This window comes from Sphingomonas sp. TX0543 (genome assembly GCF_048565505.1).
In the GTDB taxonomy this organism is placed as follows: Bacteria; Pseudomonadota; Alphaproteobacteria; order Sphingomonadales; family Sphingomonadaceae; genus Sphingomonas.
Genome location: NZ_JBLZUS010000005.1, coordinates 1 through 108335, shown reverse-complemented (window position 1 = coordinate 108335; position 108335 = coordinate 1). Strand labels below are relative to the sequence as shown.

The following is a 108335-nucleotide window of genomic DNA, read 5'->3' as shown; positions in this document are numbered from 1 at the left end:
GACCCATTCGGCGGCTCCTACTACATCGAGTCCCTTACCGACGATATTGAACGCAAGGTCTTCGAGATCGTCGCCGACATCGACGATCGGGGCGGGCTGATTGCCTGCATCGAGTCGGGCTGGATCAAGCAGCAGGTCTCCGCAGCCGCGTATCAGTGGCGCCAAGAGGTGGAGAGCGGCGCGCGGACGATGGTCGGCGTCAACAAGTACACGACAGATGAGCCCGAGCAGTATGCCGTGTTCCAGCCCGATCCGGAGGCAGCGCGGCTCGCGATCGCCGATATCGAGCGGCACCGCCGTGAACGCGACAACGCAGGCTGCACGGAGGCGCTCGAGCGGCTGCGCCATGCGGCCGTCGAGGTCAGCGAAGGCCGGGCCATTGGATCGGTGATGGAGAATTTGGTCGCCGCGGCGGAGGCCGATGCGACCCTCGGCGAGATGCAGGCGGTCCTCCACGAGGTTTTCGGCCGCAACAAGTAGGAAGCTGAACGACATGCAAGACGATGCGTCCAACCCGCGCGTGCTCCTGACGAAGAGCTTCATCGACAGCCACGATCGTGCGATCGCCACGATCGCGCTGGCGCTGAGGGATGCGGCGATGGAGGTCGTGCTGATCGACTACGAGCAGCCCGAGGACGTGGTCACCGTCGCTCTCCAGGAAGACGTCGACATCATCGGCATCAGCTTCATGTCCGGCGGACAGGTGGAGACAACCCAGAAGATCGTCGCCGAGCTTCAGCGGCGCGAGGTTCCGGATCTTCCCGTTGTCGTTGGCGGGGTTATTCGCCCCTTCGATGTCGCGCCTTTGGAAGCCGTGGGCGTCAGGGAGATCTTCCGAGGCGGAGCCCCTCTGGCGGATGTGGTCGCAACCTTTCAACGGCTCGCGCGCGCCTACCGGGAACCGGCTTGACCGGTCTTCGCTCGGAGCGCGATGCGGCGTCGCTGCTGGAGGCAGTCCGGCAGCGAGAACCGCTTGCCATTGCGCGTGCCATCACCGCGATCGAGAACCGCACGGCTATCGGAACCGAGCTCGCCGTCGCGGTGCGTGGTTGCGGTCGTGCCTGTCGAACCGTCGGTGTCACGGGGCCGCCCGGCGCGGGCAAATCGTCCCTGATCAACGCCCTGATGCAGGACCTCCTGACGCGCTACGCTCGCATCGCCGTTATCACGGTCGACCCTTCGAGCCCGATCAGCGGCGGTGCCGTCCTCGGTGACCGGGTCCGGATGGCTGCGCATAGTGCGAACCCGGATGTGTTCATCCGCTCCTTGGCGACGCGAGGGCATCTCGGGGGCGTGACACGCACGACCCGGTCAGTGCTCGACCTACTCGGTGCCGGGGGGATGGAACTCGTCATCGTCGAAACCGTCGGCACCGGACAGTCCGAAGTCGAGGTCGCCGAGCTGACCGAGGTAAAGGTCGTCGTCTGCGCGCCCGGTCTGGGCGACGAGATGCAGGCCATCAAGGCGGGTGTGCTCGAGATCGCCGACCTCCTGGTCGTGAACAAGGCGGATCTGCCGGACGCTGCGCGAACGAGTGCCCATTTGAAAGCGATGCTTCACCACCGCGGCCATGATGAGCGGCGGTCTATCCTCTCTGTCTCTGTCGTCTCCAACGACGGCGTGCGTGCACTCGCCGATGCTATCAGCGGGAGACTGAACGATTGCTCTCCTCAGGCGCAGGCCGCTGCGTTCCAGCCCGCCAGTCCCCGTGCGATGTTGGCGGTCGATGTCGCGGAGGCAGCTGCAGCGCTGGTCCTCGACGCGTCCGACAGTAGGCTTGATGCGATCGTCGAGGATGTGAAGCACGGCAACCTCTCGCGTCACCAAGGCACTCGCGCTGCCATCAGCGTCCTCGCCGAGCTCGCCGGTGACATCCAAGCAAGGAGTCGATCGTGACCACGGACCTATTCTCACTGTCGGGGTGCGTCGCGCTGGTCACGGGCGCCTCGAGCGGGATCGGGCGGGTCCTCGCTCGAGGGCTGGCCGATGCAGGGGCGAAGGTCATTGCCGTGGCACGCAGGTCCGATCGGCTGGGAGATCTCGTCGGTGAGATCGAGCAGTCCGGCGGCTCTGCAATGGCCGCACAGGCGGATGTGACGGACGTGGACAGCATCGAGCGCGCCTTCGATGCCGCAGAGCGCGCCTTCGGCACCGTCGACGTCGTCGTGAGCAACGCCGGTATCACGGACGCACGAAACTTCCTCAAGATCGAACCGGCCGCGCGAGATGCGGTCTTCGACACCAACCTGCGCGGCGTCTGGAACATCGGTCAGATCGCTGCACGACGGCTCGTCGAAGCGAAGCGCACGGGGTCGATCATCAACGTGGCATCGGTCTTGGGACTGGGGGTTCAGCCGGGGCTGGCAAGCTATTGCGCATCGAAGGGCGCAGTGATCCAACTCACCCGTTCCATGGCGATTGACCTCTCCAAGTACGGTATCCGGGTCAATGCGCTGGCCCCCGGCTGGTTCAAGACCGAGCTCAACGAAGAGTTCTTCGATAGCCCGACCGGCATTGAGCGTGTGGCGCAGATGCCTGCCCGTCGCCTCGGCAAGATAGAGGAGCTGATCGGCCCGGTGGTCATGCTGGCAAGCGACGCGGGATCGTTCATGAACGGCACCGTCGTCGTGGTCGACGGTGCCTTGAACGCCCTCATCGCCTGACAGGGCACCTTTCAGGGACGACCTTACCAGCAGGCACCGCCAAGAGCGGAATGATCAACGAAGGGGCCAGGGGCACGGCCCCGGCTGCGCCATGCAGGCGCCGATCCGCCCTGCCATGAGCAATTGAGGGAATGACAATGACCGAAGATATCGTGATTCTGTCCGGGGTCCGCACCGCTGTCGGCAGCTTCGGAGGGGCGCTGAAGGACGTGTCCGCTGCCGAGTTGGCGCGCATATGTATTACAGAGGCGGTCCGCAGCGCGACGATCGCTCCCGAAGACGTCGGCCATGTCGTGCTCGGACAGGTGATCCCGTCCGGACCACAAGATGCCTATTTGGCTCGTGTGGCGGCGGTGAACGCCGGCATACCCGTCCGTGTACCGGCCCTGACGCTCAATCGGCTATGCGGCTCGGGCATCCAAGCGATTGTCTCGGCGGCGCAGATGCTGGCGCTCGGCGAATGCGATATCGCGGTGGCGGGCGGTGCCGAAAGCATGAGCAATGCTCCCCATTATGTGAACGCTGCACGGTTTGGCCAGAAAATGGGCGACATCGCCATGATCGACGGCTTGACCCGCGCGTTGACCGATCCGTTCGAAGACATTCACATGGGCGTCACTGCGGAAAACGTCGCTACGCGCAATGCGATATCGCGCGAGGCGCAGGATGCAGTGGCAGCAGAAAGCCACGGCCGCGCCGTCCGAGCCATCAGCGAGGGGCGGTTCCGGGAGCAGATCGTGCCGGTTGAGGTACGGGGCCGAAAGGGTGTGCAGGTCTTCGACACTGATGAGCATCCGAGGGCGGATGTGTCCGCCGAAGCGCTCGCGCAGCTCCGGCCCGTGTTCCGCAAGGATGGTACGGTAACTGCAGGTAACGCGTCGGGAATCAACGACGGAGCCGCGGCATTGGTGCTGGCGCGGCACAGCGTAGCGAAGGAACGGGGATTATCGGCTCGGGCGCGGGTACTGGCGTGGAGCCACGCCGGTGTCGAGCCATCGCTTATGGGGCTCGGTCCGATCCACGCGGTGCCGGTCGCGCTGCGTCGCGCTGGGCTGATCCTGGAACAGATTGATGTGATCGAGTCGAACGAGGCGTTCGCCGCGCAGGCGTGCGCGGTCGCGCAGGAACTGGGTTTCGACGCCGACCGCACCAACGTCAACGGATCCGGCATCGCCCTGGGGCATCCCGTCGGCGCGACTGGGGCGATCATCACGGTGAAGTTGCTCCATGAATTGGAACGCTCGGGTGGACATTACGGTCTGGCGACGATGTGCATTGGCGGCGGCCAGGGTATCGCCTTGATCGTCGAACGAATCTAGCATCGACCAGAGGCGATGAACCCACGTCGGCGCTGTGCCATTGGGCGTGCTTAATCAGATCCGAATCAAAGCCACTTCATCGATGCCTTCCGCCCAGACCAATTACATTCGAGCGGCTGCCTGCCTGATGCTCCTGCAGGCGGCGCCGGTCGAAGCACAGGAGCAGCGAGCCGGCGCTGAATCCGAACGCAGCGATATCGTCGTCACCGCGCAACGGCGTGAGCAGAACCTGCAGGACGTTCCGATCGCCGTGACGGCGATAACCGCGCAGCGGATCGACGACGAAGCGATACTCAACCTCGACCGGCTCGGTGCCAATGTTCCTAACCTCTATTTGTCTCGCAACTTCGGCACCACTTCCGGTGCACTGGTTTTCCTTCGTGGAGTGGGCGAAGGCGACTCAATCTTCACGAACGATCCGCCGGTCGGCATCTATGTCGACGATGTGATCCTCCCGCGGTCGACCGGCTCCCTGTTCGATCTGATCGACATCGAGCGGATCGAGGTACTGCGTGGGCCGCAGGGCACGCTGTACGGCCGCAACACCAGCGGTGGTGCGATAAAGGTCGTGACTCGGCGGCCAACCATGGACGTGGTGGGGGGCATCGCAGATCTGACGTTCGGCAGCTACCGCCGCATCGACGCGCGAGCGACGGTCAATCTGCCGCTCGGCCGTGATCTCGCGGTCCGCTTGTCGGGCATCTTTCGCAACCAGCGCGGTTGGGGGCGCAACCTGACCAATGGGGCGCGCGTCAATGGACAGGATTTGCAGGGCGGCCGCGCCTCGGTGCTGTGGAAGCCGTCTGCCGCGCTCAGCCTATACGCAACCGCTGACCTAAGCGTTGAACGCTCCACGCCGCGGTTTCCGCAGCGGTTCGTGGCCGATGCTTCAGCGCCCGGTCGGTACACCAACGTGTTCGTGCAGCCTGGCGGAGACATCGACAACTTCCGCTCAGCCGATACCGATCCGCTCAACGACACCACCACCGGGGGAGGCTCGTTGCGGATCGACGTCAAGCCGGGCGGCGTTATGCTGAGCGCGATCACCGGTTATCGGCGCCTGCGGTCGCGTATCGGTTTCGACCAAACCGCCAATCCACCCGGCATGGGCAGCAACGTTATCCTGCTCCAAGACCAACGCCAGCATAGCGTGAGCCAGGAAATCCAGCTCTCCGGAACGGTGCTGAATGGATACGTCGATCTGACCGGCGGGCTGTACTACTTCAACGAACATAACGACCAGCTGACAGCCGTCAGCTTCGCCACACCAATCGGGTCGGCGGAAGCCCGCTTCCGCAACGGCGACTTCTTCAATGCGCCGTCACGCGCCGCCGGCACGACCGGCAATTGGTCACCATATCGCCCCGCGCTCGACACCGACAGCTATTCCGCGTTCGCCTCTGCAACCGGGCGCATCGGGACGCGCGCCAGCCTCACCGCAGGATTGAGGGCATAGCGTGGGAGGTACGCCAAGCAACGCTAAGGACGAACAATACCGGAACGGCGTGCAAGGGCATCACCTGCGGAGGCCGATGATGCCCAGCTCTTGCCACATCCACGTAAAATCATAGGTAGCCATTGGCTCGCCGACCCCGGATTTTGCTGCGCCATTCTCTATATATTTGAGCCAGTCGGCCACTTTCGCCCGGCCAGCCTTCGTGCGGGCCAGAGCGCGCGGCGTCTTGTTGCCAAGGGCAGGCACCGCTTCATCAAGCGTTTTGGTATATTCGCGTGTCAGCATATCATGAACGATGCGCTCCATTTCGTCCGGCGGGATATCGAGCGGCTCTTCCTGCGGAGCGCGGGCGGCGTCATCAGCCATGAACTGGGCCAGAGTCCGGATTTCGGTCATAGGTGTGCTCACGCAATCACCAAGCCATTCGCCCATTTGCGCAATCGCTTTCTCCGCACGGGCGGCACTATTGACCTCAACGATCAGTTTGCGTCCCGCCAACTCGACATTGGCGAAGACGGGTGTGCCGTCCTCCATGGTCGTCACAAAAGCCTGCCCGCCTTTGGCCGTTCGTGGTTTTCTCTCCTTCGTCACCGGCACCAGCCAGTTCCAGAATGTGTCGCTGGCAGGCTCCAGCCATTGTGCCGCGTTCAGCCTGCGAACCACGCTCTTGCCGATCACGCCCTTGGCCAGGGGGAAGACGATGCGGTGGAACACAAGATCATCGCCATCGGCGTTGACCATATCCGGCATGGTGCCAGGCATGGCTTTGCCCAGACAATCGAGCAGCCACATGTTCGTGAACATCGGGCCTGATGCCCGTAAAATAGCATCCCGGTCGGTCTGGTTTAGTTCGGAGGTGTCCTTTGCATCGTCCGCAAGCCGGCCAAACGCGTCGATCAGTTGTAGGGCGCCATCAGCGCTGAACGGCAACAGCGCGCCCGAGATGCCATGGCGACCGTTCACATCGACAACCCGTGCAGCGATCTTGTCCCAGTTGACGAGGGTCTGTGTCGCGCCGTGTTCGCGGACCGTGACTGGCGCAACATCCCGCAACAGATCACGCAAGGTCATCGACTGACCGGGGACGACCTCGCTAACCTCATAGAGCGACATCATCGTATCCCGCAGCGCGCGCATATAGGCCTTGTTCGGCGCCTTCTCGTTCCAGCCTCGGCGCTTGAGATAGTCATCGACCAGATTGCGACCGTCAGGTTCCAGTTCCTGTGTCAGCAGATCTTCAAAGGCGCAGCCCCATAGCGGCCCTTGCCAATGATCACCGATGATCTCGAATATGGCGTCGGGTTCGAGGCCGGTCGCTTCACATGCCGGACCGAGATGCGCGGACAGCATTTCATCCATCGCCTCGTCCCACGGAGCACGATCCGCATATTTCATCAGCCCGGACAGATCGTGAGCAGATTTCAATCTGGACATTCAGGCAGGCCTTTCCACGCCAAGGCGGCGCATTTCGCGATAGATGGTGGATCTGCCGATGCCGAGTTGCCGTGCTGCCTCTGTCGGCGAGATACGGGCTTCGACCAGTTTGATGGCCGCATCCACCTTGGACATGTCGAGCGGCTGACGGCCAGGCTGCTTGCCCTTGGCGCGTGCAGCGGCGATCCCATCGCGGGTCCGCTCAGAGATTAGCCGCCGCTCGAAATGGGCGATAGCTCCGAACACATGGAAGATGAGTTCGCCGGCGGCCGACGAGGTGTCGATTTTTTCCTCAAGACTCAGGAGGGCGATGCCTTGGCTGCGCAAAGTTTCGACTGTGGCGAGCAGTTCAGTCAGCGAACGCCCAAGCCGATCGAGGCGGACCACGGCGAGCGTGTCACCCTTGCGGGCATAGGCGATCAGTTCGGCCAGTCCAGGCCGCTCCATGCTTTTTCCCGATATTACATCGGTGAACACCTTGATGGCGCCGGCATTCTCCAGTCGCATGGTCTGGCCCGCCACATCCTGATCGCCGGTGCTGACGCGGGCGTAGCCCAGAATGCCGCCCATCTATCGTGTCTCCCAAACGGTCGTTCTGTGGACGCTATGGAGGGCAGCCGCTGCGCCCCACCCATATCCGTCCACATACTATGTCTCTTTACTCCTCGCTGTCCATAGGCCCAGATGACCTTTTGTGGACAGGAAACGGCATGACGAAGCGCAAGCATCAACTCCTGACCGAGAGCGAACGCGATCAGATACTCGCCATCCCGACCGATCGCGACCATTTGGCCCGGCTCTATACCTTCGAGCCTTCCGATATCGAGATCATCGGCGCGCGACGGGAGCGACGGAACCAGTTGGGCGTGGCGCTGCAACTCGCGCTCCTGCGGCACCCGGGCATCACGCTTGCGCAGTTGATACAGGACAGGGGAGCAATACCCCATGATCTCGCCGCTTTCGTCGCGGAGCAACTTGGTCTGCACGTAACCGAGCTGGCCAACTATGCGGCGCGGGATCAGACAATGACGGATCATGCCCGTGAGCTGGCGGCGCGTTTGGGGCTTCGGGGGCCAACCCGGGCCGATATTCCCTTCATGGTCGAGGCGGCCGCGAGAACGGCATGGGCGACCGACAAGGGGATGACGATTGCGATGGGCGTGGTCACCGCCCTGCGCGAGGCCCGGATTTTGCTGCCGTCCATCTCCACCATCGAACGCGCCAGCAGCGCGGGACGTGCCCGCGCGCGCAAGCAGGCCGCCCACGCCCTGATCGCCGATCTCAGCGCCGAACAGGTCCAGGCCCTCGATCAGCTCTTCGACGCCGCCGGCGGCATGAGCCATCTCGCCTTGCTTAAGACCATCCCCGTCGCGGCCAAGCCCGATCACGTCCGCCAGATCCTCGACCGTCTGAGGCAGGTGCGGAAGATCGGCATTTCCCCCGACGTCGCGGGCCGCATCCACGCGGACCGATTTCGGCAATATGTCAGGGAAGGCCGTGCGTCGCCTGCCTATATGATCGAGCGCTATATTCCCTCCCGGCGACGCGCCACGCTCGTTGCCTTCCTGCTCGATCTTGAAGAACGGCTGACGGACAGCGCCCTGGAGATGGCGGACAAGCTGATCGGCGGCATCTTCACCCGCGCGAAGAACGCCCAGGCGCGCAGCTATGCCGCCACGTCGAAGAACGTGGCCCGGCTGATGCTGATCTTCCGCAGGACGATCGACGCGCTCACCGATGCAGTCGATACTGGCGAAGATCCTATGGAGGTCCTGGATGCCTCAGTAGGATGGCACACCCTCCTGAAGGCCAGACCGGAAGTGGCGACGATCGCGGAAACCGCCAATCTTGATCCGCTGAGGGTCGCGGCCGACCGCTATGCGACGTTGCGCAAGTTCGCCCCTGATCTGCTTGAAGCGCTGCAGTTCAGGGCCGGAAAGGGCAGCGCGAAAACGATTGCCGCTATCGAGATGCTGCGCGACCTCAATAGGTCGGGCAAGCGCGATCTGCCTGCCGACGCTCCGATGCCCTTCCGCAAGGAATGGCAGAAAATCGTCATGGGCGATGACGGCAAGATCAATCGGCGGCTCTGGGAAATCGCGACTATCGCGCATCTGCGCAACAAGCTGCGCTCCGGTGATGTCTGGGTGGAACGATCGACGGGATACCGCCAGTTCGACAGCTACCTGCTAAGCGAACCGAAGGCCAAGCCGATCGTGTCGGCTCTTGGTCTGCCACCCACAGCCGGCGAATGGCTCGAACAGCGGGGCCGCGAACTGGACTGGCGGCTGAAGAAATTCGCCCGGAGCCTGAAGCGCGACGCTCTGGAGGGTGTGCGATACCGCGACGGCCGCCTCCAGATATCCCCCGTTCGCACGATCGCAACGCCCGACGCCGAAGCCCTGGCCGACCGGCTCGATGCGATGATGCCACGCATCCGTATCACCGAACTGCTACATGAGGTGGCGCAGGAAACTGGCTTTCTTTCGGCGTTCACCAACCTGCGCACCGGCGAGCTATGTCCCAATGAAAATGCGCTGCTCGCCACGATCCTCGCCGACGCCACCAATCTCGGCCTGTCGCGCATGGCCGCCGCGAGCCAGGGCGTCACGCGCGATCAACTCCTATGGACCCATGACGCCTATATCCGCGACGAGAGCTACCGCGCGGCGCTCGCCGTCCTCATCAACGCGCACCACCGCCTGCCATTCTCGCGGGTATGGGGCGACGGCACAACGTCCAGTTCCGATGGTCAGTTCTTCAGGGGCGCGAAGCGCGGCGCATCGGGCGGCGACATCAACGCCCGCTATGGCGTCGATCATGGCTTCAGCTTCTACACCCATGTTTCCGATCAGCGCCGGCCCTACCACGTCAATGTGATCTCGGCCGCCACGCATGAAGCGCCCTATGTCCTCGACGGCCTCATCAGCCATGGCACCGATCTCAGGATCGTCGAGCATTACACCGACACCGGCGGAGCGACCGATCATGTCTTCGCCCTGTGCGCGATGCTGGGATTTCGCTTCTGCCCGCGCCTGCGCGACTTTCCGGACAGGCGGCTTGCGCCGATCGCGCCGGTTTCGGCCTATCCGTCCATCGCCCCGTTGTTGGGCAAGCGTATCCGCACCGACATCATCAATGAACAATGGGACGACGTGCTGCGCCTCGTGGGGTCGATCAAGGCTGGCCACGTCGCGCCGTCGGTCATGCTGCGAAAGCTCGCCGCCTACGAACGGCAGAACCAGCTCGACGTCGCACTACAGGAGATCGGCAAGATCGAACGGACCCTGTTCATGCTGGACTGGCTTGAAAATCCCGATCTGCGCCGGCGATGCCATGCCGGCCTTAACAACAGCGAGCAGCGCCATGCCCTGACGCAAGCGATCTACACCTTCCGCCAGGGCCGCATCATCGACCGCAGCCATGAAGCTCAACAATATCGGGCATCAGGCCTCAACCTAGTCATCGCGGCGATCGTCTATTGGAACACGATCTACATGGCCGACGCCGCCCAGCATCTGCGATCGGCAGCGGCCCCGGTCCCCGATGATCTGCTTGTCCATACGTCGCCGGTTGGCTGGGAGCATATTGCCTTTTCCGGCGATTTCCTCTGGGATCGAGCCGCCGCTTCCGCTGGCCGCAAGGCCCTCAATCTTCCGCCGGACAGCCGCGCCGCCTAAGCGTTCCTCGGTTGTTCTCCCTTAGCGTTGTTTAGCGTACCTTCCACGCTATGCCCTCGTCTGGGTGTAGGTCATCGTCCGTCCCCTCGGATGGAGGGACCGTCAGCAGGCAAAACTCGTGCGTGGCGCGAAGCGCGCTCCCTTGAACCGGGGATCGGGATCGGCTAGATGGAGGGTCTTGTGGGAGACCGGTCAGCGTTTGCAGACGCTGCCACCTATCGGTTCCAGGGTGCCCGGCCTTCGTGCCGGGCATTCGTTTATGTGGTCACGGTCGCTATCCTGATCTCGCCGATCATTAGAAATCGGTGAACATACCCTGCGATATTTTCAGAGCGCCGGAAACTGCGAAGGTTTGTGGTTTCGATGACATCAAAGCCGAAATATCTGTGGTTTCGGTGACATCGAGGTCTGAAAACCTGAGGTTTCAATGACAACCTTCCTCAGATCCGGTTCTAAACTCTGTGTGGGGATCTTCGCTGGCCGTCGATGATTCGCCTACGCGGCATCTGATTCGCGTTGGCTGATCGGGACCGGCACTATGGTGATCCGATCATCGGCAACGGGCATCCGAGCGCCTGGTTGTTCCTCGACGTACAATGTAAATCCCGGTATGGCATTCTGCTCGGCCGCGTCTTTCAGAAGGCGCTTAAAGCTCCGGCAGGGGCTTTGATATCCAGTCTGTAGCCGTAGATCGCCGAGCGTTAGTGATACAGGGCCGTCAATGCATGATGCAGACGCTACCTCATAGAGGCGACGATTGACGGGACTTAGCTGGAAGTAGGCCGGTGCATACTTCAATATGTCCCGGTCCTTCATGATGGCCCGATGTAGCCAATCGCAAAGGCGAACTCTGACGGCCTTCAGGCGGCGAGTCCCGTCCTTTGATTTAGAGTATTTCAGTTGGACATTTTCGACCCACGAGAAAAAGCCTGCGACTCCCTCACCACCGGTCTCGATGTCGGTCTTGATCTGAGTACTCTGCAAGCGCTCGAGTGACTCGAACAATCGATTATATGCTTTGGCTGATACGGGCGTGCCAGTGACTCTGAACAGGTCATGGCCCGTGAATTGGAAATCCTGACCTACGGCTCCTCCTTCCTCTAGACGGCTAGCCATAAGGCTGGCGATGTAGAGTAGGACCTCTTTGTCATAGATTGTTGCTACGCCCCGATGCCCGGGATTTACTTCGATCGTCACATTGTTGGCAGTGTATCGTAATTGGGTCATCCAGGCGTTCTTACTCAATGCGAAAAATGGATACGCCATGAGGGAGCGCTCGCCACGAACACCGCCGCGAAGGGGACTATCCAGTGAAAACAAATCACCCTGGACTGGCGTGTGGGGTGCTTCTGCCAAGCCCTTTTGGCTGACCTCTGAAGCCCGTTTACCACTAGACGATATCCGTTTGACGACAGCCTTAGCCATTTGCCGCACGTTCCCGTCGATAGCGCGGAAAGCCGGATGATGTCATCGAAACCACAAACGGTTTGATCAAGGTTGCGGACATGGGTCGCTCATCCGACACTGGCCGTCGGCGGATGTCATCGAAACCACAGATAGCTGTCCTCTGCCCCCCCCATTCAAGGAGGGTGAACCCGGTATCGGCACCGTCGATCTGTGGTTTCGATGACATCCCGTGAGCGGAAAATGCCGCTGGAGAGATTCTTGTGAACCATCTGATTTGCGACGCCCTCATGGGAATACCGCCGTCCGTGAACGCGATCGGCCGATCCCGTTGGGAGTTGGCAAAAATGCGCACTTCTCAAAACCCATTTCCGTTAGTAACTCAGCGACAGGGCCGTTGTCGATGAGTTTCGGGAAAATTGCATGTTGATCGGTTATGCGCGGGTGTCGACGGCCGACCAGGATCTGACGCCCCAGATCGAGGCATTGAAGCAAGCCGGCTGCGAGCGGCTCTATTCCGACAAGGCCAGCGGGGCAAAAGTGAACCGGCCTGGCCTGGCCGAAGCGATCGCCTATGCGCGATCGGGGGACGTGCTGGTCGTATGGAAGCTGGACCGCCTCGGCCGCACCATGAAGGGACTGGTCGATCTGTCGGCCGACCTCGACGAGAAGGGGATCGGGCTGCGCTCGATCACCGATGGGATCGACACTTCGGGAACGGCGGGACGGCTCGTCTTCAACATTTTGGCGGCAATGGCACAGATGGAACGCGAGCTGGTCCGTGAGCGGACCACTGCTGCCTTGGCCGTTGCACGGCGCAAGGGCCGCTTCGGGGGGCGAAAGACGATGATGACCGAAGAACGCCGGAACGCGGCGACAAAGCTGCTCAAAACCGAGATGTCGTCCCGCGAGATCGCGCGCGCGATCGGCGTCTCGATCTCGACTTTTTACAGGCATTTCCCCGCGCGATAGGTTGCGGTGCCGGCGAGCATCAGATTTCACGGGAATGGGCGCGCAGCTGGCTGCTCAAGAATAACCCGGTTGCCCGAGGCATTCGAAGCTCGGGCCAGCGCATCGGCAGCGTCTGCGATCAGATCCTCTGAGACAGCGTTGGGGGCGAGTACGAGCCCCGCCGAGCATGTCACCTCGCCGATCGGCGTCTCATTCTCGACGCGTTGCAGCTTTCGCCTCGAGAATGCCTTGCGGGCTGCGTTCAGCATATCGCGGGCGGCTTCGTGGTCGCAGTTGTCGAACACGATGGCGATCCGCTTTGCCTCCCAGCGGCCGACCCGGTGCGGCATGCAATGATCCCGCAATGTCTGGCCCAGCGCGCGCAGGACCCGCTCGACGACGCCGATCCCATGAGTCGCCCCGATCGAGGTGACTTGATCGAGCGCAACCAGCGCAAGAAGGGTAGGGCCTTCCCGCCCGAGTGCAGCGGTGAGCACCGACTCGATCGCGATGCGGTTGAGGAGCGAGGTAGCAGGATCGATGTCAGTATCGACGCCCAGCGAGCGTAGGCGCTCGCGGACTAGGGCCGTCTGAAGGCTCATCTGCTTCAACCGCTCTTCGGCGCGCTCTGCCTGGGCGGTCATGCGCGCGACCGCGCTATGGATGCTTCCGTCGGCGGAGACCAGCTCGGCCGCGGTCAGCGTCAGGGTCTTCACGAAGGCATTTGCCTCCTGGGCAGTTGCACCGATGATGTGCATGACCTCTGTTGAGAGCTCGCCGATCGTCGTCGCGGTGCCATGGAGATCCGCTGGTGCCGAAATCGCTCGCACGTCTTCCTGTCGGAGGCGATAACCGCCGTCGATCAGATTGGCGACGGCCATGAAATGGGCCTCGTCAGCACCTTCGAAATAGGTGTGAGCGAAGCCGTAATTCTCGGGGCTGTGCGGCAGTCGATGCTCGTCGAGAAAATCGACAATGGCATGACCCGACTCGTCAGCTGGTGGCCTTTGCCGCATGTCCGTGGTCCGCTGTCTCGTGGTTTGAAGCCTCGGGTTCGGCCAGCGATGGTGGCGAACGGAAGCCCTCTGGCCCTAGAAATTCGTATTTGAGATATCGATCGGAGTCGATGCGCTCGAAAACCGCGTTGATGACAGCTTCCCTGGAGCCGAGGCCCAGACGATCCTGAAGTCGCTCTGCGATCGCTAATGCTACGGGCGACAGCGCCACGGTCGACCGCCGGTACCCCGCATTGTCTTCCCGCTCCTTTTTCAGGCGCATGGACCGCGTGCTTTTTTTGATCTCGGATGGGTCGCTGGGCATAAGCAAGCGTCATTCTGCCACTCGGACGCTTAGCGCAAGGTGATGTGACGGTAAGACGGGGCGGTACATTTCGAGACTGGTAGTGTCGACGACCGACTTCAGCCGGTCAGCCCAGTTCGACCGATGCCGCGTTCGGAGCCAGTCACTATCTCGGGGATGTCGGGATCGGAAAGGATTGCCGAGAAATACTCGAGGCTTTCGGTAACTGCGGTCGCGAACCTCGGGCTGTAGTACACCATCGGCTCGTGAAGGATGTCGACGGCGATATAGGCGCGGACAGGGTCGATCTGCAGGATATCAACAAACTGGTCGATCAGTCGCCCTGTGAAGGGCGTTTGGCCGGCTCGGATTTTGTTGACGAGGCTAAGGCTCTTGCCGAGGCGGCGAGCCATTTCGGCATTTGTCACTTTCTTCAGACGCCACTCAGCCATGAACAACGTGTGAAGTCGTTGTTGTCGATCTTCGCAGACTGAAGCCTTTGTAGCCTGGTGGTACATGGTGCGACCCCCGTTAGGCGCCTAATACGCATCTATCCGGTCGGGTTGTCAACCACAGGCAGTTGGGGCGATTCATGAACTCTCAGTAAATGTTCCGTGAAATGCGGCGAGAAGCCCGATAATGAAGGTGAGTCGAATTGGGGCTGGCGATCCCGAGGCGTCGCCAGCATGGGCACGCGCGCGCTGAAACAGGTCATTCTGGTGCATCTGAATGCGTAACGTGACCCGAATCGGACCGGGGATGTCGGCATCTCGCGCCTCGTGAACAAAGGGGGCAGGATCACGGCAAACGACGAAATTCTCCAACCCTTTCATAGCAGTAGCGGAAACAGTCTCAAATCCGCATGTGGCCAATGAATGAATGCGCATCGCATCCACGGCGAGGCGGAACAGCGAGTGATCCACTTTGAAGGTATAAAGCGCCTGGGGCATATCGGACCGTACGACAAAGCGGCGGGTGTCGCCATCGGCCGCATAAAGCCGACCAGATGCGATACGATGCGTAACCGGATCTCCTCCGGCAAGGCGCATCAACAAATAGTGTAATTTTTTTACACTGATCCAAGTCATACCGCCTTAGAATCCGCAGTAGGCGGGGCGTTGTTCCGGGCGACCAAGATGTACTTGGCGCGAGACAAATAGTGTAATTTTTTTCCATCTTGCGGGAGTCAGTTTCTTCCTCCCTTTTAAGGGTGACGCAGCAATCCGCTTCGTCTTCCAAGGGGAAAGAGCATGTCTGCACTTTCAATGCCGAAGGGTGGCCAGATCAATGGTGTCCTTCTCGGTCTGGCGATCATCGCGATGGTGATGGTCCTGGGCGCGTCGGCGGCGTTCGCCGGCGCCGACACGACGTTCAATACCGCGCTGACGAAGTTCACGGACTTCCTCGAGGGCTCGGGCGGCAAGATCATCACCGTCATGAGCCTCGCGGGCGGCATCGTCGCGCTGGCGTCGGGCCGCTTCAGCCTGGGCCAGGTGGCCGTTCCCGTCGCCGTCGGCGTCGGCGCGGGCACGGGTATCCCGATCGTCACCTCGACCGTCACCGCGACGATCTGAGGCGTCGGCTGGATCAACCGCTGGGAGGGCGGCTTAGCTTATGGACCGGTACACCATCCCTTCGCATCTCGACGACCCGGAGCTGATCGGCTTCTGGACGCTGGACGAGTTCCTCGCGATGGCGATCCCCTTCATCTGGGGGATCCTGTCGCAGCACGTCGTGATCGGACTGATGGTCTCGTTGCTCGGCTGGTGGGGTTTTCGGAAACTCAAAGCCGGCAAGGCCACGTCGTGGATTCTCCACATGGCCTACTGGCACCTGCCGTCGAGTTTTACCGGGCTGAAGGCGACACCGCCCTCCCACCTTCGCGTGATGGTGGGCTAAATGGATTATTCTGTCGGTCTCGCGCAGTCGCAGCGCGTCCTCAAGCAGCGCAACATGCTCGGCATCGTCGCGCTGGTCCTCGCGGGCCTCGTGGTGCTGCTGTTCCTGGTCGGCGCGACCCGTGACCGGGAGATCGTCCTGCAGCCGATCGTCCGCTCCCCGTTGACGCTCTCGTCGAGCGGGGTCAGCGAGCAGTATCTGGAGATGGTCACGCGCGACACCGCGCTGATGACGCTCAACCGCTCGCCCGAAAATCTCGAATACTGGATGGACTCGATCCTGGCGATCGCCACGCCGGAAGCACATGGTTCGCTCAAGCGCGACCTGATGAAGATCCTCAACGAGCAGCGCGGATCGAGCATCAGCCAGTATTTCACGCTCGCCGGCATGAAGGTCGACACCGAGAAACTGACCTCGGAAGTGACCGGCACGCTGCACACCGTCGTCGGCTCGAAGTCGGTCACCGCCGAGCCGAAGACGTTCCGCTTCTACTGGGCGTATCGCGGCCTGACTCTCCAGCTCAAGGGCTTCGGGATGGTCACCAAGGCCGACAAGGACGCCGCGGCAACCATCGGAGACGACGCATGACCGCCTGGGTCGCAGTCGGGCTGATCGGGGGCGGGACCGCCTTCGCATCGCGCCTGTGTTCGCTATCGCGCCTGATCGGGGCAGGGATGATCGTCGCGGGCGGAATGGTGCTCGCCGCGCCAGCCTTTGCCGACGAGCATGTGCTGGCGAAGGACAACAGCGAGGTCGCCTGCACGATGTCGAAGTCGGGGCTGACCCGCGTCAGCCTCAAGGACGATCGCTTCGCCAGCGTCTCGAAGCTGACCACCGGGGTCGATACCGACGATTTCACCGTGGTCAACGAACCGACCCGGGGCGACATCTATGTGTCGGTCCCGGAAGCCTATTCTCGGCCGAACGTGTCGTTCTTCGGCACCACGTCGAAGGGCTATGTCTACAAATTCTCGTGCCGCCTCGCCGGTGACGACGCGCAGCAGGTGTTCGTCGAGAATAAGGATATCGGTGGCGCCGCGGAAACGCAGGTCGCGGCCGTCGCGGCATCGCCGCAGGAGGCGTCCGCCACGCTGGTCCAGGCGATGTTCCAGTCCGCGCCGCTCGAAGGGTTCGAGGTCAGGCCCGCGGTCACCGACCCGGTGATGATTGGCTCGCTCAAGGTCCAGATGGTCGCCGAGTATCGCGGCGCCAGCCTCGCAGGCCGCACGCTCAGGATCGAGAACCGGGGCAAGGTTCCGGTCGCGCTGGGCGAGGGAACGATCGCACCGTCGAACGCGATCGCGGTCTCGGTCGCCAACCCCAACCTCAAGCCCGGTGAAGCCACCACCGCCTATATCGTCACGCCTTCGGGCCTCGCCAACGGAGTGCGGCCATGAGCCTCAAGGACATCTTCCAGCGTAACCGTGCCAAGCAGCTCGATACCGAGCCGGAGGAGGGCGGGGACAGCGAGCTGATGGCCGGCAACGATGCCGTCCGCAAGAAGCAGCTGCTCTACCTCGGCTGTGGTGGCGCCGTCGCGCTGGTGCTGGGCTCCTGGTACGTCATGGGCGACGATGCCAAGCTGAAGCCGGTCGGCACCGACGGGAAGGAGGTGAAGATCACCACCGACGACATGGTCAACCGGAACATGTCGCAGCGTGAATGGCAGGCCGCATCCGAAGCGCAGATGCAGTCGATCAACAATCAGCTGAAGGGCGTCGACGGCCAGCGCGCGCAGATGGAGCAGTTGCAGGCGCAGATCGCCGCGCTCCAGGGCGAGAAGCAGTCGATGGCGAGCGATGGCCAGCGGGTCATGAGCGCCTATCAGCAGGAGAACGACCAGCTTCGCCAGCAGATCGCGCAGCGTAACGCCGCGCCGGCCGCGCCGGCTCCGACGCAGATGTATGGCCCCGGCCAGCCCAATTACCGCACTCCCGGCGCGCCGATGACGGCGGGCGAGGCGGCAGCGGCTGCGGTGTCGCAGTCGCGCTCGATCAAGCTGGTGTCGTTCGAGGGCGGCCCCTCGGGCACCGCGACTCGGATCTCGGGTGGCACGACCAGCTACACCGACAGCCCCAATTACCTGCCGCCCAACTCGATCGCGAAGGCGAAGGTCATCGTCGGCGTCGACGCCTCGGCGGGGGTGCAGTCGCAGACCGATCCGCTGCCGGTGATCCTGCGCATCACCGGCCCGGCGCGCTCGGTCTACCAGAACGGCAAGCTGCTCACGACGCGGATCGAAGGCTGCGTCATCAACGGCGCGGCGCGCGGCGATCTCTCTTCCGAGAAGGTCTATGTGAAGCTGCAGCGGATGACCTGTCCGCAGGCCAATGGCCGGTTCGCGGTGTCGGACGTGAAGGGCTTCATCAGCTTCGCCGGCAAGACCGGCGTGCGCGGCCGTGTCGTCAGTCGCGAGGGCTCCTTGGCGATGCAAGCTTTCTTTGCCGGGCTTGTAGGTGGTGCAGGCAATGCGCTGAACACTGCCTTCAACCAGCCACTCGCAACCTTCGAGACAGACGGCAAAGGAGGGATCAATCGCACCCCGAGCATCGGCAACGTCGGTTTGCGCGCTTTGGGCGGCGGCGCCGACGAGAGCGGTCGAACAGTTTCCAAATACCTGATCGAGCGCGCCGAACAGTACCAGCCCATCATCGAGATGCCGACCGGCATCGATGTCGAGATCGTCTTCCTCGAAGGCGTCTTCATCCAGAACTGAGCCCGGAAGGAGGCGGTCACATGGCAAATACTATCATGATCGGCGCGATGGCGGGGGCGGCGATGCTGCTGACCGGCTCGGCCGAAGCGCCGATCGGCGCGCAGGTCCAGGTCGCGCTGCAGAAGCGGCTTCCCAAGACCAAGGTCGATGCGATCGACTGCTCCAAGGTCGACGGGCTGTGCGAGGTCGTGGCGGGTGCGAACTTGTTCTACGTCGACAAGTCGGCGCGCTATCTCGTCATCGGCCGCGTCTATGACATGGAGACGCGGCAGGATCTGACCGCCGCCAAGCTGCTCGCGCTCAATCCCGATATGCTGGTGGGCGGCGCGGCGAAGGCCAATGCCACGCCCGATGCGCCCGAGGCCGGCGCGGCGCGGGCGGGTGCGCGAGTCACGACCCAGCCCGCCGTCGCCCGCACGCTCGATGTGACGCGGCTGTCGAGCAAGGGTGCGATCGTGTGGGGTTCGGGCACGCAGACGGTCACCGTCTTCTCCGATTTCCACTGCGGCTACTGCCGCGCGCTCAGTCAGGCGCTCGAGACGATGAACGTGCGCGTCATCGAGCGCCCGATCTCGGTGCTGGGAAGCCGCGAGATCGCCAACCAGGTGCTGTGCGCCCGCGATCGTCATGCGGCGGTCCGCGCGGCCTATGCGCAGAACCCGGTCCCGGCAGGCCCGAAGTGCGACACCAGCGGTCTCGATGAGAACGAGGCGTTCGCCAAGGCGCACGGCATCAACGGGACGCCCGTCATCGTCCGCTCCGACGGGGCGGTGATCGAGGGTTTCAGGCCCAAGGCCCAGCTCGTCGAATGGTTGAAGGGAGCCAAGTCGTGACCCGATCCGTGATCCGCCTGCCGGCCTGCCCGGTTTCCGACTATCGCCCGCACGCCCGCGCCAAGCGTATCGCCGCGCTGGCGATGACCGCGAGCCTGGGACTGCTCGCCAGCTGTACGACGCTGGGCACCAACATCTCGGGCAAGTTCGCGTGCGGCGCGCCCGAGGGTGGCAGCTGCTCGCCGGCGACCGTCATCGATGACAAGGCGCTGGCCGAGATCACTGGCGACAGTGGCTATCATCCCGCAGGACCGTACCAGGCACCCGCGCGCAACAGCGGTGGTACGCAGCGGATCGCCTATGCCTCGACGCCGGTGCCGGCGCAGGCGGCGGGGGTCGGGCCGCAGAAGGTGTTGCGGATCGTGTTCCCCTCGCATGTCGACGCGGCGGGGCGGTTCCACGAGACCGCGGTGGTGCAGGCGGTGGTCGACAACGGCCAGTGGCTCGCGGCGACCGATGGCCACGGCTCCGCGCTCGCCGCGACGCAGACGCTCAACGTCAGCCCCGAGATCCTCTCGCAGCTCGGCGCGCCGATCGCCCCGCTTCCCCCGGTGCCTGCCGAGGTCGCCCAGGTCGCCGCCCCGGCAGCGGCCGCAGGTGCGGCGAGCGCGGTCGGCGCACCGAGCGCGGCGGCGGTCGCGGCCGCGCGGGCCAAGGCGCGCGAGGCGGCTGCTGGCAAGGGTGTGCCGATCGCCGCGACGCAAAAGCCGGCGTCGCCCGAACTCGCGTCGAGCACGCCGGGCAACCGTCCCGCGACCTACTCGCCGCGTGTGGAGGACTGATCGTCATGGCGAAGACCGGCTTCATCGCGCGCCTGCTCGGCGATACGCGCGCACCCGACCAGGGCACGCCCTCGCACGGTGCGCCGATGCTGTCGCAGTGGCTGCCGTATCGCAGCTATGACGCGCGGCACGACCTGTTCTACCAGACCGACAGCATCGCGTTCGCGCTGGAACTCGCGCCATTGATGGGCGCGGACGAACGCACCGGCGAGATCATCGCGCAGATGCTGTCAGAGAGCGTCCCGCCCAGCGCGCGGGTTCAGCTGCTCGCATTCCAGAGCCCGCGCGTGGGCGCGCTGATCGCGCAATATGCGCTGCCGCGCTACAAGGCGGGCGGCATCCATCGCAAGATCGCCGAGCGCCGGTCGGCGTTCCTGCGCCACGGCGCTTGGGTGTCGATGTCGAAGGACGGGCCGTTTCACGTCCGCAACCATCGCATCTTCCTGTCGGTCTCGATCCGCAGCGGGAAGGCGACACCCGAGGAGCTGACCGGCGTTCGCGACAGCATCGTCTCGACGCTGCAGTCGATCGACATGCCGGCAACCCGGCTGAGGCCGGTCGATCTGATCGCGCTGATCGACGACATCACCGCGCCGGCGTTCGACGTCTCCGACCACGTTTCGGAATATTCCGACCTCGATCCGATCGCCGACCAGTGCGTGCGGCGCGACGTCCAGACCGTCGTCCAGGCCGATCGCCTGCTGGTGTCGGTCGAGCCGCTGCGCGCGGTGACGAACCTGTCGGGCGAGACGCAATATCAGGAGATCCGGCCCGACACGTTCGACTATCGCTTCTTCTCGGTCAGGAACCTGCCCAACCGCTGGGCACCGTGGGACGTGCAGAAGCTGATCGGCGACATGTTCTCCGACAAGCTGCGCCCGGGGTGCCCGACGCTCACGTCGCTGTGCCTGTGTTACCAGGACGAACAGGCCGCCTCGTCGAAGGCCGGCTACAAGTTCATGCGCACGTCGAGCCTGGCGGACTCGAAGTCGGCGCGGCTGCTCCCGCAGCTGAAGGATCAGAGCCGCGAATGGGAGCATGTCACCCAGGAGCTGCGCCTCGGCAAGAAGCTGGTGCAGGCCTATTATGCGGTCGGCATCATCAGCCCTAAGGGGCAGGGGGACGCCAACGAGCGCACCGTCAAGTCGATGTACAAGGCGGCCGGGTGGGACCTGCTCGACGAGCGGTTCCTCCAGATCATGGCGTTCATGTCGTGCCTGCCGATGACGCTGGGCAACGGGCTCGACAGCGACCTCAAGCGCATGAAGCGGCTGCGCACGATGCTGACCTCGACCGCGGCGAACATGCTGCCGATCCAGGGCGAGTATCTCGGCGGGCATCTGCCGCACCTGATGTTCATCGGGCGGCGCGGCCAGCCTTTCTTCTGGTCGCCGTTCGAGAACAAGGCGGGCAACCACAATGTCGCGGTGTTCGGCAAGTCCGGCTCGGGCAAGTCGGTGGCGCTGCAGGAGCTGTGCGCGGCGTTCGCCGGCGTGGGCGCGAAGATCATCGTGATCGATGACGGCCGCTCGTTCGAGCATATGGCCAAGAGCCTGGGCGGCAATTTCGTCGAGTTCCGCCTGCGCGACGGGTTCAGCCTCAATCCCTTCTCGATGATCGACGAGACGCTGGTGGCGCAGGACGAGGACTATCTCGTCGACGCGCTCGCGATGCTCAAGTCGATCATCGGCCAGATGGGCCGCCACATCGACAAGCTCAACGACACCGAGCGCGGTCTGATCGACCGCGCGGTCAACCAGGTGTGGGAGGCCAAGGGCAGGGGAGGGTGCGTCGACGACGTGATCGAGGCGCTCGGCTCCGACGGCTCGGTGCAGGGCACGGATCTCGCGATTGCGATGTTCCCGTTCTCGGGCAAGGGCACCTACGGCAGCTTCTTCACCGGCGAGGCGTCGGTGGACATATCGAACGCGCTGACCGTGTTCGAGCTCTCGGACCTGTCGAGCCGCGAGGAACTGCGCTCGGTCGTGCTGACTGCGATCATGTTCATGTCGTCGCAGACGATGCGCCGGATGGACCGCCAGATCCCCAAGGCGCTGCTGATCGACGAGGCGTGGCAGATGCTGCGCGGCGGATCGATGGCCGATTTCGTCGAGACCTACAGCCGTACCTGCCGCAAATATGGCGCCTCGCTCATCACCGCGACGCAGAGCCTCAACGACTATTACAAGTCGGAAGGGAGCCTCGCGGCGCTCGAGAACTCCGACTGGTCGGTCATCCTCATGCAGAAGCCCGACACGATCTCGGACTTCCAGAAGCACGGCCGGTTCGACATGGACCCCTATACCGAAAGCCTGCTGCGTTCCTTGAAGCGCAACGGCGCGGAATATTCCGACATCCTCATCAAGGGGCCGGAATCGATGGCGGTCGGGCGGCTCGTCCTCGATAAATATTCGGCGACGCTCTATTCCTCCAGCCCGCAGACCTTCGCCGATATCGAGCATCTGATCGAACTCGGCTGCTCGATGGACGAGGCGATCGAACGCGTCGCCTTCCCCGAGGAATATCGCGACAATCCTCCGGGCGAGCCCTGGGTGGAGGCGGCGGAATGAACGCCTTCACGCACGAGCGCGACTGGCGCACGCCGACGGCGACCGATTGGAAGCGCACGGGCACGCGCGCGATCGGCGACGCCTGCTATATCCTGCTGCGCGTGTCGGGCTGGATGGCGATGACGCTGCTCGCGACCTTCGGCGTCGCGATCCTGTTCTTCCTCATGCTCGGCGACTTCACCGCGCTCGGCTTCTTCTCGCAGGTCGCCAACCTCGGCACGCGCTTCGTCGCGGCCGACCAGGCACGCCGCGCGGCGTTCGGCGACCAGCTGTTCGTCGTGTGGCTGGTCGCGTTAGGCATCGTCGCCGTGACCCGCGTGCGCCTGCTCGGCGCGATCATCACTTCCACGAAAGGCTCCCGTCATGGTTGATGTTCTCGATCGTCCCGAGGCCGCGTCCGCGGCGGTGCAATCGTCCGCCTCGGCCCCGGCACCCCGTGAGGACGCAGCCGGCGCGGCACCGCGCCGTCCGGTCGCGGACAAGGTGGATCGCCGCAAGCCGCAAGGCCTGCCCGTCATCGCCTATGTCGCGGTCGCGCTGGCGGTCGCGGTGCTGCTGTGGGGGGCGTGGGTGACCAAGCATCTCCTGGCCCCGCCGGCGACCGTGCCGATGGCGAGCGTGCGGCTCGAAGGCATCGTCTCGGAATATGTCCAGGCGCAGAGCCACAGCAACGGCCAGCCCCAACAGGTGGCCGCGCAGACCCAGGCCTTCATGTCGGCGCTCGACGACGAGATGAAGAAGGTCGGCGCGAGCGGCACCACCGTCCTCGTCGGCGAGGCGGTGCTGTCGAAGAACGTCCCCGATATCACCGACCAGATCCGCCGCGCGGTCTTCGCGCGCGTGCCGCTCCCCGCGGCCGCGCCGAACGCCCCGGCAGGTCCCGCGGTCGGTGCGATGCTCCCACCAGCCTCCGGGACCGTCGCGCCGGCCGCGCCAGGGACGGCGGTCCCGACCGCTTCCCCGTTCGGGCCTGCGCCGGTCTCGCCGGTCGAGGCGACGATCACCCAGTCCGCGCCGGGAGGGGTCGATGGCAGCGGCAACTGAGGCGCTGGCGCGGGTCGGTCATGCGGCTCCCACGGCGGTTGACGTCGCCGGGGACCGCGCGGCCCGCAAGGCGCTGATCGTCAAGCGGGTTCGCCAGTGGAGCGCGGTCGCGCTGCTCGGGATCGTGTGGGGCGGCTACAACTCGATCGCGGCGTGGCGCGAGACCCACGCCTTCATGATAAACGCCAGCGAGAGCCTCCCCAACTGGGCGTTCTTCATCCAGCGCGGCCGCGTACCCGCGAAGGGCGACTATGTGTTCTTCGCGCCGCCCGAGGGCGAGCTGGTGCGCCGCCACTTCGGACCGGATTCGGGACCGTTCGGCAAGCGCGTGATCGGCGAGGCCGGCGCGCTGGTCGAGCATCGCGGGGAATGGGTCTATGTCGACGGCGTCCGCGTCGCCCACATGAAGCCGCGCTCGCGCTTCGGCGAAGTGCTGACGCCGGGGCCGGTCGGGCGCGTACCCGAGAGCTGCTATTATGTCGGCACCGCGCACCCCGACGGGTTCGACAGCCGCTATGGCGAGATCGGCTTTGCCTGCGCGAAGCAGATCATCGGCACCGGGACACCCATCCTGTGATCCGGCGCGCGGGCCTTTTCGGCGGAACGCTGGGCGTGGCGCTGGTTGCCTCGTCGTCCTGGCCGATCGTGCAGGGCGCGCTCGCAAAGGATCACGGCGTGATGGGCCAGACCTGGGCGATCGCCGAGCCGGATCTGCTGGCGACGATCGACACCAGGCTCAAGACGCTGCAGGCCAATGGCGGCATCGAGCGGATGCAGACCGCGCTGCGTGAGAAGACCGAGGAGCGCGTGCGCAACCCGATCCCCGTCGCCGGCATCGGCGCGGTGCGCGAAAGCCGCAGCTGGACGTTCGACCCGACGATCGTGCTCGATCAGGATATCCAGGACCAGAAGGGCCGGCTCGTCGCGCGCGCGGGGCAGCGCGTCAATCCGCTGTCGTTCGTCGCGATGAAAACCGACCTCGTGTTCATCGACGGCCGCGACGATGCGCAGGTCGACTGGGCGCTGAAGCGGTGGACCGCGCAGAATGCCAAGATCATCTTCGTCGCCGGCTCGCCGTTCAACCGCATGGGCGAGAAGAAGCGCCGCTTCTTCTTCGACCAGCAGGGCAAGCTCACCAGCCATTTCGGGATCGCGCGCGTCCCCGCCGTGGTCGAACCGGCGGGGCAATTGCTCAGGATCAGCGAGATCGAGATGCCGGGAGCGGGCGCATGATGTGGCTCGACATGCTCAGGACGCCTATGGCCGCGCCCGAGACGCCGGCCCTCAAGGCGATGCGGCGCGCGATCCTGTGGTCGGCGATCGCGCTGGCGATCGCCATCTGCGCGTTGCAGCCGCTGCGCGCGGTGCTCGGCGCCGGGGCAGGGGGCGCGCTTGCCGGACTGGTGCTGGCGCTGGTCGTGCTGGTGCCGGTGTATGTGATCGCCAAGAACCGCGCCGATAACGCTTTCCTTGACGCAAGCCTCGCGGCGCAGCCGGACGGGGAGGGCAGGGCATGACGACTGAGCGCATCAGCCTGATCGCGCGCTACGCGCTTCTGTGTGTCGCGGCAGTCGGCTTCGGGTGGACATATGTTCTCGCCATATTCGCGCTGTTCCCGGCCTGGATGTTCTTTCCCGTCGTCGCCTTGTCGATGGTCGTATCGATCGCGACCGTGGCGTTGCTCTCGAGCGTCCCTGCGCTGCTGTTCCTGTCCCGCGTGCATTGCGAGATCGAGTCCCTCGTACGAAGGCTTCTCGGGGGCCGTGCCGATCCGGTGACCGCCGCGTCGATCGGAAACGAAATCGATTTCGTCCTTGCCGAAAGCGGGCGGACGATATCGGTTGGCAAACGCCGTGCGCTGGTGCGCGCGCTGGCCGATCAGTCGATAAGCTTCGATGGACGCGACCGCGCCCGGATGGTGCCCCTGGTCATCGCTTTCTCCGAGGAGCCCGGCGCATGATCCGCCGCCTACTCACCCTGCTCGGCATGATCGCCGCGTTCGCGCTGCTGCCGGCGCCGGCGAGCGCGCTCCCTGCCAACTGCACCGGCAAGTTCGTCAACCCGATCACCGACGTCTGCTGGTCGTGCCTGTTCCCGCTGTCGGTGGGCGGCGCGCACATCTGGCCGGGGAGCCGACCCGATACCAAGAACCCAAGCCTGCCGGTCTGTGCGTGCGGTTCGCCGATCCCGCGCATCGGCATCTCGATCGGCTTCTGGGAACCGGCGCGGCTCGTCGATGTGACCACCAAGCCGTGGTGCTTCCCGAATCTCGGCGGACTTCGCCTCAATCCGGGGCTCGATATCGGGCAGGGGCAGTATACCGGCCCGCTCATCAAGGGCGGCGCGACCCAGGCCAGCGCCAACTGGCAGGCGCATTATTACGTCTATCCCTTGCTCTACTGGATGGAGATCCTGACCGACTTCCTGTGTTTCGAACAGGCGTCGTTCGACGTCGCCTACATGACCGAGATCGATCCCTTGTGGAACGACGACGTGCTGACCACGCTCATCAACCCCGAGGTCGCACTGTTCAACAATCCGATCGCGGTCGCCGCCTGCGCGGCCGACTGCGTCGCGGCGAGCGCGAAGCTGCCGATCGACCCGATGTTCTGGTGCTCGGGCTGCAACGGCTCGATGTTCCCGATGAACGGCAACATCGCGGCGCACAATTCGCCGGTCCAGTCGTCGCGTCTCGCGGCCGAGCGGCTCCTGTTCAAGATGCACCGGCAGGGGCTGGCGTGGGGCACCGCGGGATCGAAGGCGCTCTGCAACAAGTACGTCATGCCGATCCTGAAGAAGTCGCAATACCGCATCCAGATGACCAATCCGACGCCCACGGTGAGCGGCAAATATGCCTGCTCGCCGATCGGCGCGACGACGCTCCCGCCCGACGCGGGCCGGGCCTTCCCCGTCAAGGGCGAGGACTTCGGCTACCTGCTCTGGCGCAAGCGCAACTGCTGCATGCTGTGAGGATCTGACATGAAGAAGTTCCTCCTTTCCGCGCTCGCCATCGCCTCGATCGGCACCGGCTGCGCCGTTCTCGCCCAGACCGTCGAGGGGCTCGATCTCGACGCGATCCGCGCGCGATCGGCCAAGTCCGAACAGGACGCGACCGCGCTCGTGAATGAGGTCGAGCGCCGCGGCGACGCGTTCCGCAAGGATGCGCAGACCGTGCAGGCGGTCGCGCTGGAACAGATGCGCACGATCGACAAGGCGAACCTGCCCAGGGGGCCGGCGGGCGCGGTCGACTTCGACGAGATGATCCAGGCCGCCTCGGCCAACCTCAAGGAGGCCCAAGGCACCGCGCCGCAGTTCATGGTGTTCGTGTCCACCTCGATGCCCGAACAGGCGCTGAAGCGGATCATCGCCGATACCTCGGCCGCTGGCGGCGTCGTGGTGTTCCGGGGCTTCCCCGGCAATTCGGGGAAGGCGTTCATCGCCGCGCTCTCCAAGGTGGTCGAGAAGGACCAGCAGTTCGCCTCGATCGGGATCGACCCGCGCCTGTTCCGAGCGTTCGACGTCACCGCGGTCCCGACGATGGTGGTCTCGTCGAGCGACTTCACGCCGTGCGACGGGCTCACCTGCAAGACGACGCCGCCTCCGTTCGATCGCATCGAGGGCAATGTCACCGTGCGCTACGCGCTGGAGACGTTCGCGGGCGAGAACGGCCCCGGCGCGCTGGTCGCGCGGACCGCGCTCGCCAACCTCGGCCGGAATCCCTGAGCCATGCGAGGGGGGCGCCTCCTCATCGGTCTCCTGGCGCCGGTCCTGGCAGCGCAGGCGCTCGCCCAGGCCCAGTCCACCCAGCAGGGCCAGCAGGGCACCGGCGACTTCTACGGCCTGGGCGATTACACCTACTTCAGCGACACGACCCCCAAGCCTACCCCGACCCCCACACCCTCATCCGCGCCGGTTGCAAAGACGACGGTGACCAGTGTCGCCGAGCCGAGCGCGGCTCCCGCGCGGACCACCGCCAGCACCGCCCGCACGGTGCAGCCCGCGGCATCGAGCAAAGCGGTCGCGGCCGAGCCGAGCGCGCAGTCGAGCAGTTCGACCTATACCTATCCCAAGGGGGATATGGCGGGCGCGCGCGCCGAGGCGAAGGCCCTGGCGACCCCAGCGCGACAGGCATCGGGCGGCATCATCTCCTCGACCGACCTTCCCTCGACGATCCCGGGCTTCAGCAGCGGCACCCAGCCCGGAGAAGCCTATGCCGACGATCCCGACGCGCTGATCGCGGCGGGTGGGTCTGCCGCTGCCGCGAACGAGGCATGGCAGCTCGTCACCGATCCGGGCCGCAAGGTCGTGACCGTGCCCGCCGGCGACCTCACGCGCGCGCAGGACGTGGAGAAGGACCCAAACAGCTATCTGGCCGGTCAGTCGGTGGGCGGCACGGAAAGCAGCTGCAAGCCACTGCCACCCAATGGCACCACCGATTATTATGAGGCGACCTGCAACAAGGGCGCGAAGGTCGAGGATACGCCGGCGACCTGCACCGGCAGGATGGACCCGGTGATCGTCGATACGTTGCGGTACTTCTACTACGGCGTGCGTGACCAGAACGAAGGTAACGGGTTCGCCCGCAACAGCGTGATGCAGGCCAAGGTCAGTGCCGGCATTTGCCGGGTCGAGGCGGGGACGCCGCATATCTGCGATGCGCAGATCGAATTGGGGGCGGGCGGCGGCAACGTCGAAGACTATCGTCGCTGGTGCAAGAGCCTGTCCTCAATGCGCACCACCGCGCAGCTTTATTCGTGCTCGGCCGAAATCCCCCAGGCGGAGATCCCGGCGCACCAGAATTACGCGACCGGCACAGTGTATCTCAGGAAGGAAGGTACGCGTGAGATCACGCTAAAGCGCAACGAGGGAAGCTGTCCGGCGCTGGTGGCCGACACCGCCTGCACCGCGACGGGACCGGAGGTCTGCACCGAGGGGCCTGAGACGCGGATCATTGACGGTGTGTCGGTCACGGCATCGTGCTGGGCGTGGTCGCGCCCGTTCACCTGCCAGCGCATCACCCAGGCGTCCGATTGCAGCGATCTGGAGAACGGCGGAAAATGCACGTTCCTGCGTGACGAGTGCCTCGACGATCCGCAGGTTGGTGCGTGCCAGGTAACCACGAAGGTCTACAAATGTCCGGTTCCGTCGCCTCCGACGAACGATCCAAAGCAATATATCTGTGGTGACGACGTCTACTGCATCGACGGTGAGTGTGAGCCGGTCGAGCGCGAGGCATCGACCGAGTTCAAGGACGCCGTGGTCGGGCTGCACGCGCTGGGCCAGGCCAATGCCGAATTCGACCCTGATACGCTGACGCTGTTTTCGGGCAAGCGGCAGACCTGCCACAAGCCGGTGTTCGGGCTGGTCAACTGCTGCGCTGGCAAGGCGTCGGGCCTCATCACCACGGCTGCCGGCGCGGCCGCGATCGCGGGCGGGCCGGTGGCGATCGCCGCGCTCGCGACGCCATTCCTCACCATGTTTATGTGCTCGAACGACGAGAAGCTTCTCGACGTGCAGGACCGCATGGGGATGTGCCACAAGCTGGGCGACTATTGCTCGGACAAGGTGCTGGGCATCTGCACATCGAAATCGACGGCCTATTGCTGCTTCGAAAGCAAGCTGTCGCGCATCCTGCAGGAACAGGGACGCCCGCAGATCAACAAGCCGTGGGGCAGCGCCAAGAAGGAAACCTGCAAGGGGTTCACGCTCGACGAATTCTCGCGGCTCGACCTGTCGGTGATGGATTTCACCGAGGTCTATGCCGAGTTCGTCGACGCCGCGAAGCTGCCCGACGAGATCGAAACCTCGCGCCAGATCCAGGAGCGGATCAAGGCCTATTACGACGCGAAGAAGAGCAAATGACCGGCGTGACGCAACTGTCGGACCATCGTCCCTTTCCCGACCTGTCGGTCGCGGAATTTGCGGTCCTGATCGCGCTCCTGCGCGCCGGACCGCACCCGGCCGGGTTCCTTATCCCGACGCTCGACAGCTGGTTCGATACGAAGCTGTGCGTGGCCGATCTCGAACCGACGATCGCGCGGCTGATCCGCGCCAACCTCATCCTGCGCCGGGGCGAGACGCTCTACCCGCGCCGGCACGCCCGCAACCTCATCATCGGGGTGTACGGCAACCTGTTCCGCATCCTCGCCGACGACATGGCGCAGCTCGTGTCGCTCAAGGAGCCGTCGCTCCTCGGAACGCTCAAATCCTACCTCACCCGCCGCGAACAGGAAGATCGCGAAAAGCAGAAGAAGAAGGACGACTGACATGCGCAAGGCCCTGACCCTCGCTCTCATCCTCTCGGTCGCATCGCCCGTGCTGACGCCGGCGACGGCGCAGGAGCTGACGCCGCTGCCGGATTCGGTGTCGTCCACCCGCGATGCCGGTGACGACGGCCGCGATGGCGGTCAGGATAGCTATGGCACCGCGGACGATCTCGGATCGGCCGACCGCGTCGCGGCGCAGACCGGCGACGACTTCTACTGCCGCGAACGGCGGCTCGGCACCTGGTTCTACTGCGACAAGCCCAAAGCCAAGCCCGCCGAGCAGCGGTCGGCGCAGCCCGCGCGGTCGTCGGCCGAGCAGCTTGCGGCGATCTCGAAACAGCTGGAGGAGTTGAAGGCGCGGGCGATCCTCGAGCCGACGCCCGAGAACATCAGCCACTATATCGCCTTCCAGCGCGAGCAGCTCGATCGCGCCTCGTCGTTCGCCGACATGTGGCAGCGCACGGTGTGGCAGAACCCCGACCTCGACTACACGCTCCAGCGCCCCGTCAGCCAGCTGGGCAAGCGAACCTGGCTCGACACGCGCAACGCCGATCGCGAGCGCGTGTTGTCGCAGATCTCCCAGCGGTACGGCGTGTTCTATTTCTACTCGTCGGCCTGCGCCGCGTGCGAGACCTTCGGGCCGATCATGCGCAGCGTCTCGGATCGCTTCGGCCTGACCGTCATGGCGATCTCGCTCGATGGCGGGCCGACCCGTGCCTTCCCGAACTACACGGTCGACACCGGGCAATACAAGGCGATGGGCATGCGCGGCCAGCAGGTGCCCGCGCTCGTCCTGTTCGACACCGTCACCAAGCAGCCGATGCCGATCGGCTACGGCGTGATGGCGGCCGACGAGGTGATGAACCGCATCTTCACACTGACCAGCGTCAAGCCCGGGAGTGACTTCTGATGGTCCGCTCGATCGTCCGCTTCTGCGCCGCGGTTCTCGCGCAGGCCAGCATGATCCTCGCGCTTGGCGGTCTCGTCGCGACGCCGGCGATGGCCGACGTCCAGGGCGAGATGAACAGCTATTTCAACAAGTCGGGCGCGGCCGCGAACGTGACCGGCCCGACCGCTTTCCAGGGGCAGTCGGCGGGCTATTACTCGGGTGGTTCGCTGTGGAGCCGATTTCCGCAGAAGTCGATCAACCCGGTCAGCGTCGCGCTCCCCAGCGCGCGCGGCGGCTGTGGCGGCATCGACCTGTTCGCCGGGTCGTTCTCGTTCATCAACGCCGACGAGATCGTGGCGATGCTCAAGGCGACCGCCAACAACGCGATCGGCTTCGCCTTCCAGCTCGCGATCGACAGCATCTCCGCGCAGATCGGCGGGGTGATGAAGGACATGAGCCAGCGCGTGCAGCAGCTGAACGCGTTCAACATGTCCTCCTGCGAGGCGGCGCAGCAGGCGGTCGGCTCGCTGTGGCCGGCGATGGACGGGGCGTCCTCGACGATCTGCCAGCAGGTCGGCGGGGCGAAGGGCTTCTTCTCCGACGCGGCCGCGGCGCGCCACGGCTGCACCAACAAGGGCGAGCGTGAGGATACGATCGCGCGTGCCGGCGACGACGCCGAGCTGGTCCAGTCGAAGAATTACACCTGGTATGCACTGAACGCCAAGAGCGCAACCAAACCGTCCCGGGAATATGCCGAGTTCCTCATGACGATGGTCGGCACGATCATTTATGACGCGACGAAGGCGAAAGACAGCATGGGCGCGTTCCAGTTCATCGCGCCGGCCAGCTGGGACACCTATCAGGCGCTGCTCGACGGCACCGCCTCGGCGCCGACCGACGTGTGGCAGTGCGACACGACCGACGACAAGGGGTGTCTGAAGCCCACGCCCACCAAGCTAAGCATCTCGACCAACGAGGCGCTGCGTACGCGCGTCCTCAAGGCGATGGACAGCATGTCGGGCAAGATCCGCTCCAACGCCGCGCTGTCGGGTGACGAGATCGCGCTGCTCGGGATGACCTCGATCCCGCTCTACAAGATCCTCGTCGTCAACGAGGCGGCGCACATGGGCCTGTCGGGCGGCGATCGCGCGACCCTCGCCGAGATGGTCGCGATCGACATGTTGATGTCGATGCTCGACCGGATGCTGGACACGATCTCGCAGGCGCAGGCGGGCGCAAAGTTCGTCTCGACCGACGAGTTCAAGGCGTGGCGCGCCCAGGTCGACAGCGTGAAGACCGAGCTGTCGCGGCGCAGCGAGAAGATGGCCGGGCAGATCTCCAATACCTACCGGGTGATCCAGTACACCCAGTTCATGGAATCCACCCTCAAGAACACCATGAGCCCGCAGTTGTCGGCTTCGCTCCGGTTCGGACGCGGCCTCAGCGCGCAGGGCTTGCGGTAAACGGCGGCAAGGGAGCGACGGCGATGGGCGGGCTCGAAGTCTTCACGATCGGCGGGGGCGAATACATCGTCAACGTCTTCAATGCGGTCGCGGCATGGACCGGGGGCGGGGGCTATCGCTCGATGCTCCAGGTCGTGATGGTGATGGGCTTCATCTACTCGCTGTTCGTCGTCGCCTTCTCGCTCGACTGGCGGGCGTGGTTCAACTGGTTCCTCCAGTCGACGCTTATCTACATGATGCTGATGGTCCCGACCGTCACGGTGAAGGTGACCGACCGGATCAACCCCGCGCTCGCGCCGGCCGTGGTCGACAATGTGCCGCTGGGGCTTGGGGTGATGGCCTCGTTCACCAGCCAGGTCGGCGACTGGATGACGCGGTCGGCCGAGACCGTGTTCGTCATGCCCAACGCGCTCGCGCTGACCAACAACGGCATGATCTACGGCGCGCGGCTGATGGACAAGGCGCGCACCTTCCAGATCACCGACAGCGTTTTCCGCGCCAACCTCGACGAGCACCTGAAGCAATGCACCTTCTATGACGTACTGCTCGGCTTCAAGGCGATGGACGACCTGACCAAGACCAATGACCTGTGGGCGTCGATCGGGCCGGGGTCGCCGGCGCGCAGCCAGCGCTGGATTACTTCCACCGGCCCCGGCACGACCGAGAATTCCATCATTCCGTGCAACGAGGCATATTCTCGCATGGATGCGCAGTGGCGGGCTGCCTACGACAAGGATCTGCTGCCGTTCGCGAAGAGCGCCTATCCCGGCATCGCCGACACGGTCGCGGCCCAGCGCATCCGCGATGACCTGCCGATCGTCGCGGCGCAGATGCACGGCAGTTCGACCGATGCCTATTCGTACCTCAAGCAGATCTCGATGATCGACGCGTTCCTGGCCGCGCGGGAGAGCTTCTCCGACGCCGGGTGGGACGCCTACGCCTCGCAGCGCGCGGATGCCCAGGCCAAGAACACCTACACCTCGATCGCGACGCAGGCGATGACCTGGGTGCCGCTCCTCGGCATCGTCCTGACGGTCGTGTTCTACGCGATGTTCCCGGTGCTTTTCCCGCTGTTCCTGTTCCCCAGGACCGGCCTGCAGACGCTCAAGGGCTATGCGACCGGGTTCTTCTATCTCGCCTCCTGGGGGCCGCTCTACGTCATCCTGCACATGTTCGTGATGAGCAGGGCGGCGAGCCTTTACCATGCGGCATCGCCGATCGGGCCGACGCTGCTGGTCTCCGACGGCATGGCGAGCGTCAATGAATCGATCTCGACGCTCGCCGGCTTCCTGATGATGAGCGTGCCGTTCATCGCGGGCGGGATGGCGCGCGGCGCGATGGCGATCGCGGGCCATGCGACCTCGATGCTGCAACCGGCGCACAGCGCGGCCGAGCAGGCGGCGACCGAGCGCACGACCGGCAACTATTCGTACGGCAACACCTCGTTCCAGAACCTGACGTCGGGCATGACCCAGGCGAACAAGTTCGACGATCAGCCCAAGTTCAATTCGGGCTATTCGGTCGGCACGTTCACGAACGCCGATGGCGGGGTGACATACGGCTTCGCGGACGGGACCAACGCGTTCGATACGCGCCAGGGCATCTCGAACCTCGCGTTCACGCCGACGCGGACCGCCGGGTTCGACAGCAGCATGAGCCGCGCGCTCTCGGACGGGCAGACGCACACCCAGTCGCTCCGCAGGGCGGCATCGCAATCCTGGAACGCTACGGCGACGACGGCGACGGATCTGTTGACGGCCGCTGAGCATCGGCGGGGGAGTTCGACCGAGACGGGGTCGGGGTTCAATAACAGCATCACCAGAATGACGGAGGCATCTCGGAGCCTTTCCACCGGGCTGACCAGTCGCTTTGGGCTTAGTGAGTCCGACAGTCAGAGTATAGCACGAGCGACCCAAATGACGGGAAGTGCGGATGCAGGCCTTTCGATTGCGGCGAAGTTGTGGAAGGTCGATACAAAAGCAGGCTTGGCAGCCAAGATCGCATCAATCGCCAGCGAGAATACGGACAGACGCATTTCGGGCGAACAGGCGTATTCTGAGCTCTCGGATTATCTTACTAAGGAGACGAATTCGACGCAGGCCCGGGCAGCACGCGACGAATTCATGCGTGAATCGAGCACGAGCGGAGATAGCGAGGTTCGGTCGCTGTCGCAGAAGCTCGGCGTCAGCGTCGGGGAGTCGCGGTCGGCGTCGTTGGAAGCAACTCGAGCCGAAGAGACGTTCCAGCGGGTCAGCAATGATGTGAGGGAGTCCTCGGCGCGGGGCTGGTCCCTCAACCGGAACGAGAGCCAGGAGTTTGTCGTGTATGCCCAGGAGCGGCTTCTCGGCGACGACACGCTGTCGCAGTTCGGGTGGACGCCGGGCATGGTCATGCCGCGCACGCCGCAACAGGAACAGGTGCGCGATATCCTGCTGGGCGAGTTCATGGAGCGCCGCGTCGCTTTGGTTCGCGACGAACTGGGTGTAAGCGTGCCTGAGCGCCTTTCCGGGCAATTGCATGGCCCTGCATCGGCGACGCCGGGTGCGGTACAACAATGGGGCAATCAGCGGGCAGCGGGTGTCAGGGCGCAAGGGCCAGATGTTTCGATCCGCGAGAGTTCGCGCGACCTTGACCTGGCCGGCAACGTCGCTGACGCGATTCCGAACGCGTCAGCGCGCATCACGCGTGGCGCATTCGAGGTCGGCAATGGTGTCGACGAGGCGAGAGGGACGGCGGGTCAGCTAGTTGACCATGTCCAAGAGCGCAATGACGCGTGGATCACGACGACACTTCCGGGTGTTGAGGGCGCGCGCAACTGGGTCCGTGACAATCTGGGCATAGGTGCTGGCACCAGCCATGTTTACGAAGTCCCTCGCGGTGAGCGAACGATGCTGCCGATTTCGGGGCGGCTGAGTTCGGGAATGGGTGGTCGGATCGATCCGGTCACGGGCGAGCCTGGACGGCATCACCGAGGGGTGGATATTGCAGCGCCAGCCGGGACGGAGATCCGCGCGCCTGCATCGGGTCAGGTCATTCGGAACGACTTCCAAGCCAACGGTGCCGGGAATTATGTGGTCCTGCAACACGGCGACGGCTCACAGAGCAAATACTTCCATATGCAGGACCGGTCTGGCTTCCAGGTAGGAAGTACGGTCGAGGCCGGGGCTGTGATTGGCCGCGTTGGCAGCACAGGGAAATCGACCGGGTCGCACCTTCATTATGAATTATGGAGGGATGGCGCTCCGGTCGATCCGAGGCGGTGGCAGTTGAGAAACTAATGGAAAGGAAAAAAGAAAACGATGAGGATTACGGCAATAATTGCCATCGCGGTCCACTTCGAATTCCCGTGACCCTCAACCACAGCCGAGTTTGACGGATAAGCCTCATCCATCAGCTCTCGGCCGTAAGGAGTGGACATATCATACATGTTCTGCGGATTGATGTAATAGGACGAAGGCGAGGGAGGGGACCCACCGATCGGATACCGATCCCAGTCCATTTGGCCAGTTTCGTGGTTCAACATGGCCGCTCCTTCCTTAATCCGTAGCTGACCGAGCTGGTCAGAATTAGGCTTGCAAAGCCTAGCATATCGGATTGAGTCTGACGAGGATTTTCACCCGCACTGACGGAGTGAAGCATGACGGAGCAGAGCGGCGCGAACCCGCGCACGGTCGAACGCTACGAGGCGCTGCTGCGCGATCATCTGCTGTTCTACGATGCGCTGCGTCTGCGCGAGCGCCGGCCGAGGAGCGCGGCGCAGCGCCAGTTTCAGGACGTGGCGTGGGGCAAGGCCCCGCCGGTAACCGATCACGAGTGCGCCTATGTCTGGCACCTGAAGGCGCGCGGGATCGCGCCGTTCAACACGCCGGCGCCGGCACCGCATATCGACGACGTGATGGCCGGATTCGACGTCGGCGCGCGGCCGGTTAGTGGCGACGTCGGCACGAAATGGGATAATGCCTGGCGCGAGTATCGTGGTGGCCGGGAGTTCTTCTAACCTGGGCACGATGAAGGAGCCGATCGATCTGCAACCGATATCGCCTGAGCGCCAAACAGGCCGCGGTGATGCGGGCGGTCGGATTCGAGCCGCCTTATCCCGAGGACGAGACCTACCTGTAGGCGCTTGCAATCGTAGCGGCGTCTGCTCGCAAACAGCCGGTTTTTCTGCTCACGCTCTCTGCCACTGGCAGGTGGCATCCTGCTCGAATTATCTGCCAATGTGCTCGCCATCATCCGGCGCTGCTTGCAAACGGGGCGTCGTGCTCACGCTTCCTGCCAATGGGTTCTCTAAACCCGTCGCCGGCAGCCGCTTTTGCGAAGAAGGTTTTCAGAACAGTTTTGACAAGCAGCAGGCCGCAGAAATGCGTTGCGGTCATGGCCCGCCGGCAAGGTCGTCAGAAAGGAAGGTTTTCGCGAACAGCGGACGACGCATAGAACGCGCACAGATATACGTTTATGACCGAACCAGTCGAACTGCGCTGGCCTCGATCGTCCCGTTTGGGATCGAGTTTCGGGAATGCCGGACGCTTCCCAAAATCCGTCTCTATTGCAGAAGTGAGAAAGTGAAGCCCTCAAGCCTAGGTGTCAGAACCGTTCGGTTGTGACACTTAAAACATTACCGGCTTCGGTGCGGATAGAGCTATGGGATGGCAGGCCCAAACCGATTTAGAGGCACCTTGAGAAACGCCGTGCCGCAAGCCTCCGCGTCGGGCAACCGGCCTCCCCGGATGTTGACCTGAAGTGCGGCAAGCATCAGGTCGGGAAGCGGCAGCGAAGCGTCGCGCTTCTCGCGGGTCGCCACGAACTCCGCCTCGTCGATGCCATCGCGCACATGGATGTTGTCACGCCGCTGATCGGCGACGGTCGAGCGGCCGATTACGTCGCGACCGTCCTTGCCATAGTCATGCCCGACATAGGTCGCGGTTTCGGGTGAGAGGTCGAGGATTGCGCGGATCGAACGCCAAAGTTCATGCGCGTCACCGCCGGGGAAATCCGCCCGGCTCGTGCCACTGTCGGGCACCATCAGCGTATCGTGAACAAACGCCGCGTCACCCACGACATAGGTAATCGAGGCGAGCGTGTGGCCGGGCGACGGCATGACGTGCGCGTCGAGCGAACCAATCCTGAACCGTTCGCCATCGGCGAACAGCCGATCCCACTGGCTGCCATCGACGGGCAGGTCGGGCAGGCAGTAGATATCCTGCCAGAGCTTCTGCACTTCCACGACCTTGGCGCCGATCGCGGTTTTGCCACCCGTCTTTTCAGCAAGGTACGGAGCAGCGGAGAAGTGATCGGCGTGGGGATGGGTATCGAGTACCCATTCCACTGTAAGACGCTTCGCGCGGACATATTCGAGGATCATATCGGCATTGTCGGTTGCGGTCGCACCGGCACGGGGATCGAAGTCGAGGACTGGATCGATGATCGCGGCGGCCTTCGTGGCTTCGTCGACCACGACATACTGGAAGCTGCCGGTGCGCTCGTCATGGAGCGACGCAATCGTCATGCCTTTGTGATTATACTCGATCATGTTTCGTATCCTCTCGCATCGTCAGCTTTCTTCCCGGGCACGCGCGAACAGCCGTTCAAAGTCGCTGGTATCGATCGCGCCCATCACCAGCATGCGTCCGGCAAGATAACCCGGGGTGCCGGCCAGTCCGATCGAATAGGCTTCCTGTCCGTTCGCCCGCAGGCGTGCCGCGACAGCGTCCGCGTGGGCGGCAAGCCAGGTCGTCGTGCGCAGCCAATCGCCGCCAGCGCGCATCACGACGTCCCGTAGCATGTCGTCGTCGATCGTGCGGCTGTCCGTCATCAACGCACGGTGGACGGCCGGGTAAACTCCCTGTTCGGCGCACGCGAGCGCCACGCTTGCGGCACGTTCGGATGGCGGACCGAAGATGGGCCAGTCCTTGTAGATGATCTGCACCTTGCCGTCGCGTTGTACAGCCTCTTCCAAGGCGGGAAATCCATGACGGCAGGCTGGGCAACGATAGTCGGTGAACACGGCAAGCCGAAGCGTAGCATCGGCAGGTCCGTCCTCGGGCGAGCCGTTACCGGCAAGGATCAGGTCAGCGGTCGGCCCGACGTCGCGCCCGATCGGGGCGGTATGCCGCAGCACCTGTCCGACTGCCCAACCACCCACGACCACCGCGCCCAAGCCGGCAAGCTGTCTCCGATTGAGCGGCCCAGGCATGATCAGCGCGCCGCAGATTTTTTGCGCGCTTCGGCGACGAGACGACGCAACGTCGGGAGATCGACAGCACCGGCGACGACCTGCGAGCCGACGATCAGCGCCGGCGTCCCGTTGAAACCGATCGCTTGGGCGATGCCATCGGTGCGCGTGAGCAGCGCGTCGATTTCGGCGCCGCGCGATTTCAGATCCCGTTGCAGACGGGGCCAGTCGACCCTGGCTTTGGCAGCCGCTGCCTTGACGCCCGCGCTGTCGAGCCGCGCCGGCGAGGTCATCAGCGCCTCGTGAAAGGCGGCATGCCTGCCCTGCCATTGGCTCGCGACGGCTGCGCGCGACGCCTCACGTGAAGCAGGTCCGAAGATCGGCCAATCCCGGTACACGACCCGTACCCTCGGGTCAGAGCGAAGCAGGGCGTTCAGCACCGGCTCCATGCGACGGCAATAGGGGCAGTTGTAGTCGAAGAACTCGACCACCGTGACGTCATAGGTCTTGCCGGCGCGCTTGGGTGCCACGGGATCGTCGACGACGGCCTTGCGCGACAGATCGGGCTGCTGCGCGATAACCGGGGAGATCGGCGCGGCGAAGGCAAGCGCAGCCAGGAGGCCCCCCGACAACAGGTTGCGACGGTTCATCGGTGTTTCCTTGCTAATTCGATTCCATCGACGAGGGCGGCGCGTGACAATTCACCGAGCTGGAGCTGTACGATTGTGCCGTCGCCCGCGACGAAGGCCGTTGCGGGATACCCCGCCACCTTCAGGGCTTGGGAAAGGCCACGATCGGTGTCGAGCGCGACATGGCGCGCTCCGATATTTTCACGGCCGAGAAAACCGCTGACGATCGCTTGCGCCTCGCCCTGATCGGCAAGAAGGATCGGGACCTCGCCAGGGCGCGATGCAACCGCATCGAGCATCGGCAGCTCACGCCGGCACGGGCCGCACCATGTCGCCCACAGGTTGACTACGAACGGCTGGCCACGGAAACGATCGAGTGGAAGCGGCGCGCCGGACAGGGTCGTCAGGTTGAGATGATAGGGGAACGGGCCGTAGGTCACGGGAGGGATCAGCGCCTGAAGCAAGAACCAGAGGCCACCCGCAACAGCCAACGCTCCCCAGCCTGCCGCCAGCGCGCTTGAGCGACCAAGCCGGATCGCCAGCATCGCCGCTGCGCCGAGAAGCCCTGCAAGGGGGGAAAAGCCGCCCTGCCACATGGCAAGGATGGACAGCGGAGCGTCGACGTAGCTCGACCAATGCGCTGCAACGTAACCGATCCGCGCCGTAACCAGTCCAGCGACGATGGCGCTGGTGGAGACCGTCGACACGCGAGGGATGTGAAGCCGACCGGCCAGCGTCGTTAGACCAAGGAACACGACGATACACAGCACGGCAAGCCCGCGATCGACGGCCAGCATCAGCGGCCCGATGGTAATCGCACCCCCCATCAAAGAAACGCGGCCGCGCTTTTCCAGAGCATGTAGGTCGCCACCACGAAGATCAGGACGGCGAAGACCGTGGTGAGCGTGCCGCCCGAGCCGAGGCGCTTCGCGATGCGCGTGCCGATCAGGCCGCCGACAACCCCACCGGCGATGAACACGAAAGCGAGCGGCCAGTCTACCAGACCGGAAAACGCGTAGTTGGCGGCCGTCGTCAGCCCGAACGCGGTGACGGCGATCAAGGACGTGCCGACAGCGTTCAAAATCGGCATGCCCGTCGACCCGATCAGGCCGGGGACGATCAGAAAGCCCCCGCCGATGCCGAAGAAGCCCGAGAACAGACCGGTGCCAAGGCCGTAGCCCAGCACCTTCGGCGCCTTTTCCCGGTTGCACTCCGCCCCCGGGCTGCCCGTGTCACCGCGCCCGCGCAGCATCAGGACGCCGACGACGACCATGACCAGCGCGAACAGGAACAGGAGCTTGCCGCCATCGACGGCCTTGCCCGCGGTGGAGCCGAACAGGGCGCCGATGACGCCGGCGGTCGCATACATGCCGCCACAGCGCCATTTGACGTTATGCGCCTTGGCATGACCGATCAGGCCGGTTGCAGCGTTAGCGGCCACCGCGAACGCGCTCGTGCCGATGGCGAGGTGGGCGTTGGGCACGCGCACCAGATAGACCATGAGCGGCACGGCGAGGATCGAGCCGCCCCCGCCGACAAGCCCGAGGGTAAAGCCCACCAGGCTTCCGGACAGCGCGCCCAACAGATACTGGAGCGGTTCGAGGGTCATGCCGCTTTGCCGATCTCATGCGGGGCCGCCATCCACTCATGGCCTTTCAGCATGGCCTGCCAATAGATCGGGGGCAGCATCCGCTCCTTCAGGAACCAGGCAGCTCGCGTCGGGCGCGTGCCGTTCAGGAGCCACGACGGAAAGCTGGGTAGCAGTTTCCCACCATAGCCGAACTCGGCGAGGACGATCTTGCCACGCTCGACCGTGAGCGGGCACGATCCATAGCCGTCATAGTCGACAATAGGTGGCTTGCCATCGAGTGCGGCGAGCGCGTTGACCGCCACCACGGGTGCCTGCTTGCGGGCTGCCGCAGCCGTCTTCGCATTACTGGTGCCAGCGGCATCACCCAGGCCGAAAACATTGTCGTACCGCTTATGGCGCAGCGTCGCTTCATCGACCTCAACGAAGCCGTTTGCCGCCGCGAGCGGACTTTTGGCGACGACATCATGCGAAACCTGAGGCGGCACGACATGGAGCATGTCGAACTCGCGTTCGACCCGCTCGCTGACGCCGTCCCGCTTGCGCTCGAAGGTGGCAATACGCCGATCGGCGTCGACCGCGACGAGGTTGGATTCGAGCCTAAGGTCGATCCCATACTTCTCGACATATTCCATCAGCGCAGGGACGTAGGTCGCGACGCCGAATAGCGCCGCACCGGCGTTGTGAAATTCGACGTCGATCGCGGGGAGCACACCGTGATCGCGCCAGATGTCGCAGGACAGGTACATCGCCTTTTGAGGCGCGCCGGCGCACTTGATCGGCATCGGCGGTTGCGAGAACAGCGCGCGTCCCCGCTGCAATTCCTGGACAAGCCGGTAGGTGTAAGGTGCCAGATCGTAGCGGTAATTGGACGTGACGCCGTTGCGGCCCAACGCCTCGGGAAGCCCCGCGATCTTATCCCACGCCAAACGCAGGCCGGGAGCGACGATCAGGACACGGTAGGCGATCGTATCCCCGTCTCCCAGGGTGATCGCCTGACGCTCGGGGTCGATGGTGATCGCAGGCAGCCGGATCCATTCAACGCCCTTGGGCATGACATCGGCTTCGGCCTTGCGGGTCTGCTCGGACGTGAAGACGCCCGCCCCGACCATCGTCCAACCCGGCTGATAATAATGGTCCCGGGCCGCATCGACGACAGCGATTGACACCTTGGCGTTGCGCTTCAGGATGCTGGCGGCTGTTGCGATGCCCGCGGCTCCGCCTCCGATGATGACGATGTCGTAGGTCATTTGCCGGCCCCTTCGGAACGACGGGCCAGCGCCGGCTTCAGATCGGCGAGATCGTACCCGGCTGCCTTGGCCTGACCGATGATCGTTTCTGGATCGGCATGATCCGCCTCCGCCAATGCCCAAAGGGTAGCCGCCCGCATGCCGCTTCGGCAGAAGCCGAGCGTCGGTCCCGGCAGCGCAGTCAGCGCTTCCTTCATCCGGTCCGCATCGGCATCGGTCGCCTTGCCCGGCACGATCGGGACATGGGCGAACGCAAGGCCGTGTTCTTCGGCGATCCGGGCCATCTCGTGTGCGCTCGGCTGTCCCTGCTCCTCGCCATCGAGCCGGCTCGAAACGATCGAGCGAAACCCCGCCTGTGCGGCGGCAGCGACATCATCCCGGGTGAGCTGGGGAGCAGCCGAGAAGGACGGTGTGATCTTCTTGAAGGCCATGTGACGTCTCCTGTCCGGTCATGCCGAACGGCGTGGGATGAGTGCGAAGCGGTGGATGGCTGCGCCGAGCGCCATCGCAGCGATGAAGAGCAGCGCGGGGGCAGGCTGGATCGCGAGTGCGGCGATGGCGGGGCCTGGGCACAAGCCGACAAGGCCCCACCCTATGCCGAACAAGGCGGCGCCAGCGATGAGGTGCGCGTCGATCGGCGACGTGGCGGGCGTATAGAACTGCTCCGCGACGATCGGCGTGGAGCGCCCACGCACGACGAGCCAGGCTATCGCCATCGGCAGGATCGCTCCCGCCATGACGAAGGCGAGGGTCGGATCCCAGGCTCCGGTGACGTCGAGAAACGCACGTACCCGGGCAGGATCGATCATGCCGGAAACGGCGAGGCCAGCGCCGAACAGCGTGCCGCTGACAAGCGAAAGGATGCCTTGCCGCATCACGCTACCACTCCCGCCAGGCGCATGAGGGTCACGGTGGCGATACCGGTCGCCATGAACGTACCCGTCGCGACGATAGACCGCGGCGACAGGCGCGACAGGCCGCAGACGCCGTGACCGCTGGTGCACCCTGCGCCGAGCCGCGTACCAATCCCGACGATCAGCCCGGCGACGGCGATCAGCCCGAGCGACGTCGGGAAGCGGGCTTCCACATCCCGATTGGCCGCAACAAGGGCTGCACCCAGGGGCAGCCCCACTGTAAACAGGAGTGCCATCATCCAGGGCGCGCCTCCTTGGGAAAGGCCGAGGACACGGGCGAACATGCCACTGACCCCGGCGATGCGGCCGTTGCCCAGTAACATGATCGCCGCAGCGACACCGATCATCAGCCCACCGATAAAGCCGGCGAGCGGCATGGCATGGGGAAATCCGGGCATCACAGCGCATCCAGTGGGATCTTGAGGTAGCGGGTGCCGTTGGCTTCCGGCTCCGGCAGATGGCCGCCGCGCATATTCACCTGAACTGAGGGCAGGATGAGCTTGGGCATCGACAGGGTGGCATCGCGACGGGTGCGCATCGCGACGAAGTCGTCTTCGTCCACGCCTTCGTGGACATGGACGTTGCCGACGCGCTGCGCGCCCACGGTCGTCTCCCAGACATACTGGTCGCGACCCGCAGCCTTGTAGTCGTGACACAGGAACAGCCGCGTCTCGTCAGGCAACTGCATCAGTCGGCGGATCGAGCGGAATAGCTGGCGCGCATCACCACCGGGGAAGTCCGCGCGTGCTGTGCCGTAATCCGGCATGAAAAGGGTATCGCCGGTGAAGACCGCGTCGCCGATGACATAGGCCATGTCGGCGGGGGTGTGCCCCGGCACATGCAGCGCGATGGCCTCGATGTCGCCGATCGCGAAACGATCGCCATCGTCGAACAGGCGGTCGAACTCGGAGCCGTCGCGTTCGAAGTCGGTGCCGGCGTTGAAAATCTTGCCGAAGACGTTCTGTACGCGAATGATCTCGCGGCCGATCGCGAGCTGACCACCCAGCGCCTTCTGCAGATAGGGCGCCGCAGACAGGTGATCGGCATGAGCATGGGTCTCAAGCAGCCAGTCGACCGAAAGGCCGTGCTCCCGCACATAAGCGATTACCACATCCGCCGACGCCGTCTTGGTGCGACCGGCCGCAGCGTCAAAATCCAGCACACTGTCGACGACCGCGGCCTTCCGCGTGGCAGGGTCCCAGACGACGTAGGTCGCGGTGTTGGTCGGCTCATCAAAGAAGGAATGAACGACCGGCGCTCCTGCCGCCTTCGCACGTTCAATCTGCGCAACTGCCTCGCTCAACGCCGATTCCACAATTGCCTCCGTTTATCGATTTCACGGTTTATGTAGTCGTGTAACCCACTTGCGTCAACGGGCGCCCCGTGCCATCTGAAAAACATGGAAACGATGGATGCAGACGCACCGCGCTCGTTGCGTATCGGGGACGTTGCCCCGAATTTTACCGCCCGCACGACGCAGGGCGAAATGACGCTCGATCAGTATCGTGGTCGCTGGGTCGTGTTCTTCTCGCACCCGGCTGATTTTACGCCGGTCTGCACCAGCGAGTTTGTAGCCCTGACCAAGGCCGCACCGCAATTCGAGGAGCTGGACTGCGCCTTGCTCGGGCTGTCGGTCGACAGCCTGTATTCGCATGTCGCCTGGTTGCGTGCGATCAAGGATGTCTTCGGCGTAGAGGTGCCGTTTCCGGTCGTGGAAGATCCGTCGATGGCCGTGGGTTACGCCTATGGCATGCTCGACGAACAGGCCGGCGATGCTTCAGCCGTGCGTGCGACCTACTTCATCGATCCCGAGGGCATTATCCGTGCGCTCAACTGGTATCCCATGAACGTCGGGCGATCGGTCGACGAGATGCTCCGCACGGTGAGGGCGCTGCAGCGATCGGCCGATGGGCAAGCCTACATGCCGGCCGATTGGCAGCCGGGTGACGATGTTCTGCTGCCGCCTGCCCTGCCGGGCAACGCCGGTGCAGACTGGTTTCATCAGTTGAAGGCCGATCGATGACGGCGATCCATCAATCCCGCGCGATCGCGGACACGGCGGTTGAGAAGCTGCGGGTGTTCGCTCAGCCCCAGCGTCTCATGATCCTGTCCTATCTGCTCGGCGGTGAGCGTCAGGTTGCGGACATAGAGGCTGCTACCGGCGTGACCCAACCGGCCCTCAGCCAGCAGCTTGCCGAGCTGCGCCGCGCCGAGCTGGTGAAGACGAGACGTGAAGCCAAGCAGGTCTACTACCGTCTTGCCGATGAGGCCGCTGCACTGTGCGTGCGCACGCTGGAAGCGATGTTCGGCGCCGACGATACAGCCGTGGAGGAAGCAGCGCCCGCTCCCCGTCCGGCGCGAGCGCGCGGGGCGTCGGTTACAGCGCGGCCGCAAAACATGGGCGCGGCCATGTTTGCAAGGGTCGGATAATCATTCCGGTTGTGGAAGGAAAATGAGATGCGGTTTCCCATTATCGCAGTTGCCGGATGCCTTGCCGTCATGAGCAGTGCCGGGTCAGCAGGCGTCGCCGCTCAGCAACCCGTGATTGCCGGATATGGCAAGATCACGCCGATCGAAGGCGCCTTGGAGCGGCCGGATCGCTCCCTGCGCTATCGCGTACTGTTCAGCGTGACGAAGGCGGCGTCATCTCCCGACAAGGTCAATCCTTCGCTGGAGAAGGTCGCACGCTTCCTGAACCTGCTCGGGGCGGACGGCGTGCGGCCAGCACAGGGAGATGTGGTCGTGATCGTCCACGGCCCGGCGACGCCGATTATTTCCGAAGATGGGGAATATGCGACAAAAACCGGTGCTGCGAAGAATCCCAATCTTGCCCTGATAGCGGCGCTGAAACGAGCAGGCGTGTCCGTTCGGGTGTGCAGCCAGGCTTTAGTCGGGAATGGGATCGCTCCGGTTACGGTCGATAAGGCTGTCGAAGTCGACGTCTCGGCTCTCACCACAATGGCGACGTTGCAGATACGTGGTTGGGCGCTGATCCCTGACTGATCGTACCGAACTACTTCCTGTTTTATCATTCCAGTCCGTAACTCGGCCAGTGTCACAACCGTCCGAGGCCGTTGAAAAAGGCCTGCGCGAAATCGGCGTGGCGGATGGCTGGTGACGCCGGCACGGTAGGATACGCCGCGTGTCAGGCCGGCGCGGCCTGCCGGGCGAGCAGCTGAAGGTTGTATGCCGCGGCGGCCATGGTGAACTCCTCGGCGGCTCCTGACAGGCCTCGCAGCTTGAGCGTTCGCAGCCCCAGGTTGCGTTTCAGGTGGCCGAACACGCGCTCAATCCGCTGTCTTCGACGCCGCGCGTGCACATAGGCGTCGGTGCCAGCAAGGGCGCGGACGGTATCGCGGGCATCCTCGCTGACGAGGCGGGTGACGCTGCGTTTACGGCTGACGGTGCATCGGGGCTTCAGTTCGCAGCCAGCACAATCGGCGACATGGCTTCGGTATACGCGAACCTGGCTGGCGCGTCTGGTGCCGCAATAGCCGAGCAGCTTGTCCGCCGGACAGCGGTAGGCATCCGCTTCCCGGTCGTAGCGGAAGGCATCCCGGGTGAAGAAGGCGTCCCGCTGGCGGGTCCGGTCGATGACCGAGATGTATGGCGTGATGTTCCGGTCGATCAACCAGCCAAGCAGCGGACCGCTACCATACGCCTTGTCGGCCGAGAGACTGGCGGGTTCGATGCCCAGCCTGGTGCCGGCGCGCGACACCAGAGTCCGGGTCGCCGCCACCTCGGCTGCGAAGCGGGCGGGCGTGGCCTCCACGTCGAGGATGCAGTCGGTGTCGAGGTCAAGCAGGGGGTTGATGGCGTATGCGTAGCGCGCCGGTCCGTGCTTGCAGGTGAGCGCCGCCTGCGGATCGGTCGGCGAGATGCTGGTCGAATCGACGGGCGCCGGTTCGTCGGGGTCCGGCGGCAAGGCGGCATCGAGCGCCGCCAGATATTCGGCGACGGGTCGCGATATGCTTTCCCTGGCACGAAGCTCGTCCGCAGCATCGGCCCCCTTCAGCTTCTTCTCACGGCTGGCGTCGGCCATGATCGTGCTGCCGTCCACCGCCAAGTCGCGCCCCGTTACCAGCCCGGCCGCGGCGCACCGCGCGACTACCTGCTCGAACAGCAGACGATGCAGGTCGCAGGTGCGGAAGCGGCCGTGCCGGTTCTTGGAGAAGGTGGAATGGTCGGGCACCCGGTCGGCCAGATCGAGCCGGCAGAACCAACGATAGGCGAGGTTGAGGTGCACCTCCTCGCACAGGCGGCGTTCCGAGCGGATGCCGAACAGGTAGCCAACCAGCAGCATCCTGAGCATTAACTCCGGGTCGATCGACGGTCGCCCGCTCGCGCTGTAGCTCGACGCCAGCGCCTCGCGCACGAAGCCGAAGTCGAGCAGCCCGTCGATACGTCGGAGCAGGTGGTCGGCGGGCACATGCTCATCCAGCCGGAAGCCGTAAAACAGTGCGCCTTGTGCCACCTGCCGACCCATCATCTTCGTGATCCTCCGACCCCTCTCAGGGGTGAATCACGCCTCCGAACCCCGCGCAAGCAGCCGTTTTTCAACAGTCTCGGGCCGTTTTCTGAACAGCGGTAATGCGCCGGGTTGTTCTTGCGATCTGCCCGGCATAGGGGAGGGGGGTATATGGCTCATCTCTCCGGTTCCAACGCCGACCTGATCGCACGCGTGCGTCGTATCGCCGGCCAAGTCGGGGCCGTCGAACGCGGCCTCACGTCAGGCGACTCCTGCGCGACGGTTCTGCACTTGGTCGCGGCCGTCCGCGGCGCGGTGAACGGGCTGATGGACGAAATTATCGCCGAACACCTGGAAGCGCACGTTGCTCGGTCGGGGCTGACGGACGAGGAGCGCGCCCACGGAGCCGACGAGCTGCTGGCGGTGATCCGCCGTTACGCCAAGTAGGATTGTGCTCGATGCCTACCGCTTCCGAAATCGACCGCTTTGCCCACGATCACGTTTTCCTGGGCAGCTCGCACGACGAGAACGCCCGCCGAACCCTGTGGGTGGTCGCACTCACAGCCGTGATGATGGTCGGCGAAATCATCGCCGGATACCTGACCGGCTCGATGGCGCTGCTCGCGGACGGGTTCCACATGGCGACGCACGCCGGCGCGCTCTCGGTCGCTGCGGCGGCTTATGCGTATGCCAAGCGTCACGCGCGCAACCCGGCCTATAGCTTCGGCACCGGCAAGGTTGGCGACCTCGCCGGTTTCGCCTCGGCCATGGTGCTCGGCCTGATCGCGCTCGGGATCGGGGTGGAATCGGTGCTGCGCCTGTTTCAGCCCATCACGGTCGCATTCGGGGAGGCCACGATCATTGCCGTCGTCGGCCTAGGTGTGAACATCGCCAGCGCCTTTCTGCTCTCGAGCGGTCACCACCATCACGGGCACGGGCCCGGGCACGATCATCACCACGGGCACGATCATGCGCACGCCCACGGCTCTCACGGCGGCGACAACAACCTCCGCTCGGCCTATGTTCATGTCCTCGCCGACGCGCTCACCTCGGTCCTCGCCATCGCGGCGCTGCTCGCCGGCCGGTATCTCGGCTGGGTCTGGATGGACCCGGTCATGGGGATCGTCGGCGCGGTCGTCATCGCCCGCTGGTCATGGAGCCTGATGCGCGACACGGCCGCCGTCCTGCTCGATCGCACCGACGCGCATGTCGCCGACGAGGTGCGCGAGCTGGTCGAAGCTCCCGGCGACGCCCGAGTGACCGACCTGCACGTCTGGAAGGTCGGACCGGAAGCGCACGCGGCGATCGTCAGCGTCGCCGGCGTTCGGAATGGCGAGCTGGTCCGCCAGCGGCTCGCGCCGGTTCACGAGCTGGCGCACCTCACGGTCGAGGTGCGCTGATGCTCTACCTGCTTCTCAAGGCCGGCATATCGGCCGTCATCATCGTCGCCGTGTCGGAGATCGCCAAGCGCAGCCCCGGTTTCGGCGCGCTGATCGCCTCGCTCCCGCTCGTCTCGGTGCTGGGCATGATCTGGCTCTGGCGCGACACGCACGATCGGGCGCGCATGGCGGCCCATGCCGGCGCGACCTTCTGGTACGTGCTGCCGTCCTTGCCGATGTTCCTACTCATTGCGGCGATGCTCAACCGCGGCGCGCCGTTCTGGCTGGCGCTCGCCTCGGGGTGTCTCCTCACGGTTGCGCTCTACCTCGCGATGACGTGGGTGGGGCCGCGCTTCGGGCTCCAGCTCTAAGCGAGCCCGGACAAGCGAAGCGCGACGCCCGCCGCAGCGCACGCGCCTAAGGTCGGGATCACGCCCGACTTGAACCGGAACATCGCGACCAGGGCCGCGACGGTCAACGCTAGCGCGGCCGGGTCGAGGGTGGACAACACCGGCACGTCCAGCGTCCTGCCGGCGATCGGCAGGGCGCGGACTTGGTGAAACAGGGTGTGGAGCGCGAACCACACCGCCAGATTGAGCACCACGCCGACCACGGCTGCGGTGATGGCGGCGAGCGCGGCCGACAGCGCCTTGTTACCGCGCAGCTTCTCGATGAACGGCGCGCCCAGGAAGATCCAGAGGAAGCAAGGCACGAACGTCACCCAGGTCGTGAGCAAGCCCCCCAAGGTGGCGGCGAGCAGCGGGGGCAAGCCGGTCGCTTGCCGGAACGCGCCCATGAAGCCGACGAACTGCGTCACGATGATCAGCGGCCCCGGCGTCGTCTCCGCCATGCCAAGTCCGTCCAGCATCTCGCCGGGACGAAGCCAGCCGTAGTTTTCGACGGCCTGCTGAGCGACATAGGCGAGCACGGCGTAAGCGCCCCCGAACGTCACCACCGCCATCTTGGAGAAGAACAGCGCGATCTGCGTGAACACATTGCCCGGTCCGACTGACGCGAGCAGCGCCGCAATCGGCGCGAGCCACAGCGCGAGGAGCGCACCGCTGATCCGGAGCGACCATGCGAGGCTGGGGCGGGCGTGGTCGGGGACGTGCTCGCCAAGCGCGGTTTCGGCATCGCGGACGATCTTGCCGCCCGATGCACCGTGGCTGCCCCCGCCCATGAAGGCGGGGTGGCGTGCGCGCCCGCCAAGGAAGCCGGCGATGGCGGCCGCAAGAATGATGATCGGGAAAGGAACGCCAAGGAAGAAGATCGCCACGAACGATGCCGCCGCGATCCCGCGCATGACGTTGTTCTTCAGCGCGCGCGAGCCGATGCGCACGACGGCCTGAAGCACGATCGCGAGCACGGCGGCCTTCAAGCCGAAGAACAGCGCCTCAACAAAGGGGACGTTGCCGAACAGCGCATAGACCCAGCTCAGCGCCATGATCGCGACCAGGCCGGGGAGCACGAACAGCGCGCCAGCGACAAGCCCGCCCTTGGTCTTGTGGAGCAGCCAGCCGATGTAGATGGCGAGCTGCTGCGCCTCGGGGCCGGGCAGCAACATGCAATAGTTGAGCGCGTGAAGGAACCGCTCCTCGCCGATCCATCGCCGCTCCTCGACCAGCACGCGGTGCATCATCGCGATCTGGCCGGCCGGGCCGCCGAAGCTTAAGGCGGCAACCTTGGCCCAGACCCGCAGCGCTTCGCCGAAGGGGATGCCGTGATCCCGCGGGCTCGGGCCTGCGATCGGCGCGGTCGCGGTCGCCTCCATCGTCATTCTCCTCGTCGCCTGGTGAAGTGGGCGTAGAAGCCGTCGAGCGCGCCCGCGCCTCGCGCGAGCCGGTCGGGGTCGTCGGGCGTGGCGGCGCATATCCCCTCGATCAGCGCGCTGACGCCGGCCGTCTCCGGCCGGCCGAACTTGTCGTCGGCGATGTCGAGGTCGTGGATGATCTCCGACAGCGCGACGAGCGCCGGGTCGCCGTCGAGCCCTCGGCGGAACACCAGCGTCTCGAAGGTGCAGCGGTCGCCTTCGTGCGTGAACTCGGCGTCCGCCATGTCGAAGCGCAGCTCGCCGGGCTCGGGGGCGTAACCCTTGCCCTCCACGAACTTGAAGGTCGCGTCCGGGTCGATGAAGCGCCGGATCAACCACGCTGACGCGATGCGGTCGACGTGGATGTGGACGCGCGTGACCCAGGTGCGCCCGCGAAGCTCGGCCTGGGCCAGCTCGGGCGCGCCCGGCCCGGTCACGTCGGGGTGCTGGCCCGCCCGGGCTTCCGCCGGGGCAAGCGCCGCCTCGGCCGTTTGCCGCCCGTGCGCGCCGAAGAAGTCGATCGCGGCGATCTCGTCCAGCCGGCGGCGCAACCGGCGAACCTCGCCGGGGGGAACATACTCGCCTTCCGCCAAGGTCCGCGCCTCGCGCGCCAGCTCCTCGTAATCGGCATCGCGCGCCGCGTCGAAAGTTCCGCGAAGCTCGGGGTCACCGATGCCACCTACCAGCCGCGCCTCTAGGATCAGCGCCTCGCCGCCATTGTCGGCAATCTCGCGGTGCAAATCCTCGAACAGCGCGCGAGTGTCGGCGCGGTTGGGGAGCGCGTGGACCGCGTTCTTGAGCGGCGCGGCCCCGATCGCCTGCAAACGCCGCCACACCTTCACCCGCAAATAGGCGGGCTTGGCGGGAAGCTGCGGGATCAACAGCAACCAAGGGCTGGGTTCGGCGTTCGTCATAACTGTATCATCCGGATTTTGGAGTGTAACGGTTGCATCATCGTTCATGCAACCATAGACATGCTTGGGTTGGCGAACGCGCGAGGAGAGGGCGATGTCACGTCTGACCGGGACCATGCTGGCGCTGCTCGTCTCGGGCGGGATCGCTCCTACCGCGGCGCACGCGCAGCGCGGGGAGACCGTCGCGTTGCGCGAAGCCTATCCGTGCCGGCGCTGATGATAGGAGAGATTGGATGATGAAACCCCTTCTGGCCGGCGTTCTCGCCGCGCTCGCCGCCCCGGCCTGGGCCGCGCCCGACTGGAACAAGGTCGATGCTGCGCTCGGCCGACCGGGCACCGAACAGGCGGGCGGTGTCCATCGCTACGGCTTCCCGCGCTCCGACCTGCACGTCACTCTCGACGGCGTGGCGATCAAGCCAGCACTGGCGCTCGGCTCCTGGGCGGCGTTCCAGCCGATGGGTGACGACACTATGGTGATGGGCGACCTGGTGCTGACGCACGAGGAGGTGAACCCGGTGATAAGCCGCCTCTTGGCCGGCGGCTTCACGATCACCGCGCTCCACAATCACCTGCTGCGCTCCGCGCCCGCCACCATGTACCTGCACATCGCCGGGCATGGCGACCCGGTGAAGCTCGCGACCGCGTTGCGCGCCGCGCTGGCGGAAAGCCGCACCCCGCTCGCCGCGCCGTCCAGGGACTCGCAACCGCCCTCAGCCGGGGCCGGCAGCTCGCCGCCCGTCGATCTCAACACGGCCGCACTTGACGGCGTGATGGGGGCCAAGGGCAAGCCGAATGGCGGCGTCCTCCAATACAGCTTCCCGCGCGCGGAAAGGTTGATGGATGCCGGTATGGTCACGCCGCCCACGATGGGAACCGCGACCGCGATCAACTTCCAGCCGACCGGGGGCGGCAAGGCCGCGATCACCGGCGATTTCGTGCTGGTAGCGAGCGAGGTCGATCCGGTCATGCGCGCGCTGCGCGCCAGCGGGATCGAAGTTACGGCACTGCACAATCACATGCTGAACGACGAGCCGCGCCTGTTCTTCATGCACTTTTGGGCGAACCAGGATGCAGCCAAGCTCGCCCGCGGCCTGCGCGCTGCCCTTGACAAAATGAACCTGCAACGAAGCTGACGATCAGGCGATCGGCTTTTCGGGCCGTCATCGCCGCCCGACCCCGACCACGGCCCGATGGGCAACTGGAACAGCGCTGGCAAGACAGTCGAGCTGTTCGTGACGCCCGAAGGCCAGGTGCTCGGTAGCGAGGAATGAAAATGCGATTGAGGCGTGTCAGCACCTTAAGCTCGGACGAGCCCCTTCACCCGGCCCAGCCGGGTTCGGAAAGGACGAAAACGGTGAAACGTGCAACCATGATCTTGGCGCTGATGGGGGCGGTCGCTCCTCATGCTCCGGCGCTGGCGCAAACCAAACAGTCGGACATGCAAGGTGCCGCGCTTCTCGCGAGCTGCCGCGCCGCGGAGCAGAGGTGTGGAGCATATCTCCAAGGCGTGCTGGACATGATGATCGTCGCGCGAAAGGCCGAGTGCGGCGCGCCGCGCGATGATCGTGCGGCCTTGCGTGCGGCCTATCTGCGCTGGGCGGAACGGGACAGCTATTTTCAGAGTGTCCACATGGTCGCGGGGGCCGAACAGGCCTTGAGTTCGGCTTGGCCGTGTCCGGGGCAAGTGAACCGCTAACAGGCTCCCCTAAAGCTCTCAGCTACTTCGCCTTGATCGTGGCAAGACACTCGGCTCAGCCTGTTCAACAATCGGTCGGGGCTGTTGAAAAATGTGCCGCTGGTAGCCGGGTCCGGTTGGGGGCGGAATGACACCCCAAAGCATAGCGATCCCGTCTCGCATGGGATGGTGTAGCGGGAAATTGGCGGTATTCTCGAATCCTAGATAGACAGGTTTCGAGAACCCTTGCGTTTTCCTAAAGTGAATGGAGACTGCCTTCTGCCGCCTGCTGACTAAGTGCGAACTTCTGAATCTTACCAGATGCCGTTAGCGGAAACTCGCTGGCGACAAACCAACTGGAAGGCGTCTTCTGGGGGGACAGCAGAGATCGGCAATGGTCCTTGAGTTGCTGATGATCGACGGTCGCCAAGCCTTCACGCAATCTGACGGATGCTGCGACTGTCTCCCCCCATGTCGGGTGTGGAATGCCGAACACCGCCACCTCGGCGATCGCCGGATGCCTCAGCAGGACGGCTTCGATCTCCGCCGGATAGATATTCTCGCCTCCGCGGATAATCATGTCGCTTAGGCGCCCCGTGACCTGGACGTATCCCCGATCATCCATCAGGCCCAGATCGCCGGTACGAAGCCAGCCATCGGCGAGAAGGGTGAGGTCGGTCTCGTCCGGTTGACCGTAGTAGCCGATCATAGTCTGATATCCGCGGGCCTGTATCTCGCCTTGATCACCGAGCGGCAGCGGATCGTGCGTTCCGGGCTGGACGATCCTGACCTCGACCTGCGGCAGCGGTCGGCCTGCGGTGCCGGCGCGATCGGCCTGCGTGTCGTTGTAGTCTGTTGCACAGATGATAGGGCTAAGTTCGGTCTGACCGTAAACCGACATCATTCGGCAACCGAACCGCTGTTCGACCCGGGCCAGCAACTCGGGCGCGACGGGAGCCCCACCGGAAAACAGGATGCGGAGGCTGGAGAGGTCATAATCGGCGCGATCAAGCTCCGCCATCATGGCGGCCAGCATGGTCGGAACGCCGCTGGTCACTGTTCCGCGTTCGCGCTGGATCGTGTCCAGCATCAGCACCGGATCGAACAGGACCGGCAGGACCAATGTCGACAGGCTGGTGACCGCACCAAGCACGCCCAGCACCGATCCCGCCGTATGAAAGAGCGGCATCGGCGTCACCACCGTATCACCCCCTTGTCCGATGCGGGTTGCGACGAGCGATGCGTTGGTCACGAGCGCGCGGTGCGTGAGCAGCGCCCCCTTGGGCCTGCCGGTAGTGCCGGACGTGAACTGCATCTGCGCCGGAGCGAGCGGCGACACGGCCGGCAGCGGGGAACCGTGGCGATGCCGGGGGATGGCGGCGGCGACTTCACCGATCAGGATGTGATCGAGCGATGGCGCCGCGATGCGGGCGATAGCCGTCATGTCCGACCCGCGGAACGCCTCGACGTGGATCAGCGCCTTCGCCTTCGATCGGTCGAGGACATGCCGAAGTTCCTCGGCACGGAGCGACGGATTGGCGGTGACGAGGACCAGCCCTGCCAGCGCCGCGCCATATTGGACGATCACCCACTCGGGCACGTTCGGCGCCCACAGGCAGATATGATCGCCAGGAGCGAACCGTGCGAGCAGCCAGCGGGCGCACGCCTCCGCATCAACCAGCAACTCGACATAGGTCCACCGGCGATCGGTCGTGGCCGCGCCGGACACGGATGCAAGCCCCTTCGGCGCGGCTTCCACCAGTGCGGCACGATCCCTTGCCAGCTCCGCCGCTCGTCGCAAGGCGTCGCCCGCAGTCATCTCCCACACGGGTCGGGAGGTATCGGCGGCACGATAGGATGAAGTCAGTCCCGAGGTCATGGAGCGGGTTCCGAGGGTGGTTGATGCAAGAGCAGCCGCGCTGCGTCGATCCAATGCCGCAGCAACCGGTGACGATGGTCTGTGTCTGACCGAAGGACCCCCGATACGGCTATGCCGCGAACCAGTTCGAGGGTCAGGGCGATGACCGTCGCGCAGCCGGGCAGGTGGGCAATCGGTGCGAACAGGGCAGCGACGACGCGGTCGCGCTCGGCGCGGGCAGCGCGCTCGGGTCCGCGCAGCGCGGCATGAAGCTGGCGGTCTGCCCGGGCTACGGCCCATAGTTCCAGTTCGGCGAGGTAGGACGGGCTTTCAGCCGCAGAAGCCAGCGACACAATCGCGTGTGCTAGGGGATCGACGCCCGGTGCGGCGGAGCGATGCTCGCGCAGCACTGTGACCTCGTTGCGACGGACCAGTTCGGCCACGGTCGCCGAGAGCAGCTCGGCATGGGTCGGAAAATGATGCAGGAGCGTACCGCGCCCGACCCCTGATCGCTTCTGCACCTCCAGCGTCGTCGTGCCGGCGACACCGCACTCTATCAGCACAGCGACTGCGGAGAGAAGGATGTGATCGCGCGTCGCCTCGCGCTGTTCGCGGCGCGTGGACCGACGCACCGGCCCCTGGACGGCGGATTTGCTCTCCATGGCCGGACAATCTGATAGTCAGCGTTGACTGTCAATGATGAACGCTGATAGTCAGGTCTGACCAAGGAGAGATGCGATGCCCGAGTTCTCGACGCTGCGCGTGGATCACGATCCGTCCAATCGGCGGGTCGCGCGGCTGTTGCTCAATCGTCCCGAACGGCTGAATGCGATCAACGACGATATGCCCGGCGAGATACGCGCCGCGGTCGAATGGGCGGAAGCGGACGACACCGTTCACGCGATTATCGTCGAGGGCGCGGGGAAGGGGTTCTGCGGCGGCTACGATCTGGTCGGCTATGCCGAGAGTGAGGACGATCATCCCTGCCAGCAGGAGCGCGATCCTTGGGACCCGATGGTCGATTACGCGCACATGAAGCGGAATACCGCAAACTTCATGGCGCTCTGGCGCTCAAGCAAGCCGACGATCGCCAAGGTGCATGGAGCCGCTGCCGCTGGCGGCAGTGACATCGCGCTATGCTGCGACCTCCTCATCATGGCCGAGGATGCCCGCATCGGCTACATGCCTACCCGCGTGTGGGGCTGTCCGACGACAGCCATGTGGACCTACCGCCTCGGCCCTGCGCGCGCCAAGCAGATGATGTTCACCGGCGACCTGATTTCGGGGCGGCAGGCCGCGGACTGGGGATTGGCAAACCTCGCCGTGCCCGCCGGGGAACTGGACGATGCGGCATTGAAACTCGCGACCAGGATCGCGGGCGTGCCTGCGAGCCACCTCGCCATGCACAAGCTGGTGGTCAATCAGGTCATGCTCAACATGGGGCTGGAACAGTCACAGATGATGGCGACCGTCTTCGATGGAATAACCCGTCACAATCCCGAGGGTCTATGGTTCCGTCGACACGCACAAGCTCACGGCTTCAAGTCGGCGATCGAGTGGCGTGACAGTGGCCGCTCCATTCCTGAAGGGGACGAGGCTCGTCGCCTGATCCGTGAGATCGACAGTGCGCCCAAATAATCTCCGTGGGCGCGATAGGTGACTCCCTTGAACAGCGTTCCCGATTGGGAAGGTTCAGGGAGACGGCTGACGGTCGCAAGGCGCGCCGGACGGCAGGGAAATAGCCGTTTTCCCAAAATATGTTCCCGATTGCTCATTCCCGAAATGGCCAGTTGGAGACGGAGAAATGGGACGATCCGGCCCGTGAAATGAACCCGCCTTTGACATCCGCCCGGAGCGGATAATGTGAGCAGCCATGTCCGATTGCGAGCAGCCCCGGATGATGGCGAGCACGCTGGCAGCTAATTTGAGCAGGATGCTACCCGCCAGTGGCAGAGAGCGTGAGCAGAAAAACCGGCTGTTTGCGAGCAGACGCCGCTACGATTGCAAGCGCCTACACCTACCCGGTGCCGCGCGAGATCTTCCCGACGGGCAAGAAGACAGCGCGCTACGGACTGGTCGTCAGGCGGGCAGGGGAGGGTAACCGTCCGCTCGAACCGGTCGCGATGGAATGGGGCTTCCCGACCAAGGTAGCGAGCAAGCGCGACCCGGCGGTCAAGCTGGACAAGTTCGTCACCAATGCGCGGAATCTCGCATCGTCGATGTGGAAGCCGTCGATCGCGAATCCCGATCGGCGCTGCCTGGTCCCGTTCACGCACTTCGCCGAGCCGCATCCCGACGGCGGGACGGGCGACGATGGCAAACCCCGCCAGATGTGGTTTTCGCTGCCCGACCAGCCCATCGCCTTCTTCGCCGGTCTGTGGCGGCCGACCGAGCGCGGCGATGCCTATGCCTTCTGCACCACCTCTCCCAACCCCACCGTCGATCCCTGGCATCCCAAGGCAATGCCGGCGATCCTTCACCCTCGCGATCTACGGCATGGCTCGACGGCAGCTATGAAGACGCCCTGAAGCTCGTCCGCCCCTACGAGGGCGAGATGAGCGCGCAGGAGGCAACTCCCGATGGCGGCGCGACGTGAACCGGGCTAAGGCCGGTCCAATCATTCACCACCGGGACGTGTTCATGACGACGACATCCGATCTGGCCGAACAGCTCTCCAATACCCATGGCCTCGCAAAGGCGGACGCCAGGAAGGTCATCGATGCGATCCTTGCGAACATCACCGCGGCTGTCGCGACCGGCGAGGAAGTCAGCCTCAACGGGTTCGGCAAGTTCAAGCTGAAGGACACCCCAGAGCGCCAGGGGCGCAACCCGTCGACGGGCGAGGCGATCACGATCGCGGCGTCACGCAAGCTGACGTTCGCGCCGGCGAAGGCGGTCCGCGATCGGATGAACGGCAAGTGATAAACGGGCCAGGGTTTTAGAACGCTGGCCTAAACTGAGGGGACTTCATGGCCGATACCGCAGCCGACTACCGCGCGAGGGCAGCGGCCGACCTTGCCGAGGCCCAGCAGCTCGTTCTGCCCCATGCTAGGGACCGTATGCTGCATTCGGCCGATCGCTGGTCGAAGATGGCTGATGCGGCCGATCGCCGTGTCCGGTAACGAAAGCACGACGGTCGCGCTCGACGTGGCTAACTGGTCAGCGGTCCAGGCAATGGTCGAGCGTCTCGACGACAGGGCTGTGATAGCGATCTACGAGCTGGCCGAAGGCGCTGGTCCGGTCGCGGACCTCGCGGCCGCACAGATGGAAAAACGCAACCTCGACTATTGAGCCAAGTTAAGAGTTCGGCCGCTGGTTAAGCCGCTGTTGCCAAGCCGGCACAAGCCACGTTCCTGTTTTGTTCGATAAGATATCTTATGTTAAATCAAAGACTTAGCTTATTTCCGGCATCGGTCTTGCAGAGACTGACGTGGCTTTTCCGCAGCTAAGGCTTGGCCAGTCAGTCGCGAATTAGCCGCGCCGTCGATCCCGCGCGCGAGCGTGTCGCGGATCTTCGTAAAGATCCTGCAGCGCGCGCAGCCGAAACGCGTTCCACCAGCGTTGCCAGCGATGCTCCTCGGCATCGTGGATCATGTGACATCGCTGGCATAGCGCGGCGAGGTTCCGCGGCGCGCTATTGCTCGGATCATGATCGAGGTGAGCACAGGCGAGCACGACATAGGTGATCCGCACGACGTCTAGCGCGAACAGGTCGCCGACGTTCACCCGCCGCCCCTCTCCCGATCGCCAGCATCGCGCTTCGCTATCCCACCAGCGCCCATCGCCCAGATGCGCGACGTGCCGAAGATGCGGTCGCCGGCAGCGTTCGCAGCGCCCTCCTGCCCGCACGAACCGGATCTGGTCCGACAGCAGCGGCCAGTCGATCGGGTACAGCCAGCGGTTTTCGGGGCGGATCGGCATCCATGACTCTATGAGTCATGCGAAATGAGAACAAAAGGAAAATCTCGTTCCCTTCATGTTCTTATCCAGCATATCATGCGCGCATGTCCGCGTGTGTGATTCCCCTGTCCCAACCGATGCCGATCGCCGATCTGCCGCCAGCGTTTCGCCTGAGGGTGGTGAGCGCGGCCGGCGCTGGCTTCCCCTCGCCTGCCCAGGACTGGGAGGAAACCGCGATCGATCTCGTGGCGCTGCTGCGCCTCGACCGCGCCGCCAGCTTCGTGTTCCGGGTCAGCGGACAGTCCATGATCGACGCTGGAATCTATGATGACGACGTGGTGGTGGTCGATCGCGACGCCACGCCGGTTAGCGGCCGCATCGTCATCGCCGTGGTCGACGGGGGCTTCGTGATCCGCCAGTTGGTCTGGCGCGACGGCAAGCCGGTCCTCGAGGCCCGCAACGCGCGGATGCGCTACGACGCGGTGATCGCGGATGAGAGTGTCGAAGTGTGGGGCGTCGTCCGCGCCTCCGTGCGCAACCTGCAGGGCTGACCGCCATGTGGGCGATCGCTGACGTCTCCAACTTCTATTGCTCGTCGGAGAGGGTATTCGACCCGTCGCTGCGCGATAAACCGCTCATCGTGCTGAGTAACGGGGACGGCTGCGCCATCGCGCGCTCCGAGGAGGCCAAGGCGCTGCACATCAAGATGGGTGCGCCGATGTTCAAGATTCGTGATATCGTCCGCGAGCATGGCATCCAATACCGCAGCAGTTCCTACGAATTGTATGCCGACATGAATCGTCGCTTCAATCAGGTCCTCGCCGAGCACAGTTGCACGGTCGAGGTGTACTCGATCGACGAATCGTTCTTTCGCCTGCCGGTGCTCCCGAACGGCCTGGGCGACGTGGCTGCCGCGCACCGCGTGATCGCGGCCGTCAAGCGTGCGACGGGCCTGCCGATCCGCATCGGGCTTGGCCCGACCCGGACGCTGAGCAAGGTTGCCAACGCCCTCGCCAAGGCGTCGGAGAAGGTCTGGAAGGGCGTGGTCGACCTGCACGACATCGAGCTGCGGCGGCGCCTGTTCGCGCAATGGCCGGTCGAGGAGGTCTGGGGCATCGCGCGAGCGATGACCGAGCGGCTGCGACCGCTCGGCGTCAGGACGACGGCCGATCTTGCCGCCCTCCCCCCGGAGGTCGCGCGCGACGTGGGGACGGTGGTGCTGGAGCGGCTCGTGCGCGAGCTGAACGGCGTCGAATGCACCGATTTCGAGCCGGAGCCGCCCCCGTCCAAGGCGACCGCGGTGACCCGCTGCTTCGGTGAGCCGGTGCGCGAGGTCGCGGCGCTGCGCGAGGCGATGGTGCGCCGCGCGGTCCGCGCGGCCGAGAAGATCCGCGCGCAGGATCTCGCTGCCACCCGCCTGATCGCCTTTGCCCACGGAAGCCGGTTCAAGCCCAACGCGCCGTCCGCCTCGCGCATAGCGCGGCTGTCGCCGGCGACCAATGATCCGCGCGTGATCGGCGGTATGGCGGGCCGCATGGCGGATGTCATGTACGAAACTGGCGGCGTCTACACCAAGTGCGGCGTCATGCTCGAGGGGCTGGAGCCGATGACCGCGCACCAGGCCGACCTGTTCGCGGTGCCCGATCCGCGATCCCCTGCCCTGCTCGCCGCGATCGACGGGCTCAACGGGCGGTTCGGCCGCAACACGATGCGGCTTGCCTCCGAGGGCTTTGGCCAGAAGAGCTACGACACCAAGCGTGCTTTCAAGAGCCCGTCCTGGACCACGCGGATCGATCAGGTGCCGATCGCGCGGTGAGATCAATAGCGATAGCCTGCCTGCCGGCAGGCCGCTGCCAGCTTCATCACTCGCCCATCCTTCGCGCCGTACTGGCGCAACCGTGCGGAATAGCTGTCGCAATAGCTTTTCGCGCGAGCGGACAGTGGCACCCCGTTCGGACCTCGCGCGGTCGCCGCCCCGCCCCGTTCGGCATAGCCACGAGCAGTCGCTGACTGAACCTGGGTGCGCGCTTGCGCGCCCAGATCGACTGCGCCGGGCATGTCCTGCGCGCCGGCAGGGGTCGCGATCGCGAATATCCCGACCGTGAACACAGCAACCAGGCTACGCATTCGATGTTCTCCCTCGAATTTCCGTCAGGCCATCAACGATTTGGCGGCAGCATCGTGCCGGTCGCGGGAGCGATTATGGATGCATGTAGGCGCTTGCAATCGTAGCGGCGTGTGCTCGCAAACGGAGCGATTTTCTGCTCGGATTATCTGACAATGGGCGGAGCAGTCTGCTCACGCTAATTGCCAATGTGCTCGCCATCATCCGGCGCTGCTCGCAGTCATGGTCGCCTGCTCACATTATCTGCCAGCGGGAGTGGCGTCAGCGTGGCACCCGGATGGAGCCGTCCGCGATCCCTTCGGCGATATTTGAGAGCATGACGGCGTAGCGGTGCAGGCCGGGGAAGCGACCGGCGTTTCTCTCGATCTCTTCGCCGTATCCGGCATCGAGCAGCGCCTTGAAGTCCGGCATCACGTCGAACATGCCGCCGAGCAGATCGATATCGGAAGCACCGATCAGCAGCAGGGCATTCGCATGGGCGTCGAGGCGTTTCATCGTCTCCAGCATTTCGGTTTTGGTCATCGCACCCTTTCCGCTTGCGTGGTGTCATCGCCTATTATGCGCTGGCCCTGTTCGCGAAAACCTTCCTTTCTGACGACCTCGCGGGCGGGCCATGACGACAACGCATTTCTGCGGCCCGCCGCTTGTCAGAACTGTTCTGGAAACCTGCTTCGCAAAAGCGCTTGCCGGCTACGGGTTTGGAGAGCCCATTGGCACGGAGCGTGAGCACAACGCCCCGTTTGCAAGCAGCGCCGGTGATGGCGAGCACACTGGCAGATAATTCGAGCAGGACGCTCCCCGCCAGTGGCAGAAAGCGTGAGCAGGAAATCAGGCTGTTTGCGAGCACACGCCGCTACGTGTAGCGCCCGATTCTTTGTTGGCCGCCACCACATCTCCGCACACGGTATAGCCAAGCCGTTGGTAGAGTGCGAACGCCCGGTCGTTGCGAACAGCAACGTGGAAGATCAGGAAAGGTATCCTGCGGCGACGTACCCATTCCTCGGCGGATTTCACCAGACTTGTTCCGAGCCCACGTCCCTGCCACCGTGTCCGGATAGCCAGATTAAACGAGGCAAATTCGGCAGCGCCTTCGATGCACACGCTCCGCACATCTATGTAGCCGACGAGGTCGCCTATGCGTTGCAGGACGAAGATGCCTCGTTCGCCGGCTACGGCGGCGCTCAGCTCCACAGTTGTGCGGCGCAGGAGTTCCCCTCGATCTCGGACATCGAAGATCATATGTTCCGCTTCGCGAGCGAGGGCGATCTTCAAGCGTACCAAAGCTTTAGCGTCGGCAAGGTTCGCCGGGCGTGGCTCGCTCCAACTCCGCTTTCCGCCTACTTGAGCTATCGAACGCGCCGGCGGGAGTGGGGGCGCGTATATCGCCTGTGTCATGTGAAGACTTGGGCTCCCTGTAACGCGCGCGCGCGCTTTGGAATCGCGAGTTTGCCGAGGGATAGGTGACCAGAGCGGAAAGCGTGACGTGGGGAAAGCTGCGTCGGACAGCTTAGGCTGCGTGGCCCGTCCGCTCCACGCTGTTTCCGCTTCCAAAAGGCAAAAAGCCCAAGCAGATTGCCTGCGACAGATACAAGATCAACGGCCAAGGCGAACGGTGCGCCAATGAGAAGATTGTGGGCCAGCCAGAAGGGGGCGGCCACGAGAAAGACCATCTTCATCCGCGTCGTTGATCGCTGGGTCCGTGCCATGAAGGAAGCAGCCCCGCCGCAAGCGGCAAGGCCGGATAGGAGCCCATGCCAGGTCGCCACGGTAAGCAATAGCAGCGCGAGCAACGTCGCGCCGTCGAGCGCGAGCTTGGCAACCCGGTCACGAACCACCAGCGCGACGGTGAGCTGCATCAGGGAAAGAACGCATGCGGCCGAAGCGGTAGGCGCGCCGATCAGCGCGAAGTGCAGCGCGAAGGCGCACGCGCCGGTGCCTTGCACCATGAGCGCTCCCCGGCGCGAGGGTAGGAGCGGCCAGCTCACCACGCAGCCGAGGCCGACGATGCCGAATAGGATCGCAGCTAACCCGGTGCTCGCAAACGTCTGATCGAGGAAAAGCGACATCTATGCTCGCGTCGGGGTTGGTCCGGCTTCCACCGTGAAGGAAGAAGGTTAATGTGACGTTGTTGTCGACCGCTTTCCCATCGCGAGTCCCGGCCACAATGGCATTTGGCTTTTGTTGCGGACTGGTTCATTCTGCGCCTAGGGCGGCGCTCTTCCCTTTGGGTTCCGCCCGTGTTTGGACCAGGACAATGGTGCGTGACGCTTTCAAGCTTCTCGCCATCTCGACGTCGCTCGTGCTTTCTGGCTGTGTCAGTCCGCGAGAAATGGCCGCTCGCCATCGGGCGGCGTGTGCGAGTTATGGCTTCCAGCCTGGAACGGAGAGCTATGCGAATTGCCTTCTTCAGCTCGACGTAGGTGATTACGGCTACGGCCATCACAGGGGTGGCGTGCCGTTGTTTCCTGCCCGGCATCGGGCGCCCGCACCGCCTTTCCCTATCGCCACGCAAGACTAGGGTCGGCTACAGTTCACTGATGCTCCTTCGTCCTCACCTATTGATCTGCGCACTTTCGCTCGGCAGCGCCGCGCCCGTGGCGGCTCAGCAAGCGGTGCCTGCCGCGCCACGAACCGTGGCGGGTGCTTCGAAATTCATCCAGGACATGCTGACCCGCGGCACAGCCGTCGCAAAGCCTTGGCCGGGTTTCGTGCGGAGCAGCAGGATCACGAGCGTAGGAGTGAAAGGTGGTTGCCTCGTTACGCTCACGCTCGCCGACAAAAGCGCCCTCAGCGTGAAACTCGATCAGGTGGTTGCGATCCGACCGCTTTACTCGGCCAACGCGCCCCAGGCGTCGGTGGAGATCAAAGGGGGCGCGCAGCCCTACGAGGGTCTCGATATATTCGTCGGGGACAACGACGCGGTGCGCCGCGTCGGTGATGCCCTGGAGTTCATGCGCCAGTCCTGTGATCCATCGGCGAAGACTGGTTTCTAAACCGGCCAGCGGCGTCTCACCGACTTTTGCAAGGTTCATATGCTCGCAACCGACCAAGTTGGCCGTTATAACCTCATTCTAACCGTCGCGCGCACCGTCGTCGGCGCGCCGGGCATGATGTTGTTGTCGTTGTAGGCGGACGAGAAATAATCGCTGTTAAGCAGATTCTCGACGTTGATTTGCGCCTCGATCTGGGGGGTGAGCTTGAAGAATGCTGCGGCATCGACGCGCGTGAAGGCGGGTAGGATGGCGGTATTGCTGATGGAGGTGAAGCTCTTCGACTGGTGATAGACCCCGACCCCGGCCCCAAGGCGAGGGGTGAGGTCGTAGCGGGTCCACAGCGAAGCCTGCTGTTTGGGAACCAGCGGAACCTCGCGCCCGGCCGGGGCGACACTCGTCGTTTTGCGAATTGTCGCGTCCTGCAGCGCATAGCCCGCGCTGATCTGCCACTGTGCTGTGATCGCACCGCTAAGGCCGAGTTCGAACCCCTTACTGCGCTGAGCACCCGTCAGCACCGTCCGCGCGGCGTCGTTGGGGTCGGCCGCGCGGGTGTTGGTGCGGTCGAGCTGGTAGATGGCGGCCGTCAGGTTCAGCGTGGGCAGGATATCCCACTTGAGGCCAAGCTCGTAGTTGTCGAACCTTTCCGGTTCCAGCGCGGCGCTAGTGATATCGAGTGATGAGAATTGATCCCCCGACTGCGGCAGGAAGGACCGGCTATAGCTGGCGTATATCGAGACAGGTTGCACCGGCTTGAGCACCACGCCCACTCGGGGAGACCACAGGGTGTCCGTGCGGCTATAGCTCTGTGCGGCAACCAGGTCGTCGACGTTGAGCGTGAAGCGGTCGCGGCGAACGCCGCCGATGACATCGACATGGTCGCCGATCGAGATCTGGTCCTGCACGTAGAAGGCAGTGACGTCGGCGTTCGTGCGGACCGACCGGTAGCCGGTGTTGGCGGCGGTGCGCAGCGTAACCGGCGGCACCGTGATCGGGTCGGCCAACCCGACAAAGACGCGCCGCCCCCCATTGACGATATCGCCACCCCCGAAAAAGCCGTTGATCCGCTGGTTGCGCGTGCGCTGGTCGCTAACTTCGAAGCCGGCGAGCAGCACGTGGCGAACGGGGCCGGTGGTGACGGTCCACACAAGGTCGTTCTGGTTGAGCAGGTTCGTGCGCGTCGTGGGATCGCTATACGCTTCGAGGCCGACGCTGCGGACGCCGCCGCGCGGCGTGACCGGGGTTACCGCAAAGGCGTTCCGATAGAGCTTGTCATAATCACCGTACAGGATCCGGCTGGTCAGGGTCAGATTGTCGCTGAAGCGGTGCTCAACGCGGCCATTTAGGACCTTGGCCTCGAAATCGCTGACGTTGAACCCCGGCACACCGAAGAAGGTGTCGCGGACGCCGGTAAGCGGACGTGATGGGCTCGTGAGCGAGCCCTGGACGGCCGAGGGGACGCCTCGGTCGATCGTTCGCTTGTCGCTGTTATATTCGAAGCCCAGATCGATCCGAGTCGCACCGCCGAGCGAGAGCGCGACGGTCGGGTTGATCGCAACCCGGCGCCCGTCATAGAAGTCGCGATTGTTTCGGAACTCCTCGTAAACGGCGTTCATCCGGGTGGAGACGGACTCGCTGAGTGGCTGACTGATGTCGGCGTCGACATACCATGCGCCATATGTGTCCGCCGAACCGCTGCCGCTGATGAAGGCGTTGGCGACAGGGCGCTTGGTGACGCGGTTGATCACGCCCCCGCCGCCGCCGCGCCCGAAGATCATCGCGTTGGGACCTTTCAAAACCTCGATCCTCTCTGCATTGTAGAGGCCGCGATAATATTGCACGTCGTCACGCAAGCCATCGACGAAGAAGTCCGCGGTGCTGCTGTTCCCGCGCAGGATGATCTGATCGCGGTGTCCCTCACCTTGAGAGATTACGGCGCCGGGGACATAGCGTAGTACATCGGCAATAGAGCGCATCGCCTGGTCGTCGATCTGCGTTTCCGTGATGATCGATACCGCTTGGGGGACATCGTTGAGCTCGGTCGGTGTGCGCGTGGCGGTGCTGGTCGCATCGATCTGATAGCCGTCGCGGACGCCGGTCACGATGATCGTTTGCGAGGTGCTGCCGGGGCCCGGCAGGAACTGGTCTTGAGCCATTGCCGGGACGGTGAGCAGCCCGAAGCCGAGTGCAGTTCCAATACCAAGATTTCTCACCGTTGACCCTTTTGCGAATCTCTCTCACCAACGCAATAGGTGATTTGAGAGTGCGTCGCAATAGCCTTCGTGAGCAGCCCCCACCGGGTGGTCCGGGTAGATAGTTAGTGCATTGTCGTCTCCGCCGCCATTGCCGGGCGCAGGTGGAGCGAAGCGGAACCGGAGGCCGGCAATGGCGGCGTCGCCGCTTCTGGTGCGGGTGGGCGATAGCCCAGGCTGCTATGTGGCCGGATGGTGTTGTAGTGGCGCCGCCACGCCTCGATCAGCACTCTGGCCTCGGCGAGGCTGTAGAAGATCTCTCCGTTAAGCAGCTCGTCACGCAGCGAGCCATTGAAGCTCTCGTTGTAGCCGTTCTCCCATGGCGAGCCTGGCGTGATGTAGAGCGTGTTCACGCCGCCTTCTTCGGAGGCGTGCCGACGCGCGGCATCTACGACAACATGAAGACGGCGGTGACGAGCGTGTTCACGGGCAAGGAGCGGGTCTTCAACCGGCGCTTCCTGGTCATGGCCAACCATTACATGGTCGAGCCGACCGCCTGCTCACCGGCGTCGGGCTGGGAGAAGGGTCAGGTCGAGAACCAGGTACAGACCGCGCGCGGCCGCTTCTTCCAGCCACGCCTGCGATTTACCAGCCTCGAGGAGCTGAACGGTTGGCTGGAGGCCGAGTGTCGGCGCTGGGCCGACATGCACCGGCATCCCGAGCGGAAGGAACTGACGGTCGCCCAGGCATGGGCAGCCGAACGGGCGGTGCTCTGAGCAGCCCCCACCGGGTGGTCCGGGTTGATAGTTAGTGCATCGTCGTCTCTACCGCCATTGCCGGTCGGAGGTGGAGCGAAGCGGAACCGGAGATCGGCAATGGCGGTGCGGCCGCTTCCGGGGCTGGCGGGCGGTAGCCCAGGCTGCTGTGTGGCCGGACGGTGTTGTAGTGGCGCCGCCATGCCTCGATCAGCACCTTGGCCTCGGCAAGGCTGTAGAAGATTTCGCCATTGAGCAGTTCGTCGCGCAGCGAGCCGTTGAAGCTCTCGTTATAGCCGTTCTCCCAAGGCGAACCCGGTGCGATGTAGAGCGTCGTCACGCCGATCTTCCCGAGCCATTTCTGGACCGCAGTCGCGATGAACTCGCTGCCGTTATCGGACCTGATATGGGCTGGTGGACCGCGCTCGATGAACAGCTCGGCGAGTGCCGCCAGCACATCCTCATGGTTGAGCCGACGCGCGACCACCAGCGCCAGACATTCCCTGCTGGCCTCGTCGATGATGGTCAGAATGCGGAACTTGCGCCCATCATGGGTGCGCCCTTCGACGAAATCATAGGCCCAGACATGCCCTGGATATTGTGGTCGCAGCCGGATGCACGAACCGTCGTTCAGCCACAGCCGCCCGCGCTTGGGTTGTTTCTGCGGGACTTTCAGCCCTTCGCGTCGCCAGATACGTTCCACCCGCTTGTCGTCTAATCGGTCAAGCCGTTTGCCAAGGTGCTCGTAGTCGATCTTCTTTTGCGCATCGTTGTCGTCTTCGAGGTCAGGACGGGTCCAGCCTCAGCATGGCGCCAGATCGCCGGCCTCTCGATGTGGTTCCCGTGTTCCAGATGGTCACGAAGCGGGTCACGAGATGGCCGTGGCCGCACCCTGGCGGGGCGGCAGCTCGGAAAGCAGATATCAGGCCATGGCAGTCACCTTTGGGTCAAAGCCTCGCCCGTCGATCCACATCCGGTGGAGGATCACCGCCAGCTTGCGGGCCAGCGCAACGCGCGCCTTCCAGAAGCCCGATCTCCGGCCGATGGCGGCAGCCCAGTCCTTCAGCGCCGACGCCTGCGAGGTCCGCGACAGCATGACATTGGCCGCTTCGAACAGCAGCTTGCGGGTGAGACGATCTCCGCACTTGGAGATGCGGCCGTTGATGTCGACCTCGCCCGACTGGTAGCGACGCGGAGTGAGACCGAGATAGGCGCCGACATCCTGCGAGCGTCGGAACCGGTGAGGATCCTCGATGGTGGTCATGAAGCTGACGGCCGTCAGCGGTCCGACGCCGGGCATCGTCATCATCAAGCGGCAGGCGCCGCTTTGCCGGGCAACCCGGGCGAGCTGCTTGGCAATGGCAAGCTGTTGCTCCCGCAATGTGCTCAGCATCGCCAGTAGGCTCTCGAACAGTGCGGCGACCACCGGATCGTCCGGCAGCGTTGCCCGGACCTGACGTTCGAAGGTGCCACCCTTCCCGGGTCCGACCAGAATGCCGAAAGTCTTCGCCAGGCCGCGTATCTTGTTGATGAGCGCGGTGCTCATGCCGACCAGCTGGTCTCGCGTGATCAGGAGCGCACGCAACCGGTGCGTATCCATCGAGCGAACAGCGACCGGCCGGTACCAGCCCGAGCGGACCAGCCGTGCCAACCCAAACGCGTCGTTGCGGTCCGTCTTGTTCATCTGCAGCTTCAGCGCTGCCGCAGCATGCCTGGCATGAAGACACACCACCGGCAGCTCTCGCTCGGTCAATGCGTGCCACAACCACACGGTCATCGGGCCCGTCTCGATACCGATCCTCACGGCTCCTGCGGCCCTCCGCGCCAGCACGGCCGCAATAGCGTCCGGGTCCGTTCGCGACTTACCGTCCCATATGCGATCGCCCGTTTCGTCCACGACGCAGATCGCGGTCTCCTTCATCGACACATCTAGGCCAACATAGCAGGTCATCTTCCGTCCTCCTCTTCAGGGGACGACAGGCTATCCCAACGAGCACCGCTCCTGATTACGCCATGTGGTTCACTGACCAACCCGCCGCATGCAGCAGCGCGGTCACCCGCCGATAGCCGTAGCGCCCGTACTGTCTGGCCAAGGCAATGATATCCTCGGTCAGCAATTGCTCGTCATCTGCCCCGCACGGTTCCTTGCGCTGCGTAGACCGGTGCTGGCCGAGCACGCGGCACACACGCCGCTCGGACACATCCAGCACAGCCCGCACCTGATCGACGCAGCGTCGGCGCCGTGCGGGGCTCAGAAGTTTCCCTTTGCCGCCTCCTGCAAGATGAGCTTGTCCAGCGTCAGGTCCGAGATCGCGCGCCGCAACCGGGCATTCTCCTTCTCAAGATCCTTCATTCGCCGAGCCTGATCCGTCTTCAGGCCCCCATATTCCTTGCGCCAGCGATAGTAGGTCTGCTCGCTGACTGCGATCCGCCGGCAAGCCTCAGCGGTCGTGCCGCCCTGACCCAGCATGATCTCAACCTCACGCAGCTTCCCGATGATCTCTTCGGGCTTGTGCTTCTTCGCAGGCATTCGTCGTCCCTTCCTTGGTCCAGACTGTCATAGTCGATGGACCACTCAGAAGGGGGCAGCTCAAGGACATGATCGTCCTGCGCCTCGGCATCCCGCCCGTCTATGGCAAGAAAATCCGCTATTATACGGAGAAGGCCATGGTCGCACTGACCAAGATCCCCGCACCGCAAATGCCGAACATTCGACCCGAGCCCACCGCACCGATAAACAGCCTGCGGGTGATCGCCGCGGCCGAGGCGGATGATAATGGCGCCCCTGGCTCGGCCCCGCCTGCTCATGGTCCTGGGCCGCAATCCGGAGGCGGCGGCACGGCCCCGACCCACCACCGCTTGAACCAAGCCGCGATCGCCGCCGCCATGGCCGCCCCTGCCGGGGAACGCACCAGCAAGCTTTTCCAACATATTGTTATGGTGGGCGAGGCAAAGGTCGCTTAGCGTTATGTGATCTTGCCCTCGCCGGTGGGATGACCCGAAGGGGGAACGGCTGCACAAGAGAGGCAGGCGCCTTGAAACCAATGGCAGTTTTTGCCATAATGGTAGTGAGGTGATTTATGGCTTCGATGAACGTCTCCCTTCCAGACCCCATGCGGGATTACGTCCAGCGCCGCATCGACAGCGGGCATTATGCCAGCGTGAGTGATTATGTTCGCGATCTCATTCGGCGCGATCAGGGTGAGACGCAGGATGTCGAACGGTGGCTGCATGATCTTGACGCCTCGATCGAACGCGGCCTTGCCGATGCGGAGGCGGGGCGCACCCACGACCTCGACGACGCCTGCGATGCTATCATCGACAGGATTCGGACACGGGCAAGCGCTCAGCCGCAATGAAAGTCATCCTGACGCCGGATGCGCTGGCCGACCTCGATCACATCGCCGAACATATCGAAAAGGACAATCCCGCGAGAGCCATCAGCTTTGTCGAGGAATTGCGTGAGGCGGCCCGTCGCCTTGCCGATCTGCCCCAGGGCTATCCTCTGGTGCCTCGCTATGAGCGCTACGGTATCCGTCGCCGTTCCTATCGCCGCTATGGCATCCTCTACCGGCCAGAAGCCCACCGTATCCTGATCCTGCGCTTTCTTGGCCCCGGTCAAGATCATGATCGCGCGCTCCAATTGGTTTGAGCGATCGCTTGCTAGGGATTGATCGGAGCGAAGGCGGGCCAGTCACGACTTTTGAGGCCGGGCTGTGACAGGAAGCTCGGGCCGTCCAGCAACAGCGTCATGCGCGTGTAGCCGATCCTGAGGGATTCGAGCGGCACCGCTCGCAATGTCTCTTCAAGACCGGCATATCGCTCGTCCGAGATCACCACATAGTTTATCCTGCCGGTCGAACATTCGATCAGGGCCTCGACAACCCGGCCCAGATTCATCCCGCTCTTGTCATCAACCGCCATGCCGATCAGGCCGGTCGCGGTGAACAGGTTCGGCGTATCGGATCTTTGGCTGGCTGTTTCGGCCGATCGGCCGCCATCCTCATATTTGGTCTGCTGCCCCAACCATCGCCAGATACCGACGAGGTTCGTCAGCATCAGGAATCCATTGGTGGCAACCAAGGCTGTCTGTCCTGTGGCGTAGCCCAATGTGGTCCAGCAAACCGAGCTGATGCTGAACACCACGAAGCCCCAGCCCGTCACGCGCGCGCCCAGGTTGGAAGCCGTCATCATCGCCGCGATCATCGTCGCGATCGTGGCGAGCCAACCGACGAGACTTATCATCGTCCCACCCCTCGCTGCGGCCCGCGTGGGGGCGGCGCAACCGGCAACGCCTTCACGCCGGCTGCGCCGACGCTTCCGCTGTCGGGAGCGAAACAGCCGCCTCGCTCGTCAGCAGCCGGAAGGTGAAGCTCTCTTGCAGGTACAGCTCAACCACCTCGGCGGTGTGGCTGAGATAGCCAATCGACAAGTCCTGTCCGAGATCGAGTTCGAAATCGCCGCCCCGTGTTGTCAGGACGACGCCGCCCGTGATGCCCGGCGCCCAGATGATATCGCCATCCACCAGACGATTGATGTGCTGGAGCACCGGATAGCCCTCCTCGCTGCCGCCGCTGATCGCGGTGAACGGATCATCGCCCAGCACCAGTCGATAAGGCCCCTCGACCCCGGCAAGGCGCAACCGGTCGACGGCTTGGGCGACGATGGCGGGATATCCGGCGACGGCCGTGGGCAGCGGCACCGGCTCGTTGCTCGCGCCGGGACGGATGCCGCCGATATCGGCAGCGGCATAGCCATCAAAGATCGCACGATTTTCGGCAAAGGCGATCGTGCGGGCAGCTTCCTTGAGCGGCTGCCAGTCGGAATCTTCGGAGCCACGCTCCACATCGTCGATCGCAGCGCGGGTCAGCGTGAAGGGCACGCGCAGTTCGACTACGGCATTGGCCGCACGCCGCACGCCGCACGGCCTGGACGCCATCGCTCGGCGCATCGATCGGCTTGGTGTGGCCCGTGCCCACGGCCGCGAGCGTAGCCCCCTTCGGGTCCGGCACGTCCACGACGCGGCGCGCGGCCAGATAGCGCTTGAGGGTTCGGGTCGCCTCTTGTTCGATCTGTGCCCAGGCGGCGTCTGAGATCGGGGCGAGTTCGCGATGGAGGTTATTCATGTCCGGCCTCGTCTTTGAGTGATCCAATGCGGAGCGATCCGTCCAATGCCGTTGGAGCCTCCGGGGTCGGAGCCGTGGGTGCCGGCGCAGCCACCGCTTCATCGCCATTGCTATCGTCGCCATCGGCCGCAGGCGGCCCCGGCGTCACGGCGTCCAGAAAGTCGGCCGACGGCACGAAATAGAGCGAGCCGGTCACGGCCCGGCTGACATCGAGCAGGCGATCGTAGTTGCCGGGCGGCAGGCCGATGAACATATTGTCGAGCATCCGCTCGATCCGCGTGGGTGAGCGGGCGTAACCGATGAAATAGGTGCCGAACTCCCCCTTGCCGACATCGCCGAACGGCATGTTGTCGCGCAGGATCTGGAGTTGCTCGCCGTCCTCCTCGATGTTGGTGAGGACGTTGTGCGCGAAGCTCGGCTTCGCTGCCTCGTCCAGCTCGATGTCCGACAGTTTCTCGCGCCCGACGATCTTCTCCTGTTGCTCGACGGGAATCGCGTTCCACTTGTCGAGGTCATGGAGGTATTTCTGGACGATCACATAGCTGCCGCCAGCGAAGACCGGATCGTCCGCCGCCCCGATCACCGTGGCATCTCTCGCCCCCTGCTCGACGGGGTTTTCCGTCCCATCGACGAAGCCCAGTAAGTCGCGATCATCGAAGTAGCGGAAGCCATGCACCTCGTCCGTGACCGAGGCGACGCCGGCGAGGCGCTTCACGATCTGCGCGGCCATCTCGAAGCACAGGTCCTGCCGTGCGGCGCGAATGTGGAACAGCAGGTCGCCGGGTGTCGAAGGCGCATGATGGACGCCATGAATTTCCCGGAACGGATGCAGCTCCTTCGGCCGCGGTGCCCCGAACAGTCGGTCCCAGGCATCGGAGCCGATCCCCATGATGCAGGAAAGCCCTCCATCCGCTGCCCTAAAGCCGACGCCACGCACCAGCGAGGAAAGGATTGCGCAGAGATTTCGCACCGCCATCTCGGGCTTTGCACCCGCGCCCATCGACACCACGAGGAAGATGGCTGCACGAGTGAGCCGGGCATCGACGGCCTGGGAACGTGCGGTAACATCCTGAGCGACAGTGGAAGGCAAGCTCGTCTCCTATGGCCGGACCCGGCCCATCGTTATGGCACACACCCAAGAGGCGGCTAAAGCGCCGCCTTGAGATAGGGCGCGGTCAGACTGCCTTCCGCCTCTGCAACGTCGCTAGGGACGCCGCTGGCGATGATTAGGCCACCTTCCTCCCCGGCTCCCGGTCCGAGATCGATGACCCAATCCACCTGTGCGATGGCGCGCATGTCATGCTCGACGACAACAACCGTATTGCCCACGTCGACAAGGCCCTGCAGGTGCCGCATCAGCCGGTCCGCGTCGGACGGGTGAAGCCCCGAAGTAGGCTCGTCGAGGATGTAGATGGTGTTGCCGCGCTGGGCGCGTTGCAGCTCGGTCGCAAGCTTGATGCGCTGCGCCTCGCCGCCCGACAGTTCCGTCGCCGGCTGCCCGAGCCTCAGATATCCAAGGCCGATCTCCCGCAGCACATCCAGCGAGCGCATGACGGACGCCTCACCCGCGAAGAAGTCGCACGCCTCGTCCACCGTCAGCTCCAGCACCTGGGCGATGTTGCGGCCGTTCCATTCGACTTCGAGCGTTTGCGGGTTGTAGCGGCTGCCGTGGCAGGTCGAGCACGGCGCATAGACGCTTGGCAGGAACAGCAGCTCCACCATCACGAACCCCTCGCCCTCACATACCGGGCAGCGGCCTTCGGCGACGTTGAACGAGAAGCGGCCGGGGCTGTAACGGCGCTTCTTGGCCAACGGAGTGCCGGCAAAGATCTTGCGCACATGATCGAACAGGCCGCTGTAGGTGGAGAGGTTCGAGCGTGGGGTGCGGCCGATCGGCTTCTGATCGACCCGCACCAGTCTGCGCACATGCTCCATGCCCGCAACGATGCGGCCTTCGGTCTCTTCCTGCGCAACATCAAGCAGCGGATCGGCATCCTCTTCCTCGGCAGCCGGCGAGCCGCCGAGCTGTTCCGCGACAAGCTCCGGCAGCGCCTGGCTGACCAGACTGGACTTGCCCGATCCCGAAACCCCGGTGACAGCGGTGAAGCAACCGATCGGAAGCTCGACGTCGAGGCCGCGCAGGTTGTTGCGCGTCACCCCCTCTAGACGGAGCCAAGCCTTTGCTTCGCGCGGGGTCCGGTCATGGGCGACGGGCTCTGCGAACAGATAGCGGCGCGTGATCGACGCCTCGACGTCGGCCAGTCCCGCGATCGGCCCGCTGTAGAGCACTTCACCGCCCTTTTCGCCTGCTCCTGGCCCTACATCGACCAGCCATTCGGCATGGCGGATCACGTCAAGATCATGCTCGACGACGAACAGCGAGTTGCCCGCCGCTTTCAGCCGCTCAAGGATGGTGAGCAAAGCTTCGCCGTCTGCCGGGTGCAGCCCCGCCGAGGGCTCGTCCAGCACATAGACCACGCCGAAAAGCTGCGAGGACAATTGAGTGGCAAGGCGCAGGCGTTGCAGCTCGCCGGAGGAAAGCGTCGGCGTGCTTCGGTCGAGCGAGATGTAGCCAAGGCCAAGATCGATCAGCGGGCCGAGCCGTTCGAGCAGCTCGGATGCGAGACGCTGCGCGGCGACCCGCTTCTCATCGGAGAGGTTGGGCGTGCGGCGCACGTCGGGCGCTGCCTTGTGCGCCGAGCCTCCCGCCGCGACCCTGCGTTCAACTGCCGCATCGCGGGCCGCCTTGCCAAGAACATGGCCCTTCGGGGCCGCCGCGGCGCCCCCATACTCGCCATGCGCGACAGGCGTGAGCAAGTCCCGGAGCTTCAGCACCGTCAGGTCGCCAAACTCGGCGATGTCGAGGCCCGCGAACTTCACCGACAGAGCCTCGCGCTTCAGCCGCTTGCCGTCGCAGGTCGGGCAATCGCGGCCTATGATATATTGCGAGACGCGCTTCTTCATCAGCGCGCTTTTGGTGTTGGCGAACGTCTCCAGCACATAGCGACGGGCGCCGGTGAAGGTGCCCTGATAGCTCGGCTCCATGCGGCGCTTGAGGGCGACGCGCGTCTGCTCGGGCGTCAGACCCGCATAGACCGGCACCGTCGGCGTCTCGTCGGTGAAGAGTATCCAGTCGCGATCCTTCTTCGGAAGATCCCGCCATGGGGTGTCGACATCATAGCCGAGCGAGACGAGGATATCGCGCAGGTTCTGGCCGTGCCACGCGGGCGGCCATGCGGCGATGGCGCGTTCCCGGATCGTCAGCGTGTCGTCGGGCACCATCGTCTCTTCGGTCGCGTCATAGACGCGCCCGATGCCGTGGCAGGTCGGGCAGGCGCCCGCGACTGTGTTTGGCGAGAAGTCCTCCGCATAGAGCATGGGCTGATTGCGCGGATATTCGCCGACGCGCGAGTAGAGCATCCGTACCAGGCTGGAGAGCGTCGTCACGCTCCCAACCGAGGACCGCGCATTGGCCGAGCCGCGCTGCTGCTGCAACGCGACTGCGGGAGGCAACCCGTCGATAGCGTCAACCTCCGGCACACCGGCCTGATCGATCAGGCGGCGGGCGTAGGGCGCGACCGATTCCAGATAGCGGCGCTGTGCCTCGGCATAGAGGGTGCCGAAAGCGAGGCTCGATTTGCCCGATCCGGATATGCCGGTGAACACCACGAAGGCGTCGCGCGGCACGTCCACGTCGACATTCTTGAGATTGTTCTGCCGCGCGCCGCGTACCTGAACGAAGCCGGAGCGCGGCGCGCGTTCCTTGCCGGGGGTGGTTTGAGGCTCCTGATCCTTGCTCATACGGTCACTTTCACTCGGCGCATCACAGATAGATGAACTGACGGTACAGGCCGTCCAACTCGCCCCGGATCGTCTCCGCCCGATCCTCGTCATCGTTATCTACTGCCGTCAGCAGCGCCTGTTCCTTCGCGGTGATCCGGTCGCACAGCTCGTACAGATTTTCGCAGAAAGCCTCCGAATGGACCGACGGCTCTTCCCGGTCGGGCTGCGCCGACGCCAGGCCGCGAACCGACGAGAGCGGGGTGACATCGTTCTCTTCGTTGAAGGCGATCTGGCGCTGTCGCCGACTCTCGGTCTCGTCGATCGCGGCCCTCATCGCCGGCGTCACGGTATCGGCGTAGAGAACTGCGGTGCCGTTCACGTTGCGCGCGACGCGGCCGATCATCTGGATCAGCGCCTGGGCCGAGCGCAGGAAGCCCGCGCGGTCCGCATCGAAGATCGCGATCAGCGACGCTTCGGGGATATCGAGCCCTTCGCGTAGCAGGCTGATACCGATCAGCACGTCGAACTCGCCCGCGCGCAGGCCCTCGATGATCGCGACCCGATCCTCGACCTTGACGTCAGAGTGCATGTAGCGCGCGCGCACGCCCTGGCTTTCGAGGAATGCGTGCAGCTCCTCGGTCGCGACCTTGGTCAGCGTCGTGACCAGCACGCGCTCATCGCGCTTCGTGCGCTGCGCGATCTCGCGTAGCAAATCATCCCGCGCGCCTTGGGACGGGCGGATTTCCACTTTCGGATCGAGCAGGCCGGTCGGCCGAACGATCTGTTCGACCACCCTGCCTTGCGAGGCCCTTACCTCATAGGCGCCGGGGGTGGCGGACACGAAGATCGTCTGCGGCTTGACCTGTTCGAACTCGTGGAAGCTCAAGGGGTGGCTGTCCTTCGAGGATGGCAGGCGGAAGCCATAATCGATCAGCGTATCCTTGCGGGCCTGGTCGCCCCGGAACATCGCCGAGATCTGCGGGATCATCACATGCGATTCGTCGACGAACAGCAGCCCATCCTTGGGCAGATAGTCGAGCAGGGTTATGGGCGGGAGCGCTGGGTCACGGCCGCTCAGATAGCAGGCGTAATTTTCCATGCCCGAGCAATATCCGACCTCGCGCAACATCTCGGCATCGTTGGTGATGCGATCATAGAGGCGCGCCGCTTCCGTCAGGCGATTTTCGCTGGTCAGCCGCTCGACCTGCGTCTCCATCTCTGCGAGGATCGCCGTTGCGGCCTTGCGGGCCTGATCGGCGGTCGCCGCCAGAACGGTCTTGGGCGATACGAGATAGTGATCGGTGCTCTCTAGCTGCCTTCCGGTCGCCGCATCGAACCACTGGAGGGACGCGATCAGGCCGTTCGCCAATCCGACCCGCAGGGCCTTATATTCCGAATCCGCCGGGTAAACCTCAACAGCGTCGCCATCAGCGCGATAGGTGCCGCGCTTCAGCTTGTGCTCGGCCCGATCATATTGCAGACGCGCCAGGCCGCGAAGAAGCTCTTCCTGTCCCAACCGCGCGCCCTCGGTCAGCGGAACCTGGAGCGCGCGATAATTGTCGGGATCGCCCATGCCATAGATCGACGATACCGAGGCAACGACGATCGTATCGCGGCGCTCAATCAGGGATTTTGTCGTCGAAAGGCGCAACCGTTCCAGATGCTCGTTGATCGAGGAATCTTTCGGAATGAACTCATCGCGGCCCGGCAAATACACCTCTGGCTGGAAATAGTCGTAGTAGGAGACGAAATACTCCACGGCGTTTTCAGGGAAAAATCGCCGCATTTCGTCATAGAGCTGCGACGTTAGCGTCTTGTTGGGGGCCAGGATCAGCGTGGGACGCTTCAGGCGATGGATCACGTTGGCCATCGTGAACGTCTTGCCCGACCCCGTGATGCCCTTGAGGGTCTGATGGTGCGCCCCCTCCTCGATGCCGGATATGAGCCGCGCGATCGCTTCGGGCTGATCGCCCGCCGGGGTATAGTCGGAGTGCAAAATGAATATGCCAGTCGACATCAGATATCCTCCTGCCAGGGCCAGGCCATGAACGCCTCAAGCGTGCCCAAAAACGATTGTCGGGTCACATCTGCCCCTTCGCGGGCGGCTGTCCATGGTCCTTGTGTGCGTGCCTGATCCGCCGAACGGTCCACCAGACACCAAGGAGGACAAGGGGAACCAAAGCTGCGATCACCAGCTCAGGCGCCACTGCGTCGTGAATGCCCGGTATGCCCTTGATGAAATAGGAGAGCAGGCCGATCACATAATAGGAGATTGCGGCGACAGACAGGCCCTCCACCGTCTGCTGAAGCTGCAATTGCAGCTTCGCCCGGTTGTTCATCGAGGCGAGCAGGTCGCTATTCTGGCGTTCGAGCTGCACATCGATCCAGGATCGCAGCAAGGTGGTCGCGCGCGCCAGCTTGTCCGAGAGATTGGCCTGCCGCTCCTCGATCACGCGACAGGTCCGCATGGCGGGGGCGATCCTGCGATGCAGGAAGCTGCGCCAGCGATAGCAGCCGGGGACGAAGGTTTCGCCGAGTGCGGCAAGCCGTTCCTCGACGATCTCGTAATAAGCGCGGCTCGCGCCGAAGCGGTAGAGGCTGGACGCCGTGTCCGCCTCCAGCTCGGCCGAGAGATCCGTCAATCTGGAAAGCAGCGCCTCGCTGTTGCGCCGAGCCGACTTGCGCATCTCATCCGTGATCGCGGCGAGGCGCTTTTCTATATTGCGTAGATGCGGACCCAGCGATTGGGTCAGGGGAATACCGAGCAGGGCCAACGTCCGATAGGTCTCGATTTCAAGGAGCCGCTGCGCCAGCGCGCCAAGCCGGATCGGCGTCAGGCCGCGATCGAGGATGAGGATGCGGGTCAGCCCATCTGCATCCTGACGGAAATCGGTAACGATATCCGCCATGCCGTCCTCGACGAGCGAATGGCAGCGGCTGATCGGATCGAAGCGGTCAATGTAGGTCGCGGTCTCTTCCGTCCACGCCACCACGTCCAACCGGATGCCGCAAATGACCGGCCCAGGCGGGGTGAAGCCGTGCTTGAACGGGTCTTCGCCCGCCAGATCCCCGGTGTCGGGATCAACAGGCGCGCTCCACAGGTAGGTTGAAAACTCCGTATGCTTCTCACAATGCAATTTGCCCTGATCCCAGGTCAGGCCATGAAGGGGGGAGTTCTGATCGGGCAGCGACGCGCCCATTCGGCTCGATATTTCCGCGAGCGTCGCCTTATCCTTGGCCAGATTGCCTTCATTCATGAAGGCGAGCTGCACCAGGGCGCGCGGTGACTCGATCAGGAGATATGGGCGCGCATGTACCTCGTCGATGGCAACCCGCCTATTTTCATAGGTCGGCATACCATAGACAGTCGAACCGCCATTCGGAGCGCTGCCCGCTTCACTCAATCGGCTTTCCCCCCTTGTCATCCTTCTCCCCCACGTCGCGATGATCTAGATCGCCATAAGTAATCAGCCGAGAGCCACGATATCCTATGCCATGGGTCCACAGCCAGCTTAGTGCCACACTAAGCCGGTTCTGCGCCCCGATCAGGAAATAAATGTGGATGAGCTTCCACATCCACCACGCCAGGGCCCCGCGCAACTTAAACCGACCCATGTCGACGACGGCAAGGCTGCGGCCTATAGTCGCCAAATTGCCCTGATGCCGGTAATGGAAGGGCGCGACCTCGTTCTGCCCCTTCAGGCGCTGGCGGATAAGCCGGGCGACATATTGACCCGCCTGCTTCGCAGCCGGCGCAAGACCGGGGACAGGCTTGCCATCGAACCCGTTCGAGGCCGCGGTGTCGCCGATCACGAAAATGTCGCGATGACCCGGCACCGTCAGGTCCGGTCCGACAATCACGCGGCCAGCGCGATCGGCTTCAGCGTTCAGCCAATGCGCGGCGGGCGATGCCTGGACGCCTGCTGCCCACAGGATCGTTTCGGCGGGAATCTGCTTCCCATCCACGACGACGCCATCGGCGGAGCATTCCGTGACCGGCGTGCCGAGCTTGATTTCGACGCCGAGCTTTTCGAGCGCCTGCCGGGTATAGGCGGAGAGGTCTTCCGGGAAAGCCTGCAAGAGCCGTTGCCCGGCTTCGATCAGCACGACGCGGGTCGCACGCGGGTCGATCGACCGGAAATCCCGCACCAGCGTCAGGCGGGCAAGCTCCGCGATCGTGCCGGCCAGCTCCACGCCGGTCGGGCCACCACCGATGATGACGAAGGTCTGCAAAGCGGCACGGCGCGCGGGGTCCGTCTCACGCTCGGCTTCCTCGAAGGCGACCAGAAGGCGCCGGCGAATGGTGGTTGCATCCTCCAGCGATTTCAGGCCGGGAGCAAACGGTTCCCATTGATCGTGGCCGAAATAGGAGTGCCGCGCGCCCGTCGCGATGACGAGCGTGTCATAGGCAACCGTCGAGCCGTCCTCCAGAATGACGCGCCGACCGCCTGTATCGACACCTTCAACCTCGCCGAGCAGGGTCCGCACGTCCTTCCGCTTGGCGAAGAGCGAACGGATCGGCCATGCGATCTCCGATGGCGACAGCGAGGCGCCCGCCACCTGATAGAGCAGCGGCTGAAAGAGATGGTGGTTGCGGCGATCGACGAGCGTGATGTCCACGCCGCTCCCGGCGAGCCGCTGCACGGTTTCAAGGCCGCCGAAGCCCGCCCCCACGACCACCACGCGATGGCGGCCGTGAGCCGGCTCATGGCTGGGCGCGATTTCGCGCATGGTTGAAGGTGACGGCCCGGTCATTGGGACAACGCCGCGGCATGGTGGGCGATATGTTCGCCGATGAAACTCGCGATGAAATAATAGCTGTGGTCGTATCCAGGCAGCCGATGGAGCGTCAGCGGGTGCTCGGCAGCCTTGCACGCCGCCTCCAGCAAGTCGGGGCGCAGCTCGCGCTCGACAAACTCGTCATCCAGACCCTGATGGACGAGCAACGGCAGACGCTCGCGGGCGGCCTTGATAAGTTCGATGGCGTCATATTGCTTCCACGCCTCGCGATCGTCACCCAGATAGGCCGTGAAGGCACGCTCGCCCCAAGGCACCTGGCTCGGCGCTACGATCGGCGAGAAGGCCGATACGCTGCGATAGCGTCCGGGGTTGCGCAGGGCGGCAACAAGGGCGCCATGCCCGCCCATGGAATGGCCCGCGATAGCCCGGCGATCATCGGCCGGGAATGTGGCTTCGATCAGCGCCGGCAATTCCTCGACGACATAATCGTACATGCGGTAGTGTGCGGCCCAAGGTTCCTGCGTCGCGTTGACGTAGAAGCCGGCGCCCTGCCCCAGATCATAGCCGGGATCGTCGGCCACGCCTTCGCCTCGCGGGCTGGTGTCCGGCACGACGAGGATGATCCCGTGCTCGGCCGCGAAACGCTGCGCGACAGCCTTGGTGATGAAATTCTGCTCGGTGCAGGTCAGGCCGGACAGCCAATACAGCACCGGCACGCGACCGTCCTTCACCTGGGGAGGCAGATAGACGCCGACCTTCATCGGACAACCGAGGCTGATCGAGTCATGCTGATAGACGTCCTGCCAACCGCCGAAGCTGGCGTGATGTTCGACACGTTCCATTTTTGTTTCCTTGCTTCGACGGTTGGTGGACGGTGTGGCGATAGGAGCCCTTTTGCTGGCTGTTGTGCGGGGGGAAGCGCCGGCGCCTGTTTCAGCGCCGGCGACAGCCAGTCATAGGGTTGCGGGTATCGCCCTCACCTTCCGGCTTCAGATGAAGGTGTACGAGCAGACCTTGTTGCCCGCCGGATCACGCAGATAGGCCGCATAGGCACCCGGCAGATGGCCACGCGGGCCGGGCTGGCCCTCGTCGGTGCCACCGGCCGCGAGGCCGGCCGCGTGGAAAGCGTCCACTTCGGCGGGCGTCGCGGCGGCAAAGCCAACCGTCACGCCGTTGCTGGAGGGCGCTTCGCCATTGCCGGGACGGGCAATGATGAAGGCGGGCTTGTCGCGACCGTACAGCACCCAGCCATTGCCGAAGGGGCCGAGGTTCTTGACGCCCAGGGCGCCCAGAGCGGCGTCATAGAACGCCGACGACTGCTCGACGTCGGCAGCGCCGATGAAGACGTGCGAGAACACGCCGTTGCCGGAGATAACGGGGTCAGCCATGATATTCTTCCTTGAGGTTAGTGTTTGAAACTAAACGGCGTAATCTGTCGGATCAGTAGTGGATCACGGTGCGGATCGACTTGCCTTCGTGCATCAGGTCGAACGCCTCGTTGATCTCATCGAGACCCATGGTGTGGGTGACGAAGGGCGCCAGATCGATCTCGCCCTTCATGGCGTCCTCGACCATGCCGGGAAGCTGGGTGCGCCCCTTGACGCCGCCAAAGGCCGACCCCTTCCAGACGCGGCCCGTGACGAGCTGGAACGGACGGGTGGAGATTTCCTGGCCCGCGCCGGCAACGCCGATGACGATCGACTGGCCCCAGCCACGATGCGCGGATTCCAGCGCGGCCCGCATGACATGGACGTTGCCGATGCACTCGAACGTGTGGTCGATGCCCCATCCGGTCATCTCGATCAGCACTTGCTGGATCGGCTTGTCATAGTCCTTGGGGTTGATGCAGTCGGTCGCGCCGAACTGACGTGCCAGCTCGAACTTCGTCGGGTTGGTGTCGATCGCGATGATGCGGCCTGCCTTGGCCTGACGCGCGCCCTGGATCGCGGCGAGACCGATGCCGCCCAGACCGAACACGGCAACCGAGTCACCCGGCTGCACCTTGGCGGTGTTGTGGACCGCGCCGATGCCGGTGGTGACGCCGCAGCCCAGAAGGCAGACATGCTCGGGGTTCGCTTCCGGGTTGATCTTGGCGAGCGAGACTTCGGCGACGACGGTGTATTCGCTGAACGTCGAGCAGCCCATGTAGTGATAGAGGGGCTGGCCGTTGTAGGAGAAGCGCGTGGTGCCATCAGGCATCAGGCCCTTGCCCTGCGTTTCGCGGACCGCGACGCACAGGTTGGTCTTGCCGGACAGACAGAACTCGCACTTGCCGCACTCGGCGGTGTAGAGCGGAATGACGTGATCGCCCGGCTTGACGCTGGTGACGCCCTCGCCGACCTCGACGACGATGCCCGCGCCCTCGTGACCGAGAACGACCGGGAAAATGCCCTCCGGATCGTTGCCGGACAGCGTGAAAGCGTCGGTGTGGCATACCCCGGTATGCGTGACCTTGATGAGCACTTCGCCTTTCTGGGGCGGTGCGACATCGATCTCGACGATTTCGAGCGGCTTGCCTGCCTCGAAGGCTACGGCGGCGCGAGATTTCATTTTGATTTCCCTCGTTGGTTGAATCGGACCGCCGGTTGTGAAGCCCGGCGAAGCGCGACTCTCGGACAAACACATACTGGCGGGAGTATGTCTAATATACTCCTAGCCAGTATGCAAGAGGGATATCGACTGAGGGATGGAGGCGCCTGACAGGACGTCATGGCTTGGGAAAGCGCAGCGCGATCGTTGATGCTGCGTTTCCGGAAAGGGGCGGCTTGCCGATCCGGGGGGGAGTTAGATCGACAAGCCGGAAGGGGGTGTTCGTGCGGAAAGCAGTCCGCCCCCTACGACTCAGAATATCCCCCGGTCATGACCGGGGGATATTCCGGGTTAGAAGAAGATCAGGCCGCTACGGAGCCGTGCGGATCGATGACGTACTTGAACGCCGATCCGTCATCGAACTCCTTGTAGGCCGCCGGCGCATCCTCCAGCTTGATGATCTTCGTGTTCATCATCGGGGTCAGATAGGGCATCCGATCGTTCAGGATCGCCCGCATGAGGGCGTGGTTGTAATTCGCCGTCGGCGACTGGCCTGCCGACATCCGCGGCGACTTGATCCAGCCACTGGCCCAATCGACTTCCATGCTGCCCTTCTTGTTGTCCCTATTCTTGGAGATCGGATTGGGGCAGTAAACGCCGACCGTGCTGGTCATCCCACCGAAGCGGACATATTTCAGCAGCGCGTTGGTGACGGCGTTCTCGACGATCTGGTCGGACTCCGCCCCGAACCCGCGACAGTCGAGGCCCACATAGTCGATGACGCGATCGGCCTCGCGCTTGCCGGTGATCCGTTCCAGATGATCCTCGATCGGAATGCCGTCCGACAGGTTGATGGTCTCGACGCCGTGCGGCTTGAGCAGATCGAGCCGCTCCTGAATGAAGTCGGCGACGATGATGGCGCCGGCACCGAGGAGCTTCGCGCAGGCTGCGCCCGCGCGACCGACAGGCCCCGCGCCGAAGATCAGCACGTTCTCGCCGACGATATACGCAGGCTGCGCCGGCCAGTCGGGCGCGGCGAACCCGTGGAACGCGGTCGGCAGCACGTCCGAAAGCAGCGTCAGATCACGGATCTTCGCCATGGCCGCGTCCTTGTCGGGGAAGGCCAGCAGATTGAAGTCTGCATAGGGCACGAACAGGTAATCCCCCTGACCGCCGGTCCATCCGCCCAGGTTGAAGCCGTAGGCGCCGCAATCGACTTCGGGGTTGGTGTGCTCGCACACGTCCGAGCGCATGTGCTTGCAGTTGTAGCAGCGTCCGCAGCCGACGTTGAAGGGAACGGACACGATATCGCCGACCTTGATATATTCGACGTCGGAGCCGACCTCGATCACCTCGCCGGTCATCTCGTGGCCCATCGTCATCCCCTTGGGGACTTCGAACGAACCGCGGTAGATGTGAAGGTCGCTGCCGCAGATGTTGGTGGTGACGATCTTGAGAATGGCGCCGTGGGGGGCTTTCTTGCCCTGCGGCGTAATCAGCTCCGGGAATTTGAAGGTGTTGACCTTCATCTCCATCGGCTTCTCGAATGTGACGATCCTGTTTCCGGTAGCCATCGAATTATCTCCTAGCTCTCGTCCGCCACCCCTCAATAATGTTGAAGTTTCTACCGGACGCGCCAAAGGAGCTGCGCTGAATTAAATCAACACAATACGCCTTTGGCGATCCAGACCTCTTCATTATCGTCCATGCAGAATGGCTTTGGCTGCATGTGACAGCAAACTCGAAGTTTCTATCTTGAGATAGGAAATTCCTATGAGCGTTTTTCGCACCGCAACATTGCCGGTTCAGCCCTTTCGAGGCTGAAATTGGCGATGCAATGCAAGGATTTCCTGCAAAGGAGACACGACTTTGGGAGTGTGGACCAGCTCAAGAAGGGCTGCCGAGGGCGGCGACTTTGCCTCCCCCTTGACGCTGACGAATCCAACATCTGCGTGCGCGCCCGCACCCGTCAGTGCTGAAGCCTGAAGGTTTGGAATGTGGGCGAGGCGGGTCGCAAGCGATTGGGGCAAGACTGCCGCGTAACGCCCTGTGGCCAGATGCGCCGCCAGAATGTCGATCGTGTCCGTGTTGATCGTCGCGGCCGAGCAGTGCGCGAGCTGCAACTGTGCCTCGCTGGGGAGCGCGCCTGCCAGAATGCAAAGCGGCAGGCTCACGACATGATCCCACGCGACTCGCTTGGGCTGCGGCTCTTTGCTCATCTGGAACAGGGTCGTATGTTCCCGGTAGAGATGATGGGTCTCGAACTCGTCCTTCGGAACCTCGCCGAGATAGGTCAGCGCCATGTCCATTTCGTGATCCAGCAAGGATCTCAACAGCGAAGCAGTGCCACTCGCCGTCACGGTTTGCCCCAGCAAGGGGATTTGATCCGCAAGAGCGGCGCTGACGATCGCGCCGACAGCCGAAGTGCCTGATACCATGCCCAAGCGGAACAGGCCCTCCAGCCCTCGCTTGAGGGCCGACAGGTCACTCTCCAGCCCGTCACAGTCCCGTTCGATCTTCTTGGCCCAGGCGAGCACTGTCCCGCCTTCCAATGTGAGACCGTCATATCGCCGGCCATGCCGCACGATCTCGACGCCCAGATCTTCCTCTAGCTGCTTGATCCCCGCCGAAAGCGTCGGCTGCGACACGTTGCAGCTCTTGGCGGCCCGCCCGAAGTGACCCTCGCGATCGAGCGCTATGAGATATTCGAAATTCTTGACGATCATATGCTATCCCATCTGCCTGCGGCATCCGGCGCAGCGACAATTCGCAATTGCGCTCGACTCGCTCGGGCATGGCGGCGGCAATCCTGCACTGAGACCCTTGGAAGATAGATCGGTCAGGATGCGGCGGCGTGTTGAAGCTGAATCATCAATCCAAGACACGGAACCGGAAAAATATATATCCGCCTCTTCGGACGATCTATGAAAACGCCAACCCACAAATCGTACCAAGCGAAGATTGGTCGTATCTTCATTATTACCACCACATTACCGATACATACGCATCAGATATCCAGATAATTACCTATACGGGATGATCTTGGCCGCGCTCATTTGAGATATGTTCTCAATATCTTCATGACCCCCTCCATGTCATTATCGTAAGAGTCACCGTCCTGCCCCCCAATCGCCTTGCTTGAGGGTCCGAACGTCTCTTTAAGATGGCTCTCCATCACCTCCGCCATCAATCCGTTGGTCGCTCCCCGCATTGCCACGATCTGTTGGAGCAGGGGTGCGCAGTCCGTACCTGCCTCGATCGCCCTTTCCAGCGCTTCCGCCTGCCCTTTGATACGGCGAAGGCGTGTGATGGCCCGCTTCTTGTCCTCTGGTGAATGTGGCATCGCGCTTTCCTGAAAGATCACCACTACATACTATACAGGGGGGGAGTTTCAAGCCGCTTGTGAATTAAGGGTCGCGGCTCGTCGACGGCCTCTGCCGATTCATAGCTGCAACGGCCCGCTTTCCCCCTCCAAACATCAGGAGCTGATCTATGGTTCCCTGCCCCCTTGATACTGGTGGGGAGTATGGTATTAAAGTGCGCAAGGCTGTTCCACCTTTCGCCGAGCACGCGCCGCAGCACCACAACGCTGGTCGCAGTTGAGGAGGCCGAAAGTCAGGGAGAAAATCTGGTGCTTGCGAATCTCGATCCGGTAATCCTGGCGCGCGCGCAATTCGCGTTCACGGTCTCCTTCCACTTCATTTTTCCGGCCTTCTCCATCGGCACGGCAAGCTACCTGATGGTGCTTGAAGGGTTGTGGCTGAAAACGGGGAGCGGCGTTTACGCCAACCTCTACCGCTATTGGCTCAAGATCTTCGCCGTAGCCTTCGGCATGGGCGTGGTCTCGGGCGTGGTCATGTCCTATCAGTTTGGGACGAACTGGTCGGTCTTCTCGGCCAAAGCCGGCCCCGTCATCGGCCCGTTGATGGCCTATGAGGTTCTCACCGCGTTCTTCCTTGAGGCGGGCTTCCTCGGTGTCATGCTGTTCGGAATCAACAAGGTGGGCAAAGGGCCGCACTTTTTCGCGACCTGCATGGTCGCCGTCGGGACGCTCATCTCGGCGACCTGGATCATTTCCGTGAATAGCTGGATGCAGACGCCGGCAGGCTATGCGATCAATGCCAAGGGCCAGTTCGTGCCCGCAGGTTCGTGGCTTCCGATCATCTTCAACGCGAGCTTTCCATACCGCCTCGTTCACACGGTCATCGGGGCCTATCTGACGACGGCGATGGTCGTCGGTGCGGTCGGGGGATGGCACCTTCTGCGCGACCGCGCGAATCCCGGCGCGCGCAAGATGTTCTCGATGGCGATGTGGATGGCGGCGCTCGTCGCTCCGATCCAGATTCTCGCGGGCGATCAGCACGGCCTCAACACGCTGGAGCATCAGCCGGCGAAGGTTCTCGCGATGGAAGGTCATTATGAGGCCAGCCCCGACGGCGCTTCGCTCATCCTTTTCGGCCTCCCGAGCAACAAGGATGCGGTGGTCCACGGCAAGGTCGAAATCCCCTATCTGGGATCGCTTATCCTCAAGCACGATCCCAAAGCGCCCCTCCCCGGCCTCAACGACTTCCCGCGCGATCGCTGGCCGCCCACGCCGATCGTCTTCTGGTCGTTTCGGATCATGGTGGCGATGGGCCTCGCCATGCTGGGGCTGGGACTTTGGAGCCTGCTCGCCCGCTGGCGCGGCAAGCTCTATGACTGGCACTGGCTTCACCGCGCCGCTGTCGCGCTTGGTCCGTCAGGTTTCGTCGCGGTCATAGCAGGATGGGTCACGACGGAGGTTGGGCGACAGCCCTTCACCGTTTACGGCCTGCTGCGAACCGCAGAGTCCCATTCCCCCTTGGCCGCACCCGCCGTCGCGGCGTCCCTCGTCGCTTTCATCCTCGTCTATTTCGGCGCCTTCGGGGCCGGCACCTATTATCTGCTCCGGATGATGGCAAAGCCGCCCGCAGCCGGTGAGCCGGAACCGTCCAAGGTGCCGCAACGCGCGGCGGGCATTACGCCGGCGAGCGGCGTCGTGGCATCGACCGGACGGGAGGCATGAACATGGAGCACCTCGATCTCACCATAATCTGGGCCGGTATCATCGGTTTTGCTGTCTTCGCCTATGTCGTGATGGACGGGTTCGATCTGGGGATCGGCATCCTCTTCCCGAGCCTTTCGGTCGGAGGGGAGCGCGATCAGGCGATGAACTCGATCGCGCCGGTCTGGGATGGCAACGAAACATGGCTGGTGCTGGGCGGAGGCGGTCTCTTCGCGGCCTTTCCCCTTGCCTACGCCATCATCCTTCCCGCGACCTACCCGCTCATCATCGCGATGTTGCTCGGTCTCGTGTTCCGCGGGGTGGCATTCGAGTTTCGTTGGCGAGATCCACGCCATCGTCCCTTCTGGGATGTCGCCTTCAGCTTTGGGTCCGTTCTCGCGGCGTTCTCGCAGGGGATCACGCTGGGCGCGATCCTGCAAGGCGTGCGGGTCGAGGCCGATGCCTATGCCGGGGGATGGCTGGATTGGCTGAGCGCGTTCAGCCTCTTGACCGGCGCGGCAGTCGTAATCGGATATGCGCTTCTCGGCGCGGCCTGGCTGGTCTGGAAAACCGAAGGGCCGGGCCAGGAACGCGCCCGTCGACTGGCATTTTGGCTCGGCGGTGCGACGCTACTCGCGCTTTTCGCCGTCAGTGCGGCGACGCCGTTCCTGACCTATGACTATTGGCGACGCTGGTTTGCGATGCCCGGCGTGCTTCTCACCGCGCAGGTTCCTCTGCTGGTGGCAATCTGCGCTGCAACCTTCTTCTGGAGTCTGAAGCGCGGCGCGGAGCGTCTGCCCTTCATTATGGCGCTTGGCCTGTTCTTTCTCGGTTTCGTTGGGCTGGGGATCAGCATCTATCCCTATGTCGTTCCCCGCGCCGTCACGATCTGGGATGCAGCCGCTCCCCCGCAAAGCCAGCTCTTCATGCTGGCGGGTGCGGCCATCATCATTCCGATCATTCTCGGCTATACCGCGTGGGCCTATTGGGTGTTCCGCGGTAAGGTCGGCGCCCACGGCTATCACTGATGGATGAGCAAAAACCGCTCGGTCGACGGCTCGCCTGGATGGTCTTAATCTGGGCGGCCAGCGTTTTGGCGCTGGGGGCTGTCGCGCAGGTCATTCGCCTCATCCTCAAACCCTGACGGCAGCTCGTTTCGACGAGCTGCCGAGGGAAATGCCGGCAAACAGGCGAAGGACATTCCACGGACCATGATCGTTCGATCGCAACCGAGCTTCCAAGATATCATTTTCACCGTGCATGGCTCGATCTTGCCGCGCATCGCGCGGAGGCTGGCGGCGATAGCGATCGTCAGTGTGATCGCCATCCTGGCCGCCCAAGCCCATCCCGGCATTTTCGCGCGTATCTCGACGATCCCTTTCACCCTGATCGGCATCGCGCTCTCGATCTTCATGAGCTTTCGCAACAATGCCTGCTATGCGCGATGGTGGGAGGGGCGGCAGCTATGGGGCGAGCTGATTATCTCGGCCCGTTCGTTCGCGCGCGAGACATCGCTTCTCCCTGACGAGGATCGGCGAGCGTTGCTCCACAGCATATGTGGCTTTGCCTGCGGCCTCACCGCACGCCTTCGCGGCGAGGACGAAATCGCCGCTATTGCGCCGTGGGTCGAAATCGGCCCGGCGACAAAGAGCCCGAACGTCACCAACCTCGTGCTCGATCGTATGGGGCGTAGGCTGCTCCACCTGAAGCAGACTGGCGTCATTACGCCGATTCACTATGCCGTCGTGGCAGAAGACATGCGATCCTTCGGCAAGGTTCAGGGCGCTTGCGAGCGGATATCCACGACGCCCGTGCCGTTCGCATATTCTCTGCTGCTTCATCGCACCGCAATTATCTTTTGCGTGATGCTTCCCTTCGCGCTCGCAGGATCACTCGACTGGTGGACGCTCCTGCCGGTGCTCCTTACCGCCTATACCTTTTTCGGCCTCGACGCGCTGGGACACGAGCTGGAAGACCCGTTCGGCGTCGAGCCCAACTGTCTGCCGCTTTATGCGATGAAGCGGACAATCGAGCGGGATATGTTGTCGCTGCTTGGCGAAGAAGATCTACCCGCTCCACTGGAACCCCATAAATCCGTCCTGAGCTAAATTTGCGCACTCCTTGATACTGGCAGGGAGTACCCTATATTCGGGTGCTGTGCTGGATAGTCGCGTGCTTGGCCCATGCGCCCCCGACTATCTGACCCCCAAGGTCAAAATCGAGGAGCTTGCGGCGATGGCAAATGGATGGGCACCCGATAGTGCGGTGCAGGACCAGATTGATGCAACGATCATGGACGCGGTTTTCGCCGCCCGATCGCGTCTGCCTTCCGGCGAGGGTAGCACCGACTGCGAGGTGTGCGGCGACGAAATCCCCGCGAAACGCCGCACGGCCATACCCGGCGTAAGAACCTGTGTCGCCTGTCAAAGCGAACGCGATAAGCGCCCCACCTTCACCGGCATCAATCGCCGGGGCAGCAAGGACAGCCAGTTGCGCTGATGACGAATGGAGGGCGGCCAAGGCCAAGAATCCGGTGTATTGTACGACGGAGCTGAAGGCCGCCCAATAGCGAGGCCGAACCTCAGTCGCAGCAGCCGCGCTTGAAATGCCGGATCAGGAACCAAACGGCGCCGGCCAGGATGGCGACGATGACGATGCCCTGAACCATGTGCCGCCCTCCGTTCGCGCAGCTTCATCGATCTTCTAGCAGGCTTCGCCATCTCGGTCATGGGCAAGCCGATCGGGCGGTGTTCAACGGCTGAACACGGTGTATCGAAATCTGCACCACGGGCGCGCTGATCGCTTTTGTGAATCACCGCCCCCGCACTGATTCAGGAATGTCGCCGGACTTCGCGGGCCTGATTTTGTAGGCTTTGCGCCATGAATGGCGCAGCTCTCCCGCTTTGTGATCCGATCGAGCTGGTGGCGCTTGACCCGGCCCGCAACGTCCGGCGCGGCTACAGCATCACCGCGAGCCTCGACCTGTTCGGCATGATCTTGGTGGAAACCCGCTGGGGCCGGATCGGCGCGCGCGGTCAGGCCCGTTCCCACGCCTTCGCCGATCGCGAGGCGGCCGAGCGCCATATCGCCGCGACCTTGCGCCGGCGCAACTCGGCCGAGAACCGGATCGGCGTCGCCTATCGGCCGCTATAGGGCGGACCCGGCCCCGCTCGCGTGATTTCCGCGCAGCCGCGCCCCATAGAGGGTATTCGGGCCGAGATGGATGCCGAGCGCATCGAGCAGGCCTGCGCAGCGGGCGACGGCCGCGATCAGCAGCGGATCGGCCGGGATGGCGCGGCCGTGGCTGGTGATACGCTGTTCCTGCGCGAGCCACGTCAGCAGCAGCATTTCGCCCTCGCCGACGAGGCGGGAACCGGGCGGCAGCACGGTGATGCCGTGGCGGGCCGCCACGCGGCGCAGCTCGGCGAAGAACAGCGCTTGCGACTTCGCGGCCTGGCGCGACGGCTCCGAGGCGCGGGCATCTTCATCGGCATGGAAATGCTGTTCGTCGCCGCGCAGCATGGCGAGGGCGCGGCGTTCGAGCGCGGGGCGGCGACGCAGCGCGATCGGGGAGAAGGGCGCGCTCAACGTAATAGGAACTCCACAGGCACTACCAGCTCGATTTCGTCGGGCCGTTCGGGCGGAATCTTGGGGAGCGGATCAGCGCGGCGCAGCGTGTCGAGCGCGGCCTGATCGAGCGCCGGGAAGCCGGAACTCCGCACCAGCGACGAGGATAGCACATGGCCGTCGCGGTTCATCCGGAACCGGATATAGGCGACGCCTTGCTGGCGGGCGCTCTTCGCCGCGCCGGGATAGCGCTGGTATTTCTGCAAGCGGGCGAGAACGCGGCCCTCCCACGTATCGGGCGCGTTGCTCGATACCTGCGGCGCGGGGGGCGCCGGCGCCGTCTTGGGCGCGGCGGTTTCCGGTTGCGGGGGCGTCGGATCGACGGGCTTCACCGCTGGCGCGGGTGGGGGCGGCGCGATCGTCGGGACCGGGATGATCGGACGCTCGACCGGCACGACCTTTTGCGGCGTGGGCTGGCGCTGGTGCTTCTCGACCGGCTTGGGCGCCTCTTTCGGTTTGGGCGGCGTCTCGGGCGGCGAGGCGAGCGGAAGCAGGCTCACCACCAGCGGCGCCGAGGGCGGCGGCGGGTTGAAATGATGCTCGAACGTCAGGAGCAGGCCGGCGAAGGCCACGGCAAAGACCAGGCATGTGCCGAGAAAGCCGAATATCTTGTGTTCGGGCGGCGGGGCATAGGGATGCCGCTCGACCGGGAGCGGCAGCACGATCGGCAGCGTTTCGGCATCGTCGCGCGCCTGGCGCGCGTCGTCGCCGTCAGGGCGCATGGTGGCGAGCATGTTGCGGCCTCCCTGTCGGTCGCAGGACGTGGCGCGCGATCACCAGCAGCGGGATCGCCAGCGCCGCCCACGACAGGCACCACCAGATGCCGCCTTCGCCGAACAGCGCCGAGAGCAAGCCGAACAGGGTCAGCGCCGCGAGGGCGATCGGCCACGACCATTGACGGCGAAAGGTGGAGCGATGCCGTTTCATCACTCGGCCGCCTCTAGCCCGGCTTATTCATCGGGTTCGGTCAGAAGGGTTGGCGGGAGTGGTTTAAGCGATTGCTTTGATGTAGGAAAATGGGTGTCTAGGCCATTCCTGCAGCGAGGCAATTTATGCCACGGACCACACCCGCCGGGAGCGATGATAGCGCGCCGGGATTTTCGTTTCCAGCGATCGGGCGCAAGAAGATCACAGCCGCGTTCGACGGAGGTCGGCTCACCTCGGATGGCGGTGTTCTGCTGCTGGCACAGGCCGAGCGCGCGATGGGGCTTTGCCGGCGGCTTGCGGCTTGCATTGCCGATCCGCGCGATCCTGCGCGGGTGATCCATCGCCTTGATGACATACTGCGTGCCCGCGTGTTCGCGATCGCGTGCGGCTACGAGGACGCCGATGATCTCGACGCTCTGCGTGACGATCCGGGCTTCCGCCTGGCGCTGGGCAAGCTGCCGGGATCGGGCGCGGGGCTGGCCAGCCAACCAACGATGAGCCGGTGGGAAAATGCGCCGACCACACGCGAGTTGGCCAGGATGATGTCCGCGATGATCGACATCTACTGCGCCAGTTACGATTGCAAGCGCCTACAGATACAGGCGGTTGTAGAGGTGATGAACACTTCGACCGTACCTTTCGCGCTCGCGGTCGATGACGTCCCGATCATCCTGATGGACATGACGCTGATCCTGGAGGACGCCGGCTTTCGCTGTCATGAGGCGATGGACGGCGATACCGCGATCGTGCTGCTGGAGGAGCAGGCCGACAACACCATCCTGCTGTTCTCCGATGTCGAGATGCCGGGATCGATCAACGGCTTTGCGCTGGCGCGTCATGTCGCACAGCACTGGCCCTGGATCGAGATCGTGATCGCCAGCGGCAATATCCGTCCCAATCCGGGTGACATGCCCGAGAAGGCGACGTTCATCCCGAAGCCCTTCTCGGCTGCGATCGTCCACGAGCACCTCCGCAGGACGCTGCCTGACGGCAAGAAGCCCGCGCCGCTGAAGAATGCGGTGACGACGCCGGTTCAGCCGGGAGCCTGAGCCACCCCTGCCGAGGCGAGCAACTGCGCGTCGGTCGCGTCGCGGTTGTCGATCCACCATTTGGCGTCCGCGATGCCGAGCAGCGCCGCGCCGGTTTCGACGCTATCGAGAGGTTGATCCTTGCGCAGCAAGGCGATCCGTTTCGCGCGAATGGTCGTTGCCCAGCTGACCTGTCGTTCCGAGCCGTTGAGCGGCGCCAGCGACAGATGGGCAACGGCTTGTTGCGAGGCCGCGGCGTCGCGCTCGTTCTCTTCCTGGCGCTGCTTGCGGTAGCACGCGCCGCAGACCGTCGTGCGCAGCCAGGTGGCCTTGCGCTCCTGCTGCGACGCGAACCCGGCAATGAAATGGGTTTGCTCATGGCCGCAGGTGTGGGTGATGCGATGGTCCATGACGTTCAGCCTGTCATATGGGCCGGATTTGTTCCAGCGGGATTGAGTCGAGCCGTTCGGTTCCGGCGACCGATGCTCGCGGCATGAAGATGGCGATCACGACCCGAGTGGGCTGCTCATCACCAGCACGGTCGCGCGCGCGATCGGCGCCGGCGCTACGCCGGCTCTGAAGGGGGCGACCGCCCCCCACCGCAGCGACTTGGCGACGGGGCGATAGCTGACCGGATGGATGCCATCCCGGCTCGGTTGCGCCCGCAGCGGGATGACGGTGTCGCCGAAACGTGCCGCGATCGACGTGACAATGGATGACGCGCGCAGGTCGTAGGGGGCAAGCCAGGCCACCTTGACGGCGGTGGTTCGCCGCCTGAGCGCAAGAAGGTTGGTTGGGAGCGCCGGACTGGCGGCATCGTTCGACCCGAGTGCGATGAGGGCGACGGTGGCGGCCGAAGCGCCCCTCACCCGCCGCTCGATCTCGGCCGAACCGGCACCCACGCGCGCATGAACCTCGCAGCGTATGCCCTGTGCTGCCAATGCCTGCGCCGTGCCGACCGCGGTGCTGTCGCCCAGGATCAGGCAGAAGGGAATCATGGCCGACCAGCCTGATGGGCAAGCGGTTTTCGTGGAGTGGTCATGTCGCCGTAGGCAAGTAGCCCGAAGATGGCGACAGCACAGCCGGCGATGCCGAACGCTGCGCGTGCCAGCCCGATCAGCCGCGCCTTGCGACCCTTGCGAAGGTGGTTCCACCCTCGATCGAGCGAGGTACGCCAGGACAGCCAGCCATCGCCGATATCGCTCGCGCCGAACATCGCGATGGGGATCGCGACGGCCAGCATGATATGCCGGATGTCGGCGCGGGCGATCACGATGGCGAGAAAGGTCGCGACCAGAATGAACAGCGCGATGGCGTTGATGACGCTGTAGAGCGGGCGCAGCCGAAAGATCCGACGCGAGGGCGCAGCGAGGTAGCGCACGATCGGACGGCGGCAGGTGTCGCAGACCAGCATGTGCTGCCCCAGCGGCCAGCGGCGCATCGCCTCATGGCAATACGGGCATTCGGGCCGGGGCAGGCTGATCATATTCATGCGACGTGGCCGACCCTGATCGCATCGGGAAGTGCAGCCCGGATCACGTCGGCGACGTCGGGCACGCAGATCCAGTTGGAGAATCTCGGGTTCCAGATCGCCTTGCCCTTGCACAACGCGGAAAGAACCTCCCTGCCGATCTCATCGTCGCGCGCGGCCCTGAATGCGATGCGGCCATCTGGCAGTGTCCGCTCGACGATCCCGGCGCATACCTCGATAGGTGCGCCCGCCTTGACGGGAACCGCCTTGGCAGGGGGCGATACCTCCAAAACGGTGCATTCAACCGCTACCGATGTGGAGGGACTTTGCGCCGGATGAACAGTGACAGGCTCTGCCTCGACGTACGGCGGCAATTCCGGCACAGACGCGGCCTGGACGATGGGCATGTTGATCGGCCCAGACGGGTCGCCGGTATGAGACGTATCGGCGGCGTCCGTGCTGTCAGGAACGATGCCGAGGCGGGTATAGATATCGCCCTCCTGGACATGGTCGGCGATGAGCTGGTCGGCGATCTCGACCATCTGCGCGGCGGTGACGCCGGTCGAAAACATTCGTCCCAGGGGCGATGACCCGCCGAACGGCACCCAGGCTTTGTAAAGGTTGTCGCATTTGTAGATCGGCTCGTCGCTGCCGATTTTGGAACGGTCGATCATCGCGGTGGGCGGAACGGACACGAATACGCCGACCTCCGCGAACGCCCTGTCATGCCCTTTTCGCTTCAGCCACGCCTGCAGCACCTTGCGTTGTCGTTTGGCCTGTTCGACCGGATTGGGGATGTTCTGCGGCTGACGTTGCGAGCGATACCAGACCATCCATTCGCCATGCTCGTTCTTCGAGATCCGGCCAGAGTAGTTCTTGGATTCGAAGATCGAGGCGGTGCGCGACGCCCGCGACAGCAGGATATGATCGAACTGCGCGAACCCGCCCTGCCCGTCCGGCAGGCGCAGATCGTGGATAAGCAGGTTGCGGTCGTTGTCAGGCCCGAATTGGTGATCGAGCATATAGGCGGTCTCGCGCTCGCCCCGCATCCCCTGGCGATGGTTCCGCACCGTCGATCGCACGCGCTCGGGGAGAGCCGCGAACTCGTCGGACGCCATCACTTCGTCGGCAAATGCGATCTCGGCCGCGCGGGTCGATTTCTTGCGGATCATCGTTTCGGCGTTCCCGGATTTGGCTGCGGCAGCGGTTGAACCGCCTGCGCCGGTAGCGGCGCGGAGGCGGGAGGCACCATTGCGGGCGGCTTGGCCGGCACCAGCCTCGCCTCGAGCCGTGGCCGTGCATCCTCGATCAGCTTGCGGAACGCATCGAGCGTCGCCAGCGTGGTGATCTTGCCGATGTCGGTCGAGGCGTAGCTTCCACCGAGCGCACCCACGCCAAGGCCGAGCAACAGCCCACCGCCCACGACGCCGATATCCTTCTTGCGCGCCGACCCGCTGGCGACCGCTTCCTGGATGCCGGTGTTCACGTCGACCAGCGTCATCAGCACCTGGCTTTCGAGTGTCTTCGACTTGAGCCCGACCGCCCCGCCGAACACACCGCCGACCCCGCCCCCGCTCTCACGCGACTTGGCGTCGGAATAGACCACCTTCACCTCGATCAGATAATCCGCCTTGGTGACAGGCCGGGTTGTGGCAGTCCCGCCATTGATCGCGCGTTCGCGTTCGAGCGCGCTGAACGCCTCGCCGCGATCGGCGACGCGGAAGCAATTGGATCGCGCGATCATCAGCTTGACCAGTGGCAGCGCGTCGACGCGCGCGGTCGAACCGCCGTTCTGCATCTCCGCCATGCGCATGAGCGCCTGCAGTTGCGGCGACAGGCCATCGGCCGGGTTGGCGGCCTTCTCCTCAACCAGCGCGGCAACGCCGAGCGGCACCTGGCATTGCGGCACGGCGGTCGTCTCGTCGACGCCGGTGCCGCCCTGCCCCAGCTTCTGGGCGTGGGCCATTGAAGGTGTGACGGCCGCGAGCGCGGCCGTCACGACGAGCATGCGGGTGCGATCAAGCACCGGCGCCCGCCTTCTTCGCATGCGCTGCGGGATCGCAGATCCCGGCACGCTCCTCGTCCGCCGCAACTTTCTTCGCGGCTTCGTCACAGTCCTTGCAGTCGGGACAGTCCGCGCAGTCCTTGCATTTGCCGTTGTGAAGCGCGTGCGCGCGATAGCGCGCCTTCTTCGCCTCGACCTCGCGCGCGGCATCGGTGCCGGCATGACTTCCGGCGAAGCTCGCCATCGCGAGCAGGACCGGCGCCGACGACTGCGCGCTGGCGGCCGACGGCAAGGCCACGGAGAGGGCGGCAAGCCCCAGCGCGGCGATCATCTTCAGTTTCATCGTGTGTACTCCTTCCCTGGCCGTTTTCAGAAGAAACCGTTGCGTCGGCCGTCGCGACGGTCATCGTGGCGGGCGCTGCTGTCGCCCAGCGCCGAGCGCCGGACCTCCAGCTCAACCCCGTCCCCCTTGCGGCGAATGCGGACATCCTGCGGGGCGATGTTGTTGCGCTTCGCCCAGCGGTCTGCGTCGGCATCCGAGCCGAACTCGCCCATTTCCTCGAAATCCCAGTTGCTCATGTCTCCTGTCCCGGTTGATCGCCGTGCCGGCGCGCGGGGGCCGGTCCTGGCGGTGCGATGCGAAATCCCCGCGCGTGGATGAAGGACAGTGTCACTGGATCGAGGCCGGTTTGGCGGCGATGCGCCGGACCACGAGATTGCTGTCGGCCCCCAGACGAAGATCGAGCGTGTGCCCGACCCGTCGCGTGAACAGCATCACGCCGGCAACCTCGTCGTGCAGCGTGCCCTTGCCGAAGAAGGTCCGAGAATCTGCCCATTCGCGGCCGTGGATGAAGCGGACGCGATATTGGCCGAGCGGGGCTGGCACGGTGACACGCTCGAAGGCGCGGACATAGACCGACAGCCGGTTCTTCGCCGTCGCCGGATCGAGCAGCTGGACGATGCTATTGTCTGCCGCACCCTGAATGGTCAGGTGGCTTCTGACGGTTCGCAGGTCGACGCTGGAGGAGACGGCGACCGTTCCCGATTCCGGAAAACCGGTGTTCGTCCCCACGATTGACGCGAACAGGCTGGAGGTTGCGCGCTTGATCTGGCCCTGCCCGGCCCAGGCCGCAAGGACCAGTGCGATGGCAACACCGACGCCCAGCGCCTGCCAGTAAGGGGCCGGCGTGAAGCGCGGGCGGGGCCGCCATCGACCGCGCTGATAATCGTGGCCCCTGTTCCTGGCTTCGAACCACGACCCTTTCGATCCGCCAGATATCCAGCTCGCGCTCCCCAGCGGCACCGATTTCCTGAACCCGAAGCGGTTCAGCTCGACCCGTGCCTTGCGATCGTTCCATTGCGTCGCACCGGGATCGAGCCCCTGCCGCTTGCGGTAGCGATCGCGCATATAGTCGCGATCATCGATGCCCATCGACCACCTCCATCGACTGCGAGGGGAGAGCCAGGGGAAACACGTCCATTCTGGACAGCATCGCGTGATCGCGCAGCGAGGCCTCGACGGCGACAACCTCGCTCGAAGTCAGTCCAGGTTCGCGTCGTACGAACAGGATGGTCGACGCCGATCCTGCCAGCCAGCGCGCGATGGAGATCCTGGGCATCAGCCGGTCGTGGTCGGCGAAAGCGTGGGTCGCTCGTCGCACGCCGGCCAGCACGGTCATTCCCCAACGCAGGGCGTGACCGTTTCCAGAATCGTGTCCCGCCGCCTCTGCGACGGCTTCCGGCGGGAGATCCCGTATCAGATCGCGGACGGCCGAAAGGGTCGCACCAGGTTCATCGCCGGCATGCTGGATCGCGCGGAGCAGCACATAGCGCGAAGCGCAGGTGTAGCCCGAGCAAACGTCAGGATCGTCGGGAAGGAACGCTTCGATCGCGGACGAGCGTGCATAGTCGCTCGGATGGTCTGCGAAGAAGTCCCAGTTGCCGCGCGCGGGGTCGATCAGCTGGTCGCGGACCTGGTCGGCGAGTTCGGCGATCGCGTCGCCATCGCCGAATACCGCGAGCCGGCCCCCGTCACCGGCGCGGACCGCTTCAAGCGCCGCTTCCGTCAGATCCGCGGTTTCGGCGATCGTGAGGGTCGCGTGCGTCGGCTCGGGTTGGCGCCGGAAGCGAAAAGGGAAACTACCGTCCACCGGGCGTACCTTGGGTTGCGGGCGGAACGAAAATTCCACCATCGGTGTGAAGCGACGCGCTGACGATTCCGCATCCGACCGCCCAGGCGAAGGTGAAAGCCGCCACCGCGGCCGCCAGGAGTCCCGCCTGACGCAACCGGCGCGTCAGCGGGACGATCATGCGTGGTGCGGTTGACCGTGGCTCCACGGGCTTCCTGCGGGCCTGATGGCCATACTCGGCCGTTCCCTCGATCGCGTCGCAGGGCGGCGTGTCGAGCCGCGAGGTCCGACCGATGCGGGGAGGCCCGTGCATATAGTCGCGGTCGGCGAGGCTCATCGTGCTGGCTCGGACCGGACCCGGAGGGCACGCAGCGCGCGGGTGAGCGGCAGGAGTAAGACGTAGGTCAGGCCGAAAATCGCGGCCATCGCAAGCGTTTCGCCGCCCCAGTCGAGCGCATCGTCGCGCCGCGCGAGCTGGCTGCATTGCGTGAGCGTATGAGTGTCGAGGTCGCAGGCGTGCCAGTGCTTGGTGGCGATCACCTGGTCCCAGGTCGGTGGTGATGTGGTCATGCTCATAGCTCCAGTCCGATGTCCTTTTCGGGGTAGGGAAGTTCAGGCCCTTTGGGCTCGACCGGGACGCTGAACCGGGAGAGGTCGAGCGAGGGATCGGTACGGATGTCGATCTTGCCGCCGGTCGAGGGGCGGGCTGTATCTGCGCTCGGCTCGCCTCCGACTTTCTCCGGTCCGCGATCGAGGTCGGGCGGCAGCGAAGGGTTGAACGTCTCGCCCGCGCCGGCTTTCGTGGCTGCGCCGGCAGCGCCGCGATCGGGGTCGATCGACAGCGCGCCGGTGGTCTCGAGCGCCGAGGTCTTGTTGCCCTCGTTGCGCTCGATCGCGGCGGTCAGCTTCTCGCGGTCGTCGGTGAACAGCTGGATGTCGTCGCGGACGCGCGTGACGGTGACGTTGAACAGCCGCTGGTTGGAGAGGTTCGATTCCCTGTGGCTCATCACCGCGATCGCGGTGTCGGTGGTGATGCCCTGCGCCGCGTGCATGTTGAGCGCGTAGGCGAGGCTGATCCGCTCCATCATCGGATCGCCCGCCTTCAGCTCGTGGAGGGTGCCGTCGCTCGCCTCCACCTTGATCCCCGACGGGTCGGCCGAGACGACGCGGGCGATATCGTTGTTGTTGAGGCCGCGGTCCTTGTCGTTCTGGGTCCAGCGGATCTTGTCGCCCTCATGCAGCTTGATCTGCTCGCGCTGGGCGAGCTGCATCGCGTCGGTCTTGTCGACCGGCGATATCTTCTGCGGATCGAAGGTCCGTACCCGGTTGCCGATCTGGACCTGAACGCGCCCCTTCGCGTCGACGCCGAGCACGTCATAGGTGCCGGGGCTGAGGCCGAGCTCGCGCATGGCATGGCGCAGGTCGATCACCTGGCCGGGCTTATAGGTATGCGCGTAGCGGAGTTCCTCGCGCGTGACGTTGACCTTGTCGAGGACCGGGGTGACGACGCCGTCCCCTTTCAACGTGCCCTCCGCGGCGAGGCCGTCCTGGATGCGCACGTTGAGCTCTGCGCGCGCGACGCGGCCCGACGAGAACATCGCGGTGGTCTCGCGCTGTTCGGGGGTTAGGCCCAGCCAGTGTTCGGCCGCGGCCTTCACATGCTCGGGGTTGGCGGTGACCTTGTCGCCGAGCATCGCCATCGCCTCGCGCACCTCGCCGCGGTTGGTCAGCGCGGCGACGGTGCGCAGCTGCTCGGTGCGCTGGCGCAGATTCTCGTCCATCCGCGCCAGCGTGATCCCGCCGGCCTGCGCGAGCGCGAACGCCTTGCCGGCGTCGACCGCGGTGATCTGCTGGCGATCGCCGATCATCAGGAAGCGATCGACGCCGAGCGCATTGGCGATGCCGACCAGGTGCTTCATCTGCTCCGAGCCGACCATCGAGGCTTCGTCGAGGATGAGCGTGGTGCCGGCGAGCGCGTCTCGCGCGCCGTCATAGCCCGCGCCCTTCCCAGCGAGCGCGTGGCGGGCATAGCTGTGGACGAACGAGGACACGGTGCGGCTCTCGATGCCGGCTTCGGCGCCGAGACGATCGGCGGTCGCCTTCATGAGCGCGAGACCGACCACCTTGCCGCCTTCCTGCTCGACATTGCGCGCGACGCTCGCCAGCATGGTCGACTTGCCGGCGCCCGAGACGCCCTGGACCGCGACGATGCGATCGGCGGAAGTGAGCGCCATCGTCGCGGCCGCCATCTGCCCTGCATTGAGTTCCTTGTCGCCCGATGCGGCGTTGATCCGCTCGATAACGGTGTCGGCGGAGACGATCACCCGCCCCTCCCCCTTGCCGCGCTCGATCTCTGCAAGGATGCCGCGCTCCGTCGCGAGCGCCTCGGGCGTCGTGACATGGGTGACGACGCTGTCGATCCGGTCATCCTTGCCCGGAATCAGCTTCTCGTTGCGGATGAGCTCGGAGACGCGCGCGTCGACATGCGCGGCGGTGACACCCTTCAGCCCGAGGTCGAGCGCGGTCCTGGTGATGTCCGGCACCGCGAACGCGGCTTCGCGTTGGGCATGGATGCGGATCGCGGAGGCGACGGCGTGCTGGGCGCGCAGATCCACCGGCGCGATGCGCAGCCGGTCGAGGCCGCTGGCGACGAGCGGATCGGCGGGTCGGAATAACTCGCCCAGGCTTTCGCGGAGATTGGCCAGGACGTCACCGAGGCGCTCCATCGGTCGTGGCTGGGCATCGAGGCCGCTGGCGCCAGCACGCTCGCGCGCGGCATCGACCAGTGCCTTGCCGTCGAATCCGAGCGCGGCCGCCCGGTCACGCCATTCCTGGCGCAGGGCATCGCGATCCTCGACGTTCAGCTTGGCGTCGCGGGTATTGTTGGTCACCTTGCGCAACGCCTCGGCGGAGGTGACACCGAGCTCGCCGGCTTTCGCCAGGATATCGGCGCGCCGCTGGCTGAAGGTGTCGATCACCTCCTTAGGCACGCCGGCGATCTCGAACTGGCCGTGCTTGCCGGTGACGCTTGTTTCGTAGCCGATCTTTGCCAGCTCGGCGCGAAACTGGGCGTGATAGGCCGCGCCGATCGTGGTGTTGTTCTTCCAGAGCTGCTGGTTGTGGAGCGCCTGCCATGCCCCGTTCGCCATCTTGGTCATGTTGGCGATAAGGACGTGGATGTGGCCCTGCGGATCGAGAGCGCGGCTCGTGTCGTGCTGGAACAGCGCATAGACGAGGTTGCCGGTTCGCACCGCATCCCCTGACCTGGACTGATCGTAGGTGCGGCCTTCGGCGAAGGTCTTCTCGACCCATCCCATCGTCGCCTTTACGGCGTTCATATGCGCGGTGAGGACACGGGTGTCGCAAGCGACATAGGCCATTACGCTGGCGGACTTCGGCATCGAGAAGGTCAGGTCGACACCGAGCCTGCGACCCTCGACCTGCCCGACCTTTTCGCCATCGGGCATCTCGCCGTTGAGGATCTTCTCGAAGTCTTCCTTGGTCACCTCGCCCTTGAGGCCAAGGTCGGCCGCGCCCACCCCGCCCCAGGCGGTCGCCTCGGACGAATGCTCGGCGGTGTAGTAATCGTCCTTGGCGAAATACTGCGCCGCGCCGGAGGCGGACTTGACGGAAGCGACCGACAGCATCGGCTACATCCCCATGTCCATGTCGTCATCGATCTCCGGCGAATGATCCGGGCCGTGATGACGATGGTGGTGATCGGGGTCGCGCTGCGTCGCAAACCCATCGCGCAATTCGCGGGTCGCCTGGTCCTCGTGGCGATCGGCATCACCGCGATCGGACCGGCTTTCCGGGGCATGGCGTGACGCCTCGCCGCGCGTCGGATCCACCCCGCTCTGCGGACCCGCACGGTTCTCGATCAGGGACATGCCCATGCCGCCGAGTTGGGCATCCAGACTGGATGAACCTCCCGTCACAGGCTTGGAAGGTTCGCCCCCGACCCTCGTTGCGGCATCCGACGCGCGGACGGCATCGACGCCGGTCGGGCTGCTGGCGACGCCCTTGCCGGTTATCTGATCGATCACCACCGGCAGCGACCCGGTGACCTCCATCGCCGCAGCCGCCTTTTCAGCCTCGCTACGCGGCTTCTCGGGCTGCGAGGCGGTCAGGTCCGGCTCTTGCCTTTCCTTCGCCTCCACGCCCCCCACAGGCCGTGTGGGGGTATGCTCGCGGCCACCCTCACCCCCCTCATCCGCGCCATTGTTCCGGGTGTTCTGACGACGCCGGTCTTCCGGCGAGACGTATTCGGTAGGCTTGAAGTTCTTGCGGGGCACCGCCCCCGGCGCGACCTCGGCATAGGAGCGGTATTTGAGTTCGATCCGCGCAGCGGGAAATCCATCGGGAAACTTCACGAAGCCGTGGAGCGACGGCAGGTTGTTGATGTCGTCGGGGATGACCAGCGGCTCGATCGCCGTGCGAGGCGTGAGGGTCGAGGCGTCGCGGGTGTTGTTGTAGCCGTAGCTGTAGGCCTCATCCATCTGGCGGACCTCGCGGCTGCCGATGAACTCGGAGCACTTTTCGGCTGTGGTTCGATCGGCGGTGGCGAGGATCAGCTTGGTGCGCGCAAGTCCGGTGAGCGCGGTCGCGTTCTGCAAGCCATAGGTCGCGACCAGCTTGTCGAACGAGTGGATCCCAAGGACGAACGCACCGCCGAAGTTGCGGGCCGACTGGAGGCCATGCTCGATACCAGGAAGCGCGTGAAGCGCATGGACTTCGTCAAACAGATACCAGGTCCGCAGGTCACGGGTCTTGGGCAGGCGCATGAGGTTGTTGACGGCCAGATCGATCCACAGCGTGAACAGACCGCGGGTCATCTCGAGGTCGTTGTACGAGCCGGTGATGAACATGATCGAGCCGTCGCGATTGTCGGTCGCGATCCAGTCGCGGATCGAGAAGGCGGGCGGGCCGCCCGGGACAGGGTCCGGCATGAAGCGTAGCGCCTGTCCGTTGACGTTCAGAACCGAGCGGATCGATTCCGCCATGCGGGCGGCTTTCTCGGTCGTCAGCGGGGCGGCGATGGTGTCATCGAGCTTGGCGTTGATCGACTTCAGATCGGCCTGCATCAGGTGGTGCGCGATCGCGGCGTTGTTCGCCTCACCCATCTCTTGAAGCTTCAGGCACATCTCGATGAAGAGCATCCGCGCGGCGTTCTGCCAGAACGGTTCCTTGTCGTCGGGATGCGAGGGAATGAGGGCCGATGCGGCCGAAACGAAGTCGGCATAGTTGCGGCATTCGTCGAACAGCGTCCACGGCGCGCAACGCTCGTCCATAGGGTTGAGAATGACGTCGGTTTCTGGGTTGTAGAACGTCTCCACGAACACGCCGGTCAGGTCAAAGATGACCGCGCGATGACCGCGCGCGCGAAGCTGCGAGACGTGGCTGCGCAGCTGGGTCGTCTTGCCGGTGCCGGTGGTGCCGATGAGCATGGTATGGCTCTGTTCGAGCCGCCACGGATAGGGGATGCCGGCGATCGTGTATGGAACGTGGATGCCCCGGTCGATCCGATCGAGGATCGGAGCCTTGGCGACGAGTTCGGGGACGTACGGCGGATCGTGTTCGGCGCACTCGGTGCGGAACTTGCGTCGGTTGTGGCCGCTGACAGTTTTGACGAGCACGTCACGCTCGACCAACAGGGCGCCGCGGTTGTGGCGTTCCTGGAGCATGTCGCTGCCGCGCTTGTTTGCCCACATGATGAACCACATGATGATCGGTGCTGCGATGAAGGCCGACATGACGAGTGTCGTCAGGAAGATCTTGACCGTCTTCGCCCAGGCATGAACGACATGGGGTTCGTAGGGGACGTAGCCGATCGGAACCTTGGTCACGATGCCGTTTGGCAAGGTCAGGTTGATGAGGTGGAATTTGTCCCCGCCGACCCACGTCCAGATGGCGGAATAGAGCTTCATCAGGTCGAGCTGGAATTCATGCTCGGCGAGGCCCAGCCAGACGAAGATATTGAACAGGACGATGAACGTCCCCAGCCATATCCAGATGGGCACCTGGAGGCCCGCCCAGGTCATCTTGTACTGACTGGCGAGAAGCTGCGAACCGCGGGTGAAATTGCCCGAGTTGCGGGTGATCCGCCCCCGCGCGGAATGGTGCTTTACGGTCGCCGCCTGACCGTTGAACCGGATGTCGCCGCTACGCATGGAACGTCGCCAGGCGCTCCTTCGCGGCTTCGCGAAGCTGGGGTACGACGTCGCCGTGATCGCGTGTGATAATCACGTCGATCGCCGCCTGCATGTACTCGAGAACGAGGACCGCACGGGTGATGTTGAAAGTATGCTCGGCCTCAGCGAAACGGATACCGAACATAAGCGCAGTGCGCGCGGCCTCAGACCGGGAGCACGACCGTTTCGCGGCTACACGATCAAGTGCCGCAATCTCTTCAGACGAAAGTCTGAAAGCTATCGTCGAGTTAGACATTCACCACCCACTTGAAAGTGGCTGGTGGGGTTTTCGGAGAGTGGAAAATACTACAGCCTGGTCCCGAGGTATAGAGTGAAAACGCATTCACCCTGCAAACAGGGATTTTCGCGCGTTCTCAAGCGCTTAGGGGAGAACCACCCAAGGCGTTTGCAGGGGCAAACATGTTTGCCCCTGCAAACGCCGGCAATTACAGACACCTAACCTGCGGCGTGCCGCGTACGGTGTGCAAATCCTTGGGGGACTGTCGCGGTGGTGGTGGCATCATGGCTGGATGTCCGATCATTGGACTGGGTTCCGGCAGAGTAAGCGCCGCAGGCAGGCGACCACCGGACTGGACCGAAGGGTATTGGGCGGAGCAATCTGCGCCTGACGACGGACCTGGCCGAAGGTCAGTGTCCGTCGCCCTTATGCTGGTCCGGTAAAGCCGGACCAGCGAGCGATTATGAGTGTCGCTATTGTGCCGGTGGAGCGGTGCTGGCATCGTGGGAAATGGAGGCCGATCCACGATCAGAAAAGGCAGGTCATATGGCACGGAGTATCGAGCAGGAACGGGCACAGCTTGAGGCGGACGAACAGCGGCTCAACGAACGCCGCAGACAACTGGCCGATCGTGAGCGTTCGGAGCTGCTGAAGGAGGTGGAACGGTCGGGGTTGATGAAGGCCGATCCTGCCGAGTTCAGCGCGATCATTGGAGCGATCAAGAAACTCGGGATCGCCGAGACCGTGAAGCGCCTGACCGCGTAAGCGGGTCAGCGCGAAAGCGGGCTCAAGCCCATCATGCAAATAGAAGGGGAGCTGCCGTTAGGCGCTCCCCTTTTCAATGCTTGGGCCGAGTTGGCGAAGCTTCGGTCCATTCAGGCATAAGAATGGGGAGCATCGAGGCGAAGCCCGATGCTCCCCGACGCGATGGCGACTGGAGGGAGGCTATCCCCAGACCATGCGTATCCCTTCACTGGTGTCGGCCTGAGCAGCGAGGGTGTCGAAGCGTTCGAGGTAACGACCATCGAGGCGACCAAGGTCGCGGCGAACATAGGGCTGGCCGAGTGTTTCGCGTAGTTGCCCGATGGGCATGCTGCCGCAATTATCGTCCGAAAGTCGCAGCGCGTCGAGGACGTGGAAGGCGTTGCCGTTCGCGAGATTGATCTCCGCTGCGCCGTCCGGGGTGCTGGCGACGCGCATCGTGATCGTGCGGGTCGCGTCATCGTGCCAGAAGCGCACGTTGAGGCCACGGAACTGGGCTTCCTCGACCACGGCGATGACACCCACATCGTGATCGAAGATCGCGCAGATCGACGCGAGCGACCAGGGGCAGACGCGAGCTTCGAACGAGCACGACACGAGCGGGTCATCATCCTCGTCTTCGAGCAGCTGGCCACGTTCGCGGGCGAAGGCGCGGAACGCGGCAAGCTGGCGGGCGGTGATGACGGCGGGCGCGGCGTCGGCTTTGCGATCGACGCTGAGGAAGAAGGTGATCGACATGGTCGTCTCCCATTGGAACCATCATCTCCGGTTCCCCTCCCCTTCCGATCCGTCAGGATCGGCATGGCCGTTCACGGGGTCATGGGTCGGTCCGCAGGACCGGGTGCCCGAGCGATGCGTAGCTGGTGCTCGCAATGCGCAGGCATTGCGGCACCGCGAGCGAGCCGGGCATTGGTCGGACTGCGCCGGTCGATGCGTAGCGAGCGCGACACGCGCAGGCGTGGCCGCGATGCGAGCGAGACGGGCGCGGTCGATAAGCGGGTGCGATCGGCACGAGCGAGGCGTAGCGAACCGGCGATCCGAAGGGATCGTCGTGAAGCGAGCGAGCCGTGCCGGTCAGCCCATACTCGATCGCATCCGCACGGCGCGATGCGCAGCGGCAGCGCAGGCGATGCGACGGCATCGCCGCGCCCGCCAGCGAGCCGCGCCCATGCCGCAGTCGAGACGCCGGCTGAGCCGCGACGGTCGATGCGTAGCGAGCGTGACACGCGCAGGCGTGGCCGCGATGCGAGCGAGACGGCGTGGCCGATCAATGGGTGCGATCGGCACGGCGCGATGCGCAGCGGCAGTGCAGGCGATGCGACGGCATCGCCGCGCCCGCCAGCGAGCCGTGCTGATGCCGCAAGCGTGACGCCGGTTGAACCGCGCCGGTCGATGCGTAGCGAGCGTGACACGCGCAGGCGTGGCCGCGATGCGAGCGAGACGGCGCGGTCGATAAGCCAACGCGATCG

Annotated in this window: 119 protein-coding genes and 6 pseudogenes (1 of these 125 running past the window's edge); 60 read left to right on the top strand and 65 right to left on the bottom strand. The window is 64.3% G+C overall.

Translation table 11 applies throughout. The features are described 5' to 3' along the window. From ACM61V_RS22040 to ACM61V_RS22015, 6 genes are all read left to right on the top strand, one after another. On the top strand, positions 1-480 hold the end of the coding sequence (locus ACM61V_RS22040) for a methylmalonyl-CoA mutase family protein (protein WP_419714731.1). Its footprint begins 1140 nt before the window's first position; 480 of the gene's 1620 nt are visible here — the last part of the coding sequence; its start codon lies off the left edge, out of view; the stop codon is at positions 478-480. Positions 481-493: 13 nt separating this feature from the next. Next, the gene (locus ACM61V_RS22035; protein ID WP_419714730.1) at positions 494-910 is read left to right on the top strand and encodes a cobalamin B12-binding domain-containing protein; all 417 of its coding nucleotides are present in this window, start codon (positions 494-496) and stop codon (positions 908-910) included. Continuing rightward, on the top strand, positions 907-1896 hold the full coding sequence (gene meaB / locus ACM61V_RS22030; protein WP_419714729.1) for a methylmalonyl Co-A mutase-associated GTPase MeaB: 990 nt from the start codon (positions 907-909) through the stop codon (positions 1894-1896). Before ACM61V_RS22035 ends, meaB begins: the two co-directional genes overlap by 4 nt. Continuing rightward, positions 1893-2663, top strand: coding sequence for an SDR family NAD(P)-dependent oxidoreductase (locus ACM61V_RS22025; protein WP_419714728.1), 771 nt, complete (start codon positions 1893-1895; stop codon positions 2661-2663). Before meaB ends, ACM61V_RS22025 begins: the two co-directional genes overlap by 4 nt. Positions 2664-2794: 131 nt before the next feature. Next, positions 2795-3982: a beta-ketothiolase BktB gene (bktB, locus tag ACM61V_RS22020; RefSeq protein ID WP_419714727.1), complete on the top strand. Its 1188-nt coding sequence runs from the start codon at positions 2795-2797 to the stop codon at positions 3980-3982. 82 nt (positions 3983-4064) lie between these two features. Then, positions 4065-5438, top strand: a complete 1374-nt coding sequence (locus tag ACM61V_RS22015) for a TonB-dependent receptor (protein WP_419714726.1) — start codon at positions 4065-4067, stop codon at positions 5436-5438. A 60-nt stretch (positions 5439-5498) separates the two neighbouring features. Here ACM61V_RS22015 and ACM61V_RS22010 read toward each other — a convergent pair whose 3' ends face one another. Together ACM61V_RS22010 and ACM61V_RS22005 are read right to left on the bottom strand one after the other, a co-directional pair. Further along, positions 5499-6833 carry a hypothetical protein gene (locus ACM61V_RS22010; protein WP_010339830.1) on the bottom strand — a complete coding sequence of 445 codons (1335 nt, stop codon included), beginning with the start codon at positions 6831-6833 and terminating at the stop codon, positions 5499-5501. Positions 6834-6872: 39 nt separating this feature from the next. Beyond that, positions 6873-7442: a recombinase family protein gene (locus ACM61V_RS22005; protein WP_007015735.1), complete on the bottom strand. Its 570-nt coding sequence runs from the start codon at positions 7440-7442 to the stop codon at positions 6873-6875. 140 nt (positions 7443-7582) lie between these two features. On the opposite strand from ACM61V_RS22005, the gene ACM61V_RS22000 reads away from it, so the two are divergent. Then, positions 7583-10552, top strand: coding sequence for a Tn3 family transposase (locus tag ACM61V_RS22000; RefSeq protein ID WP_419714725.1), 2970 nt, complete (start codon positions 7583-7585; stop codon positions 10550-10552). A gap of 495 nt (positions 10553-11047) precedes the next feature. Here ACM61V_RS22000 and ACM61V_RS21995 read toward each other — a convergent pair whose 3' ends face one another. After that, a complete protein-coding gene (locus ACM61V_RS21995; protein ID WP_419714724.1) occupies positions 11048-11977 on the bottom strand; it encodes a replication initiator protein A in 930 nt (309 codons plus the stop codon). A 402-nt stretch (positions 11978-12379) separates the two neighbouring features. On the opposite strand from ACM61V_RS21995, the gene ACM61V_RS21990 reads away from it, so the two are divergent. After that, positions 12380-12928, top strand: a complete 549-nt coding sequence (locus tag ACM61V_RS21990; protein WP_024310630.1) for a recombinase family protein — start codon at positions 12380-12382, stop codon at positions 12926-12928. Positions 12929-12954: 26 nt separating this feature from the next. On the opposite strand, the gene ACM61V_RS21985 is transcribed toward ACM61V_RS21990, so the two are convergent. From ACM61V_RS21985 to ACM61V_RS21970, 4 genes are all read right to left on the bottom strand, one after another. Beyond that, positions 12955-13923 carry a GGDEF domain-containing protein gene (locus ACM61V_RS21985; RefSeq protein WP_419714723.1) on the bottom strand — a complete coding sequence of 323 codons (969 nt, stop codon included), beginning with the start codon at positions 13921-13923 and terminating at the stop codon, positions 12955-12957. After that, entirely contained in the window at positions 13901-14185 is a 285-nt protein-coding gene (locus ACM61V_RS21980) for a hypothetical protein (RefSeq protein ID WP_066782290.1), read from the bottom strand. The genes ACM61V_RS21985 and ACM61V_RS21980 overlap by 23 nt, the downstream gene beginning before the upstream one ends. Before the next feature lie 140 nt (positions 14186-14325). Beyond that, positions 14326-14658: a helix-turn-helix domain-containing protein gene (locus tag ACM61V_RS21975; protein WP_066782291.1), complete on the bottom strand. Its 333-nt coding sequence runs from the start codon at positions 14656-14658 to the stop codon at positions 14326-14328. Positions 14659-14796: 138 nt separating this feature from the next. After that, a complete protein-coding gene (locus ACM61V_RS21970) occupies positions 14797-15294 on the bottom strand; it encodes a hypothetical protein (protein WP_419714722.1) in 498 nt (165 codons plus the stop codon). Between the two features lie 231 nt (positions 15295-15525). Here ACM61V_RS21970 and ACM61V_RS21965 point away from each other — a divergent pair, with 231 nt between their 5' ends. The 22 genes from ACM61V_RS21965 to ACM61V_RS21860 all read left to right on the top strand — a co-directional run bounded on the left by ACM61V_RS21965 (position 15526) and on the right by ACM61V_RS21860 (position 36665). Next, on the top strand, positions 15526-15780 hold the full coding sequence (locus ACM61V_RS21965) for a hypothetical protein (RefSeq protein ID WP_371262956.1): 255 nt from the start codon (positions 15526-15528) through the stop codon (positions 15778-15780). A 40-nt stretch (positions 15781-15820) separates the two neighbouring features. Beyond that, a complete protein-coding gene (traL, locus tag ACM61V_RS21960; RefSeq protein WP_007406330.1) occupies positions 15821-16105 on the top strand; it encodes a type IV conjugative transfer system protein TraL in 285 nt (94 codons plus the stop codon). Further along, positions 16106-16693, top strand: coding sequence for a type IV conjugative transfer system protein TraE (locus ACM61V_RS21955; RefSeq protein WP_064312054.1), 588 nt, complete (start codon positions 16106-16108; stop codon positions 16691-16693). Next, a complete protein-coding gene (locus ACM61V_RS21950) occupies positions 16690-17502 on the top strand; it encodes a type-F conjugative transfer system secretin TraK (RefSeq protein ID WP_066282723.1) in 813 nt (270 codons plus the stop codon). Before ACM61V_RS21955 ends, ACM61V_RS21950 begins: the two co-directional genes overlap by 4 nt. Beyond that, a complete protein-coding gene (locus ACM61V_RS21945) occupies positions 17499-18821 on the top strand; it encodes a TraB/VirB10 family protein (RefSeq protein ID WP_007406327.1) in 1323 nt (440 codons plus the stop codon). The genes ACM61V_RS21950 and ACM61V_RS21945 overlap by 4 nt, the downstream gene beginning before the upstream one ends. A gap of 20 nt (positions 18822-18841) precedes the next feature. Then, complete coding sequence (locus tag ACM61V_RS21940; protein ID WP_066282721.1) at positions 18842-19654, top strand: DsbC family protein; 813 nt, start codon at positions 18842-18844, stop codon at positions 19652-19654. After that, the gene (locus ACM61V_RS21935; RefSeq protein ID WP_069320830.1) at positions 19651-20436 is read left to right on the top strand and encodes a conjugal transfer protein; all 786 of its coding nucleotides are present in this window, start codon (positions 19651-19653) and stop codon (positions 20434-20436) included. The genes ACM61V_RS21940 and ACM61V_RS21935 overlap by 4 nt, the downstream gene beginning before the upstream one ends. A 5-nt stretch (positions 20437-20441) precedes the next feature. Beyond that, positions 20442-23006, top strand: coding sequence for a type IV secretion system protein TraC (gene traC, locus ACM61V_RS21930; RefSeq protein WP_069320825.1), 2565 nt, complete (start codon positions 20442-20444; stop codon positions 23004-23006). Then, the gene (locus ACM61V_RS21925) at positions 23003-23377 is read left to right on the top strand and encodes a hypothetical protein (RefSeq protein WP_419714721.1); all 375 of its coding nucleotides are present in this window, start codon (positions 23003-23005) and stop codon (positions 23375-23377) included. The genes traC and ACM61V_RS21925 overlap by 4 nt, the downstream gene beginning before the upstream one ends. Next, complete coding sequence (locus ACM61V_RS21920) at positions 23370-24050, top strand: TrbI F-type domain-containing protein (RefSeq protein ID WP_069320826.1); 681 nt, start codon at positions 23370-23372, stop codon at positions 24048-24050. The genes ACM61V_RS21925 and ACM61V_RS21920 overlap by 8 nt, the downstream gene beginning before the upstream one ends. After that, a complete protein-coding gene (locus tag ACM61V_RS21915; RefSeq protein WP_069320827.1) occupies positions 24034-24627 on the top strand; it encodes a S26 family signal peptidase in 594 nt (197 codons plus the stop codon). The genes ACM61V_RS21920 and ACM61V_RS21915 overlap by 17 nt, the downstream gene beginning before the upstream one ends. After that, the gene (gene traW, locus ACM61V_RS21910) at positions 24624-25283 is read left to right on the top strand and encodes a type-F conjugative transfer system protein TraW (protein WP_069320828.1); all 660 of its coding nucleotides are present in this window, start codon (positions 24624-24626) and stop codon (positions 25281-25283) included. The genes ACM61V_RS21915 and traW overlap by 4 nt, the downstream gene beginning before the upstream one ends. Further along, positions 25280-25567, top strand: a complete 288-nt coding sequence (locus ACM61V_RS21905; RefSeq protein ID WP_419714720.1) for a hypothetical protein — start codon at positions 25280-25282, stop codon at positions 25565-25567. Before traW ends, ACM61V_RS21905 begins: the two co-directional genes overlap by 4 nt. Further along, positions 25564-26010, top strand: a complete 447-nt coding sequence (locus tag ACM61V_RS21900; RefSeq protein ID WP_419714719.1) for a hypothetical protein — start codon at positions 25564-25566, stop codon at positions 26008-26010. The genes ACM61V_RS21905 and ACM61V_RS21900 overlap by 4 nt, the downstream gene beginning before the upstream one ends. Beyond that, positions 26007-27020 carry a conjugal transfer pilus assembly protein TraU gene (gene traU, locus ACM61V_RS21895; protein WP_024310618.1) on the top strand — a complete coding sequence of 338 codons (1014 nt, stop codon included), beginning with the start codon at positions 26007-26009 and terminating at the stop codon, positions 27018-27020. Before ACM61V_RS21900 ends, traU begins: the two co-directional genes overlap by 4 nt. A 9-nt stretch (positions 27021-27029) precedes the next feature. Then, positions 27030-27773 (top strand): type-F conjugative transfer system pilin assembly protein TrbC, encoded by a 744-nt coding sequence (trbC, locus tag ACM61V_RS21890; protein ID WP_024310617.1) that lies wholly within the window; start codon positions 27030-27032, stop codon positions 27771-27773. Positions 27774-27776: 3 nt separating this feature from the next. Beyond that, positions 27777-29912: a conjugal transfer protein TraN gene (traN, locus tag ACM61V_RS21885; RefSeq protein ID WP_419714718.1), complete on the top strand. Its 2136-nt coding sequence runs from the start codon at positions 27777-27779 to the stop codon at positions 29910-29912. Further along, entirely contained in the window at positions 29909-30316 is a 408-nt protein-coding gene (locus ACM61V_RS21880; RefSeq protein ID WP_037447140.1) for a hypothetical protein, read from the top strand. The genes traN and ACM61V_RS21880 overlap by 4 nt, the downstream gene beginning before the upstream one ends. Position 30317: 1 nt before the next feature. Beyond that, positions 30318-31226 carry a conjugal transfer protein TraF gene (traF, locus tag ACM61V_RS21875; RefSeq protein WP_419714717.1) on the top strand — a complete coding sequence of 303 codons (909 nt, stop codon included), beginning with the start codon at positions 30318-30320 and terminating at the stop codon, positions 31224-31226. Continuing rightward, positions 31226-32668, top strand: coding sequence for a conjugal transfer protein TraH (locus ACM61V_RS21870; RefSeq protein ID WP_037494469.1), 1443 nt, complete (start codon positions 31226-31228; stop codon positions 32666-32668). Before traF ends, ACM61V_RS21870 begins: the two co-directional genes overlap by 1 nt. A 23-nt stretch (positions 32669-32691) precedes the next feature. Next, complete coding sequence (locus tag ACM61V_RS21865) at positions 32692-35946, top strand: conjugal transfer protein TraG N-terminal domain-containing protein (RefSeq protein ID WP_062126597.1); 3255 nt, start codon at positions 32692-32694, stop codon at positions 35944-35946. Positions 35947-36305: 359 nt separating this feature from the next. Continuing rightward, complete coding sequence (locus tag ACM61V_RS21860; protein ID WP_037447150.1) at positions 36306-36665, top strand: hypothetical protein; 360 nt, start codon at positions 36306-36308, stop codon at positions 36663-36665. Positions 36666-37307: 642 nt separating this feature from the next. Here the strand turns inward: ACM61V_RS21860 and ACM61V_RS21855 are convergent. From ACM61V_RS21855 to ACM61V_RS21810, 10 genes are read right to left on the bottom strand one after another with little or no spacing between them, the layout of a single operon-like run. Beyond that, on the bottom strand, positions 37308-38198 hold the full coding sequence (locus ACM61V_RS21855; RefSeq protein WP_066706259.1) for an MBL fold metallo-hydrolase: 891 nt from the start codon (positions 38196-38198) through the stop codon (positions 37308-37310). A 21-nt stretch (positions 38199-38219) separates the two neighbouring features. Continuing rightward, complete coding sequence (locus ACM61V_RS21850; protein ID WP_066706257.1) at positions 38220-38861, bottom strand: DsbA family protein; 642 nt, start codon at positions 38859-38861, stop codon at positions 38220-38222. A gap of 2 nt (positions 38862-38863) precedes the next feature. After that, the gene (locus ACM61V_RS21845; protein WP_066706255.1) at positions 38864-39490 is read right to left on the bottom strand and encodes a DsbA family protein; all 627 of its coding nucleotides are present in this window, start codon (positions 39488-39490) and stop codon (positions 38864-38866) included. Then, positions 39487-40296, bottom strand: a complete 810-nt coding sequence (locus ACM61V_RS21840; protein WP_066706253.1) for a TlpA family protein disulfide reductase — start codon at positions 40294-40296, stop codon at positions 39487-39489. The genes ACM61V_RS21845 and ACM61V_RS21840 overlap by 4 nt, the downstream gene beginning before the upstream one ends. Continuing rightward, positions 40296-41078: a sulfite exporter TauE/SafE family protein gene (locus ACM61V_RS21835; RefSeq protein ID WP_066706250.1), complete on the bottom strand. Its 783-nt coding sequence runs from the start codon at positions 41076-41078 to the stop codon at positions 40296-40298. Before ACM61V_RS21835 ends, ACM61V_RS21840 begins: the two co-directional genes overlap by 1 nt. Further along, the gene (locus tag ACM61V_RS21830; protein ID WP_066706247.1) at positions 41075-42307 is read right to left on the bottom strand and encodes an NAD(P)/FAD-dependent oxidoreductase; all 1233 of its coding nucleotides are present in this window, start codon (positions 42305-42307) and stop codon (positions 41075-41077) included. Before ACM61V_RS21830 ends, ACM61V_RS21835 begins: the two co-directional genes overlap by 4 nt. After that, complete coding sequence (locus ACM61V_RS21825; RefSeq protein ID WP_066706245.1) at positions 42304-42738, bottom strand: TIGR01244 family sulfur transferase; 435 nt, start codon at positions 42736-42738, stop codon at positions 42304-42306. The genes ACM61V_RS21830 and ACM61V_RS21825 overlap by 4 nt, the downstream gene beginning before the upstream one ends. Positions 42739-42756: 18 nt before the next feature. After that, a complete protein-coding gene (locus tag ACM61V_RS21820; RefSeq protein WP_419714768.1) occupies positions 42757-43182 on the bottom strand; it encodes a DUF6691 family protein in 426 nt (141 codons plus the stop codon). After that, the gene (locus ACM61V_RS21815; RefSeq protein WP_174525784.1) at positions 43182-43619 is read right to left on the bottom strand and encodes a YeeE/YedE family protein; all 438 of its coding nucleotides are present in this window, start codon (positions 43617-43619) and stop codon (positions 43182-43184) included. The genes ACM61V_RS21820 and ACM61V_RS21815 overlap by 1 nt, the downstream gene beginning before the upstream one ends. Next, positions 43619-44524: an MBL fold metallo-hydrolase gene (locus tag ACM61V_RS21810; RefSeq protein WP_371423995.1), complete on the bottom strand. Its 906-nt coding sequence runs from the start codon at positions 44522-44524 to the stop codon at positions 43619-43621. The genes ACM61V_RS21815 and ACM61V_RS21810 overlap by 1 nt, the downstream gene beginning before the upstream one ends. A gap of 96 nt (positions 44525-44620) precedes the next feature. Between ACM61V_RS21810 and ACM61V_RS21805 the strand changes: the two genes are divergently transcribed. From ACM61V_RS21805 to ACM61V_RS21795, 3 genes are all read left to right on the top strand, one after another. Continuing rightward, on the top strand, positions 44621-45244 hold the full coding sequence (locus tag ACM61V_RS21805) for a peroxiredoxin (RefSeq protein WP_066706236.1): 624 nt from the start codon (positions 44621-44623) through the stop codon (positions 45242-45244). Next, entirely contained in the window at positions 45241-45651 is a 411-nt protein-coding gene (locus ACM61V_RS21800) for an ArsR/SmtB family transcription factor (RefSeq protein ID WP_066706233.1), read from the top strand. The genes ACM61V_RS21805 and ACM61V_RS21800 overlap by 4 nt, the downstream gene beginning before the upstream one ends. 69 nt (positions 45652-45720) lie before the next feature. After that, positions 45721-46224: a DsrE family protein gene (locus ACM61V_RS21795; protein ID WP_083956648.1), complete on the top strand. Its 504-nt coding sequence runs from the start codon at positions 45721-45723 to the stop codon at positions 46222-46224. A 142-nt stretch (positions 46225-46366) separates the two neighbouring features. Here ACM61V_RS21795 and ACM61V_RS21790 read toward each other — a convergent pair whose 3' ends face one another. Next, positions 46367-47710: a transposase gene (locus ACM61V_RS21790; protein WP_141459483.1), complete on the bottom strand. Its 1344-nt coding sequence runs from the start codon at positions 47708-47710 to the stop codon at positions 46367-46369. Between the two features lie 150 nt (positions 47711-47860). Here ACM61V_RS21790 and ACM61V_RS21785 point away from each other — a divergent pair, with 150 nt between their 5' ends. From ACM61V_RS21785 to ACM61V_RS21775, 3 genes are read left to right on the top strand one after another with little or no spacing between them, the layout of a single operon-like run. Further along, complete coding sequence (locus tag ACM61V_RS21785) at positions 47861-48136, top strand: metal/formaldehyde-sensitive transcriptional repressor (protein WP_018251376.1); 276 nt, start codon at positions 47861-47863, stop codon at positions 48134-48136. Positions 48137-48147: 11 nt separating this feature from the next. Beyond that, complete coding sequence (dmeF, locus tag ACM61V_RS21780) at positions 48148-49089, top strand: CDF family Co(II)/Ni(II) efflux transporter DmeF (protein ID WP_018251375.1); 942 nt, start codon at positions 48148-48150, stop codon at positions 49087-49089. After that, positions 49089-49439 carry a DUF3147 family protein gene (locus ACM61V_RS21775; RefSeq protein ID WP_018251374.1) on the top strand — a complete coding sequence of 117 codons (351 nt, stop codon included), beginning with the start codon at positions 49089-49091 and terminating at the stop codon, positions 49437-49439. Before dmeF ends, ACM61V_RS21775 begins: the two co-directional genes overlap by 1 nt. Here the strand turns inward: ACM61V_RS21775 and chrA are convergent. Continuing rightward, positions 49436-50845, bottom strand: coding sequence for a chromate efflux transporter (chrA, locus tag ACM61V_RS21770; RefSeq protein WP_018251373.1), 1410 nt, complete (start codon positions 50843-50845; stop codon positions 49436-49438). The two genes, ACM61V_RS21775 and chrA, sit on opposite strands and share 4 nt — an antisense overlap. Next, entirely contained in the window at positions 50842-51792 is a 951-nt protein-coding gene (locus ACM61V_RS21765; protein WP_018251372.1) for a chromate resistance protein ChrB domain-containing protein, read from the bottom strand. Before ACM61V_RS21765 ends, chrA begins: the two co-directional genes overlap by 4 nt. 94 nt (positions 51793-51886) lie before the next feature. On the opposite strand from ACM61V_RS21765, the gene ACM61V_RS21760 reads away from it, so the two are divergent. The 3 genes from ACM61V_RS21760 (at position 51887) to ACM61V_RS21750 (ending at position 53488) form a co-directional block, all read left to right on the top strand. Beyond that, positions 51887-52009: a hypothetical protein gene (locus ACM61V_RS21760; protein ID WP_267903937.1), complete on the top strand. Its 123-nt coding sequence runs from the start codon at positions 51887-51889 to the stop codon at positions 52007-52009. A gap of 16 nt (positions 52010-52025) precedes the next feature. Continuing rightward, positions 52026-52925, top strand: coding sequence for a DUF1259 domain-containing protein (locus ACM61V_RS21755; RefSeq protein WP_018251370.1), 900 nt, complete (start codon positions 52026-52028; stop codon positions 52923-52925). Positions 52926-53146: 221 nt separating this feature from the next. Then, complete coding sequence (locus tag ACM61V_RS21750) at positions 53147-53488, top strand: Rap1a/Tai family immunity protein (RefSeq protein WP_133497062.1); 342 nt, start codon at positions 53147-53149, stop codon at positions 53486-53488. 235 nt (positions 53489-53723) lie between these two features. On the opposite strand, the gene ACM61V_RS21745 is transcribed toward ACM61V_RS21750, so the two are convergent. Continuing rightward, a complete protein-coding gene (locus ACM61V_RS21745) occupies positions 53724-55346 on the bottom strand; it encodes an AMP-binding protein (RefSeq protein ID WP_141459481.1) in 1623 nt (540 codons plus the stop codon). Further along, complete coding sequence (locus ACM61V_RS21740; RefSeq protein WP_141459479.1) at positions 55343-55987, bottom strand: TetR/AcrR family transcriptional regulator; 645 nt, start codon at positions 55985-55987, stop codon at positions 55343-55345. Before ACM61V_RS21740 ends, ACM61V_RS21745 begins: the two co-directional genes overlap by 4 nt. Before the next feature lie 76 nt (positions 55988-56063). Between ACM61V_RS21740 and ACM61V_RS21735 the strand changes: the two genes are divergently transcribed. From ACM61V_RS21735 to ACM61V_RS21715, 5 genes are all read left to right on the top strand, one after another. Continuing rightward, positions 56064-56963, top strand: a complete 900-nt coding sequence (locus tag ACM61V_RS21735; RefSeq protein ID WP_141459477.1) for a crotonase/enoyl-CoA hydratase family protein — start codon at positions 56064-56066, stop codon at positions 56961-56963. 320 nt (positions 56964-57283) lie between these two features. Next, the gene (locus tag ACM61V_RS21730) at positions 57284-57853 is read left to right on the top strand and encodes an SOS response-associated peptidase family protein (protein ID WP_419714716.1); all 570 of its coding nucleotides are present in this window, start codon (positions 57284-57286) and stop codon (positions 57851-57853) included. 112 nt (positions 57854-57965) lie between these two features. Continuing rightward, entirely contained in the window at positions 57966-58247 is a 282-nt protein-coding gene (locus ACM61V_RS21725) for an HU family DNA-binding protein (RefSeq protein ID WP_010409234.1), read from the top strand. A gap of 47 nt (positions 58248-58294) precedes the next feature. Beyond that, complete coding sequence (locus tag ACM61V_RS21720) at positions 58295-58447, top strand: hypothetical protein (RefSeq protein ID WP_007406311.1); 153 nt, start codon at positions 58295-58297, stop codon at positions 58445-58447. Further along, positions 58422-58616 (top strand): hypothetical protein, encoded by a 195-nt coding sequence (locus ACM61V_RS21715; protein WP_010409232.1) that lies wholly within the window; start codon positions 58422-58424, stop codon positions 58614-58616. The genes ACM61V_RS21720 and ACM61V_RS21715 overlap by 26 nt, the downstream gene beginning before the upstream one ends. 180 nt (positions 58617-58796) lie before the next feature. Here ACM61V_RS21715 and ACM61V_RS21710 read toward each other — a convergent pair whose 3' ends face one another. Further along, positions 58797-59246, bottom strand: coding sequence for a hypothetical protein (locus tag ACM61V_RS21710; RefSeq protein WP_419714702.1), 450 nt, complete (start codon positions 59244-59246; stop codon positions 58797-58799). Between the two features lie 116 nt (positions 59247-59362). Here ACM61V_RS21710 and ACM61V_RS21705 point away from each other — a divergent pair, with 116 nt between their 5' ends. Continuing rightward, positions 59363-59776 carry a LexA family protein gene (locus ACM61V_RS21705; protein ID WP_007406310.1) on the top strand — a complete coding sequence of 138 codons (414 nt, stop codon included), beginning with the start codon at positions 59363-59365 and terminating at the stop codon, positions 59774-59776. Between the two features lie 5 nt (positions 59777-59781). Continuing rightward, on the top strand, positions 59782-61041 hold the full coding sequence (locus ACM61V_RS21700) for a Y-family DNA polymerase (RefSeq protein ID WP_007406368.1): 1260 nt from the start codon (positions 59782-59784) through the stop codon (positions 61039-61041). A gap of 2 nt (positions 61042-61043) precedes the next feature. On the opposite strand, the gene ACM61V_RS21695 is transcribed toward ACM61V_RS21700, so the two are convergent. From ACM61V_RS21695 to ACM61V_RS21680, 4 genes are all read right to left on the bottom strand, one after another. After that, on the bottom strand, positions 61044-61352 hold the full coding sequence (locus ACM61V_RS21695) for a hypothetical protein (protein WP_010409222.1): 309 nt from the start codon (positions 61350-61352) through the stop codon (positions 61044-61046). A 259-nt stretch (positions 61353-61611) separates the two neighbouring features. Continuing rightward, positions 61612-61872 (bottom strand): hypothetical protein, encoded by a 261-nt coding sequence (locus tag ACM61V_RS21690; RefSeq protein WP_021320008.1) that lies wholly within the window; start codon positions 61870-61872, stop codon positions 61612-61614. A gap of 306 nt (positions 61873-62178) precedes the next feature. Next, the gene (locus tag ACM61V_RS21685; protein ID WP_082731249.1) at positions 62179-62745 is read right to left on the bottom strand and encodes a GNAT family N-acetyltransferase; all 567 of its coding nucleotides are present in this window, start codon (positions 62743-62745) and stop codon (positions 62179-62181) included. Further along, on the bottom strand, positions 62742-63416 hold the full coding sequence (locus tag ACM61V_RS21680; protein ID WP_082731248.1) for a YgjV family protein: 675 nt from the start codon (positions 63414-63416) through the stop codon (positions 62742-62744). The genes ACM61V_RS21685 and ACM61V_RS21680 overlap by 4 nt, the downstream gene beginning before the upstream one ends. A 726-nt stretch (positions 63417-64142) precedes the next feature. On the opposite strand from ACM61V_RS21680, the gene ACM61V_RS21675 reads away from it, so the two are divergent. Then, positions 64143-64343 carry a hypothetical protein gene (locus ACM61V_RS21675; RefSeq protein ID WP_007406354.1) on the top strand — a complete coding sequence of 67 codons (201 nt, stop codon included), beginning with the start codon at positions 64143-64145 and terminating at the stop codon, positions 64341-64343. A gap of 65 nt (positions 64344-64408) precedes the next feature. On the opposite strand, the gene ACM61V_RS21670 is transcribed toward ACM61V_RS21675, so the two are convergent. Further along, complete coding sequence (locus tag ACM61V_RS21670; protein WP_037569529.1) at positions 64409-66553, bottom strand: TonB-dependent receptor; 2145 nt, start codon at positions 66551-66553, stop codon at positions 64409-64411. 104 nt (positions 66554-66657) lie between these two features. Next, positions 66658-66948, bottom strand: a pseudogene (locus tag ACM61V_RS21665) (integrase core domain-containing protein); the annotation flags it as partial. Here ACM61V_RS21665 and ACM61V_RS21660 point away from each other — a divergent pair. Next, positions 66949-67305 (top strand): annotated as a pseudogene (locus tag ACM61V_RS21660) (IS21 family transposase); the annotation flags it as partial. It lies immediately after the preceding pseudogene. A 34-nt stretch (positions 67306-67339) separates the two neighbouring features. Here the strand turns inward: ACM61V_RS21660 and ACM61V_RS21655 are convergent. The 3 genes and pseudogenes from ACM61V_RS21655 to ACM61V_RS21645 all read right to left on the bottom strand — a co-directional run. Further along, positions 67340-68005 (bottom strand): annotated as a pseudogene (locus ACM61V_RS21655) (IS3 family transposase); the annotation flags it as partial. A gap of 204 nt (positions 68006-68209) precedes the next feature. Next, positions 68210-69238, bottom strand: a complete 1029-nt coding sequence (locus tag ACM61V_RS21650; protein ID WP_020493465.1) for an IS110 family transposase — start codon at positions 69236-69238, stop codon at positions 68210-68212. A gap of 67 nt (positions 69239-69305) precedes the next feature. Continuing rightward, positions 69306-69817, bottom strand: a pseudogene (locus ACM61V_RS21645) (transposase); the annotation flags it as partial. 68 nt (positions 69818-69885) lie between these two features. On the opposite strand from ACM61V_RS21645, the gene ACM61V_RS21640 reads away from it, so the two are divergent. The 3 genes from ACM61V_RS21640 to ACM61V_RS21630 all read left to right on the top strand — a co-directional run bounded on the left by ACM61V_RS21640 (position 69886) and on the right by ACM61V_RS21630 (position 70939). Further along, on the top strand, positions 69886-70251 hold the full coding sequence (locus ACM61V_RS21640) for a hypothetical protein (protein WP_419714715.1): 366 nt from the start codon (positions 69886-69888) through the stop codon (positions 70249-70251). A 125-nt stretch (positions 70252-70376) separates the two neighbouring features. Beyond that, entirely contained in the window at positions 70377-70646 is a 270-nt protein-coding gene (locus ACM61V_RS21635; protein ID WP_026151880.1) for a type II toxin-antitoxin system ParD family antitoxin, read from the top strand. Next, entirely contained in the window at positions 70643-70939 is a 297-nt protein-coding gene (locus tag ACM61V_RS21630) for a type II toxin-antitoxin system RelE/ParE family toxin (protein WP_021233331.1), read from the top strand. Before ACM61V_RS21635 ends, ACM61V_RS21630 begins: the two co-directional genes overlap by 4 nt. A gap of 11 nt (positions 70940-70950) precedes the next feature. Here ACM61V_RS21630 and ACM61V_RS21625 read toward each other — a convergent pair whose 3' ends face one another. The 14 genes and pseudogenes from ACM61V_RS21625 to ACM61V_RS21560 all read right to left on the bottom strand — a co-directional run bounded on the left by ACM61V_RS21625 (position 70951) and on the right by ACM61V_RS21560 (position 86808). Beyond that, complete coding sequence (locus tag ACM61V_RS21625; protein WP_062127261.1) at positions 70951-71532, bottom strand: PRC-barrel domain-containing protein; 582 nt, start codon at positions 71530-71532, stop codon at positions 70951-70953. 52 nt (positions 71533-71584) lie between these two features. Then, positions 71585-72226, bottom strand: a complete 642-nt coding sequence (locus tag ACM61V_RS21620) for a family 1 encapsulin nanocompartment shell protein (RefSeq protein ID WP_241215470.1) — start codon at positions 72224-72226, stop codon at positions 71585-71587. Between the two features lie 43 nt (positions 72227-72269). Next, positions 72270-72413: pseudogene (locus ACM61V_RS21615) on the bottom strand (encapsulin); the annotation flags it as partial. Continuing rightward, positions 72406-73503: a Dyp-type peroxidase gene (locus ACM61V_RS21610; RefSeq protein ID WP_082824898.1), complete on the bottom strand. Its 1098-nt coding sequence runs from the start codon at positions 73501-73503 to the stop codon at positions 72406-72408. The pseudogene ACM61V_RS21615 and the gene ACM61V_RS21610, both read right to left, overlap by 8 nt. A 56-nt stretch (positions 73504-73559) precedes the next feature. Next, complete coding sequence (locus tag ACM61V_RS21605; RefSeq protein ID WP_126014096.1) at positions 73560-76214, bottom strand: excinuclease ABC subunit UvrA; 2655 nt, start codon at positions 76212-76214, stop codon at positions 73560-73562. A 22-nt stretch (positions 76215-76236) separates the two neighbouring features. Beyond that, positions 76237-78213: an excinuclease ABC subunit UvrB gene (gene uvrB, locus ACM61V_RS21600; RefSeq protein ID WP_062126562.1), complete on the bottom strand. Its 1977-nt coding sequence runs from the start codon at positions 78211-78213 to the stop codon at positions 76237-76239. A gap of 64 nt (positions 78214-78277) precedes the next feature. Next, positions 78278-79600 (bottom strand): DUF3422 family protein, encoded by a 1323-nt coding sequence (locus tag ACM61V_RS21595; RefSeq protein WP_241215472.1) that lies wholly within the window; start codon positions 79598-79600, stop codon positions 78278-78280. Next, entirely contained in the window at positions 79593-80927 is a 1335-nt protein-coding gene (locus ACM61V_RS21590) for an NAD(P)/FAD-dependent oxidoreductase (RefSeq protein ID WP_062126557.1), read from the bottom strand. The genes ACM61V_RS21595 and ACM61V_RS21590 overlap by 8 nt, the downstream gene beginning before the upstream one ends. A gap of 20 nt (positions 80928-80947) precedes the next feature. After that, positions 80948-81778, bottom strand: a complete 831-nt coding sequence (fghA, locus tag ACM61V_RS21585) for an S-formylglutathione hydrolase (RefSeq protein ID WP_062126555.1) — start codon at positions 81776-81778, stop codon at positions 80948-80950. A 147-nt stretch (positions 81779-81925) separates the two neighbouring features. Further along, entirely contained in the window at positions 81926-82324 is a 399-nt protein-coding gene (locus tag ACM61V_RS21580; RefSeq protein WP_062126553.1) for a VOC family protein, read from the bottom strand. Between the two features lie 52 nt (positions 82325-82376). Next, on the bottom strand, positions 82377-83486 hold the full coding sequence (locus ACM61V_RS21575; protein ID WP_017980840.1) for an S-(hydroxymethyl)glutathione dehydrogenase/class III alcohol dehydrogenase: 1110 nt from the start codon (positions 83484-83486) through the stop codon (positions 82377-82379). Between the two features lie 341 nt (positions 83487-83827). After that, positions 83828-85039 (bottom strand): glutathione-independent formaldehyde dehydrogenase, encoded by a 1212-nt coding sequence (locus ACM61V_RS21570; protein ID WP_020486678.1) that lies wholly within the window; start codon positions 85037-85039, stop codon positions 83828-83830. Between the two features lie 231 nt (positions 85040-85270). Further along, entirely contained in the window at positions 85271-86191 is a 921-nt protein-coding gene (locus ACM61V_RS21565; RefSeq protein ID WP_062126550.1) for a LysR family transcriptional regulator, read from the bottom strand. A gap of 326 nt (positions 86192-86517) precedes the next feature. Next, positions 86518-86808: a metal/formaldehyde-sensitive transcriptional repressor gene (locus ACM61V_RS21560; protein WP_062126547.1), complete on the bottom strand. Its 291-nt coding sequence runs from the start codon at positions 86806-86808 to the stop codon at positions 86518-86520. Between the two features lie 288 nt (positions 86809-87096). On the opposite strand from ACM61V_RS21560, the gene ACM61V_RS21555 reads away from it, so the two are divergent. From ACM61V_RS21555 to ACM61V_RS21530, 6 genes are all read left to right on the top strand, one after another. Beyond that, the gene (locus tag ACM61V_RS21555; protein ID WP_062126544.1) at positions 87097-88509 is read left to right on the top strand and encodes a cytochrome ubiquinol oxidase subunit I; all 1413 of its coding nucleotides are present in this window, start codon (positions 87097-87099) and stop codon (positions 88507-88509) included. After that, positions 88506-89516: a cytochrome d ubiquinol oxidase subunit II gene (cydB, locus tag ACM61V_RS21550; RefSeq protein ID WP_205499249.1), complete on the top strand. Its 1011-nt coding sequence runs from the start codon at positions 88506-88508 to the stop codon at positions 89514-89516. Before ACM61V_RS21555 ends, cydB begins: the two co-directional genes overlap by 4 nt. Beyond that, complete coding sequence (locus tag ACM61V_RS21545) at positions 89516-89632, top strand: DUF2474 domain-containing protein (protein WP_082824896.1); 117 nt, start codon at positions 89516-89518, stop codon at positions 89630-89632. The genes cydB and ACM61V_RS21545 overlap by 1 nt, the downstream gene beginning before the upstream one ends. Positions 89633-89699: 67 nt before the next feature. Then, positions 89700-90596 carry a bestrophin family protein gene (locus ACM61V_RS21540; protein ID WP_062126538.1) on the top strand — a complete coding sequence of 299 codons (897 nt, stop codon included), beginning with the start codon at positions 89700-89702 and terminating at the stop codon, positions 90594-90596. A gap of 127 nt (positions 90597-90723) precedes the next feature. After that, the gene (locus tag ACM61V_RS21535) at positions 90724-90987 is read left to right on the top strand and encodes a DksA/TraR family C4-type zinc finger protein (protein ID WP_024310576.1); all 264 of its coding nucleotides are present in this window, start codon (positions 90724-90726) and stop codon (positions 90985-90987) included. 381 nt (positions 90988-91368) lie between these two features. After that, positions 91369-91641, top strand: a complete 273-nt coding sequence (locus ACM61V_RS21530) for a WGR domain-containing protein (RefSeq protein ID WP_062126535.1) — start codon at positions 91369-91371, stop codon at positions 91639-91641. Here the strand turns inward: ACM61V_RS21530 and ACM61V_RS21525 are convergent. From ACM61V_RS21525 to ACM61V_RS21515, 3 genes are read right to left on the bottom strand one after another with little or no spacing between them, the layout of a single operon-like run. Further along, on the bottom strand, positions 91636-92076 hold the full coding sequence (locus ACM61V_RS21525; RefSeq protein ID WP_062126531.1) for a hypothetical protein: 441 nt from the start codon (positions 92074-92076) through the stop codon (positions 91636-91638). The two genes, ACM61V_RS21530 and ACM61V_RS21525, sit on opposite strands and share 6 nt — an antisense overlap. Beyond that, on the bottom strand, positions 92073-92849 hold the full coding sequence (locus ACM61V_RS21520; RefSeq protein WP_063113157.1) for an energy transducer TonB family protein: 777 nt from the start codon (positions 92847-92849) through the stop codon (positions 92073-92075). The genes ACM61V_RS21525 and ACM61V_RS21520 overlap by 4 nt, the downstream gene beginning before the upstream one ends. Next, the gene (locus ACM61V_RS21515) at positions 92827-93042 is read right to left on the bottom strand and encodes a hypothetical protein (RefSeq protein ID WP_062126525.1); all 216 of its coding nucleotides are present in this window, start codon (positions 93040-93042) and stop codon (positions 92827-92829) included. The genes ACM61V_RS21520 and ACM61V_RS21515 overlap by 23 nt, the downstream gene beginning before the upstream one ends. A gap of 125 nt (positions 93043-93167) precedes the next feature. Between ACM61V_RS21515 and ACM61V_RS21510 the strand changes: the two are divergent. Beyond that, positions 93168-93620 (top strand): annotated as a pseudogene (locus tag ACM61V_RS21510) (transposase); the annotation flags it as partial. Further along, the gene (locus tag ACM61V_RS21505) at positions 93594-94091 is read left to right on the top strand and encodes a response regulator (RefSeq protein WP_307718164.1); all 498 of its coding nucleotides are present in this window, start codon (positions 93594-93596) and stop codon (positions 94089-94091) included. The pseudogene ACM61V_RS21510 and the gene ACM61V_RS21505, both read left to right, overlap by 27 nt. Here the strand turns inward: ACM61V_RS21505 and ACM61V_RS21500 are convergent. The 14 genes from ACM61V_RS21500 to ACM61V_RS21435 form a co-directional block, all read right to left on the bottom strand. After that, complete coding sequence (locus ACM61V_RS21500) at positions 94076-94480, bottom strand: hypothetical protein (protein ID WP_010409157.1); 405 nt, start codon at positions 94478-94480, stop codon at positions 94076-94078. The two genes, ACM61V_RS21505 and ACM61V_RS21500, sit on opposite strands and share 16 nt — an antisense overlap. A 96-nt stretch (positions 94481-94576) precedes the next feature. Next, positions 94577-95068, bottom strand: a complete 492-nt coding sequence (locus tag ACM61V_RS21495) for a hypothetical protein (RefSeq protein ID WP_010409155.1) — start codon at positions 95066-95068, stop codon at positions 94577-94579. After that, positions 95065-95562: a hypothetical protein gene (locus ACM61V_RS21490; protein WP_010409153.1), complete on the bottom strand. Its 498-nt coding sequence runs from the start codon at positions 95560-95562 to the stop codon at positions 95065-95067. The genes ACM61V_RS21495 and ACM61V_RS21490 overlap by 4 nt, the downstream gene beginning before the upstream one ends. Continuing rightward, the gene (locus ACM61V_RS21485) at positions 95559-96713 is read right to left on the bottom strand and encodes a nuclease-related domain-containing protein (RefSeq protein WP_010409151.1); all 1155 of its coding nucleotides are present in this window, start codon (positions 96711-96713) and stop codon (positions 95559-95561) included. Before ACM61V_RS21485 ends, ACM61V_RS21490 begins: the two co-directional genes overlap by 4 nt. Beyond that, a complete protein-coding gene (locus tag ACM61V_RS21480) occupies positions 96710-97567 on the bottom strand; it encodes a CsgG/HfaB family protein (protein WP_010409149.1) in 858 nt (285 codons plus the stop codon). The genes ACM61V_RS21485 and ACM61V_RS21480 overlap by 4 nt, the downstream gene beginning before the upstream one ends. After that, positions 97560-97889, bottom strand: a complete 330-nt coding sequence (locus tag ACM61V_RS21475; RefSeq protein ID WP_010409148.1) for a hypothetical protein — start codon at positions 97887-97889, stop codon at positions 97560-97562. Before ACM61V_RS21475 ends, ACM61V_RS21480 begins: the two co-directional genes overlap by 8 nt. Before the next feature lie 26 nt (positions 97890-97915). Beyond that, entirely contained in the window at positions 97916-98125 is a 210-nt protein-coding gene (locus ACM61V_RS21470) for a hypothetical protein (RefSeq protein WP_010409146.1), read from the bottom strand. Between the two features lie 91 nt (positions 98126-98216). Beyond that, positions 98217-98978: a hypothetical protein gene (locus ACM61V_RS21465; protein ID WP_010409145.1), complete on the bottom strand. Its 762-nt coding sequence runs from the start codon at positions 98976-98978 to the stop codon at positions 98217-98219. After that, positions 98965-99696 carry a hypothetical protein gene (locus tag ACM61V_RS21460; RefSeq protein WP_010409143.1) on the bottom strand — a complete coding sequence of 244 codons (732 nt, stop codon included), beginning with the start codon at positions 99694-99696 and terminating at the stop codon, positions 98965-98967. The genes ACM61V_RS21465 and ACM61V_RS21460 overlap by 14 nt, the downstream gene beginning before the upstream one ends. Next, positions 99686-100012 carry a hypothetical protein gene (locus ACM61V_RS21455; RefSeq protein WP_010409142.1) on the bottom strand — a complete coding sequence of 109 codons (327 nt, stop codon included), beginning with the start codon at positions 100010-100012 and terminating at the stop codon, positions 99686-99688. The genes ACM61V_RS21460 and ACM61V_RS21455 overlap by 11 nt, the downstream gene beginning before the upstream one ends. Continuing rightward, a complete protein-coding gene (locus ACM61V_RS21450) occupies positions 100009-100245 on the bottom strand; it encodes a hypothetical protein (protein ID WP_033967468.1) in 237 nt (78 codons plus the stop codon). Before ACM61V_RS21450 ends, ACM61V_RS21455 begins: the two co-directional genes overlap by 4 nt. 2 nt (positions 100246-100247) lie before the next feature. After that, positions 100248-103322, bottom strand: coding sequence for a MobF family relaxase (mobF, locus tag ACM61V_RS21445; RefSeq protein ID WP_010409137.1), 3075 nt, complete (start codon positions 103320-103322; stop codon positions 100248-100250). A 3-nt stretch (positions 103323-103325) separates the two neighbouring features. Then, positions 103326-105845, bottom strand: a complete 2520-nt coding sequence (locus tag ACM61V_RS21440) for a type IV secretion system DNA-binding domain-containing protein (RefSeq protein ID WP_033967470.1) — start codon at positions 105843-105845, stop codon at positions 103326-103328. Continuing rightward, positions 105838-106011, bottom strand: coding sequence for a hypothetical protein (locus ACM61V_RS21435; RefSeq protein WP_154651477.1), 174 nt, complete (start codon positions 106009-106011; stop codon positions 105838-105840). Before ACM61V_RS21435 ends, ACM61V_RS21440 begins: the two co-directional genes overlap by 8 nt. 639 nt (positions 106012-106650) lie before the next feature. Between ACM61V_RS21435 and ACM61V_RS21430 the strand changes: the two genes are divergently transcribed. Then, a complete protein-coding gene (locus tag ACM61V_RS21430; RefSeq protein WP_419714714.1) occupies positions 106651-106869 on the top strand; it encodes a hypothetical protein in 219 nt (72 codons plus the stop codon). 180 nt (positions 106870-107049) lie between these two features. Here the strand turns inward: ACM61V_RS21430 and ACM61V_RS21425 are convergent, their stop codons facing one another. Next, complete coding sequence (locus ACM61V_RS21425; RefSeq protein ID WP_010409130.1) at positions 107050-107604, bottom strand: hypothetical protein; 555 nt, start codon at positions 107602-107604, stop codon at positions 107050-107052. Positions 107605-107675: 71 nt separating this feature from the next. Then, positions 107676-108335, bottom strand: a 660-nt coding sequence (locus ACM61V_RS21420) for a hypothetical protein (RefSeq protein WP_419714713.1), incomplete at its 5' end; no start/stop codon positions are given.

What these genes read in the sequence shown, in the direction of transcription:
- ACM61V_RS22035 (WP_419714730.1), top strand. Translation starts at nt 494, where the DNA reads ATGCAAGACGATGCGTCCAACCCGCGCGTGCTCCTGACGAAGAGCTTC.
- bktB (WP_419714727.1), top strand. Translation starts at nt 2,795, where the DNA reads ATGACAATGACCGAAGATATCGTGATTCTGTCCGGGGTCCGCACCGCT.
- ACM61V_RS22015 (WP_419714726.1), top strand. Translation starts at nt 4,065, where the DNA reads ATGCCTTCCGCCCAGACCAATTACATTCGAGCGGCTGCCTGCCTGATG.
- ACM61V_RS22010 (WP_010339830.1), bottom strand. Translation starts at nt 6,833, where the DNA reads ATGAAATATGCGGATCGTGCTCCGTGGGACGAGGCGATGGATGAAATG.
- ACM61V_RS22005 (WP_007015735.1), bottom strand. Translation starts at nt 7,442, where the DNA reads ATGGGCGGCATTCTGGGCTACGCCCGCGTCAGCACCGGCGATCAGGAT.
- ACM61V_RS22000 (WP_419714725.1), top strand. Translation starts at nt 7,583, where the DNA reads ATGACGAAGCGCAAGCATCAACTCCTGACCGAGAGCGAACGCGATCAG.
- ACM61V_RS21995 (WP_419714724.1), bottom strand. Translation starts at nt 11,977, where the DNA reads ATGGCTAAGGCTGTCGTCAAACGGATATCGTCTAGTGGTAAACGGGCT.
- ACM61V_RS21990 (WP_024310630.1), top strand. Translation starts at nt 12,380, where the DNA reads ATGTTGATCGGTTATGCGCGGGTGTCGACGGCCGACCAGGATCTGACG.
- ACM61V_RS21985 (WP_419714723.1), bottom strand. Translation starts at nt 13,923, where the DNA reads ATGCGGCAAAGGCCACCAGCTGACGAGTCGGGTCATGCCATTGTCGAT.
- ACM61V_RS21980 (WP_066782290.1), bottom strand. Translation starts at nt 14,185, where the DNA reads ATGCGCCTGAAAAAGGAGCGGGAAGACAATGCGGGGTACCGGCGGTCG.
- ACM61V_RS21975 (WP_066782291.1), bottom strand. Translation starts at nt 14,658, where the DNA reads ATGGCTGAGTGGCGTCTGAAGAAAGTGACAAATGCCGAAATGGCTCGC.
- ACM61V_RS21970 (WP_419714722.1), bottom strand. Translation starts at nt 15,294, where the DNA reads ATGACTTGGATCAGTGTAAAAAAATTACACTATTTGTTGATGCGCCTT.
- ACM61V_RS21965 (WP_371262956.1), top strand. Translation starts at nt 15,526, where the DNA reads ATGGTGATGGTCCTGGGCGCGTCGGCGGCGTTCGCCGGCGCCGACACG.
- traL (WP_007406330.1), top strand. Translation starts at nt 15,821, where the DNA reads ATGGACCGGTACACCATCCCTTCGCATCTCGACGACCCGGAGCTGATC.
- ACM61V_RS21955 (WP_064312054.1), top strand. Translation starts at nt 16,106, where the DNA reads ATGGATTATTCTGTCGGTCTCGCGCAGTCGCAGCGCGTCCTCAAGCAG.
- ACM61V_RS21950 (WP_066282723.1), top strand. Translation starts at nt 16,690, where the DNA reads ATGACCGCCTGGGTCGCAGTCGGGCTGATCGGGGGCGGGACCGCCTTC.
- ACM61V_RS21945 (WP_007406327.1), top strand. Translation starts at nt 17,499, where the DNA reads ATGAGCCTCAAGGACATCTTCCAGCGTAACCGTGCCAAGCAGCTCGAT.
- ACM61V_RS21940 (WP_066282721.1), top strand. Translation starts at nt 18,842, where the DNA reads ATGGCAAATACTATCATGATCGGCGCGATGGCGGGGGCGGCGATGCTG.
- traC (WP_069320825.1), top strand. Translation starts at nt 20,442, where the DNA reads ATGGCGAAGACCGGCTTCATCGCGCGCCTGCTCGGCGATACGCGCGCA.
- ACM61V_RS21925 (WP_419714721.1), top strand. Translation starts at nt 23,003, where the DNA reads ATGAACGCCTTCACGCACGAGCGCGACTGGCGCACGCCGACGGCGACC.
- ACM61V_RS21920 (WP_069320826.1), top strand. Translation starts at nt 23,370, where the DNA reads ATGGTTGATGTTCTCGATCGTCCCGAGGCCGCGTCCGCGGCGGTGCAA.
- ACM61V_RS21915 (WP_069320827.1), top strand. Translation starts at nt 24,034, where the DNA reads ATGGCAGCGGCAACTGAGGCGCTGGCGCGGGTCGGTCATGCGGCTCCC.
- ACM61V_RS21905 (WP_419714720.1), top strand. Translation starts at nt 25,280, where the DNA reads ATGATGTGGCTCGACATGCTCAGGACGCCTATGGCCGCGCCCGAGACG.
- ACM61V_RS21900 (WP_419714719.1), top strand. Translation starts at nt 25,564, where the DNA reads ATGACGACTGAGCGCATCAGCCTGATCGCGCGCTACGCGCTTCTGTGT.
- traU (WP_024310618.1), top strand. Translation starts at nt 26,007, where the DNA reads ATGATCCGCCGCCTACTCACCCTGCTCGGCATGATCGCCGCGTTCGCG.
- trbC (WP_024310617.1), top strand. Translation starts at nt 27,030, where the DNA reads ATGAAGAAGTTCCTCCTTTCCGCGCTCGCCATCGCCTCGATCGGCACC.
- traN (WP_419714718.1), top strand. Translation starts at nt 27,777, where the DNA reads ATGCGAGGGGGGCGCCTCCTCATCGGTCTCCTGGCGCCGGTCCTGGCA.
- ACM61V_RS21880 (WP_037447140.1), top strand. Translation starts at nt 29,909, where the DNA reads ATGACCGGCGTGACGCAACTGTCGGACCATCGTCCCTTTCCCGACCTG.
- traF (WP_419714717.1), top strand. Translation starts at nt 30,318, where the DNA reads ATGCGCAAGGCCCTGACCCTCGCTCTCATCCTCTCGGTCGCATCGCCC.
- ACM61V_RS21870 (WP_037494469.1), top strand. Translation starts at nt 31,226, where the DNA reads ATGGTCCGCTCGATCGTCCGCTTCTGCGCCGCGGTTCTCGCGCAGGCC.
- ACM61V_RS21865 (WP_062126597.1), top strand. Translation starts at nt 32,692, where the DNA reads ATGGGCGGGCTCGAAGTCTTCACGATCGGCGGGGGCGAATACATCGTC.
- ACM61V_RS21860 (WP_037447150.1), top strand. Translation starts at nt 36,306, where the DNA reads ATGACGGAGCAGAGCGGCGCGAACCCGCGCACGGTCGAACGCTACGAG.
- ACM61V_RS21855 (WP_066706259.1), bottom strand. Translation starts at nt 38,198, where the DNA reads ATGATCGAGTATAATCACAAAGGCATGACGATTGCGTCGCTCCATGAC.
- ACM61V_RS21850 (WP_066706257.1), bottom strand. Translation starts at nt 38,861, where the DNA reads ATGCCTGGGCCGCTCAATCGGAGACAGCTTGCCGGCTTGGGCGCGGTG.
- ACM61V_RS21845 (WP_066706255.1), bottom strand. Translation starts at nt 39,490, where the DNA reads ATGAACCGTCGCAACCTGTTGTCGGGGGGCCTCCTGGCTGCGCTTGCC.
- ACM61V_RS21840 (WP_066706253.1), bottom strand. Translation starts at nt 40,296, where the DNA reads ATGGGGGGTGCGATTACCATCGGGCCGCTGATGCTGGCCGTCGATCGC.
- ACM61V_RS21835 (WP_066706250.1), bottom strand. Translation starts at nt 41,078, where the DNA reads ATGACCCTCGAACCGCTCCAGTATCTGTTGGGCGCGCTGTCCGGAAGC.
- ACM61V_RS21830 (WP_066706247.1), bottom strand. Translation starts at nt 42,307, where the DNA reads ATGACCTACGACATCGTCATCATCGGAGGCGGAGCCGCGGGCATCGCA.
- ACM61V_RS21825 (WP_066706245.1), bottom strand. Translation starts at nt 42,738, where the DNA reads ATGGCCTTCAAGAAGATCACACCGTCCTTCTCGGCTGCTCCCCAGCTC.
- ACM61V_RS21820 (WP_419714768.1), bottom strand. Translation starts at nt 43,182, where the DNA reads ATGCGGCAAGGCATCCTTTCGCTTGTCAGCGGCACGCTGTTCGGCGCT.
- ACM61V_RS21815 (WP_174525784.1), bottom strand. Translation starts at nt 43,619, where the DNA reads ATGCCCGGATTTCCCCATGCCATGCCGCTCGCCGGCTTTATCGGTGGG.
- ACM61V_RS21805 (WP_066706236.1), top strand. Translation starts at nt 44,621, where the DNA reads ATGGAAACGATGGATGCAGACGCACCGCGCTCGTTGCGTATCGGGGAC.
- ACM61V_RS21800 (WP_066706233.1), top strand. Translation starts at nt 45,241, where the DNA reads ATGACGGCGATCCATCAATCCCGCGCGATCGCGGACACGGCGGTTGAG.
- ACM61V_RS21795 (WP_083956648.1), top strand. Translation starts at nt 45,721, where the DNA reads ATGAGCAGTGCCGGGTCAGCAGGCGTCGCCGCTCAGCAACCCGTGATT.
- ACM61V_RS21790 (WP_141459483.1), bottom strand. Translation starts at nt 47,710, where the DNA reads ATGATGGGTCGGCAGGTGGCACAAGGCGCACTGTTTTACGGCTTCCGG.
- ACM61V_RS21785 (WP_018251376.1), top strand. Translation starts at nt 47,861, where the DNA reads ATGGCTCATCTCTCCGGTTCCAACGCCGACCTGATCGCACGCGTGCGT.
- dmeF (WP_018251375.1), top strand. Translation starts at nt 48,148, where the DNA reads ATGCCTACCGCTTCCGAAATCGACCGCTTTGCCCACGATCACGTTTTC.
- ACM61V_RS21775 (WP_018251374.1), top strand. Translation starts at nt 49,089, where the DNA reads ATGCTCTACCTGCTTCTCAAGGCCGGCATATCGGCCGTCATCATCGTC.
- chrA (WP_018251373.1), bottom strand. Translation starts at nt 50,845, where the DNA reads ATGACGATGGAGGCGACCGCGACCGCGCCGATCGCAGGCCCGAGCCCG.
- ACM61V_RS21765 (WP_018251372.1), bottom strand. Translation starts at nt 51,792, where the DNA reads ATGACGAACGCCGAACCCAGCCCTTGGTTGCTGTTGATCCCGCAGCTT.
- ACM61V_RS21760 (WP_267903937.1), top strand. Translation starts at nt 51,887, where the DNA reads ATGTCACGTCTGACCGGGACCATGCTGGCGCTGCTCGTCTCGGGCGGG.
- ACM61V_RS21755 (WP_018251370.1), top strand. Translation starts at nt 52,026, where the DNA reads ATGATGAAACCCCTTCTGGCCGGCGTTCTCGCCGCGCTCGCCGCCCCG.
- ACM61V_RS21745 (WP_141459481.1), bottom strand. Translation starts at nt 55,346, where the DNA reads ATGACCTCGGGACTGACTTCATCCTATCGTGCCGCCGATACCTCCCGA.
- ACM61V_RS21740 (WP_141459479.1), bottom strand. Translation starts at nt 55,987, where the DNA reads ATGGAGAGCAAATCCGCCGTCCAGGGGCCGGTGCGTCGGTCCACGCGC.
- ACM61V_RS21735 (WP_141459477.1), top strand. Translation starts at nt 56,064, where the DNA reads ATGCCCGAGTTCTCGACGCTGCGCGTGGATCACGATCCGTCCAATCGG.
- ACM61V_RS21725 (WP_010409234.1), top strand. Translation starts at nt 57,966, where the DNA reads ATGACGACGACATCCGATCTGGCCGAACAGCTCTCCAATACCCATGGC.
- ACM61V_RS21720 (WP_007406311.1), top strand. Translation starts at nt 58,295, where the DNA reads ATGGCCGATACCGCAGCCGACTACCGCGCGAGGGCAGCGGCCGACCTT.
- ACM61V_RS21715 (WP_010409232.1), top strand. Translation starts at nt 58,422, where the DNA reads ATGCGGCCGATCGCCGTGTCCGGTAACGAAAGCACGACGGTCGCGCTC.
- ACM61V_RS21710 (WP_419714702.1), bottom strand. Translation starts at nt 59,246, where the DNA reads ATGCCGATCCGCCCCGAAAACCGCTGGCTGTACCCGATCGACTGGCCG.
- ACM61V_RS21705 (WP_007406310.1), top strand. Translation starts at nt 59,363, where the DNA reads ATGCCGATCGCCGATCTGCCGCCAGCGTTTCGCCTGAGGGTGGTGAGC.
- ACM61V_RS21700 (WP_007406368.1), top strand. Translation starts at nt 59,782, where the DNA reads ATGTGGGCGATCGCTGACGTCTCCAACTTCTATTGCTCGTCGGAGAGG.
- ACM61V_RS21695 (WP_010409222.1), bottom strand. Translation starts at nt 61,352, where the DNA reads ATGCGTAGCCTGGTTGCTGTGTTCACGGTCGGGATATTCGCGATCGCG.
- ACM61V_RS21690 (WP_021320008.1), bottom strand. Translation starts at nt 61,872, where the DNA reads ATGACCAAAACCGAAATGCTGGAGACGATGAAACGCCTCGACGCCCAT.
- ACM61V_RS21685 (WP_082731249.1), bottom strand. Translation starts at nt 62,745, where the DNA reads ATGACACAGGCGATATACGCGCCCCCACTCCCGCCGGCGCGTTCGATA.
- ACM61V_RS21680 (WP_082731248.1), bottom strand. Translation starts at nt 63,416, where the DNA reads ATGTCGCTTTTCCTCGATCAGACGTTTGCGAGCACCGGGTTAGCTGCG.
- ACM61V_RS21650 (WP_020493465.1), bottom strand. Translation starts at nt 69,238, where the DNA reads ATGACCTGCTATGTTGGCCTAGATGTGTCGATGAAGGAGACCGCGATC.
- ACM61V_RS21640 (WP_419714715.1), top strand. Translation starts at nt 69,886, where the DNA reads ATGATCGTCCTGCGCCTCGGCATCCCGCCCGTCTATGGCAAGAAAATC.
- ACM61V_RS21635 (WP_026151880.1), top strand. Translation starts at nt 70,377, where the DNA reads ATGAACGTCTCCCTTCCAGACCCCATGCGGGATTACGTCCAGCGCCGC.
- ACM61V_RS21630 (WP_021233331.1), top strand. Translation starts at nt 70,643, where the DNA reads ATGAAAGTCATCCTGACGCCGGATGCGCTGGCCGACCTCGATCACATC.
- ACM61V_RS21625 (WP_062127261.1), bottom strand. Translation starts at nt 71,532, where the DNA reads ATGATAAGTCTCGTCGGTTGGCTCGCCACGATCGCGACGATGATCGCG.
- ACM61V_RS21620 (WP_241215470.1), bottom strand. Translation starts at nt 72,226, where the DNA reads ATGGCGTCCAGGCCGTGCGGCGTGCGGCGTGCGGCCAATGCCGTAGTC.
- ACM61V_RS21605 (WP_126014096.1), bottom strand. Translation starts at nt 76,214, where the DNA reads ATGAGCAAGGATCAGGAGCCTCAAACCACCCCCGGCAAGGAACGCGCG.
- uvrB (WP_062126562.1), bottom strand. Translation starts at nt 78,213, where the DNA reads ATGTCGACTGGCATATTCATTTTGCACTCCGACTATACCCCGGCGGGC.
- ACM61V_RS21590 (WP_062126557.1), bottom strand. Translation starts at nt 80,927, where the DNA reads ATGCGCGAAATCGCGCCCAGCCATGAGCCGGCTCACGGCCGCCATCGC.
- fghA (WP_062126555.1), bottom strand. Translation starts at nt 81,778, where the DNA reads ATGGAACGTGTCGAACATCACGCCAGCTTCGGCGGTTGGCAGGACGTC.
- ACM61V_RS21580 (WP_062126553.1), bottom strand. Translation starts at nt 82,324, where the DNA reads ATGGCTGACCCCGTTATCTCCGGCAACGGCGTGTTCTCGCACGTCTTC.
- ACM61V_RS21575 (WP_017980840.1), bottom strand. Translation starts at nt 83,486, where the DNA reads ATGAAATCTCGCGCCGCCGTAGCCTTCGAGGCAGGCAAGCCGCTCGAA.
- ACM61V_RS21570 (WP_020486678.1), bottom strand. Translation starts at nt 85,039, where the DNA reads ATGGCTACCGGAAACAGGATCGTCACATTCGAGAAGCCGATGGAGATG.
- ACM61V_RS21565 (WP_062126550.1), bottom strand. Translation starts at nt 86,191, where the DNA reads ATGATCGTCAAGAATTTCGAATATCTCATAGCGCTCGATCGCGAGGGT.
- ACM61V_RS21560 (WP_062126547.1), bottom strand. Translation starts at nt 86,808, where the DNA reads ATGCCACATTCACCAGAGGACAAGAAGCGGGCCATCACACGCCTTCGC.
- cydB (WP_205499249.1), top strand. Translation starts at nt 88,506, where the DNA reads ATGAACATGGAGCACCTCGATCTCACCATAATCTGGGCCGGTATCATC.
- ACM61V_RS21545 (WP_082824896.1), top strand. Translation starts at nt 89,516, where the DNA reads ATGGATGAGCAAAAACCGCTCGGTCGACGGCTCGCCTGGATGGTCTTA.
- ACM61V_RS21540 (WP_062126538.1), top strand. Translation starts at nt 89,700, where the DNA reads ATGATCGTTCGATCGCAACCGAGCTTCCAAGATATCATTTTCACCGTG.
- ACM61V_RS21535 (WP_024310576.1), top strand. Translation starts at nt 90,724, where the DNA reads ATGGCAAATGGATGGGCACCCGATAGTGCGGTGCAGGACCAGATTGAT.
- ACM61V_RS21530 (WP_062126535.1), top strand. Translation starts at nt 91,369, where the DNA reads ATGAATGGCGCAGCTCTCCCGCTTTGTGATCCGATCGAGCTGGTGGCG.
- ACM61V_RS21520 (WP_063113157.1), bottom strand. Translation starts at nt 92,849, where the DNA reads ATGCTCGCCACCATGCGCCCTGACGGCGACGACGCGCGCCAGGCGCGC.
- ACM61V_RS21515 (WP_062126525.1), bottom strand. Translation starts at nt 93,042, where the DNA reads ATGAAACGGCATCGCTCCACCTTTCGCCGTCAATGGTCGTGGCCGATC.
- ACM61V_RS21505 (WP_307718164.1), top strand. Translation starts at nt 93,594, where the DNA reads ATGATCGACATCTACTGCGCCAGTTACGATTGCAAGCGCCTACAGATA.
- ACM61V_RS21500 (WP_010409157.1), bottom strand. Translation starts at nt 94,480, where the DNA reads ATGGACCATCGCATCACCCACACCTGCGGCCATGAGCAAACCCATTTC.
- ACM61V_RS21495 (WP_010409155.1), bottom strand. Translation starts at nt 95,068, where the DNA reads ATGATTCCCTTCTGCCTGATCCTGGGCGACAGCACCGCGGTCGGCACG.
- ACM61V_RS21490 (WP_010409153.1), bottom strand. Translation starts at nt 95,562, where the DNA reads ATGAATATGATCAGCCTGCCCCGGCCCGAATGCCCGTATTGCCATGAG.
- ACM61V_RS21485 (WP_010409151.1), bottom strand. Translation starts at nt 96,713, where the DNA reads ATGATCCGCAAGAAATCGACCCGCGCGGCCGAGATCGCATTTGCCGAC.
- ACM61V_RS21475 (WP_010409148.1), bottom strand. Translation starts at nt 97,889, where the DNA reads ATGAAACTGAAGATGATCGCCGCGCTGGGGCTTGCCGCCCTCTCCGTG.
- ACM61V_RS21470 (WP_010409146.1), bottom strand. Translation starts at nt 98,125, where the DNA reads ATGAGCAACTGGGATTTCGAGGAAATGGGCGAGTTCGGCTCGGATGCC.
- ACM61V_RS21465 (WP_010409145.1), bottom strand. Translation starts at nt 98,978, where the DNA reads ATGGGCATCGATGATCGCGACTATATGCGCGATCGCTACCGCAAGCGG.
- ACM61V_RS21455 (WP_010409142.1), bottom strand. Translation starts at nt 100,012, where the DNA reads ATGAGCCTCGCCGACCGCGACTATATGCACGGGCCTCCCCGCATCGGT.
- ACM61V_RS21450 (WP_033967468.1), bottom strand. Translation starts at nt 100,245, where the DNA reads ATGACCACATCACCACCGACCTGGGACCAGGTGATCGCCACCAAGCAC.
- mobF (WP_010409137.1), bottom strand. Translation starts at nt 103,322, where the DNA reads ATGCTGTCGGTCGCTTCCGTCAAGTCCGCCTCCGGCGCGGCGCAGTAT.
- ACM61V_RS21440 (WP_033967470.1), bottom strand. Translation starts at nt 105,845, where the DNA reads ATGCGTAGCGGCGACATCCGGTTCAACGGTCAGGCGGCGACCGTAAAG.
- ACM61V_RS21435 (WP_154651477.1), bottom strand. Translation starts at nt 106,011, where the DNA reads ATGTTCGGTATCCGTTTCGCTGAGGCCGAGCATACTTTCAACATCACC.
- ACM61V_RS21430 (WP_419714714.1), top strand. Translation starts at nt 106,651, where the DNA reads ATGGCACGGAGTATCGAGCAGGAACGGGCACAGCTTGAGGCGGACGAA.
- ACM61V_RS21425 (WP_010409130.1), bottom strand. Translation starts at nt 107,604, where the DNA reads ATGTCGATCACCTTCTTCCTCAGCGTCGATCGCAAAGCCGACGCCGCG.